The 115,343-nt window shown below is 40.5% G+C and carries 121 protein-coding genes, 3 pseudogenes and 4 riboswitches (2 of these 128 cut by a window edge); of the genes and pseudogenes, 45 read left to right on the plus strand and 79 right to left on the minus strand.

Features of this window, described 5'->3' with window-relative positions; translation table 11 throughout:
* On the minus strand, positions 1-1,050 hold the 5' portion of the coding sequence (locus UP17_RS18690) for an alpha/beta hydrolase (RefSeq protein WP_061464450.1). 54 nt of this gene lie to the left of the window's left edge; the window shows 1,050 of its 1,104 coding nt (coding positions 1-1,050); its start codon is at positions 1,048-1,050; the stop codon falls past the left edge of the window.
* A 233-nt stretch (positions 1,051-1,283) separates the two neighbouring features.
* Here UP17_RS18690 and UP17_RS18695 point away from each other — a divergent pair, with 233 nt between their 5' ends.
* Positions 1,284-1,829, plus strand: a complete 546-nt coding sequence (locus UP17_RS18695; protein WP_061464451.1) for a TetR/AcrR family transcriptional regulator — start codon at positions 1,284-1,286, stop codon at positions 1,827-1,829.
* A gap of 332 nt (positions 1,830-2,161) precedes the next feature.
* Here UP17_RS18695 and UP17_RS18700 read toward each other — a convergent pair whose 3' ends face one another.
* From UP17_RS18700 to UP17_RS18710, 3 genes are all read right to left on the minus strand, one after another.
* A complete protein-coding gene (locus tag UP17_RS18700; RefSeq protein WP_061464452.1) occupies positions 2,162-2,926 on the minus strand; it encodes a TIGR03943 family putative permease subunit in 765 nt (254 codons plus the stop codon).
* Complete coding sequence (locus UP17_RS18705) at positions 2,926-3,936, minus strand: permease (RefSeq protein ID WP_061464453.1); 1,011 nt, start codon at positions 3,934-3,936, stop codon at positions 2,926-2,928. The genes UP17_RS18700 and UP17_RS18705 overlap by 1 nt, the downstream gene beginning before the upstream one ends.
* Before the next feature lie 119 nt (positions 3,937-4,055).
* Positions 4,056-4,724 carry a YdeI/OmpD-associated family protein gene (locus tag UP17_RS18710; protein WP_061466167.1) on the minus strand — a complete coding sequence of 223 codons (669 nt, stop codon included), beginning with the start codon at positions 4,722-4,724 and terminating at the stop codon, positions 4,056-4,058.
* A gap of 832 nt (positions 4,725-5,556) precedes the next feature.
* On the opposite strand from UP17_RS18710, the gene UP17_RS18720 reads away from it, so the two are divergent.
* Positions 5,557-6,057: a DinB family protein gene (locus tag UP17_RS18720; RefSeq protein WP_061464455.1), complete on the plus strand. Its 501-nt coding sequence runs from the start codon at positions 5,557-5,559 to the stop codon at positions 6,055-6,057.
* A gap of 546 nt (positions 6,058-6,603) precedes the next feature.
* Positions 6,604-7,587: a GMP reductase gene (gene guaC, locus UP17_RS18725; protein WP_061464456.1), complete on the plus strand. Its 984-nt coding sequence runs from the start codon at positions 6,604-6,606 to the stop codon at positions 7,585-7,587.
* Between the two features lie 661 nt (positions 7,588-8,248).
* Here the strand turns inward: guaC and UP17_RS18730 are convergent.
* Positions 8,249-8,938, minus strand: coding sequence for an HPP family protein (locus UP17_RS18730; protein ID WP_250211694.1), 690 nt, complete (start codon positions 8,936-8,938; stop codon positions 8,249-8,251).
* 429 nt (positions 8,939-9,367) lie between these two features.
* Positions 9,368-9,706 carry a zinc ribbon domain-containing protein YjdM gene (locus UP17_RS18735; protein WP_061466168.1) on the minus strand — a complete coding sequence of 113 codons (339 nt, stop codon included), beginning with the start codon at positions 9,704-9,706 and terminating at the stop codon, positions 9,368-9,370.
* A gap of 151 nt (positions 9,707-9,857) precedes the next feature.
* Between UP17_RS18735 and UP17_RS18740 the strand changes: the two genes are divergently transcribed.
* From UP17_RS18740 to UP17_RS18755, 4 genes are all read left to right on the plus strand, one after another.
* Positions 9,858-10,547, plus strand: a complete 690-nt coding sequence (locus tag UP17_RS18740; protein ID WP_061464458.1) for a response regulator transcription factor — start codon at positions 9,858-9,860, stop codon at positions 10,545-10,547.
* A complete protein-coding gene (locus UP17_RS18745; protein WP_061464459.1) occupies positions 10,544-11,548 on the plus strand; it encodes a sensor histidine kinase in 1,005 nt (334 codons plus the stop codon). Before UP17_RS18740 ends, UP17_RS18745 begins: the two co-directional genes overlap by 4 nt.
* Before the next feature lie 100 nt (positions 11,549-11,648).
* Entirely contained in the window at positions 11,649-12,410 is a 762-nt protein-coding gene (locus tag UP17_RS18750) for an ABC transporter ATP-binding protein (RefSeq protein WP_061464460.1), read from the plus strand.
* A complete protein-coding gene (locus tag UP17_RS18755) occupies positions 12,400-14,346 on the plus strand; it encodes an FtsX-like permease family protein (protein ID WP_061464461.1) in 1,947 nt (648 codons plus the stop codon). Before UP17_RS18750 ends, UP17_RS18755 begins: the two co-directional genes overlap by 11 nt.
* Before the next feature lie 653 nt (positions 14,347-14,999).
* On the opposite strand, the gene UP17_RS18760 is transcribed toward UP17_RS18755, so the two are convergent.
* Positions 15,000-15,389, minus strand: coding sequence for a hypothetical protein (locus tag UP17_RS18760; protein WP_061464462.1), 390 nt, complete (start codon positions 15,387-15,389; stop codon positions 15,000-15,002).
* A gap of 155 nt (positions 15,390-15,544) precedes the next feature.
* Complete coding sequence (locus UP17_RS18765; RefSeq protein ID WP_061464463.1) at positions 15,545-15,895, minus strand: hypothetical protein; 351 nt, start codon at positions 15,893-15,895, stop codon at positions 15,545-15,547.
* Between the two features lie 535 nt (positions 15,896-16,430).
* On the opposite strand from UP17_RS18765, the gene UP17_RS18770 reads away from it, so the two are divergent.
* A complete protein-coding gene (locus UP17_RS18770) occupies positions 16,431-16,652 on the plus strand; it encodes a DeoR family transcriptional regulator (protein ID WP_034309346.1) in 222 nt (73 codons plus the stop codon).
* A gap of 89 nt (positions 16,653-16,741) precedes the next feature.
* Here the strand turns inward: UP17_RS18770 and UP17_RS18775 are convergent, their stop codons facing one another.
* A complete protein-coding gene (locus UP17_RS18775) occupies positions 16,742-17,464 on the minus strand; it encodes a pseudouridine synthase (RefSeq protein ID WP_061464464.1) in 723 nt (240 codons plus the stop codon).
* A 122-nt stretch (positions 17,465-17,586) separates the two neighbouring features.
* A complete protein-coding gene (locus tag UP17_RS18780; protein WP_061464465.1) occupies positions 17,587-19,188 on the minus strand; it encodes a putative polysaccharide biosynthesis protein in 1,602 nt (533 codons plus the stop codon).
* Positions 19,189-19,392: 204 nt separating this feature from the next.
* On the opposite strand from UP17_RS18780, the gene UP17_RS18785 reads away from it, so the two are divergent.
* A complete protein-coding gene (locus UP17_RS18785) occupies positions 19,393-20,658 on the plus strand; it encodes a BaiN/RdsA family NAD(P)/FAD-dependent oxidoreductase (RefSeq protein ID WP_061464466.1) in 1,266 nt (421 codons plus the stop codon).
* A 319-nt stretch (positions 20,659-20,977) separates the two neighbouring features.
* Complete coding sequence (locus UP17_RS18790) at positions 20,978-22,324, plus strand: IS1182 family transposase (RefSeq protein ID WP_061464467.1); 1,347 nt, start codon at positions 20,978-20,980, stop codon at positions 22,322-22,324.
* Positions 22,325-22,644: 320 nt separating this feature from the next.
* Here the strand turns inward: UP17_RS18790 and UP17_RS18795 are convergent, their stop codons facing one another.
* The 3 genes from UP17_RS18795 to UP17_RS28365 all read right to left on the minus strand — a co-directional run bounded on the left by UP17_RS18795 (position 22,645) and on the right by UP17_RS28365 (position 23,699).
* Positions 22,645-22,974 (minus strand): MGMT family protein, encoded by a 330-nt coding sequence (locus tag UP17_RS18795; protein ID WP_081108891.1) that lies wholly within the window; start codon positions 22,972-22,974, stop codon positions 22,645-22,647.
* 1 nt (position 22,975) lies between these two features.
* A complete protein-coding gene (locus UP17_RS27820) occupies positions 22,976-23,128 on the minus strand; it encodes a hypothetical protein (RefSeq protein WP_155727372.1) in 153 nt (50 codons plus the stop codon).
* 400 nt (positions 23,129-23,528) lie between these two features.
* Positions 23,529-23,699, minus strand: coding sequence for a hypothetical protein (locus tag UP17_RS28365; RefSeq protein WP_167555996.1), 171 nt, complete (start codon positions 23,697-23,699; stop codon positions 23,529-23,531).
* Positions 23,700-23,846: 147 nt separating this feature from the next.
* Between UP17_RS28365 and UP17_RS18800 the strand changes: the two genes are divergently transcribed.
* Positions 23,847-24,776, plus strand: coding sequence for an SDR family oxidoreductase (locus tag UP17_RS18800; RefSeq protein WP_061464468.1), 930 nt, complete (start codon positions 23,847-23,849; stop codon positions 24,774-24,776).
* Between the two features lie 145 nt (positions 24,777-24,921).
* Here the strand turns inward: UP17_RS18800 and UP17_RS18805 are convergent, their stop codons facing one another.
* From UP17_RS18805 to UP17_RS18825, 5 genes are all read right to left on the minus strand, one after another.
* A complete protein-coding gene (locus UP17_RS18805; protein ID WP_057913195.1) occupies positions 24,922-25,107 on the minus strand; it encodes a sporulation protein Cse60 in 186 nt (61 codons plus the stop codon).
* Positions 25,108-25,172: 65 nt separating this feature from the next.
* A complete protein-coding gene (locus UP17_RS18810) occupies positions 25,173-26,255 on the minus strand; it encodes a tartrate dehydrogenase (RefSeq protein ID WP_061464469.1) in 1,083 nt (360 codons plus the stop codon).
* Between the two features lie 274 nt (positions 26,256-26,529).
* Positions 26,530-27,981, minus strand: coding sequence for an IS1182 family transposase (locus tag UP17_RS18815; RefSeq protein WP_061466170.1), 1,452 nt, complete (start codon positions 27,979-27,981; stop codon positions 26,530-26,532).
* Between the two features lie 279 nt (positions 27,982-28,260).
* Positions 28,261-28,572: a rhodanese-like domain-containing protein gene (locus tag UP17_RS18820; RefSeq protein WP_061464470.1), complete on the minus strand. Its 312-nt coding sequence runs from the start codon at positions 28,570-28,572 to the stop codon at positions 28,261-28,263.
* A gap of 238 nt (positions 28,573-28,810) precedes the next feature.
* Positions 28,811-29,839 carry an NADH:flavin oxidoreductase/NADH oxidase gene (locus UP17_RS18825; protein WP_061464471.1) on the minus strand — a complete coding sequence of 343 codons (1,029 nt, stop codon included), beginning with the start codon at positions 29,837-29,839 and terminating at the stop codon, positions 28,811-28,813.
* 185 nt (positions 29,840-30,024) lie between these two features.
* On the opposite strand from UP17_RS18825, the gene UP17_RS18830 reads away from it, so the two are divergent.
* Positions 30,025-30,465, plus strand: a complete 441-nt coding sequence (locus UP17_RS18830) for a MarR family winged helix-turn-helix transcriptional regulator (RefSeq protein ID WP_061464472.1) — start codon at positions 30,025-30,027, stop codon at positions 30,463-30,465.
* Between the two features lie 135 nt (positions 30,466-30,600).
* Here UP17_RS18830 and UP17_RS18835 read toward each other — a convergent pair whose 3' ends face one another.
* Positions 30,601-31,443: an aldo/keto reductase gene (locus tag UP17_RS18835; RefSeq protein WP_061464473.1), complete on the minus strand. Its 843-nt coding sequence runs from the start codon at positions 31,441-31,443 to the stop codon at positions 30,601-30,603.
* Between the two features lie 166 nt (positions 31,444-31,609).
* The gene (locus tag UP17_RS18840) at positions 31,610-32,815 is read right to left on the minus strand and encodes an MFS transporter (RefSeq protein WP_061464474.1); all 1,206 of its coding nucleotides are present in this window, start codon (positions 32,813-32,815) and stop codon (positions 31,610-31,612) included.
* 188 nt (positions 32,816-33,003) lie between these two features.
* On the opposite strand from UP17_RS18840, the gene UP17_RS18845 reads away from it, so the two are divergent.
* From UP17_RS18845 to UP17_RS18855, 3 genes are all read left to right on the plus strand, one after another.
* Entirely contained in the window at positions 33,004-33,375 is a 372-nt protein-coding gene (locus UP17_RS18845; protein ID WP_034309370.1) for a winged helix-turn-helix transcriptional regulator, read from the plus strand.
* Between the two features lie 760 nt (positions 33,376-34,135).
* A complete protein-coding gene (locus UP17_RS18850; protein ID WP_061464475.1) occupies positions 34,136-34,447 on the plus strand; it encodes a hypothetical protein in 312 nt (103 codons plus the stop codon).
* 30 nt (positions 34,448-34,477) lie between these two features.
* Positions 34,478-35,626 (plus strand): CAP domain-containing protein, encoded by a 1,149-nt coding sequence (locus tag UP17_RS18855; RefSeq protein WP_349817578.1) that lies wholly within the window; start codon positions 34,478-34,480, stop codon positions 35,624-35,626.
* Positions 35,627-35,725: 99 nt separating this feature from the next.
* Here UP17_RS18855 and UP17_RS18860 read toward each other — a convergent pair whose 3' ends face one another.
* Positions 35,726-36,919: a nucleoside transporter C-terminal domain-containing protein gene (locus UP17_RS18860; RefSeq protein WP_061464477.1), complete on the minus strand. Its 1,194-nt coding sequence runs from the start codon at positions 36,917-36,919 to the stop codon at positions 35,726-35,728.
* A 175-nt stretch (positions 36,920-37,094) separates the two neighbouring features.
* Positions 37,095-37,199: riboswitch (purine riboswitch) on the minus strand.
* Between the two features lie 321 nt (positions 37,200-37,520).
* Between UP17_RS18860 and UP17_RS18865 the strand changes: the two genes are divergently transcribed.
* On the plus strand, positions 37,521-38,225 hold the full coding sequence (locus tag UP17_RS18865; RefSeq protein ID WP_061466171.1) for a DUF421 domain-containing protein: 705 nt from the start codon (positions 37,521-37,523) through the stop codon (positions 38,223-38,225).
* 211 nt (positions 38,226-38,436) lie between these two features.
* On the opposite strand, the gene UP17_RS18870 is transcribed toward UP17_RS18865, so the two are convergent.
* Positions 38,437-39,183, minus strand: coding sequence for an alpha/beta hydrolase (locus tag UP17_RS18870; RefSeq protein ID WP_061464478.1), 747 nt, complete (start codon positions 39,181-39,183; stop codon positions 38,437-38,439).
* A gap of 308 nt (positions 39,184-39,491) precedes the next feature.
* Here UP17_RS18870 and UP17_RS18875 point away from each other — a divergent pair, with 308 nt between their 5' ends.
* The 3 genes from UP17_RS18875 to UP17_RS27830 all read left to right on the plus strand — a co-directional run bounded on the left by UP17_RS18875 (position 39,492) and on the right by UP17_RS27830 (position 40,405).
* Positions 39,492-39,812 carry a PadR family transcriptional regulator gene (locus UP17_RS18875; RefSeq protein WP_061464479.1) on the plus strand — a complete coding sequence of 107 codons (321 nt, stop codon included), beginning with the start codon at positions 39,492-39,494 and terminating at the stop codon, positions 39,810-39,812.
* A gap of 94 nt (positions 39,813-39,906) precedes the next feature.
* A complete protein-coding gene (locus tag UP17_RS27825; protein WP_155727374.1) occupies positions 39,907-40,074 on the plus strand; it encodes a hypothetical protein in 168 nt (55 codons plus the stop codon).
* A gap of 37 nt (positions 40,075-40,111) precedes the next feature.
* Positions 40,112-40,405, plus strand: coding sequence for a hypothetical protein (locus tag UP17_RS27830; RefSeq protein WP_155727376.1), 294 nt, complete (start codon positions 40,112-40,114; stop codon positions 40,403-40,405).
* 151 nt (positions 40,406-40,556) lie between these two features.
* On the opposite strand, the gene UP17_RS27835 is transcribed toward UP17_RS27830, so the two are convergent.
* Positions 40,557-40,706, minus strand: coding sequence for a hypothetical protein (locus UP17_RS27835; RefSeq protein WP_155726451.1), 150 nt, complete (start codon positions 40,704-40,706; stop codon positions 40,557-40,559).
* Between the two features lie 20 nt (positions 40,707-40,726).
* A complete protein-coding gene (locus UP17_RS18880) occupies positions 40,727-41,269 on the minus strand; it encodes a VUT family protein (RefSeq protein ID WP_061464480.1) in 543 nt (180 codons plus the stop codon).
* Between the two features lie 50 nt (positions 41,270-41,319).
* A riboswitch (PreQ1 riboswitch) is annotated at positions 41,320-41,362 on the minus strand.
* A 419-nt stretch (positions 41,363-41,781) separates the two neighbouring features.
* Here UP17_RS18880 and UP17_RS18885 point away from each other — a divergent pair.
* Together UP17_RS18885 and UP17_RS18890 are read left to right on the plus strand one after the other, a co-directional pair.
* A complete protein-coding gene (locus tag UP17_RS18885; protein WP_061464481.1) occupies positions 41,782-42,255 on the plus strand; it encodes an SRPBCC family protein in 474 nt (157 codons plus the stop codon).
* A 48-nt stretch (positions 42,256-42,303) separates the two neighbouring features.
* Positions 42,304-42,744 (plus strand): SRPBCC family protein, encoded by a 441-nt coding sequence (locus tag UP17_RS18890; RefSeq protein WP_061464482.1) that lies wholly within the window; start codon positions 42,304-42,306, stop codon positions 42,742-42,744.
* 289 nt (positions 42,745-43,033) lie between these two features.
* Here UP17_RS18890 and UP17_RS18895 read toward each other — a convergent pair.
* Positions 43,034-44,007 (minus strand): annotated as a pseudogene (locus tag UP17_RS18895) (HD domain-containing protein).
* 46 nt (positions 44,008-44,053) lie between these two features.
* Positions 44,054-44,230, minus strand: coding sequence for a hypothetical protein (locus UP17_RS27840; protein ID WP_155727378.1), 177 nt, complete (start codon positions 44,228-44,230; stop codon positions 44,054-44,056).
* A 271-nt stretch (positions 44,231-44,501) separates the two neighbouring features.
* On the opposite strand from UP17_RS27840, the gene UP17_RS18900 reads away from it, so the two are divergent.
* Positions 44,502-45,074, plus strand: coding sequence for a TetR/AcrR family transcriptional regulator (locus tag UP17_RS18900; RefSeq protein ID WP_081108893.1), 573 nt, complete (start codon positions 44,502-44,504; stop codon positions 45,072-45,074).
* 53 nt (positions 45,075-45,127) lie between these two features.
* Positions 45,128-45,475, plus strand: a complete 348-nt coding sequence (locus UP17_RS18905) for a DUF4260 domain-containing protein (protein ID WP_061464484.1) — start codon at positions 45,128-45,130, stop codon at positions 45,473-45,475.
* A 62-nt stretch (positions 45,476-45,537) separates the two neighbouring features.
* On the opposite strand, the gene queE is transcribed toward UP17_RS18905, so the two are convergent.
* The 3 genes from queE to queC are packed head-to-tail and all read right to left on the minus strand — an operon-like array spanning position 45,538 to position 47,394.
* On the minus strand, positions 45,538-46,266 hold the full coding sequence (gene queE, locus UP17_RS18910) for a 7-carboxy-7-deazaguanine synthase QueE (protein WP_061464485.1): 729 nt from the start codon (positions 46,264-46,266) through the stop codon (positions 45,538-45,540).
* A complete protein-coding gene (queD, locus tag UP17_RS18915) occupies positions 46,259-46,729 on the minus strand; it encodes a 6-carboxytetrahydropterin synthase QueD (RefSeq protein ID WP_061464486.1) in 471 nt (156 codons plus the stop codon). Before queD ends, queE begins: the two co-directional genes overlap by 8 nt.
* The gene (gene queC, locus UP17_RS18920; RefSeq protein ID WP_061464487.1) at positions 46,729-47,394 is read right to left on the minus strand and encodes a 7-cyano-7-deazaguanine synthase QueC; all 666 of its coding nucleotides are present in this window, start codon (positions 47,392-47,394) and stop codon (positions 46,729-46,731) included. Before queC ends, queD begins: the two co-directional genes overlap by 1 nt.
* Before the next feature lie 55 nt (positions 47,395-47,449).
* Positions 47,450-47,492, minus strand: a riboswitch (PreQ1 riboswitch).
* A gap of 186 nt (positions 47,493-47,678) precedes the next feature.
* On the opposite strand from queC, the gene UP17_RS18925 reads away from it, so the two are divergent.
* The 8 genes from UP17_RS18925 (at position 47,679) to UP17_RS18955 (ending at position 56,390) form a co-directional block, all read left to right on the plus strand.
* A complete protein-coding gene (locus tag UP17_RS18925) occupies positions 47,679-49,358 on the plus strand; it encodes a methyl-accepting chemotaxis protein (protein WP_061464488.1) in 1,680 nt (559 codons plus the stop codon).
* A 491-nt stretch (positions 49,359-49,849) separates the two neighbouring features.
* Positions 49,850-50,062 (plus strand): hypothetical protein, encoded by a 213-nt coding sequence (locus tag UP17_RS18930; RefSeq protein WP_061464489.1) that lies wholly within the window; start codon positions 49,850-49,852, stop codon positions 50,060-50,062.
* Positions 50,063-50,853: 791 nt separating this feature from the next.
* Positions 50,854-52,035, plus strand: a complete 1,182-nt coding sequence (pgsB, locus tag UP17_RS18935; protein WP_061464490.1) for a poly-gamma-glutamate synthase PgsB — start codon at positions 50,854-50,856, stop codon at positions 52,033-52,035.
* A 15-nt stretch (positions 52,036-52,050) separates the two neighbouring features.
* Positions 52,051-52,500: a poly-gamma-glutamate biosynthesis protein PgsC gene (pgsC, locus tag UP17_RS18940; protein ID WP_061464491.1), complete on the plus strand. Its 450-nt coding sequence runs from the start codon at positions 52,051-52,053 to the stop codon at positions 52,498-52,500.
* A 10-nt stretch (positions 52,501-52,510) separates the two neighbouring features.
* Complete coding sequence (locus UP17_RS18945) at positions 52,511-53,812, plus strand: CapA family protein (protein ID WP_081108894.1); 1,302 nt, start codon at positions 52,511-52,513, stop codon at positions 53,810-53,812.
* Positions 53,813-53,878: 66 nt separating this feature from the next.
* On the plus strand, positions 53,879-55,462 hold the full coding sequence (locus UP17_RS18950) for a gamma-glutamyltransferase family protein (RefSeq protein ID WP_061464492.1): 1,584 nt from the start codon (positions 53,879-53,881) through the stop codon (positions 55,460-55,462).
* A 68-nt stretch (positions 55,463-55,530) separates the two neighbouring features.
* Entirely contained in the window at positions 55,531-55,680 is a 150-nt protein-coding gene (locus UP17_RS28370) for a CapE family protein (protein WP_167555997.1), read from the plus strand.
* An 86-nt stretch (positions 55,681-55,766) separates the two neighbouring features.
* Positions 55,767-56,390: a poly-gamma-glutamate hydrolase family protein gene (locus UP17_RS18955; protein ID WP_061464493.1), complete on the plus strand. Its 624-nt coding sequence runs from the start codon at positions 55,767-55,769 to the stop codon at positions 56,388-56,390.
* A gap of 63 nt (positions 56,391-56,453) precedes the next feature.
* On the opposite strand, the gene UP17_RS18960 is transcribed toward UP17_RS18955, so the two are convergent.
* Positions 56,454-57,656, minus strand: coding sequence for a C40 family peptidase (locus tag UP17_RS18960; protein ID WP_061464494.1), 1,203 nt, complete (start codon positions 57,654-57,656; stop codon positions 56,454-56,456).
* A gap of 295 nt (positions 57,657-57,951) precedes the next feature.
* Between UP17_RS18960 and UP17_RS18965 the strand changes: the two genes are divergently transcribed.
* Entirely contained in the window at positions 57,952-58,389 is a 438-nt protein-coding gene (locus UP17_RS18965) for a HesB/IscA family protein (RefSeq protein WP_250211853.1), read from the plus strand.
* Positions 58,390-58,444: 55 nt separating this feature from the next.
* Here the strand turns inward: UP17_RS18965 and UP17_RS18970 are convergent, their stop codons facing one another.
* The 5 genes from UP17_RS18970 to UP17_RS18990 all read right to left on the minus strand — a co-directional run bounded on the left by UP17_RS18970 (position 58,445) and on the right by UP17_RS18990 (position 62,731).
* Positions 58,445-59,110 carry a hypothetical protein gene (locus UP17_RS18970; RefSeq protein ID WP_061464496.1) on the minus strand — a complete coding sequence of 222 codons (666 nt, stop codon included), beginning with the start codon at positions 59,108-59,110 and terminating at the stop codon, positions 58,445-58,447.
* 24 nt (positions 59,111-59,134) lie between these two features.
* The gene (locus UP17_RS18975) at positions 59,135-60,490 is read right to left on the minus strand and encodes an arsenic transporter (RefSeq protein ID WP_061464497.1); all 1,356 of its coding nucleotides are present in this window, start codon (positions 60,488-60,490) and stop codon (positions 59,135-59,137) included.
* Positions 60,491-60,806: 316 nt separating this feature from the next.
* Complete coding sequence (locus UP17_RS18980) at positions 60,807-61,052, minus strand: hypothetical protein (protein WP_061464498.1); 246 nt, start codon at positions 61,050-61,052, stop codon at positions 60,807-60,809.
* A gap of 169 nt (positions 61,053-61,221) precedes the next feature.
* Positions 61,222-61,707, minus strand: a complete 486-nt coding sequence (locus tag UP17_RS18985) for an SRPBCC family protein (protein ID WP_061464499.1) — start codon at positions 61,705-61,707, stop codon at positions 61,222-61,224.
* 475 nt (positions 61,708-62,182) lie between these two features.
* Complete coding sequence (locus UP17_RS18990; protein WP_061464500.1) at positions 62,183-62,731, minus strand: YfiT family bacillithiol transferase; 549 nt, start codon at positions 62,729-62,731, stop codon at positions 62,183-62,185.
* A 522-nt stretch (positions 62,732-63,253) separates the two neighbouring features.
* On the opposite strand from UP17_RS18990, the gene UP17_RS18995 reads away from it, so the two are divergent.
* Positions 63,254-63,691 (plus strand): GNAT family N-acetyltransferase, encoded by a 438-nt coding sequence (locus UP17_RS18995; RefSeq protein WP_061464501.1) that lies wholly within the window; start codon positions 63,254-63,256, stop codon positions 63,689-63,691.
* A gap of 64 nt (positions 63,692-63,755) precedes the next feature.
* Here the strand turns inward: UP17_RS18995 and UP17_RS19000 are convergent, their stop codons facing one another.
* The gene (locus tag UP17_RS19000) at positions 63,756-64,040 is read right to left on the minus strand and encodes a transition state genes transcriptional regulator AbrB (RefSeq protein WP_061464502.1); all 285 of its coding nucleotides are present in this window, start codon (positions 64,038-64,040) and stop codon (positions 63,756-63,758) included.
* 540 nt (positions 64,041-64,580) lie between these two features.
* Here UP17_RS19000 and UP17_RS19005 point away from each other — a divergent pair.
* Positions 64,581-65,552, plus strand: a complete 972-nt coding sequence (locus UP17_RS19005) for a DMT family transporter (RefSeq protein WP_061464503.1) — start codon at positions 64,581-64,583, stop codon at positions 65,550-65,552.
* Between the two features lie 235 nt (positions 65,553-65,787).
* Here UP17_RS19005 and UP17_RS19010 read toward each other — a convergent pair whose 3' ends face one another.
* Positions 65,788-65,988, minus strand: coding sequence for a hypothetical protein (locus tag UP17_RS19010; RefSeq protein WP_061464504.1), 201 nt, complete (start codon positions 65,986-65,988; stop codon positions 65,788-65,790).
* 263 nt (positions 65,989-66,251) lie between these two features.
* Positions 66,252-66,352, plus strand: a riboswitch (guanidine-I (ykkC/yxkD leader).
* 72 nt (positions 66,353-66,424) lie between these two features.
* Between UP17_RS19010 and UP17_RS19015 the strand changes: the two genes are divergently transcribed.
* Together UP17_RS19015 and UP17_RS19020 are read left to right on the plus strand one after the other, a co-directional pair.
* Positions 66,425-66,766 carry a DMT family transporter gene (locus tag UP17_RS19015; protein WP_061464505.1) on the plus strand — a complete coding sequence of 114 codons (342 nt, stop codon included), beginning with the start codon at positions 66,425-66,427 and terminating at the stop codon, positions 66,764-66,766.
* Entirely contained in the window at positions 66,766-67,080 is a 315-nt protein-coding gene (locus tag UP17_RS19020) for a DMT family transporter (RefSeq protein WP_061464506.1), read from the plus strand. Before UP17_RS19015 ends, UP17_RS19020 begins: the two co-directional genes overlap by 1 nt.
* Before the next feature lie 160 nt (positions 67,081-67,240).
* On the opposite strand, the gene UP17_RS19025 is transcribed toward UP17_RS19020, so the two are convergent.
* From UP17_RS19025 to UP17_RS19070, 10 genes are all read right to left on the minus strand, one after another.
* A complete protein-coding gene (locus UP17_RS19025) occupies positions 67,241-68,032 on the minus strand; it encodes a DUF817 domain-containing protein (protein ID WP_081109030.1) in 792 nt (263 codons plus the stop codon).
* A gap of 61 nt (positions 68,033-68,093) precedes the next feature.
* Positions 68,094-68,315 (minus strand): helix-turn-helix domain-containing protein, encoded by a 222-nt coding sequence (locus UP17_RS19030; protein ID WP_061464508.1) that lies wholly within the window; start codon positions 68,313-68,315, stop codon positions 68,094-68,096.
* A gap of 10 nt (positions 68,316-68,325) precedes the next feature.
* Positions 68,326-68,808 carry a DUF2975 domain-containing protein gene (locus UP17_RS19035; RefSeq protein ID WP_061464509.1) on the minus strand — a complete coding sequence of 161 codons (483 nt, stop codon included), beginning with the start codon at positions 68,806-68,808 and terminating at the stop codon, positions 68,326-68,328.
* A 242-nt stretch (positions 68,809-69,050) separates the two neighbouring features.
* Complete coding sequence (locus UP17_RS19040; RefSeq protein WP_061464510.1) at positions 69,051-72,272, minus strand: DEAD/DEAH box helicase; 3,222 nt, start codon at positions 72,270-72,272, stop codon at positions 69,051-69,053.
* A gap of 191 nt (positions 72,273-72,463) precedes the next feature.
* Complete coding sequence (locus UP17_RS19045; RefSeq protein ID WP_061464511.1) at positions 72,464-72,697, minus strand: YczF family membrane protein; 234 nt, start codon at positions 72,695-72,697, stop codon at positions 72,464-72,466.
* Between the two features lie 18 nt (positions 72,698-72,715).
* Positions 72,716-73,834: a GerAB/ArcD/ProY family transporter gene (locus UP17_RS19050; protein ID WP_061464512.1), complete on the minus strand. Its 1,119-nt coding sequence runs from the start codon at positions 73,832-73,834 to the stop codon at positions 72,716-72,718.
* A 21-nt stretch (positions 73,835-73,855) separates the two neighbouring features.
* The gene (locus tag UP17_RS19055; RefSeq protein WP_061464513.1) at positions 73,856-75,079 is read right to left on the minus strand and encodes a Ger(x)C family spore germination protein; all 1,224 of its coding nucleotides are present in this window, start codon (positions 75,077-75,079) and stop codon (positions 73,856-73,858) included.
* A complete protein-coding gene (locus UP17_RS19060; protein ID WP_061464514.1) occupies positions 75,069-76,706 on the minus strand; it encodes a spore germination protein in 1,638 nt (545 codons plus the stop codon). Before UP17_RS19060 ends, UP17_RS19055 begins: the two co-directional genes overlap by 11 nt.
* Before the next feature lie 171 nt (positions 76,707-76,877).
* Positions 76,878-77,492, minus strand: a complete 615-nt coding sequence (locus UP17_RS19065; RefSeq protein WP_061464515.1) for a DedA family protein — start codon at positions 77,490-77,492, stop codon at positions 76,878-76,880.
* Positions 77,493-77,574: 82 nt separating this feature from the next.
* Positions 77,575-78,225: a phosphatase PAP2 family protein gene (locus UP17_RS19070; RefSeq protein WP_061464516.1), complete on the minus strand. Its 651-nt coding sequence runs from the start codon at positions 78,223-78,225 to the stop codon at positions 77,575-77,577.
* A 534-nt stretch (positions 78,226-78,759) separates the two neighbouring features.
* Between UP17_RS19070 and UP17_RS29590 the strand changes: the two genes are divergently transcribed.
* Positions 78,760-78,999, plus strand: coding sequence for a methyltransferase domain-containing protein (locus UP17_RS29590; protein ID WP_061464517.1), 240 nt, complete (start codon positions 78,760-78,762; stop codon positions 78,997-78,999).
* Positions 79,000-79,021: 22 nt separating this feature from the next.
* Here UP17_RS29590 and UP17_RS19080 read toward each other — a convergent pair whose 3' ends face one another.
* From UP17_RS19080 to pruA, 7 genes are all read right to left on the minus strand, one after another.
* The gene (locus UP17_RS19080; protein WP_061466172.1) at positions 79,022-80,260 is read right to left on the minus strand and encodes a cytochrome P450; all 1,239 of its coding nucleotides are present in this window, start codon (positions 80,258-80,260) and stop codon (positions 79,022-79,024) included.
* Positions 80,261-80,917: 657 nt separating this feature from the next.
* Positions 80,918-81,097, minus strand: a complete 180-nt coding sequence (locus tag UP17_RS19090) for a hypothetical protein (protein ID WP_061464519.1) — start codon at positions 81,095-81,097, stop codon at positions 80,918-80,920.
* A gap of 125 nt (positions 81,098-81,222) precedes the next feature.
* On the minus strand, positions 81,223-81,900 hold the full coding sequence (locus tag UP17_RS19095) for a DUF975 family protein (RefSeq protein WP_061464520.1): 678 nt from the start codon (positions 81,898-81,900) through the stop codon (positions 81,223-81,225).
* Positions 81,901-82,390: 490 nt separating this feature from the next.
* A complete protein-coding gene (locus UP17_RS19100) occupies positions 82,391-82,645 on the minus strand; it encodes a biotin/lipoyl attachment domain-containing protein (RefSeq protein ID WP_061464521.1) in 255 nt (84 codons plus the stop codon).
* Positions 82,646-82,682: 37 nt separating this feature from the next.
* Positions 82,683-83,948, minus strand: a complete 1,266-nt coding sequence (locus UP17_RS19105) for a Glu/Leu/Phe/Val family dehydrogenase (protein WP_250211695.1) — start codon at positions 83,946-83,948, stop codon at positions 82,683-82,685.
* Positions 83,949-83,970: 22 nt separating this feature from the next.
* A complete protein-coding gene (locus UP17_RS19110; protein ID WP_061464523.1) occupies positions 83,971-85,164 on the minus strand; it encodes an ornithine--oxo-acid transaminase in 1,194 nt (397 codons plus the stop codon).
* 17 nt (positions 85,165-85,181) lie between these two features.
* Positions 85,182-86,729, minus strand: coding sequence for an L-glutamate gamma-semialdehyde dehydrogenase (pruA, locus tag UP17_RS19115; protein WP_061464524.1), 1,548 nt, complete (start codon positions 86,727-86,729; stop codon positions 85,182-85,184).
* 384 nt (positions 86,730-87,113) lie between these two features.
* Here pruA and UP17_RS19120 point away from each other — a divergent pair, with 384 nt between their 5' ends.
* A complete protein-coding gene (locus tag UP17_RS19120; RefSeq protein ID WP_061464525.1) occupies positions 87,114-88,526 on the plus strand; it encodes a sigma-54 interaction domain-containing protein in 1,413 nt (470 codons plus the stop codon).
* Positions 88,527-88,589: 63 nt separating this feature from the next.
* On the opposite strand, the gene UP17_RS26900 is transcribed toward UP17_RS19120, so the two are convergent.
* The 16 genes and pseudogenes from UP17_RS26900 to UP17_RS19195 all read right to left on the minus strand — a co-directional run bounded on the left by UP17_RS26900 (position 88,590) and on the right by UP17_RS19195 (position 105,522).
* Positions 88,590-89,923 (minus strand): IS3 family transposase gene (locus UP17_RS26900; RefSeq protein WP_155727271.1). Its coding sequence is split into 2 segments (ribosomal slippage): positions 88,590-89,551 and positions 89,551-89,923, totalling 1,335 coding nucleotides; the frame shifts between segments, so codons are not numbered across the junction.
* Between the two features lie 170 nt (positions 89,924-90,093).
* Complete coding sequence (locus tag UP17_RS19135) at positions 90,094-90,780, minus strand: FMN-dependent NADH-azoreductase (protein WP_061464526.1); 687 nt, start codon at positions 90,778-90,780, stop codon at positions 90,094-90,096.
* 29 nt (positions 90,781-90,809) lie between these two features.
* Positions 90,810-91,655: a VOC family protein gene (locus tag UP17_RS19140; RefSeq protein WP_061464527.1), complete on the minus strand. Its 846-nt coding sequence runs from the start codon at positions 91,653-91,655 to the stop codon at positions 90,810-90,812.
* Positions 91,656-91,659: 4 nt separating this feature from the next.
* Positions 91,660-92,064, minus strand: coding sequence for a DoxX family protein (locus tag UP17_RS19145; protein ID WP_061464528.1), 405 nt, complete (start codon positions 92,062-92,064; stop codon positions 91,660-91,662).
* A 320-nt stretch (positions 92,065-92,384) separates the two neighbouring features.
* Positions 92,385-92,606, minus strand: a complete 222-nt coding sequence (locus tag UP17_RS28375; RefSeq protein ID WP_167555998.1) for a hypothetical protein — start codon at positions 92,604-92,606, stop codon at positions 92,385-92,387.
* Positions 92,554-92,693 (minus strand): annotated as a pseudogene (locus tag UP17_RS27845) (MATE family efflux transporter); the annotation flags it as partial. The gene UP17_RS28375 and the pseudogene UP17_RS27845, both read right to left, overlap by 53 nt.
* A 173-nt stretch (positions 92,694-92,866) precedes the next feature.
* Positions 92,867-93,025: a hypothetical protein gene (locus UP17_RS27850; RefSeq protein ID WP_155727380.1), complete on the minus strand. Its 159-nt coding sequence runs from the start codon at positions 93,023-93,025 to the stop codon at positions 92,867-92,869.
* A gap of 445 nt (positions 93,026-93,470) precedes the next feature.
* A complete protein-coding gene (locus UP17_RS19155) occupies positions 93,471-94,616 on the minus strand; it encodes a mannitol-1-phosphate 5-dehydrogenase (RefSeq protein ID WP_061464530.1) in 1,146 nt (381 codons plus the stop codon).
* A gap of 5 nt (positions 94,617-94,621) precedes the next feature.
* Positions 94,622-96,706 (minus strand): BglG family transcription antiterminator, encoded by a 2,085-nt coding sequence (locus UP17_RS19160; protein ID WP_061464531.1) that lies wholly within the window; start codon positions 96,704-96,706, stop codon positions 94,622-94,624.
* An 86-nt stretch (positions 96,707-96,792) separates the two neighbouring features.
* Complete coding sequence (locus tag UP17_RS19165; protein WP_061464532.1) at positions 96,793-98,736, minus strand: PTS mannitol transporter subunit IICBA; 1,944 nt, start codon at positions 98,734-98,736, stop codon at positions 96,793-96,795.
* A 227-nt stretch (positions 98,737-98,963) separates the two neighbouring features.
* Positions 98,964-100,256 (minus strand): CitMHS family transporter, encoded by a 1,293-nt coding sequence (locus tag UP17_RS19170; RefSeq protein WP_061464533.1) that lies wholly within the window; start codon positions 100,254-100,256, stop codon positions 98,964-98,966.
* A 216-nt stretch (positions 100,257-100,472) separates the two neighbouring features.
* A complete protein-coding gene (locus UP17_RS19175; protein WP_061464534.1) occupies positions 100,473-101,354 on the minus strand; it encodes a helix-turn-helix transcriptional regulator in 882 nt (293 codons plus the stop codon).
* 362 nt (positions 101,355-101,716) lie between these two features.
* A complete protein-coding gene (locus UP17_RS19180) occupies positions 101,717-102,406 on the minus strand; it encodes a response regulator (RefSeq protein ID WP_061464535.1) in 690 nt (229 codons plus the stop codon).
* An 11-nt stretch (positions 102,407-102,417) separates the two neighbouring features.
* Entirely contained in the window at positions 102,418-103,998 is a 1,581-nt protein-coding gene (locus tag UP17_RS19185) for an ATP-binding protein (protein ID WP_061464536.1), read from the minus strand.
* A gap of 212 nt (positions 103,999-104,210) precedes the next feature.
* Positions 104,211-104,455 (minus strand): annotated as a pseudogene (locus UP17_RS26905) (hypothetical protein); the annotation flags it as partial.
* A gap of 158 nt (positions 104,456-104,613) precedes the next feature.
* Positions 104,614-105,522, minus strand: coding sequence for a DNA-3-methyladenine glycosylase family protein (locus UP17_RS19195; RefSeq protein ID WP_061466173.1), 909 nt, complete (start codon positions 105,520-105,522; stop codon positions 104,614-104,616).
* A 214-nt stretch (positions 105,523-105,736) separates the two neighbouring features.
* On the opposite strand from UP17_RS19195, the gene UP17_RS19200 reads away from it, so the two are divergent.
* Entirely contained in the window at positions 105,737-106,336 is a 600-nt protein-coding gene (locus UP17_RS19200; protein WP_061464538.1) for a bifunctional transcriptional activator/DNA repair enzyme AdaA, read from the plus strand.
* Positions 106,323-106,847, plus strand: a complete 525-nt coding sequence (locus UP17_RS19205) for a methylated-DNA--[protein]-cysteine S-methyltransferase (protein ID WP_061464539.1) — start codon at positions 106,323-106,325, stop codon at positions 106,845-106,847. The genes UP17_RS19200 and UP17_RS19205 overlap by 14 nt, the downstream gene beginning before the upstream one ends.
* A gap of 81 nt (positions 106,848-106,928) precedes the next feature.
* Here the strand turns inward: UP17_RS19205 and UP17_RS19210 are convergent, their stop codons facing one another.
* From UP17_RS19210 to UP17_RS19225, 4 genes are all read right to left on the minus strand, one after another.
* Positions 106,929-107,372, minus strand: coding sequence for a DUF2690 domain-containing protein (locus UP17_RS19210; RefSeq protein WP_208857075.1), 444 nt, complete (start codon positions 107,370-107,372; stop codon positions 106,929-106,931).
* A gap of 83 nt (positions 107,373-107,455) precedes the next feature.
* Complete coding sequence (locus UP17_RS19215) at positions 107,456-107,917, minus strand: DUF2690 domain-containing protein (protein WP_061464540.1); 462 nt, start codon at positions 107,915-107,917, stop codon at positions 107,456-107,458.
* 371 nt (positions 107,918-108,288) lie between these two features.
* Positions 108,289-108,915, minus strand: a complete 627-nt coding sequence (locus tag UP17_RS19220) for an NUDIX hydrolase (protein ID WP_061464541.1) — start codon at positions 108,913-108,915, stop codon at positions 108,289-108,291.
* 35 nt (positions 108,916-108,950) lie between these two features.
* Positions 108,951-109,217, minus strand: coding sequence for a transporter suffix domain-containing protein (locus UP17_RS19225; protein ID WP_250211696.1), 267 nt, complete (start codon positions 109,215-109,217; stop codon positions 108,951-108,953).
* Between the two features lie 263 nt (positions 109,218-109,480).
* Between UP17_RS19225 and UP17_RS19230 the strand changes: the two genes are divergently transcribed.
* The gene (locus tag UP17_RS19230) at positions 109,481-110,161 is read left to right on the plus strand and encodes a copper homeostasis protein CutC (protein ID WP_061464542.1); all 681 of its coding nucleotides are present in this window, start codon (positions 109,481-109,483) and stop codon (positions 110,159-110,161) included.
* A 34-nt stretch (positions 110,162-110,195) separates the two neighbouring features.
* Here the strand turns inward: UP17_RS19230 and UP17_RS19235 are convergent, their stop codons facing one another.
* Positions 110,196-110,618, minus strand: coding sequence for a UPF0715 family protein (locus UP17_RS19235; RefSeq protein WP_061464543.1), 423 nt, complete (start codon positions 110,616-110,618; stop codon positions 110,196-110,198).
* A 105-nt stretch (positions 110,619-110,723) separates the two neighbouring features.
* On the opposite strand from UP17_RS19235, the gene UP17_RS19240 reads away from it, so the two are divergent.
* A complete protein-coding gene (locus tag UP17_RS19240; RefSeq protein ID WP_061464544.1) occupies positions 110,724-111,125 on the plus strand; it encodes a hypothetical protein in 402 nt (133 codons plus the stop codon).
* A gap of 77 nt (positions 111,126-111,202) precedes the next feature.
* Here UP17_RS19240 and UP17_RS19245 read toward each other — a convergent pair whose 3' ends face one another.
* Entirely contained in the window at positions 111,203-111,940 is a 738-nt protein-coding gene (locus UP17_RS19245) for a MerR family transcriptional regulator (RefSeq protein WP_061464545.1), read from the minus strand.
* A gap of 188 nt (positions 111,941-112,128) precedes the next feature.
* On the opposite strand from UP17_RS19245, the gene UP17_RS27855 reads away from it, so the two are divergent.
* The 3 genes from UP17_RS27855 to UP17_RS27860 are packed head-to-tail and all read left to right on the plus strand — an operon-like array spanning position 112,129 to position 113,243.
* Positions 112,129-112,395 (plus strand): hypothetical protein, encoded by a 267-nt coding sequence (locus tag UP17_RS27855; RefSeq protein ID WP_208857028.1) that lies wholly within the window; start codon positions 112,129-112,131, stop codon positions 112,393-112,395.
* Positions 112,379-113,011: a hypothetical protein gene (locus UP17_RS19255; protein WP_155727386.1), complete on the plus strand. Its 633-nt coding sequence runs from the start codon at positions 112,379-112,381 to the stop codon at positions 113,009-113,011. The genes UP17_RS27855 and UP17_RS19255 overlap by 17 nt, the downstream gene beginning before the upstream one ends.
* Positions 112,989-113,243, plus strand: a complete 255-nt coding sequence (locus tag UP17_RS27860) for a hypothetical protein (protein WP_155727388.1) — start codon at positions 112,989-112,991, stop codon at positions 113,241-113,243. Before UP17_RS19255 ends, UP17_RS27860 begins: the two co-directional genes overlap by 23 nt.
* Positions 113,244-113,280: 37 nt before the next feature.
* Here the strand turns inward: UP17_RS27860 and UP17_RS19260 are convergent, their stop codons facing one another.
* The 3 genes from UP17_RS19260 to UP17_RS19270 form a co-directional block, all read right to left on the minus strand.
* Positions 113,281-114,138 (minus strand): pentapeptide repeat-containing protein, encoded by an 858-nt coding sequence (locus UP17_RS19260; RefSeq protein ID WP_061464548.1) that lies wholly within the window; start codon positions 114,136-114,138, stop codon positions 113,281-113,283.
* 70 nt (positions 114,139-114,208) lie between these two features.
* Positions 114,209-114,670 carry a VOC family protein gene (locus UP17_RS19265; RefSeq protein WP_061464549.1) on the minus strand — a complete coding sequence of 154 codons (462 nt, stop codon included), beginning with the start codon at positions 114,668-114,670 and terminating at the stop codon, positions 114,209-114,211.
* Positions 114,671-114,879: 209 nt separating this feature from the next.
* Positions 114,880-115,343: the 3' portion of a GNAT family N-acetyltransferase gene (locus UP17_RS19270; RefSeq protein WP_061464550.1), read on the minus strand. The gene runs 49 nt beyond the window's last position; 464 of the gene's 513 nt are visible here — the last part of the coding sequence; its start codon lies beyond the right edge, outside the window — the gene reads right to left on this strand; its stop codon occupies positions 114,880-114,882.

Below are 115,343 nucleotides of genomic sequence, written 5' to 3' on the forward strand. Positions count from 1 at the left end.
TAAATTCACCCGATCGTACAGATCCACATGACCTGCGCCCGGAACAATGTAGAGTTCCTTCGGTTCGCCCGCTAGCTTGTAGGCGTCTTCGCTGAACTCTCTGGAATGAGCGTTTTCACCCGCGATGAAAAGCATGGGACGAGGAGAAATCGTCTCTATATCTTCGAATGGGTAGAAATTCATGAACTTGACGTTACTGGTAAGCGTCGGGTGTGTCGTGAGTTCAGGTGACGAACCTTTTGGGGTGAATTCGCCCCTTGGAGTGCGGTAGAAGTCATAAAACTCACGCTCAATGGCGGTCGAGTTTTCATTTAGCCCATGCACTGTTCCGCCGGTGTATTTGGTTTCACCGCCCGTGAACTCCACATAGCGTTGCTCGGCTGCCTCTGCAATGATTTTCTTTCTTTGCTCAAGTGTCAGGGAATGTTTAAGCCCATTACGATTAGCAGCACCCATATCGTACATACTGACTGTCGCAACGGCTTTCATGCGCGGGTCGATCTTGGCTGCGCTGATGGCAAAGCTCCCGCTGCCACAAATCCCAAGAACACCAATCCGATCCCTGTCAACAAACGGCCGGGTGCCCAGAAAATCCACCGCAGCACTGAAATCCTCGGCATAGATATCCGGCGAAACAGCATTGCGAGGCTGACCCTCACTCTTTCCCCAGAAAGACAAATCCAAGGACAAAGTAACGAAACCCCGTTCAGCCATTTTTTGTGCATACAGATTCGCACTTTGTTCTTTTACTGCGCCCATAGGATGCCCGACAATGATCGCCGGATTTTTGGTGTTCTTCTTCAAACCTTTGGGAATAAAAAGATTCCCTGCAACTTTCATGTTGTATTGATTTTTAAACGAAACCTTCTTCATGTTTACCTTGTCGCTCTTGTAAAAGTTGTCTGCTCCATTGGACATGTCCGGCTTGTATGCAACGTCGGTCTTGGATGCAGCGTCAACGCCGGTCTTGAATGCAAAGGTGGCCGCGGATAAAAGCAGGCCCAGTGCTATCACTGTGAGTACACGCGTGATAATAGATTTTTTTTTCATTTTAAAATAACACCCTTTCTTTTTTTGTTTTTGTAAATCATTCTTTTGTAACTATAATGGTGACATTGACTTCGTTCAGAAAAGAAAACATCATTGATTGATTAATCAACATCTGTTTATAATTATAAATAGAAACACGATGCTCTCAATGGTTAAATGAACGCAATTCGTTGATTACTCAACAAATCAATAAAAATTGTTGATTATTTTTAGGAAAGTCTGGTGACCAAACAATGGCGAAAATAGATAGAAGAATAATCAAAAGCCAAGAAGCCATTAAAAAGGCTCTAATCGAACTGATGTCTGAAAAAAGTTTTGATGACATTACCATTCAGGATATTGCAGACAGAGCAAATGTTAATCGAGGAACCATCTATCTTCATTATTTAGATAAATTTGATCTATTAGATAAAGTCATGGAAGAACATATAAAAAACATGAGTAATTTTTGTGAGTCGGCAACTGAAATGGATTATATAGAATCGACTGTACACTGTATGGAATACTTTAAGAGTAATTATTTATTCTTTTCGACGATGTTAGCGAGTGAAGGAGCTCCAAATTTTCGCAGTCAGTTCCTTAAGTTTAATATCGAGGAGTTTAAGAAAGATGTGGACATAACAAAAGGAAAAAATCACAGTCAAAATGAAGATGTAATTGTTCAATTTATTGCAAATGCTTACGTAGGGGTAGTGGAATGGTGGTTAAAGAATGGAATGCCTTATCCACCTCGTGTCATGGCAGAAAAAGTGGGGGATTTGTTAGAGAGGATAGTATAATTACTATTATGAAAAACCTTCTTAAATAAGTGTAGAAGAAACCTGAAGTGACTTTTACTAGGATAGTGGTCTCTTCTTACTTATTAAAATACAAATTGTGAATCATTGCACTTAAACTACCGGGTGGTTTAGTTGATTAAAGATTACTAAAAAAAGAATTCATTTTGAACTCTTTTTTCAAAATGAATTCTTTTTATTTACGCTAAAAAGCTCAAATAATGTATCCTTTTTAAACATTTCCCGAGTTCGGCCCCCATATTTGGTCTTTTTCTTCGTCTATAAGCCTGCTGATTCCATAACTCCATTTACCACCTTTTGCCCGGTCTCCAATACTACTGAATGATTTGCACATTCCCATATAAATAAGCTTCTTCCGGTGCCTTTATTTTCTTCGACTTTTTTAAATCGATCACAGGTACGTCTTCCCCTTTATAGCTTCCTTTTTTTAATGTACCCGTAATGGTGTACCAATCATTCGTCTTCATCCCTTCTACATTCCCATTGACCATATATCCATATAGCGTCGCATCCACTACACAGCAGGACATGGAGAGGCGGGAGATGGCCATTTGTTTTTCTGTAAAAGTATCCTCACGATATATGAACCCCGTAAGCTCTATTTCTTTCCCCTCGATCGTATCGAGGTTATTCAGTAAATCATCCAGTACCTCAAAGTAATTATCATCCGTAACGGTAATTTTCTCCCCATTCGTATGTTTCCCTTTATCATACGAGCTTACCTTCTGTGGCTGCTGGTTCGCCATCCCTCTTTTCGCCAGCACTTCCCCGCTTAATGTAAAATCGGTCAGGATGAAGCCCAGAAGAATCGGAATGAAGAACAAACTATATTTCAGGACCAGCGCGGTTGGGGAAGACTCTCCGTCCGATTCACAATCACAATGATATACACCATGTTTTTGTTTTTTCATACGGAGAAGACTGATCACTAAAAAAGCACAAAGCGCCGCCAATGCATATGGAACCATTTTGGGCGCAATCAATTTCGTTAAATGTCCCGAAACATACAATTTAAAAATCATGAGGCCCAGTCCAAGCAGCAGCAATCCCTCAAGTCTTTGGATAAAAAAACGTTTCATCAGAAGCCCCCCTTACTGATCAATCCGCCTGCAATCAGGCATAGGCTGAAGACGACTGCGAAAACAAGCAAGACATATGTTACGACAAAGCTCCGTTTAAAGCAGGACATCATGATCAAGATATTTTTCAAATCCAGCATGGGCCCAAATACAAGGAAACCCAGTATCGAACCTGGTAAAAAACTATTGGAAAAGGAAGCGGCAACGAATGCATCAGCAGATGAACAGAGTGAAAGCACAAACGCAATCCCCATCATCAATGCCGTGCCTTTTATCGGCGCCTGACCAATATCGGCCATTACGTTCCGATCCATAAGCACTTGAAATATACTGGCAAACAAAGCCCCGATGATAAAGTATCTGCCGACCATAAAAAATTCCTGTGAAGTATGATCAATGAAGCTTGTCCATTTAGTTGATCGAATATCATGTTCATGCCTGTGAACCACTTCAAATTTCTCCTCTTTCACCACATCTTTATTGCTGAATATATAAATGAATAAACCTACGATTACGGCTGTCAGGACGCAAAGAATGATTCTTCCATATAGAATGGACGGGTTATTTTGGAACGCATAATAAGTTGAGCCGAACACGATGACATTCAATATTGGGGCAGTTACGAGCAAGACAACACCTGCATGGACCGGGACACCCTTTTGAATCAATCTCCGTACGACCGGGATAATTGCACATTCGCAGACCGGTATGATCAGCGCTGCCCCTATCGCAGCAAAAATAGCTGTCATTGGTCGTTTTGGTATCATTCGCTGAATGATTTCTTCACTGATGAACAACTGGATGAACGAAGATGCAATAGCACCCAGGAACAGGAAAGGAATCGATTCTAAAAACAACCCCAAAAACACGACGAACACAGAGTGAAGCATCGGGTAGCCCGAGAGATCAATCCCTTTTGGAATGAACACATCGCCTAGAAAAAAGAATGCCAGCAGCAAAAACAATAGAATCAATAACAGCAAATTATCCGTATAACGTTTCAAAAGCATGTTCAACCACCTCGCAAATCATAATTATTACGATTTAAGTTCCGAATCGGTCTAGTATATTCTTTTGATAGGGTGAACATGACAAAAAACAAAAGAGAATGGAAGACATTCCTCCACCCTCATTTATTTCTTCGATACAAATCCCTGCTCTTGTACCCTTCTCCTAAAATCGTTTTCATTTCCTGGCGCCGTTTCACTTGGGTCGCCTCTTGTTTTGCACTATACACGTAGCGAGCCCAATCTTTACGATAGCCTGGGGTAAGTGATTGATAGAACGCAAGCAAATCAGGGGAATCCTGTAAATCATTCTCAATTTCAGAAATCATTTCGATATAATCATCCACCGATTGGCTTGCCTTGGTAGATGGACGGTTTCTATTTGCCGAATCCTCTTTCAGTCCGACTACCGTAAAGATATCATCCAATCCAACCATACGTGCAAACTTCATGTCACTCGATCCGACATAACCGTTTTCATCCGCCCCAAGGCCTTGCATCAAATCATCACGATGGATATATGCATCATATTCTTTATTTCCCTTCTTGGGATATGCCAAAAAGATATAACCGTTTTTACTCAGATAATTTTTCTCGATCACCTTACCCACGATTCCTTTTAAAGAATCCATATCAAATACAAATGCAAATATAAGATCATATGCACCCTTAGTAAGCTCTGTATCGTAATCCGGCAGCTCCGCAAAATAATCCGCCCTTGCTGGCAGATCCAAGACAGCCACCCGTTCATATTTATGTAAATTCAGTTTTTCGACTATTGTTTTAGCCATCGACATCACCCGTCCCATTTCGTATAGTCTATTTTCAGTTTAAAAGTTTCCCATTTGGCCCGCAACTTTTCTTTCAATAAAAAAGCAAAAAAGACGAAGAGTGAACCTCCCGTCTTTTTTATTATAATCATTCTATTAGTAATCAATCTTCTTCGAGTTTCTTTTTCCCTTTGAATGCTAGCGGTAAGTACATACTTAGCAATCATCTTTTAACGTAATTTAATGGGACCGCCATCAACCATGCCCCGGCTGCAAGCATATGAATTTTTTTACCCTTCTCTTTTCAGATAATGAAGTGCCTTTATGATAAACTTATATGGTAGAGTGTTATGAAAAGAAGAAACTCCTGGCCTGATCTTTTTTAACTCAGCTTATATGCAACATCCATGATTTCCGTTAAACAAGTAATGCGTCAATTGCAGGCATAAATCTAAGTTTTGTGCATAGCATGATAGGGTATCGATGCTCAAGAAAAATTCAAAACCCTGGAAATTCGGACCTGTCTTCAGATCTATTTCTTCCGCTAACAAGCAGAGCGAATCTTTGGAATCATGCTCATACCAATGAAACATGCCTTTTCGAGGTATCTCTTAACTCTTACTCAATAGACCTTCCTAACAAGCATATGCCGCGCCCCTACAATCATGAATCACACATATTCCAGCAATGAATCGAAATCATGAATCCATTTGTTATCCAAATCGGTTTAAAGTTTTTTAAAATAATTTCCCATCGCCTTATTCGTCATGCAGTCCGATATCCCTTTATTTTCTTAAATACCAAAAAATCAGTGATGCTTTCAAATGGGGGTGCCACAAAAGGGGGAGTTCACATGAATTTTATCGAGTATGATTTGCTATTCGAATCAAGAAACCAATTAATAGAGGAAATTATGGATTTGGATGAAAATATGCTGAACCATAGGCCTGTGCCTGAGGTATGGAACATCGCCCAAATTTGCCATCATTTATATCTCACGGAACAGGTGTTTACTGAAGCTATAGCTTATGGCCTTCGAGAAAGGGATTTTAATAATATCATTCAAAAAAACATTTACTTTGTTACTGATAGAACAAGGAAGTTTGCATCCCCAGATAACATTTCACCCTCTGCAAACCCATTTCAATTATCGACCCTCATGGATTTACTGGGAGAATCAAGGGATCGATTATTACAGGTTCTTTATGATATGGATACAGATACCATCTTAAATAGAAAGAAGGCCAAGCATCCCATGTTCGGGGACCTCTCTTTGGATCAATGGATTGAATTATTATCCTTACATGAACAAAGGCATATCAAACAGATACAAGAAATAAAGTCATCGGTATAATAATCCTTCCTGCCGCTGGAATAGACATGATTTAATTATTCTGCAGCTGCCTTCCCTTCCTCATGGTTGACTCAATTAACAAGGAAATAGAAAAAGAAAACAGCTTTTGATTCATCATAATTTTTTCATTAATGGCATAGAGCAACCAGGATTTAAAAAAAGCTAGGCACTTAAGGAGTGCCTAGCTTTTACTGTTTTCAAATGAAGGTAATTTTTTTCTGCATTTTGTGCTAATGTGATTTGCCTTTCTCTCGCAGTTCCTAAAACGAATAGCTGCCCTCACTTGTTTATAGATCTCTTTGTATTCAGTATTATTAATCGCACTATAAGCCATTTTTCACTGAGAATTTGTTACCGCCAAATATCTGTTTTCTCTTTGTATTTAAGTACCCTTCTCCCTTTCTTTTTTTCATAACTTTTCTGAAGTTACACAAAATAAACCCATTAAAATTTTTGACTTACTGATAAAAATGATGTACATTACCTAGTGGGGCGAACAATTTTTATATAAACAGACAAAAATATTCGTATATAGAGGTGCATATCATGGAAAACGTGTTTGATTATGAAGATATTCAATTAATTCCTGCAAAATGTGTAGTAAACAGTCGTTCAGAGTGTGATACATCCGTTACGTTGGGTAAACATACATTCAAGTTACCTGTAGTACCTGCCAATATGCAAACGATCATTGATGAGAAGATTGCCATTTACTTAGCTGAAAACGGTTACTTCTATGTAATGCATCGTTTTGAACCAGAAAAGCGTCTTACTTTCATTAAAGATATGCACTCACGTGAATTAATCGCGTCCATCAGTGTCGGCGTTAAAGAAGAAGAATACGGATTCATCCAACAATTATCAGATGACAACATTGTTCCTGAATTCATTACGATAGATATTGCTCACGGTCACTCCAATGCCGTGATAAAGATGATACAGCATATTAAAAAACATTTACCTGAAAGTTTTGTCATTGCAGGGAATGTAGGAACTCCGGAAGCGGTACGGGAATTGGAAAATGCCGGTGCAGATGCTACAAAGGTAGGCATTGGGCCAGGGAAAGTATGCATCACTAAAATCAAGACTGGATTTGGAACGGGTGGCTGGCAATTAGCTGCACTTCGCTGGTGTGCAAAAGCGGCAAGCAAGCCAATCATAGCTGACGGCGGTATTCGCACGAACGGTGATATAGCTAAATCAGTTAGATTTGGGGCTTCAATGGTCATGATCGGTTCATTATTTGCTGGACATGAAGAATCTCCGGGTCAAACGATTGAGAAAGATGGAAAAGCTTTTAAAGAATACTTTGGTTCAGCTTCTGAATTCCAAAAAGGTGAAAAGAAAAACGTTGAAGGCAAAAAGATGTTTGTCGAGCACAAAGGTTCTTTGGAAGATACGTTGAAGGAAATGGAACAAGATCTTCAGTCTTCCATTTCTTATGCCGGTGGAACCAAGTTGGATGCCATCCGGAATGTGGATTATGTGGTCGTTAAGAATTCTATCTTTAACGGTGACAAGGTATATTAAGATTATTATATTCCACAACCTGGTGAGCAAGATACTTTATTAAGTACTTGCTCATCTTTACGTTGGAAGGTAATTCCTTTTTTATACAGACAACTCATTAATCCTATTGTATATCTCTAACGTCATTTATGAATGAATTGTCAGACAAGCAGGGTTAAGCCATTTCCATATGCTTAAGGCTCTAGCATATGGAAATGGCTTTTTATTTTTGCTTATCATTTTTTATACTTACAAAGACTAGTAAAATCCAGATAATTAAGCTATATGCTCGTTTTAATATGAAAAGGCTCTTTTCGTAAAGATTGTTGTTTTTAAAACGAAACTATTTAAGGTTGATTGGAGCGGAAGTGCGAGACTCCTGCGGGAGCAGCGGGACAGGTGAGACCCCACAGGCGTTTACGCCGAGGAGGCTCACCGCCCGCACCAAGGAAAGCGAGCATCTGGAGGGGAAATCAACCACAACTCACTACCTGGTAAATAGCAACAAAGTATGTGAAAACAGCCTATGAAAAAGAGCAATTTTACCGATACCAGAAGCTGCAGCACTAATTAGAACGTTAATTTATTCCTAGACAACTATATTACTATTTTACTTAATAAACATCTCTGTTAGTTAAATAACTTATCATATGGGTTATTTCAGTTAGATACGTTTTTAGTCTCATAACCAGTGCTTTGGATACTGTCTTGTTTGAAATAAGTTATTATAGATCATTGATATAAAAACCAATAATATCGTACCTATTGCAATCGAAATAAGGAATCCCCATCCAGCTTGAGAATTAACGGCAACAAGGGCACTTGCTGCTGCTGGAGGATGAACAGTTTTTGTAAGAGTCATTATTAATAATACAATAGCTAATACTAGACCAATAATGAATAGACTCTTACCTAATATGCTCCAAATAATAAGTGCTGAAATAGTAGAAATTAAATGTCCTCCAATAACGTTACGAGGTTGAGACAAGATACCTTTATGGGAACCGAATACGATTACACAACTTGCACCTAGAGGAGCTAATGCCATAGGATACCCTAAATAGACAGCTACAAAACTAATGATAATAATAGCAATGAGTCCACCTATAGCTGAAACAAAGGAATCAATATAATCAATTCTGTCTTTATCTCTAGCTTCGCCCTTCATTTTCTTTAAATACGCTTTTAAACTTATGTTTGGTTGATTATTCCAACTTTTCTCAAGATTTTTTTCAAAACCCATAATGTATGTTTCCCTCAAGCTTCCTGAATAATTTGATAAGAAAATTGACAGAGTTTCTGCCATAAAAGTTATTTTACAGGAAAGCAATGAATGTTTAAATATATATCTTGATTTTCTGTATTTTGTCAATTACGAAGTTTTCATCCTCTTTTCAACCTGCATTTTCAAAAAAAGGTAACAAAAAAGTCCCTATATTAACGCCGAGCAAAAGGCTCCTCGCCAAACCAAATAACTGACCACCGTGAAAACTCTCCATCTATTTTTTTTTACATCTTTTCCTCCAATTGTGAATTCAAAAGAAAAGAAGTTAATTTGCGTATAATGACAATTAACTTCTTCCACATTATGACGAACTATGAAGTTGGAAAACCTTTTGTCTTTAATGGGAATGAGTAAAGTTATATGTATTTATTTTGGGAATATATCGAAATATTATTATGATTCGGGAGAGGTTATTCAATCAACTTTTAAGAAACTAAAAAAATCCTGGTAGAATTTCAATATCTACCAGGATTAATCATAGAAAAACATTTCCGTTCTGTTGCATTAACACAGCGTTTATACCTTTTTAACAAATTGGGATTTTAATTTCATTGCACCAAAACCATCAATCTTGCAATCAATATCATGATCTCCATCAACTAAACGGATGCTTTTGACTTTTGTGCCCATTTTCAAGACGGATGAACTCCCCTTCACTTTAAGATCTTTGATTACCGTAACGGTGTCACCATCGTTTAAGGCATTTCCATTTGCATCTTTGATAATCTTTTGGTCACTATTTTCAGTTTCCGATTCAATCGTCCACTCATTGGCGCACTCTGGGCAAACAAAAAGACTTCCGTCTTCGTATGTATATTCTGAATTACATGCAGGGCAATTAGGAAAATCAGACATAAATTCACTTCCTCCATTCGTTATTGTCAATTCTAATATAATAATGGTTTGCATACAACCGGTAATGTTTTTTGAGTTTTGCCCCTCCTATAGAACCTATAATGGTTTTACTATATACTTTTAAGAAAAGCTGGAAAGTGCGGTGAACCCTTTGTTTAAACTACTATTGATAGAAGATGATACGACTTTATTCAATGAAATTAAAGATAGATTGGCGCAATGGTCTTATGATATTTACGGAATTGGCGATTTTAGTAAAGTGGTTCAGGAATTCACGGACATAAAACCTGATTTGGTCATCATTGATATACAGTTGCCGAAGTTTGATGGGTTTCATTGGTGCAGAATGATCCGTGCCCATTCTAATGTTCCCATCATCTTTTTATCGTCACGTGATCACCCTACCGATATGGTAATGTCCATGCAGCTTGGCGCTGATGATTTTATCCAGAAGCCCTTTCATTTCGATGTACTCATCGCAAAGATACAAGCCATCCTTCGCCGGGTATATAATTACAATACAGAAAATATCGAATTGAAAACCTGGTGCGGTGCAACAGTGGATTACGAGAAAAACACGGTATCGGCCGAGACTGGCTCAATCGAATTGACAAAAAATGAAATTTTCATCTTGAAAAAGCTCATTGAACAGAAAAACAAGATCGTAAGCCGGGAAGAATTGATCAATAGCTTATGGGATGATAAACGTTTCATAAGCGATAACACCCTTACAGTAAATGTGAACCGTTTACGAAAAAGATTGGATGAACTGGGTTTAGGGCATTTTATCGAAACGAAGGTCGGACAGGGCTATATCGCAATTGAAGAGGCTAATGAATGATCAGAAAATATTTCTTGGAAAGGTTCAGCTGGATCACATTCTACATACTTCTTCATCTATTCTTCATCTTTGTCGCTTTTCTTGACTCGGCCATTCCGTTAAAGCCAATACTGTATATCGTTTTTTTATCATTGATCATGTTCAGTATTTTTTTGATTTTCCGCTATAAAAAAGAAACGTATTTCTATAAAAGTTTGGAAGCTCGGGAAGACAGCCTGGATATAACGAATATACCAGAACCAGAAAGCCCTTTCGAAAAAATAATAGAAAACAGCATCATTAACCAAACCGAAATATTGAAGCAATCCGCAGCAATTGGCCAAATGACTTTAGAGCAGGAGAAGGATGAATTATTATCTTGGATTCATGAAGTGAAGACACCATTGACGGCGATGCATCTAATGATTGACCGCTTGGATGATGAATTACTGAAATCCCATTTGACTTATGAGTGGCTGCGCATTCACCTTCTTCTTGATCAGCAGCTCCATCAAAGGCGCATTCCTTTCATCGAAAATGATTTGTATATTGAGAATACGGATTTGGAAACTATAATCTTTGATGAGATTAAAACGCTGCAATCATGGTGCATTCAAAAAGGAATCGGCTTCGACATACAGTTGGATGTAACCGAAGTGCTTAGTGATGCGAAATGGCTGGCCTTCATCATGAGGCAGCTCTTGACCAACTCCATTAAATACAGTGAAAACTCGGATATTACGATATTCAGCCATGAACAAGCAGAACAAACGATTCTTGAAGTGAAGGATTCTGGTCGGGGCATCGACCCAAAGGATATACCCCGCATATTTGATAAAGGCTTTACATCCACGACAAATCATCGTGATCATGCTGCAACTGGCATGGGTTTATATTTAACCAAGAAAGCAGCAGAGTCCCTATTCATCTCCATTGCTGTAAAATCAAAGCTAGGAACTGGGACGACCATTACCTTGTCCTTCCCAAAAAGAAATGATTTCGTGAATATCACAAGCATGTGACAAAAATGTCACATGCTTTTATTCTTTGTTCGGACAAACGAAGGAAAAGAAATACATCGCCTTTTATAATAAGGATATAGAAAAAAAGGAGTGTATCGACATGAATATATTAGAAGCGAAAAAAATCCATAAAAGCTATGGAAATAAATTCAATAAACAAGAAGTATTAAAGGGTCTCGATATAAGCATACAAGAAGGTGAATTCGTAAGCATCATGGGTGCATCCGGTTCAGGGAAAACGACTTTGCTGAATGTCCTTTCCTCGATCGATAAAATCAGCAACGGCACCATTACGATCGATGGAAAAGAGATTTCAGGTATGAAAGAAAAGAAGTTGGCCGAATTCCGGAAGAACCATCTAGGCTTCATCTTCCAGGAATATAACTTATTGGACACACTGACTGTCAAAGAAAATATCCTTCTGCCCTTATCCATTACAAAAACACCCAAAAATGAAGCGGCACAAAAGTTTGATACCGTAGCGAAAGAACTGGGCATATATGAAGTGAAGGATAAATACCCAAATGAAATTTCCGGTGGTCAAAAACAGCGTACGTCTGCAGCACGGGCCTTCATCCATGATCCAAGCATCATTTTTGCGGATGAGCCGACAGGGGCGCTTGATTCTAAATCCGCTTCCGATTTGTTGAACAAACTGAGCGAAATGAATCAAAAGCGCAAAGCGACGATCATCATGGTTACCCATGATCCAGTGGCGGCCAGTTATTGCAGCAGAGTCATTTTCATTAAAGATGGACAAATTTATACACAATTGAATAAAGGCGAAGAAACCAGACAAATCTTCTTCAAGGACATCATGAAAACCCAAGGTGTATTGGGAGGGGTTCAAAATGAGCATTAATCAACTCATCTTTCGAAATCTGAAAAAGAATCTGAAGAACTATTATCTGTATGTGTTTGCCCTAGTCTTCAGCGCCTCCCTTTATTTCGCTTTTGTCACATTGCAATATGACCCATCCTTGGATGAAGCCGAGGGTACGGTGAAAGGAGCCGCCTCCATCAAGGCTGCATCGATCCTGCTTGTTGCGATCGTTTCCATATTCCTTTTATATGCCAATAGCATTTTCATAAAAAGGCGCAGTAAAGAAATTGGCTTATTCCAATTGATAGGCATGACAAAGAACAGGATATTCCGTATCCTTAGCGTGGAAAACCTGATCCTGTATTTCTGTTCCGTATTCCTGGGAATCTTTGTAGGGTTTGCCGCTTCAAAATTGATCATCATGATTTTATTTAAAATAATGGGTGTCGAGGCGATTGCGACCCTTCAATTTTCTTTTCAGCCGCTTGTTCAAACCGTGCTCGTTTTTAGCGCCATTTATCTTTTCATCATGTTGATGAATTATGCCTTCATTAAAAGACAGACCATTCTTTCATTATTTAGAGTGACTTCAATGACGGAAGGAAAAGTGAAAAAGGTTTCGATGTTCGAAATGATCATCGGGTTATTCGGGATCATCCTGATCATTGCTGGCTATGTCGTTTCATCCAAATTATTCGATGGAGCTTTTTCAGATATGAACGAGCTTTTCATGGCCATGGTCTTCATTCTGGCAACCGTCATCATCGGGACCTACCTATTCTATAAAGGATCCGTAAGCTTCATCTTTAATATCGTTCGTAAAAACAAAAATGGATATTTGAATATCAATGAAGTATTGTCCCTTTCATCCATCATGTTCCGAATGAAATCGAATGCGATATTATTGACGATCATCACGACCGTTTCCGCTTTGGCGATAGGATTATTATCATTAAGCTATATCTCCTACTACTCCGCGGAGAAGAGTGCAAAAAGCAGTATCCCTACCGATTTTTCCATGACGGATATGAAAGATGCTGATGCATTCAAAGAAGCTTTATCAGCCAGTAAAATTGATTATGACGAAAAGGTGATTGATGTCATTCAAGTGGATGCCAATGTAAAGGAAATAATGGAAACCAGCCTGGATGAAGTGAACTTTGATCCAGACACCATGACCGTTCCCGTCATCAGTGATGAATCCGTTAAAGGAATCAACCTCGCTGAAGATGAGACCCTTTTCAGCGGATACAGTAATATGATGGAAAAGGTCATATCCTTGAAGGATTCCGGAAAGATTGAGCTAAAAGGCAAGCATGAAGTGATTCCGCAAACATATATGGGATTGAATGATGATACCTTCGTGTCCTATTACTTCACGAGTGGCGGTTTGCCCGTTGCCATTGTAGACCAAACGATATTCGACCGTTTGAAAAAGGATGTCGACCCGAAAATCCAAAAGGTATCATCTGTCAATATCGGAATTGATGTGAAGGATGAAGCTGAAGTTGAAAAGGCGAATGATATATTCAATGCAATGAGTTTTAATGAAAAACATGTGAATGATTCCCAATTCGAAATGTTCAACACCCAGAAGAAGAATATGGGTCTTATCATGTTCATCGTCGGCTTCTTGGGATTGACTTTCCTCATTACATCCGGATGTATCCTCTATTTCAAGCAAATGGATGAAAGTGAAAATGAAAAATCAAATTATACTATTTTAAGAAAGCTAGGATTCACCCAAGGTGACTTACTAAAAGGAATCCAAGCAAAACAAGTCTTCAATTTCGGCATTCCTTTAGTTGTCGGTCTGCTTCATAGTTATTTCGCAGTCCAATCAGGATGGTTCTTATTCGGGACCGAAGTTTGGACACCGATGATCATTGTTATGGCACTATACACGGCATTGTATTCGATCTTCGGAATCCTATCCGTATTTCATTACAAGAAGGTCATTAAAGAATCTCTATAAGATGCTGAAAGCTCCAGGGTCCATGAGGCCCTGGAGCTTTTAAACTGCAGAAAAATTCGAATAAAAGTGATTTCCACTCCAGGCACTCGCTTTCCGCGGGCGGTCCGGAGCCTCCTCGGCGCTCTTTGCGCCTGCGGGGTCTCCCTTGGACACGCCTTTCCCGCAAGAGTCTCGTACCTTCCGTTTCAATCAACTGGTGTTTTTTTCAGAAAAAATTCAGGCAAACTGCAACGATTTTTAAACAAACCCTCAAAGAAGTTTCAGCTGCTTTCATAAATCCGCTCCCTTTCCATCCTGCCAAGCTTCCAGCGAGTCTTTGGCTAGCCAGTTATTCGGCAGGAGTGTCTCCACCCTTTCACTCCAATGGGATCCCATACTTAAAAAAGTATTGCGGGATACAATGTTACCTTTGCACCCTTAAACATGTGCGGTATTTGCAGTAGGACGTGAGTCGTCATTGTTAATCATTCCTTCGGTACGGAGATCGATTTGACTGTGTGGGTTTTATTCAAATTTCCTTTAAGACGGTACAACTGCGTTTCCCGAAATATCAGAATGTTCCGTTTATTAATATCTGTTTGTTTGCTTTTTCTTGATCCGCATTGGGCTTATCATCTGGGTTTGCATCCACTAATTAAGACGACTAATGGTAGTTAGCCTTCGGTAAGTGCTAAGTAATGCTTTACTTTCCCGTTATATTCAACGATTAGAACATCATCTCGCTCTTTTGTGGTGTATATTTTTGTTCCTATGGGTAATTGATTGGCCATACCATCTTTAAAAGATTTACTGAAATCGTTTGAGAATTCCTCTGTAATTTCTCCAACAAATTCGTTCTTAGTCAGTTTAAGCTCATTCACCCATTCAATATCCGTTTTATAAATGATCTTTTCCCATTGGAGAATGTCTGCATTTTTATCAAGATTTAATATTTCTTCTGCATCTGGATTTTTAGATGTCACGGTTTTGATTTCTGTTTTAACACAACCCGACAAATAAAAAATGCAAACGATTAACATGAAAACCAATATGTTTTTCTTCATCATACACCTCCATTCAATTAGACGTATGGTATTATCTTTCGTTACTGAATATGGCTTTGTATTGCTATTAAGTGTTCCGGTTAGTTACATTCATTTTCATCCGAAAAATAAAAAAATGCCCTTTCATACCGAGGGCATTTTCATAATCCAATTTATTAATTTACGAAAAGATATAACTTCCTATGATATTCCACAAATGCCTGCTGGTCCTTTTCCGTGTAGTCCATCCACTTTACTTTCTTGCATCTTTCCTCTAATCTCTCATTCAATTCATCTTCTATTTCATTCATGAAACGAATGATTTCCCCATAAGGCATATTGAAATGACGGGCTGCAAGCCGGGGCGGAGAATGCTTTACCAGCAATCTCATGAATTGATCGACCGTGTCCGCCTTCGATGCAAGATAATCTTCCTCGCTCACGATGAATTCATACACTTGTTTTTTCACGCCAGAAAGTCTGGTCACTTCGTCGCGCAATAAAAACTCCATTAATCTTTCGTTCATGCGGCTCTACCTCGAATTTGTTAATATTTACATTCCTTGAGATCATGTATGAAAAGGCTACATTGCTCAACACCTCATTATGACATCGTAACCGCAAGCCATCAAGCAATTCCTGTAATCGGACACAAAACGTAACGACTACGATTTCCTTTTTAAGTAAAGTACATGTATATGCCTCATAGTCAACGTTCGTGTTGTATGACATCTCTTGATGCATAATTAGCATCCTTTTTTGGAAAAATATGTGTATGAACAAATGGGCAACACAACCTTTATTAATTTTTATATATGTAAAGAGAATAATTTTGTTAAAATTTGATATAATAAATGTAATATTTAGTCAATTGGCATCTTTTTATAGAATTTGCTTTTATAAAGGGGTAAAATGAAGCTAATGACATCTTATTTTTTCTAAATGTTTCCGAGGAGTTATAGGGTGGGTAAGCAAGTACATAGTGACAGCTGAAATGCTGTCCGACATATCGGTTGTTTTCATTTGTTCAGAATAACAATGAAAAGAATAAGGAGTGATTTTTTGAAACCTTCAACAAATCGCATGTTAACCCGTATTAAATCCGTTTATATGTTCATTAGTAATAACGGTACGGTTTCTACTCAAGAGCTTGTAGAAGAATTTGGCATCACTCCTCGAACTGTGCAGCGCGATTTAAATGTCTTAGCGTACAATGACCTTGTTCAAAGCCCCAGCCGTGGCCTTTGGACGACAACAAGTAAAAAGGTGAAGATGTCATCGTAAAAAGAACGACCACCCGAACAAAATCGATATGTAAAAAAATACTTTGAGGCGGACAATATTTGTCCGCCTCATTTTTTCATGCTTATTTATCATTCGGCAGGTTGGCCCGCCTTTAACTGTTCAAGCTCTTCCGCCGTTAACTCACGGTATTCACCAAGCTCAAGTTCCTCATCCAGTTGTAAACTTCCCATGGAAAGGCGCTTGAGGTAGACGACACGTTTGCCCACGGCCTCAAACATCCGCTTCACCTGATGGAACTTTCCTTCCATGATCGTCAGCTCTATATCCGATGTCAGTCCTGATTTTAAAATATTCAATTCCCCTGGTTTTGTCTCGTACCCATCATCTAAGGTCACGCCGTTTCGGAATGCCTCGATATCCCGTTCCGTTACTTCGCCATCAATGACGGCAAAATATGTTTTAGGAACATGTTTCTTCGGGGAAAGCAGTTGGTGGGCAAGCTTTCCGTCATTCGTGATCAGCAATAAACCTTCTGTGTCCTTATCCAGACGGCCCACAGGGAATGGCTCGAACACCGAATCCTCTGGCTCCAAGATATCGATGACCGTTTCTTGGTGTTTGTCTTCCGTTGCCGACAATACGCCTGGCGGTTTATTCATCATTAAATATATGAACTCCCTGTATTCAACCCGTTCACCATGAACCGTCACAATTTCCTTATCAGGGTCCACTTGTTCTTTCGGATCCTTCAGCAGCCTTTCATTGACCTTGACGGCGCCGGATTTCAGGAGCTTTTTCACTTCTTTCCTGCTTCCATACCCAATATTGGATAATATCTTATCAATTCTCATCATTTCCTCCTAAAGCCTTTTCAGTAAAAGGCCTTGCCCACTATAATGACAGGCAAGGCAAAATTTTAAATCCGGGATTCACTTTATCATACCCTTTTTTTTACACATCAAACTTCTATCCTTTATAATCCTAATTTAGCTTTTAACCGATCGATCCGGGTACCGAACAAACGATGGGCAAGTTTGCTTTTTAAGGATAGCGCTGCAAAAATGAGAGCTCCAAAGGTTGCACAAACGGCCACGATCAAAATCGCTTGAAAGCGCCCTTCCGTTGTAAACCACAGCGATAATAAACTGTTCATGCCCCATACAGCCAGTCCCATTATGATTGAAAATACAGTGATCAATACGGATCTTCTGATGGTAAGGCTATAACGATAGCCAGTAAAGTAGGTAATGACATATAAATTCAGCAAGACAGCTGCCAAGTAGCCGAAGGCCGTGGCATAAACGGATCCTTCCGTTTCAAACAACTTGATCAGTGGGATATTCAAGCTCAATTTGATTAAAAAGCCAACTAGCAGGCTGAGCACCGTATATTTTTGCTGATTGATCCCTTGTAAAACAGCCGCCGAAATGGAAAAGAGCGCAAATAAGATAGAAACGGGAGCATAAGCCTTCAGGACACTGATTCCAAGTGGGTCATGGCTGTAAAAGGCACTATAGATTGGATCGGCCAGCACCGACATGCCAACGACCGCGGGAATCGTAATGAACAACAAAATTTGAAAGGCCTGGTTCAGCTGGCGGTTGAACTCTTCCGAATCCTCGCTTACATATGCCTTCGTCACCGAAGGAAGAAGTGCCATCGAAAACCCGGTTGCAAGCGTCATTGGAATCACGACAAGTTTCTGGGCATACACGTTCAAAACCCCAAGAGCATCTTCCGCGACATGCTGTAATCCGATGGACGACATCGCTTTATTGAAAGACAATAAGTCCGCAAACTGAAACATTGGCATCGCGATTCCGACGAATATGAAAGGAATCGACGAAAGAAATATTTCTTTATAAATCTCCGGCAGGGAAATTTCCAGCGTTCCCCGGTCTTTCTCCATCAAACTGTCCAAATGGGGCTTTTGTTTTTTCCAATACCAAAATAACACCACTAAACCGCCGACAGCCCCGACCGTCGCCGCGAATGTAGCCATTTGGATAGCCTTCACTAACTCTCCATCCATGACATTTAAAACAACATACACACCGGCCAGAAGGAACACGATGCGGACAACTTGTTCAACAACCTGAGATATGGCCGTTGGCTCCATCGCTTCATGACCTTGAAAAAAGCCGCGGATGATACTCATGAACGGTACAAAAATCAAGGCGAAGCTGACAGCCCGTATGATCTCCGTGACATCCGCTACATCTTCCTTCTTGACTCCAAAGATTCCAGTAAACATCGGTGCCATGGTATAGAGAATCAAAAAAGCGAGAAAACCGGTGGCAGCCATTAATTTCAGGCTCGATTTAAATAACTTCTCACCGACGGCGTACTCCTCGAGCGCATTATACTTCGAAATGAATTTCGAAACAGCAAGCGGCATGCCTGCCGTTGCAAAGCTGATGAAAATAGTATATGGAACGTATCCATATTGATAGAGGGTAGCCCCTTTATTCCCAACCATATGTTCAAAGGGGATGACATAAAACAAACCAAGAATCTTGGAAATAATTGCTCCCAGCGTTAATATAAAAGCCCCTTTTAAAAATTTAGACGACATCTAATCCCATCCTGCCTCTGTCAGTTACGTTTTACACGCTTTTTATCTTAACATAATAAATTAATTTTTCTATAAAAACTACTCTCAAGTTTATCTTTTTCGAAGATAATACACAAACAAATAATTTCTCTTTTTCTACATTCGCAATCTGACGGGCTCTTGCTATATAATGAAGGGACTGAAAATGATAAAGTGGTGATCAATTTGAAATATGATGTAGTGGTAATTGGCGGCGGTCCTTCCGGATTGATGGCAGCAATTGCAGCCGGGGAAAAAGGTGCCCATGTATTGTTAGTGGATAAAGGCGAGAAGCTTGGAAGGAAACTTGCAATCTCGGGCGGCGGACGCTGCAACGTGACGAACAGGCTCTCCATCGATGAAATCATTCAGCATATCCCTGGAAACGGGCGATTTCTATACAGTGCTTTCTCAGAATTCAACAATGAAGACATTATTCAATTCTTTGAAAAATTGGGTGTGGCTCTAAAAGAAGAGGACCATGGCCGGATGTTCCCAGTTAACGATAAAGCACAGAGTGTCGTGGATGCCCTACTGACGCGCCTGTCGAATTTAAAGGTTACGACTTATAAGAACTCACCAGTTGCCGAAGTTCTCTATGAACATGGAAAAACAAGCGGGGTCCGGTTAAAAGATGGACAGACCATTGACACAGATGCAGTCGTGATTGCTGTCGGCGGAAAATCAGTTCCTCACACCGGTTCAACCGGGGATGGCTACGCATGGGCTAAAAAGGCGGGGCATACGATTACCGAATTGTTCCCAACTGAAGTTCCCGTACTTAGCCATGAAACATTCATTAAAGATCGAACACTTCAAGGCCTTGCACTTCGGGATGTTTCATTGAGTGTCCTCAACCCAAAAGGCAAGGCCCTGATCACACACCAAATGGATATGCTCTTCACCCATTTCGGCGTCTCCGGTCCAGCTGTTCTAAGGTGCAGCCAATTCGTCGTGAAGGCGATGAAAAAATGGAACCTATCGGAAGTGACAATGAAACTCGATGCCCTTCCCGACCGAAACAAGGAAGAGGTCTTTCAAGACATCATGAAAGAAATCAAAGCCGAACCGAAAAAAGCCATTAAAAATACGTTAAAAGGATTAGTTCCTGAACGATACCTTCACTTTCTGCTTGAGCGAAGCGGCATCGATCTTCAAGAACAAGGAGCGACGATATCAAATGAAAAAATCCGCCGCTTTGCTGAACTATGCAAGGACTTCCAATTTGGAGTGCATGGCACCCAGCCGCTAGAAAAAGCCTTCGTCACGGGGGGCGGCGTATCCGTCAAGGAAATCCACCCAAAAGAAATGGCATCCAAAATAATGGATGGCCTGTATTTTTGCGGTGAAATTCTGGATATACACGGATACACTGGCGGCTACAATATCACCTCGGCATTAGTAACCGGAAGACTCGCCGGAATGAATGCTGCCATGTATGCCCGTTCATAATTCCTAAAAAAGGCTGATCCATTTGGATCAGCCTCCAGACTGTAGACAAACTCGATGAAAATCGAGTTTGTCTACAGTTTTTTTGAGGGTTTTAAAAATTCGAACGTTGATTTCAACTCCAGGCACTCGCTTTCCGCGGGCGGTCCGGGAGCCTCCTCGGCGCCTTTGCGCCTGTGGGGTCTCCCTTGGACGCGCTTTTCCCGCAGGAGTCTCGCACCTTCCGTTCCAATCAACTTTGTTTTAACAATTAGATATAACCGCTTTTGCCTACAGTCAATTTTGTTTTAAAATAGGAGTATTAAAACTTGAGGTGATGACGATGCTTTCGAAACATAATTCTATTCAGCGAGATAAACTTGAAATGATTACTTTGGATCAACTGGTGCCAGCGAACCATTTGGTTCGTAAAATTGAGGCGGCCATTGACTTTACTTTCATTTATGACTTGGTGAAAGATATGTATTCAGAGATAGGGCGCCCAAGTATTGATCCAGTTATTTTAGTTAAATTGACATTCATTCAATATACCTTCGGTATTCGTTCGATGCGTAAAACAATTGAAGAAGTTGAAACGAATATGGCTTACCGTTGGTTTTTAGGTTACGGGTTCCATGATAAAGTGCCTCACTTCTCAACATTCGGGAAAAATTACGAGCGACGCTTTAAAGATACTGACCTGTTTGAACAGATTTTCTATCGCATCTTAATGACAGCTTCCGAAAGAAAGTTAATAAGTGCTGAGCATGTATTCGTTGATTCCACTCATGTGAAAGCCAGTGCAAATAAGCGAAAGTTCGCAAAGAAAGTCGTTCGCAAGGAAACACGAGCGTATCAAGAACGCCTTCAAGAAGAAATAAATCAAGATCGTGAAAACCATGGAAAGAAACCTTTTCCACCAGATAAATTTGATAAGGAAGAAACCAAAGAGATTAAAGAAAGTACAACAGATCCTGAGAGTGGTTACTATGTGAAAGATGAACGGACAAAACAGTTTGCCTATTCATTTCACACGGCTGCAGACCGCAATGGTTTTGTGCTAGGAACGATTGTAACACCTGGAAATACGCATGATAGCCATATGTTAGAGCCACTGGTTGAACAAGTGATTGAGAAAGTTGGAAAGCCTGAAGCCGTTGCCGCAGATGCAGCTTATAAAACACCAGCCATTACAAGCTACCTTTTTGACAAAGAAATCACACCGGCTTTACCCTATACACGGCCTCGAACAAAAGAAGGATTCTTCCGCAAACATGAGTATGTTTACGATGAACATTTTGACTGTTACCTTTGCCCATCGGGCGAGATTTTAAAGTACTCAACAACAAATAAAGAGGGATATCGTGAGTACAAATCTCCCAAACACATTTGTAAGACATGTTCATTTTTATCACAGTGTACAGAAAGCAAAGACCATCAAAAAGTGGTGACGCGCCATATCTGGCAAGAAAATATGGAAGAAGCAGATCATCAAGATGTAAAACCTATCTATGCGAAACGCAAGGAAACGATTGAGCGTGTATTCGCAGATGCAAAAGAAAAGCATGGTATGCGTTGGACTACTTTAAGGGGACTTAAAAAATTGTCGATGCAGGCGATGCTTACGTTCGCTGCCATGAATTTAAAGAAGATGGCCAATTGGACATGGCAAGGTCCAAAAATGACCTAACATAGTGGGCTCGTAGAGACCCAAGCTCTTAATCTTGAGCAAAATTCCAAGAAAATATCAAAAGGGGTTCGGAATTAAAACATTCCGAACCCCTTTTGTCGACAAACTGAAGGCTGATCCGTTTGGATCAGCCTCTTTTTTATGCGATTTATAATCATTCAGTGCTTGATGGACATTAATTCAGGCGCTGGCGCAGGTTTTTCGGCCGTTCTTGCACTTTTTCCGACCGACAGCGCTTTTAATCGACCGTACTCCTACTTTTTTCGACCCATAACGTTTTTATTCGGCCGTTCTCGCAATTTATTCGACCGCTTCCTCTTTTATTCCGGCTTTCCATTGAAAAATTCTGGATGATAGCGAAAAGCTTCGAGGTCAACGGTATTCCTCTTCGTGAATGTGACGCCTTCACTCTCCAGCATCGCCTTCTGGTGTTCTGCGGCTCCCTCTGCCTTTATGCCGATTTCGCCTTTGGCATTGATAACCCGATGCCAAGGAAGGTCATGTTTTTTGCTGCTTGAATGAAGGATCCTTACGACCTGCCTTGCACCTTGCTGACTTCCGGCGAGCTGTCCTATTTGACCATATGTCATCACTTTGCCGGAAGGGATATGTTGAATGATCTTAATCACCCGTTCTGTAAAACTTTCCAAATTACTCACCCCTTTGTTCTATCCGTTTACCAATCGTAATTTTTTTATCGGTTATCAGGAACCCATGATGCTTGATCAAGTCGATCTTAAGCTCAGCAATCACTCTACAGTCATCGTAAGCATAGACAGAAATCAATCCTTGTTCATTGATCAATTTATCGATTCATTTTTCATATGCCCCTATCGCTCGCTAACTTGATCCTCATTGCCCCATGTCCGCACGAGTTGATTCCGTTTTAGAATATGTATCGATGTTTTTCAAGCATTTTTGAAGGATGGAAGTCTCCATGAAAACAATAAAAATCAAAATTATTAATAAGATGCACTTGCTCCAATTGCTCCTGTGTATTACGTTTAACTTTACCCATTATCAGCAAGTTTGTAAAATTCATAGAAAAATATAGTCAGTTTTTCTTAATTATATGGATGAAATCCACAGCTGTTTCGATTTGTTGATTCAAATTGGGACTGCTTTTAGTCCACACGGTGAAAGACCAAGCAGCCCAATTCAACAGGCTCGTTCTTCATGTATTTTCCCAATTTGATGTTCGTACTTAAATCACGGGATAATACGGTACATAACGCGGGTTATAATAATATGGCGGTCTTGGCCCTATGAGGGGCAATTCAAAGGTATTGGGGTTGGAATCATATAACAACTCCACTTTTTCATCCGATTGTCCGACCAATAGCAACTTCACATTTTCGCTATAATAATATGGCATATGGAGGCCTCCAAAATTTTTTTCCTATCCTTTAGCATATTCCAACAGCACGGCAACGAGCCCGTACCTAAACCTGTTCTTCATGCACCGCATTTACCTGGTTTACATAAAGTAATCCGACTAAATTCTTTTTTAGGAGGACTCCTCATGGCAGAAGATAAGAAAAGGAAATCATCTGGAAAAGACTATCCCATGCATCCGAATTATGGAAAAATAACTCGTTATCCAGACGTCCCCATCACCGTTCCTGAGCAACGCCAATTTCGCCAACCTGGTGTAGAAAAATTAATGGTGCCCCGGCCAATCATCGAAAATCCCAATTATAGGGGCAGCGGGAAATTAACAGGAAAGGTCGCATTGATAACTGGAGGTGATAGCGGGATTGGTGCAGCGGCTGCCATCGCTTTTGCTAAAGAAGGCGCAGATGTTTCCATCGCTTATCTGGATGAACATGAGGATGCCAATCGCACAAAAACGCGAATTGAAGAGCTTGGGCAACGTTGCATATTGCTGCCTGGTGACTTAAGGGATAAACAGCAATGCATCGATATCGTGGAAAACACCATTGAAACATTTGGAAAGCTCGATATTCTTTGTAACCACGTGGGTATTCAATTTCAGCAATTAAGCTTGCTGGATATTACGGATGAGCAATTCGATGATACCTTTAAAGTGAATATCTATTCCCACTTCTACACGACCCGGGCTGCCCTTCCCCATTTAAAGGCGAGTTCCTCCATCATTAATACATCTTCTGTCGTTACATTTAATGGGAATAAGCAATTGATTGATTACACAGCGACTAAAGGGGCCAATATCGGTTTTACCCGTGCCTTGGCAAACAGTCTTGTCGATCAAGGCATCCGGGTGAACGCCATTGAGCCTGGAAGGTTTTGGACCCCCCTCATCCCGGCAAGTTTCTCGGCCGACGAAGTGACACAAGCAGAGAACCCGATGGAGCGCCAAGGCCAGCCGTTTGAACTGGCTCCCACCTTTGTTTATCTTGCTTCGGATGATTCCCATTTTGTGACAGGACAAACACTTCATGTAAACGGCGGGGAAACGACATCATCCTGACTTCCCAAATCGTATAATCTTCCCCCCTGTAATCCACTTTCTTCGAACATTCACGAAAAAAGACTACCTTGATTTGCCCGAATTACAGCAATAGGTAGTCTCATATTGTTTATATGTACGGAAAACGATAGGGCGAATCCCGCCTTCATTTTTTCTTATAAATGATCATCGCACTAAAACAGTAGATCTGTTCCTCTTCCTCTTCACCTGTAGTGGCGACATTATATTTGATGTCAACGATTTGATTATCACGAATGTCTTCCAAGAAAACGTTCATTTCATCCTCTAGATCCTTTTCATGCTCATAATCGAATAATTTGACTTGTATCAACGGCTTTCCCCTGCCCTTTTACTATAATGATAGTTATTGTGCAGGATGCCCATTTTTCATGATGATTATACCTGATTTGTTTGTAAAGCGGCTAATACTGCCACCACTTCATCCCCGACTTCTTCTGTAGAGGCTACCCCGCCCATATCAGGCGTCAGTGCCCTTTTATCGACCATCACCCTTTCGATCACGTCCAACACTTTTGCACCCCACTCCTCATGCCCGAAGAAATCAAGAATCTGACTGGCGGACCATATGGCCGCAAGTGGATTGGCGATGCCTTGATGGGCAATATCCGGCGCTGAGCCATGAATCGGTTCGAACATCGAAGGATAAATCCGTTCCGGGTTTAAATTGGCTCCGGCTGCCAAACCCATCCCGCCTGCAATGGCAGCACCTAAATCCGTGATGATGTCACCAAACAAATTGGAGGTGACAACGATTTGAAATCGTTCGGGCTGTTTGACAAAAAACATGCTTGCCGCATCGACCAGATAGGAATTCGTTTCTACCTCCGGATACTCAATCCCGATTTCTTCAAAAACCTGATCCCAAAAAACCATTGAATAATTCAATGCGTTCGCCTTGCTTATACTCGTTAGCGTCCTGCCCGTTTTACGCGCCAGTTCATACGCATAACGGATGATTCTCTCCGTTCCCTTTCGCGAAAAGACCCCCGTCTGCAGTACAACTTCTTCTGGCTTGCCTTTGAAAAGCCAATCACCAGCACCGGAATATTCCCCTTCACTGTTTTCACGGATGACAATCATATCGATTTGGTCCCGTGTCACGTCTTTTAATGGACAAGGTGCACCTTGAAGCAATTTAACGGGTCGAACATTTACATATTGGTCAAATTGCTTTCTGATTTTCAGCAGAAGCTCACGTAATGAAATATGATCCGGGACACCAGGATAACCAACCGCCCCAAGATACACGGCATCAAACTTCATAAGTTGTTCCAGCCCGTCATCGGGCAGCATTTTACCATGCTCAAGATAATATTCGCATCCCCATGGAAAATATGTGAACTCGAAAGAAAAATCCCCGGCAATCCCAGCCACTTTTTTTAGGACCTTAACACCCTCATTAATCACTTCAGGGCCTATTCCGTCACCCGCAATGACCGCTATTTTATAAACATCCATTCTTCGCCCTCCTTTATCTATATATTCTGATTTCAACACCCTGATTTTAACATATAACCTTTGCATTCCCGCTCCTAATGGAAACGCTTAAATGTGAACAGCAAAAAAAATTTTACCGGAAAGGTCCATAATGCAAAAAGAGCCCTTTCATGAAAGAGGCTGCTGAAAAACTCACGTTTTTCTAACTAGTACGGTAAATCAAACTAAAAAAAAGACAATTCTCATTCGATACTTGAATGGAAATCGTCTTTTTTTGCTTCTTTGTGTCACTTTTTTAGGCCTTTAATTTCAATATTCTTTTCAAGTTAACGGTGAAAATAGCCATTGCTCCTTGTAATTCCATGCCAAGTAGACCCGAGGATTTTGCAACATCATACCCGTGTCTGTGTTTCAATTCACTGTTTTTCGCTTCTATTTTATAACGTTCTTTTGATTTTTCTTTAAAATACTCACTTTCCTGGAATGTAGCCTGTTCTGTATGTTCATTGGATTTAATACTGACAGAATAGGTCTTGCTTTTCGCTCCTTCTTTATAACAGCCCTCTTTTAAGGGACAAATCTTACACTTTTCTATATCGAAGTAATAGGTATCTGTTTGATTCGTCGCTACATCTTTTTTGCCCTGGCGAGCTTTCCTGATAGCCAAATGCCCAGCCTTACAAACGTACATTCCTGCATCCTTATTAAATTGAAATTCCTCTTCCTTCTTCCGGAATCCCTGTGTAACAGAAGGATTCAATTTTGCGACTAGTTTAATGTTATTTTCTTCACTGTATTCAATATTTCCCTTCTCTGAGTAAGCTGTATCGCCAATCACGGTCTCAATCACCATACCGGCAGCCGTGCTCTTTTCAATTAATGCCTTTAATTCTTTACCGTCCGTTTTTTCACCTGTAGTGATAGTCGCAGCTGTAATGATTCGTTCCTCACTCATCGCAATATGTGTTTTGTATCCAAAGAAAGAAGAGTCAGCACTCTTGTGGCCAATCTTGGCATCTTGGTCTTTGGAGATCCTTAACTGTTCGATATCATCGGATACCGTTTCCTTTAATAGATTTAACTGCTCTTTTACCTTTGGATATTGGGTGATACGCTCCTCTGTTTCCACTACCTCGATGAGCTTCTGGCAATAAGTAATTTCATCCTGCAATACATCAGTAGTGGTTTTGGATGGGAATTTATTTTTCATCTCTTCATCTATCGAATAGATTACTTTTCTTAATCCTTTAGATTGGTCCATCAATATTTCTTTTGGAGTCTTATGATTGTATCTGGCTTTCGTGTGGGTGGCATCCACAATAATCGTTTTGTTTTTAATGATTTCCTTTTCAATCGCAATCTCAACGGTTTTATGAATGAGCATATCCAAAAGGTTTATGTCTTTTAAACGGAGCTTTCGAAATTTCGTTAAGGAGCTAGGGTCAATAACTGGATCTTCTGGAGCCATGCCGAGGAAATATTTAAAGGACATGTCATACCTGGAACGCTCAACTATATCCACATCTGATAGGTCATGAATGGTCTTGAGCAGCAAATATTTAAACATACGTATTGGATCGACAGCATTCCTACCGTTATGAAGACAGTAGTTGTCCCTCAATTCTTCCAACACAAAAGAAAAGTCAATAAGTTCATTGATCTTGCGTAACATGTTATCCTTTGGAACCACTACATCATAAATGGCCATATATGGACTAAAAACCATAGACGTTTGTTTTTGAATCATCGTAATCACCCACATAAATTTATTACCTTTGATTATAAAACAAAAAAAGGTAGATTTCCTCAGAATAAACTGAGAAAATCTACCTCTATTGGCCCGAAGGGACTTTTTCAGTGCCCTCTCATGAAAGGACCCTTTTTTTTCATGCCTTTAAATATGCACGTCTTTCCGCATATTCTCGGCATTGTGAACAAACCGCGATTTTTTTTCTTTCTTCATTCAAATATGTCGTTACATTCTTGGATTTACGCTTACAAAAGTAACAGGTTTTTTTGAAGAGCTTCACTTAACGATGACTTCGCCGTCCCATTCAAGCATTCCGCCTTCCATGTTTGCCACTTTATATCCTTGTTCCTGAAGATAATGGCATACATTTTCACTGCGGCGTCCTGAACGGCAGATAAAGATGTATTCTTTTTCTTTATCAAAATAATCAAGATTAGCTGGGATATCATTCATGCGGATATGTTTCGCGCCTTCGATCATTCCTTCTTGCACTTCTTCGTCTTCACGAACATCGACAAGTTCCATCGCTTCGCCTGCCTCAAGCTTTGCTTCCACTTCTTCAGTTGTAATGATTTTGATTTCTTCCATAATTAGCACCTCGAATTATCGTATGATTTATCTAATTCATTATAACAAATATTCCAGCCAAACATTACTTTATGGATTGTGTACTTTTAAGGTAAACATACAACGCTAATTGAAAATGCATGTTCACTTATATTCATTCTTGATAAAAGCGCACCTAACAGGATAGCTGATTTTTAAAAATAAAACGCCAGCGAATATCATTTTCGCTAGCGTTTTATTTTGAACTAATGAATTATTCTTAATGTCTGAAACCTCGCTCATATTGTTTAGGAATATCAACTTGTTTATTCAAAGTTTTAGATGCTTCTAGAGACCAGTAAGGGTTGCGCAACATCCCTCTTCCTATTGCCACCAAGTCTGCTTCTTCATTTCCAATGATTGAGTTTGCAAGAATTGGATCATCTAATCTACCTACAGCAATCACTGGAATATCCAAAGCTTTTTTAATTTCCCTAGCCAATGGCGTTTGATAGCTAGCATGCGTGCCCGGTCTTCCGTCTGCTCCAATCGGGCCCTCTCCGCCAGAGCTGACATGGAACATATCCACACCTGCTTCTTTAAAGACTTTGGAAAACTCAATACTTTCTTCCAGACCGTATCCGCCTTCCACGTATTCTTTTGCAGAAATACGCATAATTAAAGGCATATCAGCTGGCATTTCGCTTTTCACTGCTTCAATTACTTCTACTCCAAATTTGGTTAAGTCTTTTCCGTATTCATCTTCACGTTTATTCGTAAGTGGCGATGTGAATTGGTGAATTAAATATCCGTGTGCCCCATGCAATTCAATCACGTCAAAGCCTGCTTGAACGGCTCTTCTAACTGAGTTACGGAATTTATCGACCATTTCCTTAACTTCTTCCGTCTCCAAAGCTCTTGGTGTCTTAAACGTTTCGTCAAACGCGATGGCTGATGGTGCTACCGGCGTTTCTGCATCCTGTGCTTTACGCCCCGCATGAGCAATTTGAATACCGATTTTTGCACCGTATTGATGAACCTCCTTAACGATTTTGGAGAAGGCATCAACTTGATCGTCAGACCATAATCCAAGATCGCCATTCGTAATCCGGCCATCAGGTTCTACATCCGTCATTTCCACGATGATAAACCCAGTGCCGCCAATTGCTCTGCTCACATAATGGTGCTGATGCCAATTAGTTGGTATCCCATCTTCCGCTTCGACGGAATATTGGCACATAGGCGGCATGACGATCCTATTTTTCAATTCAAGTTCTTTTATGCGATAAGGCGAAAATAAATCTTTCATATTTTTTATCTCCTTCAATTTATAATGCATGCACATGCATTTATATCATCTCGATAATATTGTGTCAACTAATCAGATTCTCCTTAACAGACGATTGCGTTCATTGTAAACGCTATCGTTTGTTGGTACACATTCTTTAATATGTGGTATATTTAAAGGAAGTAAGCAGAGGAAGGCGAATATAAATGTCCAGTGAACAAACCCTTTTAAATACATGGTTATCTTTTACACGTATTCATGCCGAGCTCGCCAATGAGCTTGATCGAATGCTGCAAGCAAGACACCAAACGGCTTTGAATGAGTTTTATGTTTTATTATTTTTATCAAAAACACCAGAAAAAAAACTGAGGCTGCTGGAATTGCAACAGTTAGTCGGGTTAAGTCAAAGTGCGATGTCAAGGCTTTCTGTTAGAATGGAAAATAAAAGCTGCGGTGTCATTCAAAGGCTTGGATATGAAGACGACCGTCGCGGTGTGTGTGCGATCATAACGGACCTTGGTGAGATAAGACTTCAGGAAATCCTTTCCACCGTAAATGAAACACTTGAAAAGTCTTTAAAGAATAATGACATCGACACAGCACTGAAATTATTCGTCCATGCAAAAAAGCAGAACACAGGAGAATGATTGAAGCGATTTCGATGGCTTATATGAAATTGTGCTCCATTCAATTTGGGGCCTTTTTTTCTTTTCCATATTTGGGCAGACATCCAAAAAAAAAGAGAAAGACGAATGCTCTCGTCTCTCTCCTTCATTCAACTATTAAAAGTCGAAATTATCAGGATCTGGACCAACACGGTGATTCTGATTCAATCCATCAATTTGGTTCAATTCCTCTTCCGTCAATTCGAAATCGAATACAGATGAGTTTTCTACAATACGATGTTCTTTAGTGGATTTGGGAATCGTTACAATCCCATTTTGTATATCCCAGCGCAAAATGACTTGTGCAACTGATTTGCCATGCTTGGCCGCAATTGCTTGTAAAACGTCATTATCCAAAAGTTCACCTTGCATCAATGGTGACCACGCTTCAAGTTGTATTCCTTGTTCCTTACAAAATGCCTGAACTTCTTTTTGAGTTATACGCGGATGGCATTCCACTTGATTGACCATCGGCTTCACTTCCGCATCTTTCATTAAACCTTTAAGATGGTGAATTTGGAAATTGCTCACACCGATCGCTTTTACTTTTCCTTCTTTATAAAGGGTTTCCAGCGCTCTCCAAGCTTCCTTATATTTTCCTTCCACAGGCCAATGGATAAGATATAAATCCAAGTACTCCAAGCCAAGTTTCTTTAAGCTTTTTTCGTAAGCCGCGATTGTTGATTCATATCCTAAATCAGCATTCCAGACTTTTGATGTTACGAATAAATCTTCCCTGGAGATTCCAGCTTCTTTTAAGCCTTCAAGGATCCCTTGTCCGACCCCTTCTTCATTTTCATAAATGGCAGCCGTATCAATACTGCGATAACCATGTTTAATGGCCACTTTAACTGCATTTACCAGCTCCGGTCCTTCTTCCACCTTAAATACGCCCAATCCGAACCAAGGCATTTTAACGCCATTATGCAACGTAGTTGTATCTTGTAAATTTTTCACCATTATACTCTACCCCCAAATTTTTTCTTCATTGTTTTTAAGATTGTAATGCGTTTAAGTATCAGTATCATTACATCCCTTCAAGGAACCTTCCATCATTCACTGAAGGGATGCAATGATACTCTAAACGCATAGCATGCTTTTTCTAACATGCATCACTTTTTCAATCCTATGCTATTTTGCCAGTCCCCTTGGAACGGTCTTTACTTTCCAAGGCACGGCTCCAAGCTGTTAAAACCACTGCTGCAAACACCATAACTCCACCTATCCACGCTGTATGAATCAGTCCGATCGAATCCGTAATCACCCCGCCTAAGTAGGCACCAATGGCGATTCCCGCATTGAAGGCAGCAATATTGATGGCTGACGCCACGTCCACTGCACTCGGCACGAAACGCTCCGCTAACATGACGACATACACTTGAAGCCCCGGAACATTCATGAATGCAAATAATCCCATTAAAATGATCGTAATTAGACCGGCTATCTTAAACGGTGCCGTGAAAGTCAAGACAACAAGTACAATGGCTTGAATAAGAAACATATAGAATAGGGCATTAATAGGATTGCGATTCGCGAATTTCCCGCCAAGGGTATTTCCTATTGCTATGGCTACTCCATATATTAGCAAAATCAATGCCACAGTTCCTTCTTTATACCCTGTCACTTCCTGAAGTAATGGCGAGAGGTACGTGAAGACAACGAATGTACCTCCATACCCTAATGCTGTAATGATGAATACTAGCAGCAATCGGCCATTCGTAACCAATTTGATTTGATCACGGAACGTTGTCCGTGCAGCTTTTCTTAAATCGGACGGGACCAGGATGCTGTTCCCGATGAAAGCAATCAGGCCGATTGCCACAATGATTATGAAAGCGAATCTCCAGCCGAATTGCTGACCGATGAAGGTTCCAAAAGGAACTCCGGTCACCGTTGCCACCGTCAGGCCTGTAAACATGATGGCGATGGCACTTGCCCTGCGGTTTTCAGGGACCAAATCAGCAGCAATCGTAGCTCCGATTGACATGAAGATACCATGTGCAAGCGCTGAAATGACACGTGCGATCAATAATACACCGACCGTGGTCGCAGAAGCCGCTAATGCATTTCCGGCAATGAACACGACCATTATCCATAGCAATAAAGTCTTTCGCGACATATTCGATGTCAGGGATGTCAGGATAGGTGCCCCGAACATGACCCCTAAGGCGTATAAGGATACCGTCAATCCCGCCGTCGTCACTGTAATGTGTAAATCTTTAGAAATGAGTGGTAATAGTCCCACGCTGATGAACTCTGTTGTTCCTATCGCAAAGGCACTGATCGCTAAAGCCAGCAATGCCCATGTACTTCTATTTTTACTTGAAATCATATCCTCTTCTCCTTCTCGTCGTTTTGTACTATCATTGAAATTGCCTTAGCAACTTTTTTTATAAATGGTACAGTTGAATTCGGTGTGCAAATGTTATTATGAGTTATAATAGTAATAAAAAACAGTACGTACTTTAAAGTGATATAGGCACCTTTTAGTACCTATAAAACAAGGAGAGTATGCCAATCATGCAAAAAAAGAAATACAATATATCAGTTGAAGCGACACTGGAAGTAATGGGCGGAAAGTGGAAATGCGTAATCCTCTGCCATCTGACCCACGGAAAAAAGCGGACCAGTGAGTTGAAGCGCCTTATGCCGAACATCACCCAAAAAATGTTGACCCAACAATTGAGGGAGTTAGAAAAGGACGAGGTCATCAATCGTATCGTTTATAACCAAGTCCCCCCTAAAGTGGAATATGAACTTAGTGAGTATGGGCAAAGCCTGGAAAGTATCCTATCCGCACTGTGTACGTGGGGGGAAAATCACATAACCAGAGTGTATGGGGATAAGTTTTCCGTTCTTGAGGAAAGTGTATTGAATGATCAATTAAAGTAATTCAAAACAAAAAAACGGAGTCCACTAAAGGGATTCCGTTTTTTTGCTGAACCGATCAAACATCATCATTGAAGAATAAAACAAAAAAGATTAGCTCAAATGTGCTATTTTTTTGTTTAGGCTGTTTTCACATACTTTGTTGCTATTTACCAGGTAGTGAGTTGTGGTTGATTTCCCCTCCAGATGCTCGCTTTCCTTGGTGCGGGCGGTGAGCCTCCTCGGCGTAAACGCCTGTGGGGTCTCACCTGTCCCGCTGCTCCCGCAGGAGTCTCGCACTTCCGCTCCAATTAACCTTAAATAGTTTCGTTTTAAAAACAAAATCTTTACGAAAAGAGCCTTTGTTCATAATGAATTCTCCTAATTTAACTAATAAATGCAAAGTGAAAATGATCATCATTGTTCTGGACACTACATACCCATCAAGAGCTAAACCATATCCTCCAGATATTAAAGCAAATAAAAATCGATATTGCGAGAGGTATTAAAACAAGAATGAAAGCTAGCTGAGTTTTGTTATCCATAAAGCATCCGCCTCGGTGTATTAATTTAACAAGTTATAACATTATTACCCATAAATTAATAACCTAATAAAAATACCATCGTACGAGGCATCCGTTTTATTCCCCACTATATTTTTGGTATAATATGTATGAAGTTTTATATGTAAACTTTTGTATATGATAAAGCAGGACAGTGTTGATCACTTAAAGTTTTTATTTTGTAAACAAATGAGTATAATGGTGAAACCAAGGAGTGACATATGAGAGTCTTATTAGAATTGATGCGCATCATATTAATATTCGGGATAGCCGGATCGATCATTTCGAATATTGTAAACGGTATATATATAAACATGGGAGTTAATCCGAATCAGTATGGCTGGCTAGGCTCGATTGCAATACTCATTTTATTATTTGTCTGGTATAGAAATAAACTTCAGTTCAGTGGCTGGTATTCGGGAAAAGGGAAGGAAAAGCTTCCAAAAACTGCCTCCCAAATACTAATCATGTGTTCACTATTTATGTTATGTGCCCCACCTGTTTTAAGTGTGCTGCAGCTGATATTTCAATAATCGGGATTCTATATCCCAGATAGAGCAGGAGTGAACGATTTGCGGAAATTGTTTAATATTGTGGTTCTCATACTCCTACTCGGTGGATTTTGGTATGGATATGGTAAAAATATTCAGGAGTCTGGATTCAAGGCGGGGGTTGGTTCCTTTGCATCCGATGTTCGTTCCTTTATAAACGGGCCCGAGGTTTCAACTGCCTTGGAAAAACTGAACACCGGAGTCAACAACCTGATGGGTTCGCTGGCTGAAACTTTGGATACCGCTTCAGAAAAAGAAACGCAAGAAACGGAAAAAGTGAAAAAACCAGCACTGGAAGCACCTTCTGAAGCATCCTTTTCAGTCAGTAATATCGAAATTGGCGACACAAAGGATGACGTAGAAAAACTGGCTGGGGAAGCAAAGCGGAAAACGCGGAATGAATATGGCGTAGACTGGTTCGCCTATCATGAAAATTATCAAAACTTCTTCATGGTTGCCTACGATAATAACAATAGAGTTGTTGGTTTATATACGAATCAAGATTTGATTTCCTCAAAGGAAGGCATTAAACGCGGCACCCCTAAGGAAACCGTGACTGCGAAATTGGGCGAGCCTGTAACAAAACTGCTTAAAGGCAACGTCTATTATCAGATTCGAAGTGATGGCGAATACGATATGTTTAAAATGGATAATAGCTATGTGACCATTTTTTATGATAAACATGAAAATAATACAGTCACATCGATCCAGATCATCGACGAAAAACTGGAAAAGCAAAAGAGCGGCTATTTTGCAAAAGCCAGCCCCGAGTTAAAGAAAGGCTTTGAATATCAATTATTCGATTTGACCAATGCATCACGGGTCAATCATGATCTCTCAGTGCTTTCATGGGATAAACGAGTGAAGGTCACTGCACAGGATCACAGTACAGATATGGCCGTGAATCAATACTTCAACCATACAAACCTTGAAGGAGAATCCCCGTTCGACAGGATGGAAGATGACAAAATCAAGTTTCGAATGGCTGGGGAAAACTTGGCTGCCGGTCAGAATAGCAGTATCTTTGCCCATGAAGGCCTGATGAATTCCATTGGCCACAGGGAAAACAAATTACAGAAGGATTATGAATCGCTCGGTGTCGGAGTGGCCTTCGATGAGGAAAATAAACCATATTATACGGAGAATTATTTGAGGAAATAAACCAAAAAGCTGTGCATGGAAAATCCCAGCACAGCTTTTTTCTCCAGAATAAAAGAGAGGGCATCCATTTTGAATGGATGCCCTCTCTTTTATAATGTATCACCAAACGAATAATCCAACCATCATGGCACTTAACAAGGAAACAGCCATCCCGCTTAGCAGCAGTTTCCAGACATTCCTTCCGATAATGTTCGATTTCTCATCATTTAGGATGGAATTGAATGTTCCATAAATCATTCCCACTGTACTGAAGTTGGCAAATGACGTCAGATAAGTGACAGCAACAGCGACTGTATGCGGAGACAGCGTACTGATTTTATCTTTTAAATCGAGCAAGGCGACGAACTCATTCGTGGCAAGCTTGATTCCCATCAATTGAGCGACATACATGGCATCATGTCCTGTTAGTCCAAGCAGGAATGCAAATGGACTAAAAATGACAGAGAAGATTTTTTGAATGGTCAGGCCATCCACAAAGAAACCGAAAATACCGTTTACACTGGCCGTTAACGCCACATAACCGATTACCATTGCCATGATGACGAAGACCATTTTGGCCCCCACCAGCATACTGTTAGAAATGGTGGAAAAGAAATCTTTACGTTCCTCTTTAGAAGGTACATAAACGACGTCTTCCTCTTTACTGACATCGACGGGATTTAGCATGTTAGCAATCAGCAAGGCATTTAAGCAGTTCAAAGGTATCGCTACAAATACATAGGTTGCCGGTACCATGGATAGGTAGGCTCCAATGATTGAACCGCTGATGCTGCTCATGCTCATGATTCCAAATGTCAAAAGTCGCTGATCTTTAATCGCGCCGAGTTGAACGCGGAGAACAGCAAGTGCTTCAGTATTCCCAAGGAACATCATCTGAATCGAAAAGAAACTCTCAAGTTTTGGCAAACCGGATACTTTTGAGATGAGCCATCCCACTTTATCAATGATCCAGGTAAGTATACCGAAATACGATAAAACATCAAAAAACGTGATAATGAAAATAATTGGCATCAATGCGCTGAAAAAGAAATCCACATGTTCATTTGCCATAACTGAAGGAAAGACGAATGAAATCCCTTCATTTGCACATCCAATCAACCAGGTGAAGAATGAAGCGATCAGATTAATGACCCACGCCCCTATCTTAGTTGATAACATGAACCCTGTGATAAGCAATTCAAGAACCAGCAAGGTAAGAATGGCTTTCCACTTAACGCTCCTTTTATTAGGTGAACAAAGGTAAACGATACCCATTACAACTAAAACACCCAGTATATTCAATAAGAAATACATGCTTTCATCCCCTTTGGATATATCATTTCCCATTCATTTTTTTTATATAAAAAGCCCTTACCTTTTTACACTTTCAGCCGCAGGAAGAAAGTGTGAAAAAGTAAGAGCCTTCATTAAAAAAGGGGTATGCTGGATCAAGTTTTCAAGCGAACCAACCATAAACCTATTCATCTCTTTTATTTTCATACTTCCTTGTAGTCCGGCATTATTCAAGGCTGCCAGGTAGAAACTATCAGACCATTGTTACTGATAATATACAAGGATATTTTTTAAATAAATTTCTTAGGAAAGATATCATTTTAAATCAGTTTATTTTCAATTACAATACGTTTTACAATTGTTATATTAATATAAATTTTTCGAAAACATTTTAAAAAGAAGTCTCCGGAGGGCCAATGTTGGGTAATACTTATGAAGTAGTATATCCCACCCATCAACAATGAAAATCACCTGCTTTATAGCGGTGTTGTTATAGCTCTAGTAAATTCGTCATATTCAATTTAGAGTCATGCCGTTTTAAAAAAACTTCCCACCTGTGATAATCCTTGATTCAATGCTTCATACTAAATAGTATATTACCTCTATAAGGACGTGGATTTTGGTGGATTTTATTTTTAGCCAGGAAACTCTTACTACAGTTCAGTGGATGTTGAGAGCCATTACATCCTTCATCGTTTTACTTTTTTCGGTTAAATTGATGGGGCAACGAGCCATTTCTCAGTTAAGATTAATTGATTTTATAATGGCATTAATTATTGGGAACATTCTTGCCCACCCTTTGTCTGATGCACATTCAGGTTTGAAGGGTTCAATGATAACGACCTGTGTATTAGTCATTTTATATATCATTAATGTGTTCACAAGTCTTAAGTGGGGCAAACTCCGAAGGTTCTTTGACCCCTCACCCTTTACCCTTATCGAAAATGGGCAAATCGTTTACAAAAGCTTAGCAAGGGCTCGAATCTCCATCGATTTTTTACTATCTGAATTAAGAAAAGAAAAAATTGTCGATATTGAAAAAGTATCACTCGCACTATGGGAACCTGATGGTACTATTTCATTGTTTTTAGATCCTCAATATAAAGCGCTAACTCCAGCAGATATGCATATAGCAACTAAAGCCTTCACTTTACCTAAAACGATTATTAAAGAGGGGAAGATTGATTTTAAAGAATTAAATCAAGACGGTAAAGACGAAGTATGGCTGAAAAAAAGTCTCAAAATGACTTATAATGCGGACGTGAACGATATTTTATTAGCAACCATTGATAATAACGATAACATAAAGGTCTTTTTTTACAAATAGCTCCTTGAAGCCCTTAGTACTGCGAAAGAATATAAATACTTTTTTCTCGCTTAAAAATAATTCCCGGTGAAAATTTGAGTTATTTCTTTTTGCAGACAAAATAAAATCCCCTCAAGAAGAAAGTGTAAAACCTACATATAAATGTCGGCTTTTACACTTTCAAACTTAAAGGGGATCATATCACATTCATGACCTTCAAGAAACTCTCTTATTACTCCGACCAATGCAGAGTATTTAAGAACTTGTACACATCCTCATAAACCTGCTCACGTTCTTTACCTAATGTGATTATATGGCCAGAGTTTTCATACCATATCAAGTGTTTATGCTGCGTATCGACTTCATTAAAAATCGCTGTAGCACTGTTCGTATAGTCGGGATCATCCAAACGCCCTTGTAAAACAAGAGTTGGTGATGTGATTAAATCTAAATCTTCACCAGTCTCATTTATTATATTCACCATATCATTCAGCGAAGTCATAGGGTCTTCTTCCAACAGCTTCACTTCGGCAGCAATTTGGTCTGCATCTTTGCCTTCAAACTTCTTATAGGCCTGTGCATAATTGAGCAAGCGTTTTTTTTGTCGATCGCTACTTTTCCCTTGTGTCGGTGCACACATTGCAACTACCCCTGTTACAGGAAGTTCAATTCCTACTTTTAATGAGAACAATCCTCCTAAAGAAATTCCTGCAACAGCAATTTCCTCGTAGCCTTCATCTTTAAGGAATTGATAACCTTCCACTACATCTTTCCACCATTGCTTTGGACTTGTTTTAGCAAGTTCCTCGGCTGATACGCCATGCCCACTATAAAGGGGTCCGTGGCAAGTATAGTCGCGATCATTCAGGTATTTCCCTAATTTCTTCATGTCTCCTGTACTTCCGGTAAACCCGTGAAGTAAAAGAACAGCTCTTTTTCCACCTCTGTATGTGAATGACTCAGGTGCTTTCACTTTCATCTATCTAGGACCTTCTTTCTGCTCTTGTTGATAAATAGAATCTAAATGATTTTCAAAAAAAAATCAATTAATACCCCTTGAGTGGGATTTCTTCTATCCTATTCCGTATTTTCATTCAAACAGATAAATCATGTATTTATTATCCTTACCACACTCTTTACAACTCATCCGTTCCGAAGCACATTTTACTATGATTGATTTTATTTAGCAATCGTCATTTAACCATTTTTTTTAAGAAAAGTAAAATGCACCTTGTAATACGATGTACAAGGTATTACACTTTAAAAATGAAAAAGGAGGAGATTGTATTGGATAAAGAATTAATGAAGGGAAGCATTGACCTCCTTTTGCTTTCACTTCTTTCACAAAAGAAGCTTTATGGCTATGAAATGACAAAGATCTTGAGGGAAATGAGCATGGGCAAATATGAAATCAGTGAAGGCACCCTCTACCCCGCCCTTAAACGGTTAGAAACCAAAAAATTCATAAAAGGCCATTGGAAAGAGTCCGAGTCAGGTCGCAGGAAATATTATCATGTCACAGAAACCGGGCAAACCGAACTTGAACGGAAACGGAAATGCTTCTTCTTCCTGGAAAAATTAGTTCAGAAAAGCGCAGAGCAATTCTGACCTAAAAAACAAGATAAAAAGCTTCCTGCACCCATTATTAAAACGTCCAGGAAGCTTTTTTTGCTATTTACTCGTGAATTTCGTGCGTTTACTCGTGAATTCATGCTACACTCTTGATTTCGCGCTGTTTACTCGTGGGTTCGGCTTGTTTACTCGTGAGTTTTGCACGTTTACTCGTGAATTTCGCACGTTTACTCGTGAATTTCGCACATTTACTCGTGAATTCCGCACGTTTACTCGTGAATTCATGCTACACTCTTGATTCCGCACTGTTTATTCGTGGGTTCGGCTATTTACTCGTGAATTCATGCTACACTCTTGATTTCGCGCTGTTTATTCGTGGGTTCGGCTTGTTTACTCGTGAGTTTCGCACGTTTACTCGTGAGTTTGGACTATTTACTCGTGAGTTTCGCACGTTTACTCGTGAGTTTTGCACGTTTACTCGTGAATTTCGCACATTTACTCGTGAGTTTCGCACGTTTACTCGTGAGTTTCGCACGTTTACTCGTGAGTTTGGACTATTTACTCGTGAGTTTCGCACATTTACTCGTGAATTCATGCTACACTCCTGGTTTCGCGCTTTTTACTCGTGAGTTTGGACTGTTTACTCGTGAATTCCGCACTTTTACTCGTGAGTTTTGCACGTTTACTCGTGAGTTTCGCACGTTTACTCGTGAATTCATGCTACACTCTTGATTTCGCGCTGTTTATTCGTGGGTTACTCCAGTCACGCAAAAAAAGGACCTAATTTGGCCCTTTTTTGTCTATTCCTTTATGTTTCCGATAATTGGCGCAGGAGAGCTTCATACATTCCCCCTGGACATGCGGACCATATTTTTCGCGAAAGGCCTCGAGGCAATAGCATTTATCTTCTTCCTTTTTGGTTCCATCCATCGGTGCATCCCTCCTAGAATTCAACCGGAGACTACGCGCTTTTCCAGTCTTACATTGATTCGTCCCAACAGTACGGCACCGATTGACTGAATGACTGTTTTAACGATGATTTGGCCGATAATCGCAGCGGGTACGGCTTCCCATGGCAATATATTGGCACCTAGTGGACTTAGGCCAATCACGACAAATATCACCGAATCGAAAAACCCTCCAACGATCCCGCTGTAAAACACCCTCCAACTCATCGGGAGCTTTAACCGGGTATAAATTTCCGTATCCGCTGTTTCTGCCACCACGAACGATAATGCGGAAGCAAATACAATCAATAACGTATCTCCTAATAAAAATGAAACACATGCAGATAAAATAAGTGCGGTGACGATACACATATAGGTTTTCGCACGGCCGAATTTATTCTGGACCAGATCTCGAAAGATGAAGGTTCCTCCGATGAGCAATGTACCCATCGGAATGATGAACATGCCCAAATGTAATGGATCAAAAGCTGCTGTAACCACATTCGCCGTGACGATGGATACTAAATAAAATAGAATTCTTAACATTTAATTCTTCTCCTTATACAGAAAAAACAGCACCCTAAGAAAGAGCACTGTTCCCCTTAGTTTTTTTGAGAGGGTAGCTAGAACCTCTTCCGCCGGAGCGGATTATCATTTTCCTTATTTATCGTAGCTTGAAAACGGTTGGAAATCAAGAAGTTTCCATATGGCCTGATCCTAAAATGAATTCAAGCTTATACCCCTTCAATAATCGCCTTCTTGATTTCGTTTTAGTCACTGGGAATGGCGTGAATCCACGAATTTCATTTGCAGACTCGATAAGCCAATAGCCGCTTTCCAAAGCTTAACACTTAGCAAATGTTCCTCTGATGCCAAAGGGTTTTTAAGGCTTTTGCCGATTCCTGTCGCAGAAAACTGCTTGACCGGCTGAATATAAAAAGCAGACAATCATTGATAGAGCTATGATACGATTTTGATATTGCAACCCTTTTTGTTTTTATTTGGCACGGACTTGATAAGGAATGCTAGAAGTATAAACGCGAGGAGGAAAAAGAATAATGAAAAAACCAACGTTTGTCTATCCTATTTATATCGCAACCACACCAGAGAAGCTTTGGGAAGCCCTAACGAGTGGCGAATTCACAAAAAAATATCACTTTGGATGTCAAATCAAGTCATCCTTTCAAGAAGGCGCAACCGTTACATATTTGCTGGAAGATGGACGAATCACTGATCATGGAAATGTACTTAAGTGTGAGCCGCTGCAACTGCTCTCTTTTACATGGAACACGATAGGAGACGAAACACCCCGCGAGGATCCTGCTCGGGTCACTTTTCAACTGCAGCCAATGGATGATTCTACTGTGAAGTTAACACTTACACATGAAGAGCTATTGGAGACCGATTTCGTATATGGTGACAATACCTTTAAGGGCATAAATAATGGATGGCCAGCTATTCTATGTAACCTGAAGAGCTTGCTTGAAACTGGACGGACCTTGCCGCCAATATATGTAGATCGGGTAAATTAGGTGTTAGTGGGAACTTATTTAAACATATCGAAAGAGAGCTGATATAGTATGGATACTCAAATAACTACGAAATTTAAAATAGGCAAGCCAACTAATGAGGTGTTTGAAGCCATAGTAAACCCTGAAAAAATCGGAAATTTCTGGTTCTCGTCGAGTTCTGAAAGATGGGAGCAAGGCAGGACGCTTACATTGAGATATAACGAATACGATGCTGAAGTGGTTATACATGTATTAGAAGTCGAGAAAAATAGGAAAATCGTGTATTCGTGGGGAGGCAACGCCCAAGAAACGGTCGTTACAATTACATTAAAAGAGCTGGATAATACAAGTTCAATTATTGAAGTAAACGAATCAGGTTTGAAGGAAGACGACCCTGAAATAATAAAAAAAATGATAGGGCAAAAAGAGGGGTGGGTATATACTTTAACCTGTTTAAAGGGTTATTTAGAAAGTGGTGTAACTAATTTGAGAGCGTCATTAATTTTTTAAGATGCTGGTTCAGCTGAAAAAAGATCTCCAAAACCGGCAGTTGGGCATGCCGCCTGCCAGAACAATAACACTGACAATATTTAACTATGTTGTACCTGTTAAGCCTTTACGATTTAATGGTGTTCGAATATCGATAAAATGCCACCACTCGAAGGTCAAATAAAGTGGTTAAAAGAAAGCGGCTTACAAGTCGTCGATAGTCTATATAAATTCACGGGTAATGTTTCCGGGAAAAACTCAAGGATGGATTCCGTGAGTTTTTCACTTTCTGTTTGGTTTGACGCGAAATTCAATCGGAAATCACCTTTAGATACATGCCCTTCGAAGCTTTTTCATAGGCTTCAATTCCCATGTTCTTCACTTTTTCGGATAAAGTGGATGCTCTCACCACTTGGGTTCCTTGCATGATGGAAGGATCCATCAGGCGCACTTTATTTTACCGATGTAAATCATAGTCCAATTGATCTTCTTTCACCTTTACGTTACCATGGATCCTTTTTAACAGATTTTGGACTTCATCGTCTTCAGTGGAGCTTAACAAGGATGTGACTTCTTCATCTGTACCAAGTAAGTCATCAAGGCTGATCAGGTTTTTAGCCAAAGCCAATTTTAACGTCTTTGCCAAGATATCATAGCCATATATATTAAGTGGGTCCATGAAAAAATCAATAACTTCACTGTAATACGTTTTCACAAACCATTCCGCCGAATCCATATTATCCAGATCCATTCTTCCATTTACTATGATTACATGATCAAGAAAGTCATGAACGGATTCAAGTGTGATATATCCATACTGATGCATATCCCGGAGAGTATAATCCACCCGATCGGCACATAACCCAGGTGCTGGCTGTTCAAGCATTTCCCTTTTTGACTGAACAATAATTTTACAACCATATCCATATTCCTTCAATATAAATGGGATTTCAGATTCCATAATGACATGATCATATATCTTTTCATGATAATCTTCATCCATACAATCCAGAACGAAATCTATAACATGTGAGAATGCAGTATGGGATACGTCATGCAGTAAGCCCGCGATTTGTTCCTCTAATGAACCGCCAAACGCCTTTATTAACAACATCACACCAATTGAATGGTCAAATCGTGTGACATTCCACTTCTCATTAACTAAATAACTTTCCCCACCTTGATGTAGTATTCCCTTCAATCTTTGGACCGGTTTGCTTACTATCAGCTCTTCTAGAACTCCCTCTACAATGTGTTTCCATAGATACTATCCGAAACTAGCAATAACTGCCTCCTCCTCCATTAGTTTACTCATTACAGTTAGGTGATTTCACTGATTTTCTTCTGTAAAAATTATTTCCCCCTTTTCACCTTGCTCATATTGCTGTTTTGCCATTTTTTCCAATTCCTTTTCATCATTCAAATCGATATCAGGTAGATTGCCCTCAGCTTCATCCCCAATGAGTATCACTTCATTTGTTATTATTCGATTTGCTGGATACACCATTTTAATGTCTTCTATAGGTTTTGTTTTATTATTAAAAGATTTATTGAATCCCTTCCAACGGGCTTGAGTCCCCTCCATTTTACCATAAAAGTATATTATTAGTTAATAGTGAATGCTACTATGTTTGACGTTATAGTTAAATTCTAGTTACATTTAATGGTAAATCCTCACTTAAAAACAGCCATTTAGCAAAATGTCTAATCTTTGATATTTGTAAATCAGTACGGTATCATTCCATTTAACCAGTGGTCAATAAACAAGGGGGGGTGGAATGATGTCGCCAAGAAAATCGGCAGGTAAAGAATTATCCAGGGAAATGGTATTGACTGAAGCTAGAAACCTTTTTGCAACCTTAGGGTATTCGAACGTCTCAATGAGACAATTGGCTAAATCATTGGATTGCAGCCATGGAGCCATTTATTATCACTTTAAAAATAAGGCAGAAATATATTACAGTTTGGTGAAAACGGATTTTTCCGTTTTAAATCATTTAATCGATGATATCATCATATCGGAAAATGACCCTTCTCAAAAAATCGAAAAGATTTTATTATGCTTCATTGAGTTTGGTTTAACACAACAGAATCATTATTCCATCATGTTTTTATCCAAGGAAAAAGAAATTCAGCAGTTGCTTCAATTCGATTCTAATAAAACCTATGAAAAGCTAATCCAATCCTTGACAGAATTAACCGACAACAAACTGAACCCTGCATCCATATGGTCCATTTTCCTTTCTCTTCACGGATTCATAACTTTTTATATCAATTCTGAACTATCCTATCCAGATGTAAAAGGTTTAGCTTATTTTCACGTGAAAAATATCATCAAGAACATTGTTTGATTTTTCACTAAAATTATTGACCAATGGTTAATTAAGTTTTGGGAGGTTGGAAAATGGTAAAGAAATTCCTTCATATCGAAGGACTCATGGTCCTTTTAGCGATGATTTACATCTATTCGTTATATGAATTCAGCTGGTGGATTTTCCTTTTATTTATTTTATCGCCTGATGTTTCCATGTTGGCCTATCTAATTGATGATCGAGTTGGAGCAAAGGTTTATAACCTATTTCACACTTATACCCTGTCCATTTTCATGATTTTGCTAGCCATTTTTCTAAAGTCTGATGCGCTTATGATGATCGGGTCAATTTGGACCGCACATATTGGAATGGATCGGTTATTTGGGTATGGCCTTAAATACACATCATCCTTCAAAGCTACACACCTTCAAAAGGTATAGGTAGCTTTCCATATGTAAAAGGCAGTGTGATTACGCATCACACCGCCTTCTGTCTCTGATCTTTACACGCCTCGCTTGTTGCCCCATATATAGGTATGAAGCTGTGGCAGCACTTTCACATCATTCAATTCATCATCGGCTATCACTTTATCAATAAGCTCCTCGTATTTCCTCAAAAGCCCGCTGATCAATTGACGATCATCCGCCGTACTGCTGTCGTCATTGCCGACCTGCAGATAAAAAGGAATATCGGGGTAGCGGCCATGTACATTTTTAGCATATTGATAATCCTCTTCGTTAAAGACGACTACCTTCAATGAGACATGGTTTTCAGGGTTTCGATTGGCAAGGTTCGATATGATTTGGTCGAGCACCGTAAAGTCCGTGTTCATTTTTGAACTCGGCGGCTTAGGAGAAATAGTCAATTCATCAATATCGAGAAACCAATCCTGCCATCTGCTCCCTTGTGTTTCGACACCTATTTTCATTTTATTTTCATGTAGGATCGCTACCAGGCTGTTTAAGTTTTTCAGCAGTGCCGGGTTTCCGCCTGATATCGTCACGAAGGAAAAACCGGCACCCCCAATCCGCTTCAGCTCATCCCATATTTCCTCGGCAGTCATTTGGACGGTATCTTCCTTACCGGTTCCATCCCAAGTAAATGCGGAATCACACCAGGCACATGAATAATCGCAGCCAGCCGTCCGAACGAACATGGTTTTTTGGCCAATGACCATTCCCTCACCTTGGATGGTCGGTCCGAAGATTTCCATAACCGGGAGTTTACTCACTTTCCATCCACTCCCGTCTGGCTTCGGCATAGCTTGTCGGCGTTTCGTATAGTCGAACGAATTCGACCCTAGCACCCTCATATTCCTTTAATGAAAGGGCTTCGGCCATTTTTTCATAAATCCAGACAACCATATTTTCAGCCGTAGTGTTCATGAGCGGCAAGGTTTCATTCAAATAACGATGATCAAGGTGGATTTCGATTTCATTTTTCCATATATCCTTGATGTCCCCGAAATCTATCATCAAACCGCGTGAATCCGTATACCCGCTCAATCCGAAAATGACCTTATACGTATGGCCATGCAAGTTCTTGCATTTTCCTTCATAGTCATGTAGATGGTGTGCTGCGTCAAAGGTAAATTCCTTACTGACCATGACCCTTTTAGTTGTATATTTCAATTGGCTGCGCTGAATATCTTGATCTATTTTTTGGAGTTTATCTACTATAGTAAAACCGTACATCACGAAAGCACCTTCCGTCTGCTTACATAGTCATCCAATCCTTTTTTCCGCAACTTACATGCCGGACAATCTCCACAGCCGTCTGATATGATTCCGTTATAGCAAGTCAGGGTCTTTTCGCGGACAAAGTCGAACGCGCCAAGCTGATCGGCAAGCTCCCATGTTTCCTCTTTATTAAGCCACATAAGCGGCGTATCAATCACGAATGACTGGTCCATCGACAAGTTCAAGGTCACATTCAACGATTTAATGAATACATCCCGGCAGTCCGGATATCCGCTGAAATCCGTTTCACAGACACCGGTGACAATATGTTTAGCGCCAATCTGACTGGCCAACACTCCGGCAAACGATAGGAACAGTAAATTCCGCCCTGGTACGAACGTCGACGGCAATTCCCCGTCTTCCCCGTCCTCCACTGCAATGTCACTTCTCGTCAAAGCATTCGGTGCCAGTTGGTTCAGCAGCGACATATCAAGGATATGATGGTTCACGCCCAATTCCTTGGCAATCTCTTGAGCGCATTCGATTTCCAAGCTGTGCCGCTGATTATAATCAAACGTCACCGCTTCCACTTCCTCATATCTCTCCATCGCCCAGAACAGGCACGTCGTACTGTCCTGACCTCCGCTAAACACAACCACTGCCTTTTCTTTCTTCTTCATTTCTATAAAACTCCTTTTTACGGAAAAAAACAGCACCCTAAGAAAAGAGCACTGTTTCTCCTTAGTTTTTTTGAGAGGGTAGCTAGAACCTCTTCCGCCATAACGCGGAATATTATATTTTTCCAAGTCAATAGTAACTTGAAAACGAGAAGAAATCAAGATGTTTGGATTATGGAAAATCACACCTAACGGAAAACTTGGTTATCTTCTCATCTGCTTAAATAACCCATTATTTATCCGATAAAAAAAGAGTGAATAAAATATCGATAAAGGGGTTCATTAATTTGAAAAGTATTAAAGGAAAGATATTGGCAGCATTTTCACTCATCATATCTTTGTGTATCATCTTAGGAGCATTTAATATTTATAGCAGCAATAAGTCACTTGTACATTCCAAAGATATTATTAGCCAAAAATTGCCGATTCTAATTGATGAAGAACAACTACTCAATAATGTTGCACAAAGAAGCGCACTCGCAAGAGGCTATATTCTATTTGGCGACGAAAGTGATAAAGGGAAGTTCTTAAAATATACCGAAGAAAGCAAAGTCATTCAGGAGGATCTTTTAGCCTTAAGTGATTCTGAAAAAACGAAGGAATTGATTGAGAAAAGCGTGGATTGGAGAACGATTATTATAGACCGCGTATTTACACAATATGATCAAGGAAATGAAGAACGTGCTATAGAAATACTAAAGGATGAAGTTGCACCAATAAGCAATGAATTGATGGATGGGTTTAGAGAGCTGGCTTCCGAACGCGAAAAAACGATTGTCGCTTCAGGTGAAACCGTCATCGCAAGCGGGAAATCGGTTAAGTCTACAAGTATCATCATATCCATTGCGGCAGTCCTTATCGGCCTTGTGCTTGCACTTGTGACTGCAAACCTCATTACCACCCCCCTCCTTAAAGTCAGGGACAGGATGAAAATGGTTGCTGACGGAAAACTGAATCATGAGCCCCTGGAGCAAAAGTCAAATGATGAAATGGGTGAATTAACGGTATCCGCCAACCAAATGCAGAAAAACCTTCGTGATACGATCGAAAAAATGCTGGTTGTATCCGAATCCGTTTCCAACCAAAGCGAGGATCTGACTCAATCAGCAAATGAAGTGCAACAGGGCAGCAAACAGATTGCGACTACCATGTACGAACTTTCGGAAGGCTCGGACTCACAAGCAAACCGGGCAGCTGAAATGGTCCGTATGATGGATGATTTCACCAGCAAGATCGAGCAGGCCCATCTTGAAGGAATGGAAGTATCGCAAAGTTCGATCGAGATCCTATCCTTGACCAAGGAGGGCACCACTTTAATGCGCAGTTCGGTCCAACAAATGCAAATGATTGACGGAATTGTCAAAAATGCCGTCGGGCAAGTGAAAAGGCTCGATTCTCAATCACAGGAAATCTCACAGCTTGTGCAGGTCATCAAAGATATATCCAATCAAACCAACCTATTGGCGCTGAATGCAGCCATAGAAGCTGCACGCGCTGGTGAACATGGCAAGGGCTTCGCCGTCGTCGCAGCTGAAGTGCGGAAACTCGCTGAAGGGGTCACACAATCCGTTGGGGATATCACCGATATTGTCACCGCTATTCAAACAGATTCAAAAACGGTCGTCCACTCCCTGGAAGATGGTTATACACAGGTGGATGAAGGCACGAAACAGATTACGCTCACCGGCCAAACCTTTGAAACAATCAATCACTCTGTCGGGAATATGGGAATGAAAATACAGCATATTACAGCTGAATTGAACTATATCTCCAAAAATAGTAAAGAAATCAATCAGGCCATCGAAGATATCGCAGCCGTTACTGAAGAGTCCGCGGCAGGAATCGAACAAGTTTCTGCCTCCGCTCAACAATCCAGCTCTTCGATGGATGAAATCACGAATCATGCCTGTGAACTCGCATCTTCCGCTGAACTGCTAACCGAACAGGTCAAGAAATTCCAATTATGATACTAGAAAATTTCCCGTCACTTGAACGCGGGAAATTTTCTTTTTCTCCCCTTCATGGTGATTGTTTCGTTTTCGTGTATTTGGGGTATAAAAGACTATACGCATTAATAATCATGAAAAGTTAATAATCATGAAAAGAAAAATCTATCAAAAGGGTTGGAAGTGAATATTTTCTTTTGTTTTCAGAATATTTAGTGTATAATGAATTTATTAGGAATATTCTTACTGAAATACTTCTCACTTCCAATACCCACTTACTGGAAATCACCAGTACAAGAACTCACTTGATCCAGCATTTCATTTCAACCCAATGCACGGGCCCTTATACTCAGTAAGGTTCATTGCACGCTTTCTTGCAAACCAAACAATTCACAACTTTTTTCACACAAAAAGCATAAATTTCACTCCAAAATTGTAAAAAAAGGTTAAATTTCGCCAATAATGTGTTACTATTAAACCAAGACCTTTTAACCCCACAAGGAGGAATTCATATGAAACGTTTTTTCAAATTCATAGCAGATTTTAACGAAAGAAAAGCACTAGATCGGAAAAACAACAAATTCTTTCGCAAAGAATACGAAAATTATATGAAGATGAATTCTGAAAATCAAGGTAGGAGGAGATTAGCTCCTAGACTTTATGTGATTGAAGGCGGTAAAAAAGGCCCCAACATTGAAATTTCTGACAGAAAAAAATCCAGTTAACCTGATCCCTTCAAAAAATAAGCTACTAATGTTGTAGTTTATACCCTACAAACGTCACAATCTCCATGATAAACGGAGATTCATTACCCATATCATTCTTTTAAAATATAAAAGCCGAAAGCTCAGATATACTTCTGAGCTTTTTTTATTTTGCTTATTTCTATTAACACTATATTAATAGAAGTAACTAGGTATTTTTTAAATAAATTGGATTAACCTTAGTTTATTTCATGTTTTAGGTAAAAGTCACAATATAGGCCCACGGGTATTTTTCTAGAAAAAAACCCAAAACTTACAAAAAAAGAGATGTGTTCTTTTACTCATCTTTGGCCATATTCAAAAAAGTCCGACTACATGTGTCTATAGATGCACTATCTTACATTGAATGACAAATACGTAAATATTGTAACGTTTAGGTCAAATTAATGGGTATAAACAATCAATAAATTGTAATAACCCACACTTTTAATAACAATTCATTATACAAATACAGCTATTAAGAATCAGGTTCAAATGCCTATAAAACTATTTTAATTGTATTCATAATGGCCATTTATTAAACTTTCCATATTTTAGTGTAAATAAATCAAGGTTTTACTCGACTTTCTCCATATCTTTGGACTCATAAAACATTTTATTCCATTAGATACTATTACACTCCTATATACATTTTTTGCAAAAAGCTGACAACAGTTATATTACGATAGAATAATTGGCTCTTGCCTATTAAGTTTAAAATCATGTAGTGTGTATTCAGTAAATCAAATATTTAAAAAAAGAGAGGTTAAAAAATGGCACCAATATTTATTTGTGCGATCTTTTTACTTGGCTATGGCATCTTCGAACAAAGACGCCATCAGAAGCGTCTCGATTCCATTCCGGTACGTGTGAATGTAAATGGTATTCGAGGCAAATCGACTGTAACACGTCTAATAACAGGTGTGATCCAGGAAGCTAAGTACAAAACAGTAGGTAAAACAACCGGAACATCAGCTAGAATGATCTACTGGTTTACCGACAAAGAAAAACCGATTAAACGCCGCCCAGAGGGACCGAACATTGGAGAACAACGGCGTGTAGTTAAAGAAGTAGCAGATTTAGGAACGGAAGCACTTGTTTGTGAATGTATGGCCGTACAGCCTGACTATCAATTAATCTTCCAAAATAAAATGATCCAAGCAAACATTGGGGTCATCGTGAATGTATTAGAAGACCATATGGATGTCATGGGACCGACAATGGATGAGGTTGCAGAAGCCTTTACAGCTACAATCCCTTATAATGGTCACTTGATTACCATTGAAAGTGAATATTTGGACTTCTTCAAGAAAATTGCCAAAGAACGCAACTCAAAAGTGATCGTTGCAGATAATTCAAGAATCTCTGAAGACTTCTTGCGCGAATTCGATTATATGGTATTTCCGGATAACGCATCACTGGCTTTGGCTGTTGCAGAAGCTTTAGGCATTGATGAAAAAACAGCTTTTCGCGGCATGTTAAATGCGCATCCAGATCCAGGGGCCATGCGGATCACCAGATTTGGAGATCCAGTCAAGCCAACTTTCTTTGTCAATGGCTTTGCTGCAAACGACGCGGCATCGACGCTGAACATCTGGGATCGTGTCAAAACGTTCGGATACAGCACAGAACCTCCTATCGTCATCATGAACTGCCGTGCTGACCGTGTGGACCGTACAGAGCAGTTTGCAAGAGATGTATTGCCTTACATTAAATCTGAAATCGTCATTGCCATTGGTGAAACTACATCACCAATAACAAAGGTATTCGAGCAAGGTAATTTGGATACAAAAGAATATTGGGATTTGGAAAACTGGTCAACTGAAGAAATCGTGGCCCGTCTCCGCCCATTGATGAAAAATCGCATCGTCTACGGTGTCGGGAATATTCACGGCGCAGCGGAACCATTAATTGAAGCATTCATGAAATCTAAAACAAAGCAGAAAGCAAGTTAAGTAGGAGGAACCTTAATGTTTGGATCGGATTTATATGTAGCACTAGTACTGGGAGTAACGCTTAGCCTTATATTTTCAGAAAAAACGGGTGTCGTACCCGCAGGACTTATTGTGCCAGGTTATTTGGCATTAGTATTTGATCAATGGGAAATCATGCTGGTCATCTTGGTCATTAGTGTAGTAACTTATTTAATCGTCACTCACGGCCTTTCAAGATGGGTGATTTTATATGGAAGAAGAAAATTCGCAGCCATGATGGTGACCGGGATTTGCCTGAAACTCCTATTGGACATGGTCTACCCCGTCATGCCATTTGAAATATTCGAGTTTCGGGGAATCGGTATAATCGTACCCGGATTGATAGCGAATACCATTCAAAGACAAGGAATGCCATTGACACTTGGCAGCACGCTTTTATTATCCGGCTTAACTTTCGGTTTAATGAACGTGTACTACCTATTCTGAGGTGCAAAAAATGAAACGGACTTTAAATGCAAAAGAAAAAACACTTATCTTTATTAAACGTACGAAGAAACAGAATCTTAAATACACTGGAATCATACTACCTATATTACTAATCGCTTTAGTCATTACCACTTGGATGGGACGGGCTGAAGAAGTGAAAACACCTGCTTCAAAAACTGATCAACCATTGACGATGACAATGGTCGGTGATGTGATGATGGGACGTAATGTTGAAGAAGTGACGGAAAAGCACGGGTATGATTACCTCTTCCGTTATATGAAACCCTATTTTGCCGATTCAGACTATGTCAGTGGGAATTATGAACATCCCGTTTTAAAAGAAGAGGCATCCAACTACAAGGAAGCAGACACGGCCATCAGGTTAAACTCCAATAATAGTGGTGTGAAAGCCGTTAAAGATGCTGGCTTCTCTGTGATGAATTTGGCCAATAACCATATGATGGACTTCGAAGAACGAGGACTGCTTGACACGATTGATGAATTCAAAACTGCAGATATGAACTATGTCGGTGTTGGATCGAACACTGCCGAAGCTAAAAATAGCATCGACTATGCGGATGTTAATGGCGTCCGTGTCGCAACACTTGGCTTTACAGATGTTTACGGTAAGGATGCCGTGCCAAAAAGTAATAAAGCCGGGATATTGAACACCAACCCTGATTTATTATTTGAAATGATTGAAAAAGCAAAGGATGCCAAGCAAGGCAACGCAGACTTGGTTGTGGTGAATGTTCACTGGGGAATAGAGTATTCAACATCTACAACCGCTCGTCAAACAGAATTGGCTAAAGCAATAATCGATGCGGGAGCTGATATCATCATCGGCCATCACCCCCATGTGCTTCAATCGTTTGATGTTTATAAAGATGGAGTCATTTTCTATAGCTTAGGAAACTTCATTTTCGATCAAGGCTGGACACGCACGAAGGATTCAGCAATGGTTCAATACCATTTAGCGGAAGACGGAAAAGCTACGGTCGATGTCGTTCCACTGCAAATTGAAGAAGCAACACCAAGGCCAGCTACCTCTTCAATCGACAAATCACGTGTTTACCGTCAGTTGACGAAGGAAACAAGTGAAAAAGCCCAATGGTCGAAAAAAGAGGATCACATCGAGATTACATTGGATCACAAGAAAGTAATCGACCATAAAGTTCAACGTGAGCAAGAAGAAAAGGCAGCGAAAGAAAAGAAAGCTGCACAAGAAGAAAAAGCAGCAAAAGAAAAGAAAGCTGCACAAGAGAAACAAGAAGTAAAAGCTACACCACAGAACATACAACCCATTCAGTAAGGAACGATTGGATACTATGTGAAAAGTGAAACAACTTGGAAGCTCAACGAACAGGGGGAATAATCGATGATTAATCGTATGACGGGAAAAGTATTCATTTCCCTTTGCATGCTCATATATTTAGCTGGATGTTCGAAGACACCCCCTATTTCTGACACGAATGATCCGATAAAGAGTAAAACGGAACAATCATATGGGGTCAGTTCTTCAAACCCAATCGCAATAGATGTCGGGATGGAAATATTGGATAACGGCGGAACAGCGGCGGATGCCGCAATTGCGGTATCCTATGTATTAGGTGTAGTCGAACCTTTTGGATCTGGCGTGGGTGGCGGCGGCGGTATGCTGATTACCCCTGGATCCGGAGACCCCAATTTTATCGATTATCGTGAATCCTCTCCGGAAGACCCAAGTTCAAGACACAATGCGGGGATTCCTGGCTTAGTGGCCGGCATGCAGGTTATAAGCGATAAGTATGGGAGCGTACCAATAGCAGATCTTCTTCAGCCGGCGATAGATTTGGCTGAAGGAGGTTTTAAAGTGGACGCAACGTTATCATCACGCTTAGAAGCAGCTCAGCCAAGGGTCTATTCCGATAACACTTCACTTTTTTATCCTGATGGTGATGCCATTGAACCAGGCAAAACCCTCATCCAAAAAAGACTTGCTGAAACATTGAAGAAGATTCAACAGGAAGGTCCTGATGGTTTTTATAAAGGGAAAATTGCACGGGATATTAAAAGAAAAACAGACATCGACTTGATGGATTTAAAGCGCTATGAGGTGAAAGAACGTACCCCGGTCCAAGGAACATTTGCCGGTTATGACGTTTTTACAGCCCCTCCTCCCTTTTCCGGGATTACAGTTCTTGAAATGTTAAAGCTCGCCGAGGAAACCAACCTGGGCGAGTCTTCAAGCAAATCAGATTATATGAAAATCCTGGGTGGCATCACAAATACTGCTTATCAAGATCGATCAGCACATACTGGTGATGGAATAAGTCACTCTAAGGCTGAACAATTGCTCTCACCCATTCACTTGAATAATCTTAAAAATAAGATCAATAGTGGAAGTTGGAAAAATGAGGAAGCGTTTGGTTCCGAAGAACATGAAAGCACGACACATTTTGTGATCATGGACAAATATGGCACTGTCGTTTCCACAACAAATACACTCAGTAACTTTTTCGGATCTGGTGACTATACGAATGGCTTTTTCCTTAACGATCAATTGAAAAATTTCCGGGCCGGCCTGAATTCTCAAGAGGCATATAAACGGTCAAGAACTTTCACCGCACCAACCATTCTTAAGAAACCAGGGAAGGAATCGATTGGGATCGGCTCACCCGGCGGTGATAGGATTCCTCAAGTATTAATGCAGGTCCTTTATTCATATACAGAGAATGAAGGCTCATTTCAGGATATCATCGACCGTAATCGGTTCGTCTTTGATAGAAAGAAAATTTATACGGAATCCAGGCTTTCGAATGAAATAATATCCGACTTGGAAAATTCAGGATACGAAGTCATTCAGAAGATTTCACCCATGTATTATGGCGGGGTTCAAGTACTCGTTAAAAACGAGAAAGACGGACGACTATCCGGAGCTGGAGATAAAAGAAGACATGGAAGCTGGAAAGCGCGGCAATAAAAATGCTTATCCAGCTTCTCCTTTCAAATACCATATGAACTTTAGTAATGCATAAGGGGACTTAGAATATGAATATCGTAAAAAAAATAACAAGCTGGGTTATACCTGTAGTTCTTATAGCAGCCCTGCTTGTGACCAGTAATATGTTCAAACGCACGGAAACTTTAACACCCGATGAGCAAAAGAAAATAGAACAATATACGACTATCGAAAAATAAAAAAGCTGGGGCTTCCCCGCTTTTTTTTTATTTTTGCTTTCAACGGGTATAGAATATAAATAGGCTACAGATACGGGAGGATAACCATGAAAAGCTATACTGATTTTGCTGAACTGCAGCAAAATGAACACGAATACCTTGATTACCGCATCATCGTTCATCATAGGATACCTGATATTGCAGTCTTAGCCATACATGGCGGGAATATCGAACCAGGCACTAGCGAGATTGCTGCCGCCCTTGGAGAAAGGCTTTGTGCAAGCACATATCTATTCGAAGGTCTTAAACCAAGAGGAAACCAGGTACTTCATATAACATCCAACTTATTCAATGAACCGATCGGCGTTTCAATGGCAGCGAACGCACAGACCATCCTTTCCATCCATGGCCACTACGACGTTCATAACGCGCTGGTGTACATTGGAGGACGGAATGAACCCTATAAGAACTTGATTCAACATTCACTCAATGAAGCTGGATTTCAAACTGAAGACGCACCGCAGCACCTTTCAGGCATGAATGGAAACAACATTACCAACACATCCAAAACGGGTGCAGGCGTGCAATTGGAGCTTTCGACGAAGCTTAGAAAAAGCTTATTCAAAGGTAATGACTTTACCAGTAAAAACAGGGTAAAGCCCTTGGATCTTTTTAATCGGTTCGTTCGTGCCCTTGAAAATGCGACTCTGGAATATAAACAGGTTGAATGATCTTCCCTATCGTCTTTTTTAAAAGAGGCTACCAGCAACACTCAAGCAGGCTTCCTATTCTTCTTAGTTCATAAGGCCTTCAACTTGACCGAAACTTTCGAACTTCTCGGCAAAATAAGCTGATGAAAGGTTGGAAATATGAACGCCTGCGTTTTCCGTTGTATTGAGAAAACGGCCATCCCCTAGGTAAATGCCTACATGGGTCACACCCAGCCTTGTACCTGTGTCCCTAAAAAATACTAAATCCCCTGCCTTTGGTTCTTCGATTTTGGGCAGCAATGAGTAGTAGTCCGCTGCGGAACCTCGTTTTACTGAAAGGCCCTGCTCTTTCATGACCCAATAGATGAAGCCGCTGCAATCCATTCCGATCATCGGATCCTCCTCCCCGAAAACAAAGGTGAATCCGCGTAGGGTGTATCCATACTTAATTACATCATATGCTTTATCATATGCAGCTTCTTGGTTTACATAAAACGGATACAACGGGTTGCTGTATAGTTGTAGATACTGTCCTTGCATCAACTCATCAGTCGGTAAAGCGTTACGATTTTTAATCGTATTCACGGAAATTCCATAATTTTCCGAAATCCTTTTAAGCGTTTCACCATTTCGGACGATATGTTCTCCTTTAGGAGTGTATGTTTTATACTCAATTTGGTATTTTGCAAAATAATTTTCTGTGCTGGATCTAACCTGAACCGTTTCTGCACCATATCCAGAATTGACAAATTGGTTTTCGCCGAGATAAATACCTGCAGTCACAACCTTTAAGCTGTCTTTTTCCAGGAAGAATATAATATCTCCAGTTTTCGGAGTGGTGGTATCCATCCCTTGCTTATAAAAGCCATCTACTGTTAAACGGTCGATCGGCACACTTTGCCGGGAAAGCACCCAATGAATCAGTCCGCTGGAATCAAACCCTTTTTCAGGTGTCTCTTCTCCTGCTGTCTTTTTAAACCCTACAAAGGTTTTCGCATAGTTCGCAATTTGTTTTCCTCTCTCCGACCATTGATAAATGGAAGGAGTATAAGCAGTTTGAATGATCGTCAACTTTTGACCCACATATAACTGATCATCCGGTAAACCATTCGTTTTCATTAATTGCTCCTTCGATATATCATAAGCCTTGGCAATCGATTCCACCGTTTCATTAGAAATTACAGTATGCACACGATCTGCCGCCTCGACCTTTAAACCAGGTAAGAAAGTGAAACTAACCATGAATACCAATAAAATTACCATATAGCTTAATTTTCCTTTAAACATTTTAACCCTTCCTTTATCCGCTTAAATATTTTAAAATTCACTATTTTCCAAAAACAAAGCAACATTTTCGAATCTTTAGACCTGCTTTCAACCAATATGAATATACTTTTATACTCATGGCAAAAGTATTATCGGTGAATGACATAAACTTTTAGCCCATTTTTTTAATAATCGCAATCAATGATACGATCTGAGATGAATCATTATACCCATACTGAAGTCCTGTTGGAACCGCTTTCAAAATAAACCTTCTTAACAGGGAGGGATTTAAGAACAAGGAAAGTGCATAGTGGAAATGGAGCAATCCAAAGGATTATGGAACAGCGAAATTTATTTATTTGTACGCCAGTGCTCCTTTAACCGTGAAGATCGAACGTTGATAAAGTGGTACATATACCGCTCGCCTATTTATGAACAGCCTAACGACATTGGAGTGAACATCGTGATAAAACTGACAGAGAAAGCCCGGCAGGCAATTAAAGATAGACAACATAGCTTTGGAGAGGAAACGTATTTGAGGTTTGGTATAAACAGAACTTGCTGTAACCAGATGAATTACTCTTTAAGCTTGGCAAGCTCGAAAAAGGAGCAAGAGGAAATACTTGTTTTACACGATATTAAAATTTTGATTGACCCCTCGGATTCCCATTTTACAGATCAAACGGAAATTGATTACGAAGACGATGGATTTTTAATCAGGAACCCGAATCCGTTGGTATCCCCCATCATCTAGCAGAAGATGAAAATGAGGGGCAAGCATGATTGGCTTTCCCCTCATTTCTATTAATCTAAGGCATATACACGGTTTTAATATGTGAAAGCTTCAAAAACACATCATCCCCACTAGCTGTCGTTAACTCAACCAAGTTGTTTTCAGCCTTTTTAAGCACACCGATTTTCATAGGGTCCTCTCCCCCATCAAATACTACAAGCTTTCCTGCATTTTTCTTTAATTGGTCCTCCAAAGAACGAAGCATTGGCACACCTGTCGGGTTGATGGGGAAACTCTCTTTATTGAGGGTGTATGGTGTGGCATGTGGATAATACGGAGTAAGGCATTTAAGGTGGTGCAGCGATACATACATCATTTTATATACAGGCGAGTAGAACCCAAAGTAATCATTGAAAACATTTGTGATATAACCGTGTAAAGGAATATGTCCCGCAACATGGATTTCTGAAAAAACCCCTTTTGCATTCATTAATGTTTTACGATAGGAAATGGACGCCATCTCTTCCATCATGGGGGACTCAATAGGATATTTAATCTCGCTATCAATCTCTGTACTCAGATTGAATCTATGGACATGCAGCATTGGAAAATACAAATACCGCTGTCCATTGAACAACACTAGAATATCCGTGCTCAGATCAGTCAGAATTCCTTTGAAGGTTTTTTTTCCTGAGAGTTGAACATCAATCTGTTTACCCAGTAATGCAACAGCATCACTCATTACTATCTCCTCCTAGAGGTTTATTCAGCTAAAAATCATTTGCACCCAATAATACAGTAATAGCAGTGTCACCACTGTTGTTATGGGTATGACTATCAGGGATACGCTTAAATAATCTTTCCACTTTATTTTCATTTTGTTCTGTTTCAGGATATGCATCCAGATAAGCGAGGCAAGAGTACCGATGGGCAATAACAATGATCCCATGTCACTACCGATTATATTAGCTAGATAGATAGTTTTTAAGGTGATTGGATCAAGTCCCATTTCCGTTAAGGTAATCGTGCCTATCATTAATGCCGGATGATTGTTGAAGATGTTCGATAGGATCGAAACCAATCCTCCCATGACAAGGCTCGCACTCATTAACCCTTGGTTAACAATCGGTTCGCATATCTCTACCAATATGGTTGTAAGTCCTACATTGTGGAGACCATAAATGATGACATACATGGAGAATGCGAATATCAGGATGTGCCATGGGGTCTTTTTTAAGATATCGACAGGATTTGTCCGTAAATGATACCATCTCCAGACCAGTAAAGATAAAGAACCAAGTACAGCAACCCACTCAATTGGAATGGAAAAATAAGAAGCTACAAAGAGTAAACAGCGCACCACGAACACATAGAGCAATACTTTCAACATGAACTTTGTGCGTTGCCTTTTTGTTTCAACTGTCATTTTCCCCTTTAAAGGATGGAAATTCTTAGTGAAGAAACTTTCCTCAATGTCATAAGAAATATCCGGTAATTTCTTAGGCAATTTTTTCTTGACCACTACGAACATCAACCATGACATAAAGATCAACCCCAGAGTTGCAGGTACAAACATCATGGCAGTATGCATATAAAGCGTCATATGCACGATTTGCAATGCGATTAAATTAACAATATTACTCACGCCAATAGGCGCACTTGAAGCTGTTGCAATCAATGCCCCACTCAAAAGATACGGGATGGCCTCATGTGGTTTTAATCTGAGATTTTTAAGAAGCAAGATCAAGATGGGGGTCGTAATCATGATGCTGCCGTCATTATTGAATAACAGGGTCATTAAAAAACACAATAATTGAATGTACCAATACAGGCGATACCCCGATCCTCTTGCAAGGCTGGCAAGTCTTGCAGCCGCCCAGTGAAAAAATCCAAAACTTTCCAATATGACAGCCATGACAATCGTTGCCATGATGGTGATCGATGCGCCCCCGATTTTATTGATAATATCCAAAATATCTCTATGGGATACTATGCCAGTCAGTAAAATAATCACAGCACCGATTGAAGCTGGCCATGCTTCATTTATTCCTCCCGGCCTCCATAATATAACTATCATTGTCATGGCGAACACAAAAATAGTCATTCCAATTTCGAAATGCATGTTGTTCTCCCCTTTTTGGGCCTTGAGCCATTGGACCCTACTTGTCCGATTCCTATATACTATTCACCTTTGTAAAAAAAGCATGGATATATAACCAGTCCCTCCAAATTGTACCTTTGTACTTCTAATCATTTTGTCCACTAAAGAGAGATGCCCTTTCCAAGAATCATGGTTAGGTGCCTACAGAATGATAGAATGGCGGTCCATCGTACCCCGCAAAAAAGGGAAAACCACTTTAGTGGCCTCCCTTTTTGCAAAGCTTATGTTTCCGGTCTTCTCATTCTTTATCTGGAATTCCCCCAGCGTATGCTCCAAATCATTTATTAGCTGTAAGCTGCTGCGTATATTGCGTCAGTTCATTGGATGAAGCGGCTTGTTCTTCCATCGATGATGCAATTTCTTCTGATGAAGCCGTCGTTTGCTGAGATACGGCGGTTATTTCCTCTATCACTTTAACGACCGTTTCTTTTTGTAGATTGATGCTTTCAATGGATCGTGGGAGAAAAAGCAGAATGAATGAAATTAAACAGGAAATGCGTACCACTGAAAATGATACGAACAACTAATGCATTATTTTAATATAAAAGCAGACCGACTGATGATATGCCGGTCTGCTGATTGATGCTGATCATTTCCATAAAAGCAAGGCCTTCCCTTACCTTTTATTCGCCTTGGTGAATGGCTGACTTATTGCGTCTATTATAATCCTTATGTATCAGCCTGAATGCCATTCATCCATCAATACGTTTGACGGCGATCGTATATTCCTTATGCCATTTTTCCCATTCATCCATTGGAAAATCCTTATATTGACCACCCAGTAAATCACTTAACATATCTAGGCAAACATGCCAGCCTGCCAAATCTTTTGATGTATGATCATTAACTGGCCGGATGGATTCTTTCAATACTAATGAACATCCATCCTTTTCAGGGGATACCTCGAAACGAACCCAGCCGTCACCCCATTCAAAATCTAAAACGGCAGATTCCTGAAAATCCCTTATCTTCATATCAAAGGAGTCCCCTGACCCATCATTCATATTGAACTTTATGGTCCCGTCTTTTCGAAGGTTCTTCATTTCCAGGTTGGACATCCACTTTTCCACCTGATCATTGTCAGTTAAAGCACCCCATACCTTTTCCACCGAATGATCGAGCTGGCGATCGAATCTTGCGATGATCCCATTTCCTTCTTTTTTGATTACAGCTTGCATACACATTCCTCCCCATTCAATTCGTCCAAATGTTCCGGCCTACTAGATCTGATTTTTATGATAAAAAATGGTAGGATGGAATTCTCCTTTTGAGATACAGGAAACTTCCCTTGCATCAAGGACCTATAATGTCCGTCCCTCCTTGCCACTCCTCAGCCTGCTGCATGAGTGAACGCCCTCGTCTATACTCAGTATGCGTCATTAATTTTGCCATTTCCTCCCGATTGTTCCCGTTCCGCTTTGAGCATAAATGCAACTGTACACTTCCGGCTGTCTCACCCATTTAGCGACAAATAGAATCACATCAGGATTTATGGCACTCTCCCAATAGGAATGGACTAAAGACCGTTTCATGGGAGGAAAAAACCAATGGACAAGCCATCTTCCACCACCTGCATCAAAAGGTCCGAAAGCTCATTAAGACGGGCTCCTATTGATGTTAAACTGTTCGACTCTCACATAGCACTCACAGTTTTCACTCACTTTCAGGAGATACAGTTATATTCACCATCCCCGGGCGCTTTGATAAAGAAGTAATGTGAGCAAGATGATGGCGGCCATGCCATGCATAAATGCCAATATTTTCACCGACCGTCACCTCTCCCGAATCAGGATGGATGAATGCCCGGTTCAGGTCGTCTGCATGAAGGCGTGATAAAAGTTTGCCTAAGCGGGTGTGTACCGCTTCAATTAGTGTTAAAGAAATATCAATCGGCAAATCATAATCAGGCAGCTCTGCCCATCGCCCCTCCTCATACGGTTTAATGACCGGGCTATTTTCCGTAAGGGCCAATTTAAAGCGAATATACGCATTCATATGACTATCAGCAACATGATGCACGACTTGGCGGACCGTCCATCCTCCAGGACGATAAGCCGTATCAAGCTGTTCATCATCCATGCTGCCTACTGCCTCCCGCAGCATTCCAGGCAAAGCCTCAATCTCCTTGATCCAGCCCCCGGCCACACCACTAGTAATTTCCCCATCAAACTGAAACCTTCCAATCGGGTATCTCAAATCCATCTCATTCTCCCCCTTTATGTCCAATGCACCTATATATAATTCTTTATCAATGCTGACATGTCCTTTATACTTGCAACCCTTAGCTAATGCAACCCCTATATTGATCTTGATCGCTATTCTAATTAACCGCTATACGCTGGATTGAATACAAGACATCTATGCTTCCATCCACATCATATAAAAGCTCGATCTTGACGTTAACGTATCTGGTAATATATGAGGACTTGATACACAAATAAATTCACGAGTATTTGACCCAATTTCACGAGTAAATCCAGTTATTTCACGAGTAAACGACCCAATTTCACGAGTAAATCCACTAAATTCACGAGTAAACGCTCTTTTCTCATGAGTTTGCTGCTCATCTTGTGTTTAAAAGCCCTCTTAGTTATAAAAAATTTGGATGTTGCCTTTTTGGTTCCTGAATTTTGAGCTGGGAACTATTCATTTTTTAGTGGGATATATCATAAGGCATAAAAAAATGGTAAATTAAGAGTATTCTAGCAATGGGGGTTTCCAAATATGAGCATTCAGAAAGCGACAATACTTGAGCTTGAATCTCTGACAGAACTTTTTGATTTATACAGAGTGTTTTATGAGCAAACATCCGATCCTGATCGTGCAAGGGAGTTTTTAAGAGAAAGACTGACGAATGGAGAGTCTGTGGTTTTTATGGCATTTGAAGAAGGAAATCCTGTTGGTTTTGTTCAATTATACCCTTCCTTTTCTTCTGTAAGTATGGTGCGGTCATGGGTATTGAACGATTTATATGTGAAAGAGTCCGCCCGCAAAAAAGGATTTGGCGAGGAGTTATTGAAGGGGGCCATCACTTTCGGACGGGAAACAGGCGCCAAGGGGATTTTACTCGAGACAGGTAAGGATAATGTAAATGCACAAAAGCTTTACGAGAAAATTGGTTTCGTTCGTGAATCGAATTATTTTTATCATTTCACCATTTAATAAAAAAAGTGTAGGGAAAATTTTCTTTTCCCTACACTTTAATGCTATTTATCTAGAAAACTAATTATTTAGCGGTTTCGAGGCTGGCTTGAATTTCTTTAATAAGAAGTTCAGCACCTTCAGCGCTAAGTATTAATTTACCGTCAGCAAGTTTCATATTGTCATCGGAAACGTCACCTGTTACTTGACAAGTCATGTTTGGTTTATATTTTTGAAGGATTATGCGCTCTTGTTCTACGTAGATCTCCAAAGCATCTTTCTCATTAATTCCTAATGTACGGCGTAATTCAATTGGAATGACTACCCGTCCTAATTCGTCAACTTTACGTACTATACCTGTAGATTTCATTTAATTTACCTCACTATTTTTCTTTCAAATGGGGATTCTATATATTTCGTCACCATTCGACATTATTTGCACTTCTATTAAGATACCACTCCCTACCATATTCGTCAATTCTCGTATCTTCGTATATTATCTGCCTTAATAACATTTTTACATTCAATTTTAGTAAACCCTTCATAAAGCCCGTCATGCCGCCATTTCCTGTTATTATGATGGTATATATTACTAATTTTACAGTTCAACTGCCAACGTTCCCATTTTATTTTTAACAACCACTCCTTTCATTCCATGTCGAATGATGGAGAAGGAATATCACTAGTCTAAAAGAATCCTGTTGATTTTCTTTTGCATTTGAAGGACAATTTAAATGGATAGATTTTAATATTCCGAAATTTTTTTCTTCTGCCTTTGATGCAGTGGAACGTGATACTTCTGATAAGAATGTTTTAAAGTCTTTTATAGTAAGAAGAAAGCCGAAACGATTGCCGCACTTAAAGAGTCTTGGCTAATTACTGGCTCATAAAATAGATTGAGGTGAGTCAATTGCGTCCGATTATATTAGGTATTTGTTCTGCTTTCTTTTTTGCATTCACGTTTGTTTTAAATCAATCCATGGAGTTGTCTGGTGGAAGTTGGATATGGAGTGCTTCACTTCGTTATATCTTTATGGTGCCTTTTCTGCTGTGTATCGTATTAAGCAGAAAAAACCTGCGCCCCCTTTTACGGGTGATGAGAGAACGGCCGGGACCTTGGCTCCTTTGGAGTTTTGTAGGATTTGGGTTGTTCTATGCTCCTTTATGCTTTGCATCCGCCTACTCACCTGGCTGGCTAATCGCCGGCACTTGGCAAATCACGATCATTTCGGGTGCATTACTTGCGCCGCTGTTTTTTGAAAATGTCCAAACGAAGGATGGTCTCGAAAGGCAAAGAGGGAAGGTTTCTGTGAAAGGCCTCCTCATGTCCATGATCATTCTGCTTGGAATCATCCTGATGCAACTCGAACACACCAGGCACATTTCAATGGCCAATCTCTGGTTGGGAGTCATCCCCATCGTCATCGCCTCGTTTGCATACCCTTTGGGAAATCGCAAAATGATGGAAGTATCCGAAGGACGTTTGGATGCTTATCAACGTGTATTAGGAATGACGTTGGCGAGTCTGCCTTTCTGGTTTCTGCTTTCATTGTACGGTTTCTTTACAGTAGGGGCTCCGACGAAGATGCAGAGTTTTCAATCCCTTTTGGTAGCACTATTTTCTGGTGTCATTGCCACGGTCCTTTTTTTCAAAGCGACTGATTTGGTAAGTGGAAATATGCAGAAATTAGCTTCAGTTGAAGCTACTCAATCAATGGAGGTGCTTTTTGCCTTAGCTGGCGAATTACTATTCCTATCGTTACCGATACCTTCTCCGTTATCGTGGTTCGGCATCTTTATCGTTATCATAGGAATGATCCTTCATAGCTATGTGTCACATAAAAAAGAAGGTTCATCCCGGAAACGGACCGTGAGTGCTTAAATAGCAAGTCAAAAAAGCCCCGAATAAGATTTCGGGGCTTTTTTTGGAGGTTATTTATCAAAAAAACCTAATCTGTTCCGTTATTAATACTGACTACGTTCATTTTTTCATTAAACTTTTTGGCAATTGATCCTAGTCCCGTTCCTTTCTAATTTCTTGCTGTATCTATGTATAGAACCTATCAAAATGAAAACGTACCTCCAAAGCTCTTAAACACCGGTCAGTTGTATATATTTTACTTCTTAAATTCTTTATACTCATCAATATAGAAAGCTACATAACCACAATTAGGACAAACAGATGCTTTAGGCTTTGCAGAAACTCTATTAAAAAGTCCTTTCTTTTGACTAATCATAATTCCATACATTCCTCCTTGAACATTTACATGGCAATCATCTATCATTTCAGTTGGGCACTGACTACAAATCTTTTTCATTATTAAGTCCCCTTTTTAAATTCAAAATCCATTTTAACATAAATATCCAACAAAAATTACATAAGAATAAAGGAGAACCCAACATCAAAGTTTCTTTAACATCGGTTTTTCTTTTCACTCCAAAACATTTCCCTTTTTCCTTATCAGAAAGATGAAGGGCATTTTTTATATGTGATATCCAGGCTCCAACCGATACGGGGCAAACAAAACTTTTACCTTGAGTAAGTTCAAAAAGTATGTATAATGAAAGGTAATTGTATATGTCAAAGGTTTTCTAGGGTTCCGCAGTGGGTCTTATTGCTGGTCTGGTCCGAGAGAAAACTCACAGCATGCTGTGTCACGGAAGGATAAAAGCCTGGGAGAAACCGTTTAACGGTTATCTCTTGGGCTTTTTTTGTTTTTTTGGTAAAGAATAAAATCGGAGGTGCGATATTTCATGGGCACAAACTGGATTAAAGTATTCATTGCAGCTTTTTTTGAAGTATTTTGGGTGATTGGGTTAAAACATGCAGATGACTTTTGGACTTGGTCTGGAACGGTCATTTCGATCATCATCAGTTTTTATTTGATGATTATGGCTGGCAGGAAGCTTCCTGTCGGAACGGTATATGCCGTTTTTGTCGGTATGGGGACCGCGGGGACCGTATTTTCCGAAATCATTTTCTTTGGAGAATCCTTCAAGCTGAGCAAAATGCTATTGATCCTCCTCTTATTATCAGGGGTGATAGGCTTGAAGCTAGTGACTGATGATAAGGCTGAGAAAGGGGATGAATCTTAATGGCTTGGGTCTCTTTAATCTTAGCGGGGCTATTTGAAATGTTTGGGGTTGCGATGATAAATAAATTGCATAAAGACCGGAATTGGCAATCCTTGCTGCTGTTATTCATCGGATTTGGAGCAAGTTTCCTATTTCTTGCTTACGCCATGCAAACCTTGCCGATGGGGACAGCTTATGCTATCTGGACAGGGATTGGCGCATCAGGAGGAGCGATAATCGGGATGCTCTTATATGGAGAATCCAAAGATTGGAGAAGGATCGTTTTTATAGCCATGGTCCTTGGTGCAGCAGTGGGATTAAAACTTGTTTCATAGGAATGAATGAAGGCGATTTTTCGTAGAAATTCCAAAATAAAAAAGGAATATACACTACAATTCTTTATAAAAGCTTAGAAAATCAAAGACGACACATATATATTATGTGCCGTCTTTTTACCTAACTAGAATTAAGAAGAATTTTTCACGTGAAGTCATTTTATAAAAATTGACTTGTATCCATCTTAGTGGAATCGTTCCCCTTAACCTGTTTTAGCGTCGCTACTATAAGGAAGCTAACAATCACTAATAAGAGCCATGAGCTTACCTTTCCTAGATGAACGAGACTCCATGCATCGGTTTGGTTTGGATACTCCCAAGCTCCAAAGAATGTTGCGATATTTTCAGCTATCCATATAAAAAATCCGATGAGCACAAATGAAAGTGCGATTGGCATACGATAACGAGTTCCACCAACCTCGTATATGACCAATGATCGCCAAAAGACGATGATAACTAGTCCGGATAACCACCAACGAACATCAATCCAATAATGGTGTGTGAAAAAATTTAAATAAATAGCAGCAGCAAGTGGTACAACGACCAAATATGGTGGCCACTTGACCAGTTCGACCTTTAGCCTCCTCCACGCCTGGCAAAGATAACTCGCTACACTTGCGTACATGAATCCGCTATAAAGAGGCACTCCAAAAATTTTGAAATATCCCTCCTCTGGATAAGTCCAGGAGCCCATATGTACCTTGAAAAGTTCAAGTGCAAGTCCAATAAGGTGGAACAATGTGATAACCTTTAGCTCATCCCTTGTTTCAAGCCTAGAACGCACCATCCACCACTGCATCAGAAGGCAGATGATGAGCAGCCAGTCATACCGTGGCAGGAAGGGAAGCGGAATGAATCTTGTAATGGCCAAGGAAGCAAAAATAACGGCAGGGAACAAACATGACAGGGCTTGCTCCCAACCAAAACGAACGAGTTGTTTCAGTGCTCTCATGATTGGTGCCTCCACTTTTTTAATGGTTAAATTCATGTGTAACTCCCCTTTCTTCCACTTTTTAACCTTGGGTGTCTTCATCATTTCGGTATTCTAAAATATCTCCGGGCTGACATTCCAAAGCCTTACAAATCGACTCTAAAGTGGATAATCGAATCGCTTTTGCCTTACCATTTTTCAATATGGAAAGGTTAGCCATCGTTATTCCAACCCTCTCAGAAAGTTCTGTAACACTCATTTTCCTTTTAGCGAGCATCACATCAATATTGATTATAATTGCCATGTTTTCCACCTCAGACTATTAAGTCATTTTCTGATTTTATTTCGATGGCTTCTTGTAAAAGCCTTTGAAGAACAGCAGCAAAGACTGCAATCACCATTGAAGCAAAAATGACGACCAATCCGATTAATATGATACCTGGGGCGTCGTCCATTTCCGCCATGAGATAAAAGAGCGGCATGCCCGCCACATACAAGCTACTGATTGTGATTGCACAGTATTTTATCTTTTTTAAAGCTCTTACGGATAATTCCGAGAAAGCTTTGTTCTTGTCAATAAAGCTTAAAAGTTTAAAAGCTTGATATAGAGCAAAGTAAAATGGTATCGCAGAGGCATATAAATCGATTAAAACGAGATATTTCAAATAAGCCATATCCGGATACAATTCTGCTGCAAACTTCGCTATCCCAGGCACCAAAAAGATGCACAAAGCAAGAATCGGCATTCCAATAAGAATAACAGCTATCTTTAAAAAGATCGTTGACACTTGTTTCATAAAAAGCACCTCATTAATTTTTTGTCCATTTGAATTTAGCACACCTTTTATCGTATTACAATAAAACATTGTTGTTTTTTATTATATTATTATTGTTACCGAAATATCCTTTCCATTTTTAAAAAATAAAAAAAAGCATTCCCCATTACGAAGAAATGCTCCATAACTAAACTATTCAATTCATAAATTAATAACTATGGTTCCCTTCAGCTCTACTGGTCTGCGTAACCGTATCCCTCTTCTTATATCATCAGGATTTCCCTGATATCCTCTTCTGTAAGTGCAGATGATGATTTTTCCCCAGGGTCGATGATTTCTTCAATAAGGTGTCTCTTTTTCTCTTGCAGTTCATTCATTTTTTCTTCAATTGTGCCACGGGCAACAAGTTTGATGACATGAACCACATTCTTCTGCCCCATTCGATGGGCACGGTCCGCGGCTTGTTCTTCCACTGCTGGATTCCACCAAAGGTCATATAGAATGACTGTATCGGCACCCGTCAGATTGAGACCCGTACCGCCCGCTTTCAATGAAATGAGGAATACATCCCGTTCTCCTGCATTAAACCGATTGCAGATTTCCACACGTTCCTTTGATGGAGTTTGTCCATCCAAATAGAAAAAAGCCTGTCCTTTAATAGCCAAATCCCTGCCGATGATTTGAAGCATTTTTGTAAATTGCGAGAAAATCAGCACCCGTCTTCCAGAATGCTTCGATTCCTCGAGAATTTGCATCAGTTGCTCATATTTTGCCGAGCTGCCTTTATAACCGTCCACAAACAAGGCGGGGTGACAGCATATTTGCCGAAGCCGGGTCAAGCCAGCGAGGATCCTGATCCGATTTTTCCTGAGGGTGTCCTTGTCCAAGTGTTTCAGCGTATCATGCCGCAGCTTCGCCAGATAGGCGCCGTACAGTTTCTTCTGATCTGGAAGCAGTTCCATCGATTCCAGCGATTCGACTTTTTCCGGGAGTTCCGCAAGCACATCCTCTTTCATTCTCCGCAGTAAAAATGGCCGGATTCTCCGGGAAATCTGTTTCCTTGAGAGGTTACTATACTCCTTTAACCCCATGAATAGTTCAGGGAATACCACATGGAAAAGGGACCAAAGTTCTTCTAGTGAATTCTCGATGGGTGTACCAGTTAACGCGAAGCGATGTGCCGCTTTTATTTTCTTGGCCGCTCGTGCCGTTTGTGTACCTGGGTTCTTAAAGGCCTGTGCCTCATCGAAAAACACCGTATGGAAGTCCTCTTTTTCAAACCACGTGATATCCTTCCGGAGCAATGGATAAGAGGTGATCACTACATCCACGTCCATTACTTCCTTAAACAGCTTCGACCTTTCCTTTTTGTGGCCATCCACGACGACGGCTTGTATATCCGGGGCGAATTTAGTGAATTCTCTCAGCCAATTGTAGGTTAATGATGAAGGGCAGACAATAAGCGCAGGAACCCTTTTCTTACGGATTTCAGGCAGCTCCGATAAAATGAACGTGATGCTTTGCAGTGTTTTTCCCAGTCCCATATCATCAGCCAGAATCCCGCCAAATCCGTATTGGGCAAGTATTTTCATCCATTTGTAGCCGTTCTTTTGATAATCGCGCAAAATCGGCCCAAGACTATTTGGCACCACGAACTCCAAGGCACTCGGATTCCCGATGTTATCCAAAAACTGACGGAATGATTCCTCTAATGTGAATGTCTGGCTGTCATTAACGGAATCAAGGAGTTGCAGCCCTTTTACGATTGGCATGTTCAGACTGTTTTCCAGGTCTTCATTTTGTACGGGAAGTGCATTCAGAAACCGATTGATTTCCTCGAACTCCCTTGTTTCAAGGGAAAGCAGCGATCCATTTCTTAAACGATAGTACTTCCTTTTCTCTTCAAGCGCTGCTAAGACCTCACGTATCTGTTTATCGGGGATCGCATCCATTTCAAATTTGAATTCGAGCCAATCAGTCCGTTCTTTTTTGATTTTGACCCTAATGCGGGGTGCAGCATTCCCACGGGAAATCCGGTTTCTGACAGCTGTCGTGGCATAGATTTGTACCAGCTTTTGAAGTTTTGGAACGATGTGGTATAAAAACTCATACTCCAGCTCTTCATTATGTAAGAAATAGCCGCCGTCAGTCTCGGCAAACAGGCTTTCCTTCATAAGCTTTAGTATCTCCGCCTCCTTATCCAAATCCCTTATAAGCATGGCGACCGCCTTGGATTCCTGTTTTTCCAATGGGTTGATCACGATATTTTCATAGTGGAATTCCAGCCCCGCAAGCAGCCTATTTTTCACTCGATCCAAGTATAGCTTAGCAACCAGCGGTGTCTTCAAAAACAGTTCGGTGATGGACCTTGCTATATGGACTTCACCGAGCCTTTTCAAACCTGGTACCACTTTGTCCAGGAATAATTCCAGTTGGTCATGATGGATTGGAATCCGATTCATTCCCGAATCCTCGAGCATTTGCTTCAATTCTGAAAGGCGTTTGCAATCCTCTTTTTCGAGCTGAACCAAATTCCCTTCAAATAGGACCGTTTTGTATGCATTCATCACGATCATCTCATTCAAACCTTTTATATTCAGCTGATAATCTTCGCCCTCGCTTTGGGTAAAATCAAACTGTAAAGGAAGCGATTCGCCGGATAAACGAAGACCATCAAATGTATGGCCTCCATATGCAAGCTTCACCAATGGCGCCCTGCCAAGGATTGGGACAAGTCTTTGAAAGGAAGATGGAGGCAGAAGTAATAAGTGATCGTCCATTGTATATTCAAATTTGTCCGTAAGGGCATCAACATAAACCTTTTCATCCGATATCACTGTAATAAGCTCCTGAAGCACTGCATCCGTTTCCTTATGAAAACAATGCAGTTCAGGGTCATATAAAAATGAAAGGGTCAATTGGAAAATTTTCCCTTCCTTTACCCGTTTCAGGAAATCCCGGACATTCAATAAATTGAAAGAACCAATTTTCATTTCCATTCCTAACATATATTGTCCAGTAACTATCCTTATAGGTTTACACGTAAACTCTGCATCAAGCAATTGCCTGTTTTCAAAGTGGAGCTGCTGACCGCTTTTGCGTACAGGCTGATTATTGAATAGGGTCAGCAAGCCCTCAGACAACTTCTTATTGGCTGAAATATCAGAACCAGGTACATTTAGGCCATCAGGGATCGTTCCCTCTCGCTGATGATCGCAAACCGACAGCAGTACGGCTGCAATATGCTGACAATCCCTTTGGTAAGAAGCTAGAGAAGGACAACTGCATGTAGTCTGAAAACCACCGACAGAATCCACTTCGATCGAGACATGGAAATCTTCCATCCCTTTAACCGCTGCTTCACAACCATCAGGACGATAACTTTGAAATGTCACTTTATTGGCACGATGAAAAGCTTCCCCTCTTTTGAAGGAGACGGCCCCGCACATGTCTTTTATGATTTTTTGATTCAACTTGATATCCAAATTGCCGTCCTCCCCCTGAGGTTTTTTTGTTTTATTGATTTTACATTCCGCTGAAAAATAAAGCTCATTTAATCATCATACTATGAAACCGGTATACGAGGTTGCAAAAAAGCAAAAAGACAAACCCCTTCATTCAAATCAACACTTGAATGACGGAGTCTATCTTTAGTTCAGCAACAGGAATTGCAACTTTATTGTTGCCCTTTGACTTTGTTGCCTTTCTTTTTTTTTCGATAAATGAAGCTGAACAATAAGTACACAAGGAGAACAAGAAATAGGATCAGTTCAGCCGGGTCTTTCACCAAAAATGGGTTCAAGGCATGCTTCATTGAATTATCCAAATCAAATCCTAAAAGAATATCCATGCCTAAAGAAAAGGCCACTAATGGAATCAGCAGCAAAACCGTAATACCGAAGATTTTCATTTTTCATCTATTCCCCTTTTAGGAACTTATTTTGGTGCTGGACTTGCTTCTTTTTCGATTCTTAAAAAAGGCAATGATCAATAGAATCATTGGGATGATCACTTGAAATGGGAGGTGGATATAGATCGGAACGGCGTCGAATCCTTCTTGGATATGTTCCGAATAGCTGCTTGCAATTACAATGGAAATCATTAAAATGACAAAGCCGATCGGATAAGCAAGTCTGGAAGGCTGTTTAACATTGAAAACATTCGCCGTACCCGTTAACGCCGCATAGGTAAATATGCTTAACTTGATGACCCCGCCAATCATCAGCTTCAATAAAAAATAAACATCAAGGCGTTCGAGAAATCCAGCGATCTCAATGGACTGAATGAGTGTAAGCAGAGGATATTGCGAACGGGTTGTAAGATCCACTCCAAGTACCGCTACGTTCATAGCCATTGTAAACGAGAGAAAAATACCTCCTGTAACCAAACCCCTGATCCCAATTTTTTTCAGTTGCTGAGGTTCGTTCAAATAAGGAAAAATCATCAAAAAGACTATAATTTCGCCAAATGGAAAGTATATGGTTTCAGTAAAGGCCATTCTCATCATCTCCGCCCCACCGATTTCGAAAACGGGCTTTAAGTTGTTTAAATGGATCATGCCTGAAACGACTATCAGAAAAATGAATGTCAGGAAAAGTAAATTCTCCAAGACAAAAAACATTTCACCCGTCCTTGCCATTACCTCTACCCCTTTACGAACCGTAAATACCACTACTAAAATGAATGTTGCATTAGCAAAAAATAATGGAAGGTGAGGATAGGCAAAAGTAAGCAGTGTCTCTCCGAAATCCCTCAACACCCTTGCAGCGAGATAGACGAAATAAAGAATGTATAAAAAGGCTACTATCCTTCCTAAGAAGTTCCCCAGTATATTTCTTACAAAATCAGTTAACAGCTGATCAGGGTAGTATCGAAAAAGACTATAATAAACGAAAAATAATAAAAAACCGCCTATCATCGCAATAAGAATGACTAGCCAAGCACCCTGTTTAGCATTTCCTGCAAGAGGAACCAATAGAGCACTGCCCATTTCAAACAGGAAAATAAGGACGAACAGCTGATAGCCGCTAATTTTTGCCTTTTCCACGAGGATGCCACTTCCTTCCCATTATTGATCACCCTTTTTAATATTTGAAAGATATGGCTTATTACGTAATCCTGTACGGCGAATGAAAGTCTCTACCTGTACCTGCGCCTCCAGCTTAGGAAAAGTATCATCGTCCCAATCCTTTTCTAACTTCTTCCATAATTTTGGATGGGATTCATGCATGATTTCACCAAATCCAAAAATATCGGATTTATTTTTTTGGGCCCGTACGATCGCATCTTCCATCTCCTTCTTCAAGTTCTTGGCTAACTTCTTTTCAATATCAATCAGGACGTGCGGACTACTTAGATTCAAGGAAACATTTACCTCGCGTATATCCCCTTCCGCACGGACCTTTATAAATACTTTAGGTTTACCATTTTCCACTTTTACTGAAACATTGGTTTTTTGGCGAATCACCTGATAGGTGATTGCGTCTTTTTTACCCTTCCAATCCATGTTTAGATTGGTACTTTCAATCCTATCCAATACCCACATTGATCCGATTGCCTTATCACCATCCAGCCAGTCAACCAATTTCCCTTCTTTAAAAACACCTATGCCAGCTGCTCTAGGGTTTGCCTTAATATCTGAAGACTGGGTATTCTCCATTTTGTCCTCTTTTTCTTTTTGACCGCTCACGGTAAAACCACTTATTATCGGTTCTTTTCCTGTACTTACAAGATCCTTGATCACTTCTTGAAGATTGATATTGATACTTCCGCCATTCTGTTTTTCCGTAGATTCAATTGTCCTGTTGATTTTTTCAGCTGTTACTTTGTCGATTGCCGTCAGCGTTTCGACTATATTCCTAGCTTTTACACCACGGGCAATCACGATCCTCGTAGTCGCCCTAAATTCCGGGGAACGTTCAAAGGCATCAAAAATCGCGTTGATGCCCTCTTCTTTTGCTATTTCCTCACTTATGACAATCAGGTTTGCATGGGCAAAATACATATCCCTTGAAATTTTGGTTGAAGCAACACTATCCATTTCCAGTATATTATCTCCACTGGCCCTATAAATCGAGATGGGTGGATTTGTTCCGCCGCCCCCTTGGAGAGCTCCCGCAACATTGCTTGGATTAATAATTTGAAACGTTGCCACTAATTTCCCATCTTTATTTTTATCGACTCCTATTGCCGAAACGATGGCCATTTCGTTTAATTCTTTTTTATCCCAACAGCCTGAGGTGAATGTAGTGCAGATTAACATCAAAAGCAGGACTGATCGTTTACGATTCATTGCCTTCACCTTTTTTCTGGTCAGTAGTTTTCATTCCACGCGTTTCAGGAGGCAGAGGTCTTTGATTATCGCCTTCCCTTATCAGATTATTTGGGTTGGTTAATAATTTTGGCCGCTCTTTAAAGGCCCACATCGGCCTTCTGAAGAATGTGTCGCCTAACCCTTCCAGATCCAGAGGGGCCAGCGGCGTCATATAAGGGACTCCAAGTGATCGAAGGCTGCATAAATGGACAATAAGGGCGATAAAGGCTAAAATCATCCCATAAAAACCTAAAACACCGGCACAAATGATAAATCCGAAACGCACTATACGGGCTGAAATGGCTATTGAATAAGATGGGGTAGCAAAACTGGCAATCGCCGTGATCGAAACGATGATGACCATTGCCGGCGATACGATGCCGGCCTGGACTGCAGCCTGCCCAATCACCAATGCCCCTACAATGGACATGGTCGAACCGACAGCCTTTGGCATCCGTAGGCTTGCTTCCCTTAATATTTCAAAAGTCATTTCCATGAGAAGCGCTTCAATGACGGCCGGCAATGGAACCGTTTCCCTTTGGGCCGCAACGATGACCAGCAACTTCGTTGGGATCATTTCCTGGTGAAAGGTCGTGGCTGCAACATAGACAGCAGGCCCGATTATAGAGATTATAAAAACGATGATCCGTAAAAAGCGTGTGGCTGAAGCAATATCGAAGCGATTATAGTAATCTTCGACAGATTGGAAAAACTGGACGAATAAGGCCGGTGCCACCAAGACAAAAGGCGTTCCATTAACGAATATAGCCACTCTTCCTTCCAGCAGGTTCCCTGCGACCATATCCGGCCGTTCTGTATGATTAAGGGTTGGGAATGGCGTCATGACCTGGTCTTCTATCAATTGCTCAATATATCCTGATTCAAGAATGCTATCGATGTTAATTCGGTTTAAGCGCTTCTTGACCTCTTCGACGATCCCTTCCTTGGCAATCCCATTTATATACATGATGGAAACATCGGTTTTTGTCACGGTGCCTATTTTCATCGACTCTATCCATAAATCCGGGGTATTGATGATGCGGCGTAACATGGCGATGTTCGTTCCATTCGATTCCGTGAACCCTTCTCTCGATCCCCTGACAGTCAAATGCGTGCTTGGTTCCTGAATTGAGCGCCGTTCTCCCCCTTTTGTACTGGCAACCAAGGCTATGTTTATACCATCAACAAAAATGATGCTATCCCCTGATAATAATGACAAAAATAATTTTTCCCATTCCTTGACGGTTTCTACACCACCGAGGGAAATCACGTCTTCAGAGATTACATCCAATGCTTCTTGTGGAAGTATTTTTTCTGATAGATGAGGGTTTTTCATGATAGATTCAATTAAAAAATCCGTAACACTTGGATTATCAATCAGACCCTGAACATACAAAATAGTCGATTTTATTTCCGGGTTTTGACCTATTTTCAACGTTCGGATAATAATGTCCGGACTGTTTCCCGTCTTTTTCTTCACGATTTCCAGATTAGTCGAAATGGAATTTTCAATATAATCAGGTGTTTTACTTTTGGATTGACCTCCATCTTCCTTTTTCTTTTCATTTTGTTTCATTTGTCTTTTTTGTTTGAAAAAAGAAGCCATAGCACCGAACCTCATTCCTTTTTCGTTTCACTCATTTTGTCCAAAGCACATTCCCTTTATTCTGAGTTCAACCTTCTTGCTCACACAAGAAAAAGGCTGTCGCAATGACAGCCTTTGGCGGTAATGTTCGGTTATGTAATGAAAGTGCCGTTTTCGTTTGGCCCCAATCAATTATTTCCCTTTGCCTTTATTCCTTCTAAAAATCAAAACAACGAAAAGAATCAATAGCAAGGCCAATATTGCATAAACGACGTTGGAATAAATGTCCATATACCCTACAATATCTTCCCACGAAGATCCAACGGCCGCCCCGATATTCACCAGGATGACGTTCCAAATTAACGTACCGGATGTAGTGTATAGCAGAAAGAGCCAAAAGCTCATATGGGACATGCCTGCAGGAATCGAGATCAAGCTTCTGATCAGCGGAACGAGTCTACAGAAAAACACGGTCCAGGCCCCGTACTTATCAAACCATGAATTCGCCTTATGGACGTCGGATACCGTTAACCGAAAAATATGCCCCCATCTATCCACGAACTTTTCAATAATTTTCACATCAAGAAGTAAACCAACCCCATAAAGGACGACCGCTCCTGCCACTGACCCCAGTGTCGAAGCAATCACGACACCGATAATTGTCATATTCGCCGTCGTCGTCATGAAACCGCCAAAAGTCAGAATGACCTCTGACGGGATAGGCGGGAAAATATTTTCCAATGCTATTAAAAGAAAGATTCCTATATACCCAAAATCATTCATGAATTCCGTAATCCAATTTTCCATTTAATCGCTCCTAACTGTATTGAGTCAATATCTGACCCTGTTACCCTCCGGCTGCTAATCTTGCAATAATCTTGTCCCTTTATTACATATCTTTGTTCTTCCGCCGGTCTTGATACCTTTGAAAAAACCAAATGGAAATCGCAATCCAAAAACCACCCGCCAAATATCCGGCAATGATATCACTAGGATAATGGACTCCCAAGTATATTCGGCTTATACCTATTGAGAGGATCATCGTCATGCTGAACAGAATCAATAGAACCCTTGCCCACTTAGCCGTAATATGACGCCATAGCAAAAATGTGAGAATACTGTATAAAGAGAATGCATTCATGGCATGTCCACTAGGGAAACTGTACCCCCCTATTTCGATGAGTCGATGTAAATCGGGCCGGGCGCGTCTAAAGAAAAGCTTAACCATCAAATTGAGAAGAGGTGAACCAATTATGACAGCACTAAATAAAATTAGTTCCAAACGATGCTTTAAAACCTTATATAAGAAAAACAATATGAACAAAGAAAGGATGATCAAGGCACTGGTTGAACCTATGTAGGTAAAGAACTTCATGATGCTCGTTAGTAAGGGCGATTCCAATCCCTGCACTAAGGCAATCACGACTTCATCAAATTTCAGGTATTCATTTGCACTTATGGTAAATGCAATGAAACTGAACCCTATTAAAGAAAGTACACTTACTATAAAGGCAATGGTTAATTGTTGCTTTAATCTCATAATAACATCCTTTCACTTTTGAAACCGTTTCAAATGGAAATATCTATTTTATCCTAACCTTCTTCATTATAGGCAGAATGTAAAGGCTTCATCGCCCGCAAACCTCACCCAGAGGATGCCGGAGCACACTTCCATCTACTTTTTCATACTACCCTATTGGTCATTATCACCTCAACTTCAGGTTACTTTAGATTCATACATTCACATGTATCGTTACATCTTCGGTTTCGTTTCACTTACCATTTGTTTAATCATTCTAATGATCGATTATGGCACAATCAAAATATACATATTTTGTATTTTCATTCTTAAACCAAAGGAAAAAGAAGCATGAATGTAAATTTCGGCAAGTAGCGAAAAATTATGCTGAATGGAGAAATGATTTACCGGATGAATTGATGGAAAGTTAAAAATGAGGGGAATGAACTTTGCTGAGGTTCAGGTGGCAGACCTTTGTTCTGGATTTGGGGTTCTGGGCAGTACTTTATATAATGAAGGAGCAACGGTGATTAGTGTTGAACCATCAAAAAAGAATTGATCGAAGAAGCCAAGAATATCGATGGACAACGGATTATAGAATACTTTAACCCGGTATGCAGAAACCACTACCCTAAAAAGCGATTTTTCGACATCGCAACCGTTTTAAGGGCTTGGCACTGGATTGACAGAGAAGAAACTCTAAAGGAAGTGAGGCGGGTTTTAAAAGATATCGGTTCGTTTATCGTGATGGATTCGGAATTCACTTCAACAAGCCAAAAACCTTATGCAGGTTAGTGCACAAGGTTCTTTTCGTTTTTTAATGTGTACGGCGTGCCTTAAGCGGTAGTGATGTCAAAGTTTGCCCTGTCGCTGAATCAGTAAGATTTTCTTCTACCTGGAATGTTGGCACCGCTTCAATATGCTTGAATTTCTTCAGGAATGTAGTAAGCGCAATCTTTGCTTCCAGCCTCGCTAGCGGAGCTCCTAGGCAGAAATGAGGACCATTCCCGAATGTTAAATGTTTCTTATTATTAGGGCGGTGGATATTAAGGGTGAAGGCGTCTTCAAACATCGCTTCGTCCAAATTAGCTGCACTCATCCAAACAACCACGTTTTCCCCTTTTTTCAATTCCACTCCCAATAGATCGTTATCTTCCTGTACGGTGCGATCTAATTTAATGAGATTGAATCGGAAACGGAGCATTTCTTCGACCGCCTGCGGAACCAAATCCAGGTTTTCATGTAATTCCTGATAAACTTCAACGTCATCATATAGCAGGGAATAAAAGCTATTGGCCAGTAAATGACTTGTTGTCTCGACCCCTGCTCCTAAAATCAGCATGGTCGTCCGGACAACCTCATCATCCGTAAACATTTCCCCATCCACTTCTGACTTCAATAGATCTGAGATGATATCATCTGCCGGGTTTAATCGTTTTTGCACAACAATTGGATACAAATATTGATAGTATTCTTTTGCTGCCACTTGCTTCAATTCATTTACTTCTTCCTGTTTTTCTTTATCAAAAGGAAGGAATAAGATATCCACCCATTTCTTAAACAATAAACGATCTTTCGAGGGAACACCCATTAAATCTGACATCACAATGATCGGAAGCGGACTCGCCAATGATTGCACAATATCGATTTCCGTTTCCTCATCCATTTGTCCAATCAATTCATCTGCAATTTCCTGAATGCGAGGTTCCCAGTTTTGAAGACTTCTAGGTGTGAATGCTGCGGCCAGCAGTGAACGGCGCTTTCTATGCTCAGGTGGATCACTTTCAGTTATTTTGATCTTTTCAGGGACTGCCCCTTCACCACTATCCGTTCCAACCGATATGGTAGTCCGTTTCCGAACACTTGAAAAATGTTTATAATCACTGAGAACCCGCTTCACATCTTCATATTTAAAAACATTCCACGTATCCGTTCCTTCGTGATAACTCACAGGGTCATTTTCTAACATCCGTTTACACCAAGCATACGGACTAAATTCCTCCGTCCGTGTTTTAAACCTAGTAAATTCTTTTATTGCAATAACTTCTTTCATGATACCGACTCCTCCCACTTCTCAAAGATACCTAACAAAAGGATCGAATGTTCAGTATTCTTAAATCTCAGTCGATTTGAATAGGGTCGAGCATTCCTGATAGACTTTTACCATTTACCTTAAACATGAATCTATTCCATTATAGGGTAAAACACTGCAGCAGACCATGCATCTTCCATACCAGCACCCTCACATGAAATTTGCCCCACATTCCCAACAACCTATGTAAAACTGCTTATTTTTGACAATTCCCTTTCTTTTTCTATTTTTTTATGTCTCTTAATTGATGCCTAAAATCCAATCCTCTTTTTCAAATTCGGAGACAGTGCTTTTGACTAAGTTATTTCAGTATATATTTTTTTATAATTGCCGGAGTTTGTAAAACCTGAACGTTGATTGGAACGCAGGGCCCGCGGGCGGTCTTTGCTCCTGTGGGGTCTCCCTTGGACATGCTTTTCCCGCATATATGGAATAAAACCATTACTAGATTGAAGAAATTTACGACACTCCTGCCGAAACTGCTAGCCGAGACCCCGGAGGCGCTTGCAGCAAGGGAGCGAATTTCTAAAATCAACTGGAATTTTTTCAAAGAAAAAACTGCAGGCAAACTCGATTCTCATCGAGCTTGCTTGCAGTTGTAACGGCTGTACGATGCAGCCGTCAATTTTTGCCTCTTTTAATCAATTCATGTAAATCATCCATTTTCTTTTCCATGATATCTAGTCTGGTTTTACGGTGCTTGCTGGAACGGAAAAGGGATACGGCGCCAACAATGATCAGGATTAGAAATACAAGGCAAAACAATTGGTATATCAGATCAGCAATATTAAAACTACTCACTATGTGATCCCCCTAAAATGGCATTCTCAGTATTTATTATACACCAGGCAAAATTAACATTTTAACCTTTTTAAGGAGAAACGAGAATAAAAAAACCGATAGCCAATTTGCTATCGGTTAATCTTTTATACCTCTATTTGTTTATCTTCAGTATCTTCTTGAGGCACAATCAATTCATTATAAAATGCAGCCAATGTAGTTCCGACATAAGGAAACAGCCATAGTAAACCAATTCCTATCGTGAACATGCAAAGGATGCCCCAACCTATGAAGCTTAGGTGCATAAGGAAATACTTCCATTTCAAGCCCTTCATTCTTTTTTTGCTTTCTGTAATGGCTTCAAGCACGGTGTATTCTGGATGATCCTTCAATAAGAAAAACACCTGCGAATAGGCGATGCTTTTGATGATACCGGGAATGATTAATAATAATGACCATAAAAAAATGAAAATAGCTTGTAAGATGGATGCCCCAATAAGCTTGAAAGAAGTTTTTCCATCTTTATAGATAGCGAATACTTCTGGAATATCAGGGTTTCCTTCCCTAACCAAATTCAGGTAGAACCAAGTGGTTGAAATGGTGAGCGGGATTAAGGCAATGGAAAAGACCATGCTGAAGATATCAGACCATAACGGTGTTTCTTCCTGCATGAACCATTGTGAAAACCCACCGCTTCCGATCACATCGACAATTATAGGTAAAATGAAATTGATCAAGAACAAGAGCAACATAAGCGAAACTGCTACTCCCCATTTACCTCCCAACGAATGAAGGGCTTTCCTTTTTAATTCTGAGATTCTCATACTCTGATTAACTCCCCTTTTTATACGGCAGAATTCTGAACATTTCATTGTAAATATGGATGAATTCAGAAAAACCGCTTTTTAATTGATGTCTAAATCTCACTTAGTATTTTAACATAATATTTCTAGCCATGGGCTTAAATTCCTAGAAAGCGCACACGGATAAAGAAAAACGGCTTAACCAGTTTTGAGCAATCAGGATCACCTCCCATCAGGCAATTAAATCGACTTGGCTTGTTTGTATAACAGTTTATGAAAGGGAATATGGCAATATGCCCTTTCCAAATGAAAAATACCTTCGCGAAACCATACCATGGTAAGGTGTATGGTCAGCGAAGGCGTTTTTATTTATCTTGGGTAAAAGTTTTTTCTTTATATAGTTCTTTTTTCCTTCCTGGCTTTGTCCTCGCCATTTATTTGATCACAACAAAAAAAAGAGCATCCCAAAGCAGAAATCGCTTCCGCCTTTGGAACACCCTCTTTCCTATAATCAATCAGAGCCAGTTATAACTAAATCGTCTTGGAGCAAAGCTAAAGGAAGCTTTCTATTTATAGGATCCCCTGCCGAGACATTAATTTCAGTAATATGACCACTTGCACCAATTGAAACATCAATCAATTTCCCATCTTTCGTTTTCACTAAAAAGAGCCTCTCCCATTCATAAACATAGGAATTCTTTTGAACGTAAACTTGTTCGATGGTCCCATCCTGAGCACATTCGATGGTATGAATCGGTTTTAACAAGGAATCACTCCTCCACTCTCCATTATTAGACTAAAGCTTATACCCAGCCACGGAATATCGAGGCTTCTGCCATTTTTCTGACACCCACCATGTATGCAGCCAGCCTCATATTCACTTTTCTAGTCTCGGACATTTCATATACTTGATTAAATGAGTTGACCAATAACGCTTTTAATTTGGTTTGGACCTCTTCATCTTCCCAATAATAACCTTGATTATTTTGAACCCACTCAAAGTAAGAAACAGTCACACCGCCTGAACTTGCCAATACATCGGGTACGAGAAGCACATTGCGTTCCGTCAAGATCTTGGTTGCCTCTAAAGTGGTAGGTCCATTCGCTGCCTCCACGACAATTTGGGCCTTGATAAGATGTGCATTTTCTTTGGTGATTTGATTGGAAATGGCAGCAGGCACTAAAATATCACAATCTTGTTCCAGAAGTTCTTGATTGGTGATTTTATTATCAAATAGTGTCGTTACAGTTCCAAAGCTATCCCTTTTATCAAGTAAGTAATCGATATCCAGACCATCCTGGTTATAAATGGCACCATATGCGTCCGAAATCCCAATTACTTTCGCACCTGCATCGTGCATGAATTTGGCTAAAAAGCTTCCTGCATTCCCAAACCCTTGGACGATGATGCGTGCACCTTTCAATTCTATACCCTTACGCTTTGCCGCTTCCTCGATACAAATGGTGACTCCTTGAGCAGTCGCCTTTTCCCTACCGTGTGAACCGCCCAGAACCAGTGGTTTACCTGTGATGAAACCAGGTGAATCGTGTTCTCTTATTCTACTGTATTCATCCATCATCCATGCCATGATTTGTGAATTTGTATAAACATCCGGGGCCGGAATATCTTTAGTCGGCCCAACTATTTGGCTGATCGCCCGAACATACCCACGGCTAAGTCTTTCCAATTCACCAATGGACATTTGGCGCGGATCACAGATGATGCCGCCTTTTCCTCCGCCATATGGCAGATTCACAATTCCGCATTTTAAACTCATCCACATTGAAAGTGCTTTGACTTCTTCCTCATCGACTTCTGGATGAAAACGGATTCCACCTTTTGTCGGACCGACAGCATCGTTGTGCTGGGCACGGTACCCAGTGAATATCTTCGTTGTATTGTCATCCATCTTAATCGGAATCCGGACGGTCAGCATACGAAGAGGTTCCTTCAAGAGCTCGAACACTTCTTCAGAATAGCCAAGCTTTTCCAGCGCCTCCTTGATTACGACCTGTGTTGAATCAAGCAAGCTGGCAGTTTCTTTTTCTTCTTTGACAGTTGTACTCAATGGAATTCACCTCATAGGGATATTAGGATAAAACTCTTTTAATGCGTTCGATTGCCCAATCCAAGTCTTCTTTAGTAATCACTAATGGCGGAGCAAAACGGATGACTGTATCATGTGTTTCTTTACATAGCAGTTTTTCTTCTTTAAGCTGCTCACAATAAGGTCTTGCAGCTTCTGTCAATTCAACCCCGATGAATAAGCCTCTACCACGGATTTCTTTAATCATTGGATTCTTGATTTCTTTTAAGCTATCCATAAAATATTGTCCAAGCTCCAATGAACGTTCCGCAAGATTCTCATCTTCAAGTACTTCCAAAGAAGCGATGGAAACCGCACATGCCAATGGATTGCCGCCGAATGTAGAACCATGGGAACCAGGATTGAATACGCCAAGGATTTCGCGGTTTGCAGCTACGCAAGAGATCGGGAAAACCCCGCCGCCAAGCGCCTTGCCTAAAATGTACATATCCGGAACTACTCCATCCCAGTCAGAGGCGAACATTTTTCCTGAACGTCCAAGTCCTGATTGAATTTCATCAGAAACGAATAGGACATTATTTTCTTTACATAGTTCGTATGCTTCTTTTAAGAATCCTTGAGGCGGTATGATGATTCCAGCTTCACCTTGAATCGGTTCGATTAAAAATCCAGCCGTTTGCGGTGTAATCGCTTCTTTCAATGCATCAAGATCGCCATAAGGGATAAGCTTGACCCCTGGTAACATCGGTCCAAAGCCCCTTCTGTACTCTTCATCGGACGACAGGGACACGGCTGCCATTGTACGGCCATGGAAATTCCCGATACAAGCAATGATTTCAGCTTGGTTTTCTGCAATTCCTTTAACATCATAACCCCAGCGCCTAACAGCTTTGATTGCTGTTTCAACGGCTTCAGCACCCGTATTCATAGGAAGCGCCATGTCTTTTTGCGTAATGCGTGAAACCATTTCGTACCACGGGCCTAATTTATCACTATGGAATGCACGGGACGTCAATGTCACGCGATCGGCTTGTTTTTTTAATTCGTCGATGATTTTCGGATGCCTGTGACCTTGGTTCACTGCTGAATAGGCACTTAGCATATCCATATATTTGTTTCCTTCAGGATCTTCCACCCAAACTCCTTGTGCCTTCGAAATGACGATTGGAAGTGGATTATAATTGTTTGCACCATATTGTTCTGTTTGCTCGATTAATTTTTCCGTTACTGTTGTCATGTTGATTCCCCCTAAAATTATAGCGTTTCAGATGTTGTTTTTCCTTGAAGATGAAGAACTAAATAATCAGGACCGCCCGCTTTTGAATCTGTACCTGACATATTGAATCCGCCAAACGGCTGGTATCCGACAATGGCACCAGTACAGCCGCGATTGAAGTACAAGTTTCCTACGTGGAAATCTTCACGTGCCTGTTCGATATGTTCAATATTGTTCGAGATGACTGCGCCTGTTAATCCATAATCCGTGTTATTGGCAATCTCGATTGCATGAGTGAAATCTTTTGCCTTACAGAACGCTACCACTGGTCCGAAAATCTCTTCTTTCATGACTCGTGCATTCTCATCCACATCGGCAATGATGGTTGGCTGGATGAAGAAACCTTTTGAATTGTCCCCTTCTCCCCCTGCAACAAGTTTCCCTTCTTTTTTACCGATTTCAACGTAGCTCATGACTTTGTCGTAAGCGGCTTGATCGATAACAGGACCCATGAAGTTGTTTACGTCCGTTGGTTCGCCGACCGTTTTTTCTTTCGTTAATTCAATGACACGATTCAAGACTTGGTCATATACATCTTCCACTATGACTGTCCGCGAACAAGCAGAACATTTTTGACCGGAGAATCCGAATGCAGAAGCGACGATGGATTGTGCTGCCAATTCCAAATCAGCTTCTTTATCAACAACGATCGTATCTTTACCGCCCATTTCAGCGATGACACGTTTCAACCAAATTTGGCCTTCATTTACTTTTGACGCACGCTCATAAATACGGATTCCCACATCACGAGATCCGGTAAAGCTGATGAAACGTGTACGAGGATGATCTACCAAATAATCGCCAACTTCAGCACCGCTTCCTGGAATGAAGTTCACAACTCCTGCAGGTAATCCCGCTTCTTCCAACACTTCGATGAATTTAGCTGCAATGACCGGTGTTGTACTGGCCGGTTTCAATAAGACGGTATTTCCTGAAACAAGAGCCGCTGTCGTCATGCCTGCCATGATCGCAAACGGGAAATTCCAAGGTGAGATGATGACACCGACACCAAGTGGAATATAACTGAATGCATTGTGTTCAATCGGACGGCTTTCCACTGGCATTCCGTCTTTAAGCTTCAGCATTTGACGTGCGTAGTATTCCATGAAATCAATCGCTTCCGCTGTATCTGCATCCGCTTCATTCCAAGGTTTTCCTGCTTCTTTTACCAATAGAGCCGAGAAGTAGTGTTTTCTTCTCCGGACGATGGCTGCAGCCCTGAATAAAATATTTGCACGCATTTCCGCTTTCGTTTTTCTCCAAGTTTGGAAAGTCTTATCCGCCGCTTGCATGGCTTGCTCAGCAAGATCCTTATTTGCTTTGGATACGGTTCCAATAACTTCTTCTTTATTTGCTGGGTTTACAGAGGTAATGACTTCATCAGTAAACACTTTTTCACCATTAATGACTAGCGGGTATTTCTTCCCTAAATCATTAGCTACATCATTCAATGCCACTTGAAAAGCTTTATTGTTTTCTTCGATTTTAAAATTAGTAAATGGTTCGTGTTTATATGGTTGGACCATTATGGCTCATCTCCCTAAAGTTTTATATTTTTTTCTCTCGCTTATTAAACAAGCAAGTTCCGTGCCAACTTTTCATTTTTTTGAAAAAAACATTGTTTTTTCATAAAATATGCAATGAAATTCTGCACTTATGGGGCAATATTGACATAGCATGCCATTTATTTTTGCTCTAGCCCCTATTTTTTTCACTTAAACCTTACACTTTTTATTAATGCAAGATTCATGCCAACGTGTAAAATCATAAAAAGGGGCATTTTTATCCTTTTTCCGCAAAATATTTTTGCACTTCAATGCAAAATAATCTTGCTGTGCAAATTTTATTTGCACCTTTTCTATATTTCTACTACAATAGCTCTAAGAAATGAATAAAAAGGGGGGGCATCCATGTATTTAGATCAAATCGTTAAAATAGAAGGTTTTCAAACCATCCTCCACTCGCTTGTGGATGTAATCGATATCGGGATACACATAATCGATATAAAAGGCCGAACCATTGTTTATAACAAAAAAATGGCTGAAATTGAAGGAATGGAATCAGAAGAAGTATTAGGGAAAAAGATTCACGAGATCTTTATATTCAAGGAAGAAACGGAGAGCACATTAATACGGGCACTTCATTCTGGAAGGAAAACCGAAAACTCGAAGCAGACCTACTTCAATAATCTCGGACAAGAAATTACAACAATCAATAATACGTTTCCGATTTTGGATCAGAACCAAAATATCATTGGAGCAATTGAAGTGGCAAAGGATATAACGAATCTCGAAAGAATCATTAAAGATAATATCTTGAATAAAGGCGATACCAAATATACGTTTGACAGCATCATCGGAACGAGTGAAAATTTCCTGGAAGTCATAGAAAAGTGCAAGCGCTCGACCAGGACGGCATCCTCCATCCTCATCGTTGGGGAAACGGGCACCGGAAAAGAGCTCTTCGCCCAAAGCATCCATAATGGCAGCAGCCGTTCGACACAACCTTTCATCAGCCAAAACTGTGCTGCCCTGCCAGACAGTCTAATTGAAGGAATACTCTTCGGCACAAAGAAAGGCGCCTTCACCGGATCGATCGAAAGACCTGGATTATTCGAACAGGCACAGGGCGGTACCATCCTGCTAGATGAAATCAACTCATTAAATCCGAACATGCAAGCGAAATTATTACGGGCCCTTCAAGAAAGGACGATTCGCCGTGTTGGGGATACTAAGGATAAAAAAATTGACGTACGGGTCATTGCAACGATAAATGAAGATCCGATAGATGCCATTTCAAATGATCATTTACGAAAGGATTTATATTATCGATTAAGCGTCGTATCGTTATTCATCCCACCACTTCGTGAACGGAAAGAGGATATTCCTTTGCTGGCACAATCCTTTATCGAGAAATTCAATGCGCTGTTCGAATTGAATATTGAAGGGATTAGCGAGGAGGTCTACTCACTATTTTATGATTACGACTGGCCCGGGAACGTAAGGGAACTTGAACATATCATCGAGGGGGCCATGAATTTACTGGAACCTGGCGATACAAAGATTGCCATCAATCACCTTCCCACTCTCTTTAGAAAGAAAGCCCATTTTGAAGACATTCATCCCGAGAAAAAAGATGTCAAAACAAATGGAGATCTACAGGGGTCGACCTTATCTCTTGATGATTATATCGCCAATACTGAAAAGCAATACTTGGAGAAGATATTAAAGGAACATGGCATGAATATCTCTCAAGCAGCTAAAGCCCTGAATATCAGCCGCCAAAGTCTTCAATATCGTTTGAAAAAGTATCAGGATAAATAACCACAAAGAAGGCCCCCATTGATATGAACTGTGCCCCATTTTACGGACAGTATAAAAAAGTGCCTAAGCAGCTAATAAATGGTCCCGGTATTGTACTGGGGCCATTTTCCTTAGCCCCCATTGATAACGATGTTCATTATATTCTTCAATAACTCGATCAATTTCTTCCTTCACATCCGTTAAATTAGTACATGTTTTATATTCTGCCAAATCCTTAAAGTGGCCAAAGAAACTTTCCATTGGCGCATTATCCCAACAGTTTCCCTTGCGGGACATGGATTGGGTTATCCCAAGTTCCTTCACTTTGCGTTGAAATAGCGGATGGGTGTAATGGAACCCCTGGTCAGAATGAAGGATTGCACTCGGATGGAACTCGTGACACACAGCCTGCTTTAGCTTATTTAAAGTCTCGTAAACGATATCCATTTCTAATGAAGTAGATAAATGGTACGTAACGATTTCTTTTGTGGCGGCATCTTTTACGCAGGATAAATACGCTTTTTGGCCTTTCCCATAATAAAGATAGGTAATGTCAGTAAGCAGGACCTTCCCTGGCACCTCCTGATTGAATTCACGATTAAGGAGGTTTGGACAAGTAAGGTGCTCCTTGGTTGCCTTGGCCATCTTCCGATACGGGTTGGCCCTTCTGATTTTCGCTAGGAGATTATATTTTGTCATCAACCGTCTGATTTTCTTATGATTCATGACGGCCGAGTAGTCATTCTCCATAATCATTTTGATTTGGAGGGCGCCTACTTTTTCCTTTTTACTGATGAAAATATTTCTGATCAATTCTATGTCCAATTCATCCTGTTCTTCACGAAGCTCACGGTAAGGAGCTGCCTTTAACCAATCATAGTAGCCACTTCGACTTACACCAGCCAATTTGCATAGATAAGAAACAGCCTTCTTTAATTGGTGTATTCTGATCGTCCTTTCAATCAGATAGAACTTCTCAGCAGCAGTTAGAATCATTTCTTTTTCAGAGCCTGCCTTTCTAGCTCTTCCAGCTTTTTTAGGAAGTCATTTTCTGCTTCAAGGAATTTGATTCTCGCCTCGGCCTTCCTAAGTTGATCTTCTACAGACTGTGGCTTGGAAGTGGGGCGTCCTGTACTTCCTTTTCCACGGCGTTCCGTAAGGAAGCCTTCCTCACCAAACCTTTCAAAGGTACTACGCCAGCGCTGTAGACAACGTTTGGGTTGTTTCTTTCCAATTATTTCGAGATTAATTCCCTGGTCAATGAAAATTTGAGAGGGGGCTTTCCCCTTTTTATATTCCTTAACAGCTTTTGTTTTAAATTCCGGACTATAGGAAATAGATCGCTCGGAAGCACTAATGATATTTGGATTCTTTTCAAGTTCTTTAATCTGAAATTCAGTATATATATTCTTACTCATAGAAACCCTCCGTCCATACTCATTACATCTATTGAAACATAAAAAAACCCGGATAAGGGACACTTTTTTATGTGTGTCCGTTATCCGGGGTATAGTTCAGATATATGGGGGCCTTCTTTGCTCGTTTATCCTGTAACTATGTGATTCCTTTCATTAGAAAAACTTCGCAATCAGAATGTTTCAGCCGCTTTTGCAACGTTTTCCAAACCATCCGCGATGATTTTTTGAGTCCGATCCGGATACTGATTATGTCCTTCAATGACCACTGCCTCCGGATTGTTGATTCCCCACAGGCTAATGATATTTTTAACTAAATTCACTGCCATTTCAGCAGAAGCCATTCCTTCCAATGCATAATCCGAACCGCGGGCATTCAATAGCATGACCTTTTTATCGCCAGCATACCCAACTGGTCCCTCCGCCGTATAATTGAACATTTTACCTGCTTGTGCCAAATAGGAAAGGTATGTGATCAGCGGTGCAGGAACGGTTGCGTTCCATAGAGGGAAAGCGAATACCACTTTATCCATGGCTAGGAATTGATTTAAATATTGGTCAACCAGATTTGCCGCTTTTTCCTCTTCGGCTGTCAGTTCAAGACCCTGGTTGCGTTTATACAAACCAGTAATGGCTGTATTCCCATAGTAAGGGAGTTCTTCTTTAAATAAATCCAACTCGGTCACTTCATCTGTACGGTGTGTCTCTTTATATGTTTCTAAAAATGTGTCATACATTTTCGAGCTGATTGCCTGATCTGCTGGACGATCATTCACTTTAACGAATAATACTTTTGTCATTTGTCCATTCTCCCCTGCCGCGGTTTCTTTATTTCCAAATAATCTACTTAAGAATCCCATTATCCTCACCCTTGCTTTCTGCTTTAAATTCAGACGACTAAATGAATCTCATTGCCTGATGGATCTGTTACACTGAAAAACTCTTCTTTTTCCGTGACGACAGCCCCGATTTCTTTAAGTTGCTCCCTTACTTTGTTTCTCGCATCTTCATCTGCAAAAACGAGGGTATACCAGTTCAGCCCCACACTATTTTCCTTTGGAGCAGGGGCGCCAACGCCATTCCATGTGTTCAACCCGATGTGGTGATGATATCCCCCGGTGGAAGTGAAGAGCGCTCCTCCATATCTATTCACGACGGTAAACCCAAGACCTTGCATGTAAAACTCCTCCGTTTTACGTAAATCTGATACATGCAGGTGAATATGTCCCATTAATGTACTTGCAGGCAGTGCACTCCACTCGCCACTACTTTTTTCCAGAAGGTCATTTCCATCCAACGGATCCGTGCCCATCGCAACCTCCCCATCAGCCCATCTCCAATCGGTGGATGGCCGGTCAGAGTATACTTCGATGCCATTGCCGTCCGGATCGGTAATGTACAGCGCTTCACTCACTTCATGATCCGCCGCTCCAAATGGATATTTCGTTTGAAGTAAATGGCGTAAAAAAATCGATAAGTCTGCACGGGTCGGCAGTAAAAGGGCAAAGTGATATAAACCCGTCGTCCGCCCTTCTTTCGGAATCACATCAGCAGGCTGCTCAAGAGTAAGCAACGGGGTTTTTCCGTCTGTCGTTAAAACAGCTTGCCTTTCTGTTTTCTTCAATACTTGAAGACCGATGATATCTTGATAAAAAGTGATGGCATTTTTCAAATCCAAAACATTAATACTGACTTCGCCAACAAAAGTTACTGGTTTTTGATGAAAATTCTCCATATCGTCACTTCCCTTTTTTATTGAAAATCATGTTATCCAAAGAAAGAACAGTTCGGTTTGCACACACTAGATATACAGACATGGCTAGTAATGCCAAGTCCAGTTCGTAGCCCGCCGCTTGCCCGTTTCCAAGAAAACCAGCAGGTAATTTAGCCGTGAAAATCGCCCCCGTCATAATGACCACAAACAGCACGGAAACGATTCGTGTTCCCAAACCCAGTATAACCGCAAGTCCTCCAATCAATTCGATACTTGCAACGATGTATGCCATGAACCCAGGAATACCAAGGCTATCAAAAAATCCCGCCGTGTTTCCTATGCCCCCTTGAAACTTTGAAACGCCGTGAATGAAAAAAGTAAGACCTAAGATCACCCGTAAAAAAACTTGACCTGCTTCATTTCTATTCATATATAAATTCTCTCCTTTTTTGTTTGTTACTTTATGTAAGTAATTATATTTTAATAAGTTAATATCGTCAAGTAAGTTTATCGGAATTTCTTTTCCCTTATAAAAAAACGAATTGCAGAAAGCAACTCGTTCCAATGATGTCACTGTTTAAATGTGTAATACATGTTTGAATTGATGGTGAAAGTATCCGCAATGGTTCTCCCGACTTCCTCACATGCCACCTTACTGAATTTTGTCGCATCAACGGGCTCATATAATAATTGATGGATGCCGTCCACCGACCGTATTGCGACGGTTGCGTCACGGTTTGTCTGATATATTCATTCCAGTATTTCTTCTTTATTAGGAACGAGGCTGGCAATCCATACAAGATCGAACCCCGTGTAGTCATGAAGGGCGCCATCATTCAAGATATAGTCTGAATCCCCTTCTTTATCCAGTTCTTGGACTATGTGCCGGCCAAGTGAATGGGCTTGTTCATCTATATCAGGTACCTGTAGCCATGCCGCCCAAATAAGCAGGGTTTGGTAACTGACCCACAACGGCGATGTCCGCCGCACTATTAATGGCGTCGTTATCGTCGATATGGTCAGAGGAATGGCAAAGGCCAAATATGATCCATGGTCCACCTTACTTCCTCCTTACCTCCTTTTAAATCGAAATAATTATGATTTAAAAATCAAAAGTGGTTACAGCCTCTTTATTCAAACATCGAAATCAGTTCAATCCAAACTCACGAGTATTTGCTCCAAATTCACGAGTATTTACTCCATTCACGAGTATTTACTCCATTCACGAGTATTTACTCCAAATTCACGAGTATTTGCTCCAAACTCACGAGTATTTGCTCCAAACTCACGAGTATTTGCTCCAAACTCACGAGTATTTGCTCCAAACTCACGAGTATTTGCTCCAAACTCACGAGTATTTGCTCCAACTCACGAGTATTTACTCCATTCACGAGTATTTGCTCCATTCACGAGTATTTGCTCCAAACTCACGAGTATTTGCTCCAAACTCACGAGTATTTGCTCCAAACTCACGAGTATTTGCTCCAAACCCGTGGGTATCAGCTTTAAATCTCGTGAAATAGCACCAAACTCTTAAGTAAATGCATCAAAATCTCGATTTATTGCACTAATTCAAGCAATTCCTCATATTTTCAATATATAAAGCCCCTTTCGCTAAACAAATCAAAATGATTACTATTTACACTTTAGAAAAACAACTCTTTTTCTTGACTGCCCTTCATTATAAAACGTAATAATTACTTTACAAGGTTTTTTTCATTATTGTTAAACGGCCCGTACCTTCAGCTTTCAAGGTACTACCGCTTTACATGATGATAAGTCATCGACTTTTTCGATAAAAAAAACTCCTGAAAGTTTATTTCAGGAGTTCTATTTTTATTTTTTCAAGTCGTTGTAGTGATTGATAACTTCTTTGGTTATTTCGCTATTTTCGTCCAATCCGCTAACTTCTTTAAGTGTGGTAGCTATACCGTGTTCTTTGATCATCGTTTGCAGTTTAAGGGCTTCTTCATCTTCGTTAAAATCAAAGAGTAAAGCGGCGGCTATCGCCTTTGCCAGATTAGTATAGGAAAGTCCGGCTTTTTTAGCTTCTACGGCAGGGCGCACGAGACGGTCGTTTGGCCCGAGCTTACGCAGCGGTGAACGGCCGACTCTATTCACCGAGTCATTCAGGTAGGAGTTTTTAAATCGATTAATGATTTTTTCGATATACTGTTGATGCTCATCTGCGTCCAAACCGTATTGCTTTATTAAATAAGCACCCGTTTCCCCTAGGGTTTTCTTGACTTGCTCTACAATGCCTGTGTCTTCCAATGATTGGTCAATCGTCGATTTTTTATTTTTGAGATAGCCGAGGTAAGCAATAACGGCATGTCCTGTATTAACGGTGAACAGTTTTCTCTCAATGAATGGAGCGAGTTCTTTTACAATGGTCATCCCTTCCACGGCAGGAACGCTTTCATTCGTTTCAACGACCCATTCATAATAAGGTTCCACCAAAACATCGAGTGATCCTTCGTTATTTTGGATAGGAACGATGCGATCGACTGCTGAGTTAAAGAAGTATACTTTATCGGCTAGTTTTTCTTTTGTATCTTGATCCAAGTTTTCTAGAATGTACCCTTCTAAAAGGTCTGTTGCCGATATTTGGTTTTCACAAGCGATCACATATAATTTTTCATCGGTTTCCTTCACCCTTGAGGCTAACCCTTTTGCAATTAAGGGAGCGATATGAGGCAAAATATTGGGACCGATAGCAGTGGTAAGGTAGGTTGCTTCGGAAATTGCCTTTATGATTTCCTCTTCCTGCTTTAAGCTGTTTAATCCCGAAACATTTTCTACTGTTACGGATTCTTGTTGATCAGTAGCCAGTTTGACTTGATATTGCTTTTTATCATTTAACTGATCGATGATTTGATCGGCTATGTCCACAAAAGTCACATGATATCCAGATTGTGAAAAGAGTGCTCCGATAAATCCTCTTCCAATATTTCCTGCACCGAAATGTACTGCTTGTTTCATTACAATCATCCCTTTATCAAGTTAGTATATAAATAGTCCAAAAATACGGCTTCCAGCCTTCTGTTAATCATTTCTTCGTCCGAAGATGAAAAAATCATGATGGATTCATTGCTTTCAATTAAGCTTGAGCTTATTAAGCTGACGATTTCCTGTTGCTTCACACTCAATTCTTCAGGTGCCAGCATCAGCAGTAAATTTTTCATATGGACGTCATTTCCATCCATACCTTTGACCAGACGATATTCCTCCAGGTGGGCCACCTGGAATATCAGTTCTTTCACATTCTTGTGTCTCGTATGGAAAAGGCCCATTCCAGTGCCAGGAATGCCTAAACCACCTTTTTTTTCCCGTTCGTTCAAGGATTCGATTACATCATCCGCACCCATTAGCAGTGATTCATTTTCAGCCATCCTGACCATTTCTTCGATGATTTCTGGATGTCCTTTTAGATGCGGCAGCCGATAAAACCGGAAATTATCCATGATTGACTCGATGCTCTGCTGGGCATCTTTCAATTCCTGCAGCACTTCTTTCAATTCGCCATCCTCTTTTTTGGGCAGGCTATGGGCTGAATGACTGCCATAACGCTTATTCTTCGTGAAGTTTTCGATATTCTTCCTTAAATAATTCCTGATGTTCAATATATTATCTTCACTCAAAAGAGGGGATACGAGGATATAATCCATATCAATATATGGAAGACGAACGGTAGAAATGATCACATCATAGTTTTTCAGGCTGCCTTGCTGCTGGATGTCTTTGATCGTCTTGATTTCTACAGTCTCGATTTCGATGATTTCTTTTTTGATCCGGCTTGCAAGCATCTTCGACGTACCGATACCTGTCGGGCAAACGATGAGTGCCCTTATTGATATTTCTTCCTCCCGCAGCACTAATGCAGATCCGAAATGCAGGACGATGAAGGCTATTTCATCTTCAGGAAATTCTTTTATTTCTTTGAATCCTTTTTCCAGACTTGTCTTCACTGCCAAAAAGAGAACCGGATACTTTCGTTTAATATCTTCGGTTAAGGGGTTGTACAATCCCATTTCCTGTTTGATCCGGAAAAGTGACGGTTCCATATGGGCAAGGAGCCCTTGATACAATGGGAAATCCTTGGTCAAATCGATTTGCAGTTGTGCCGAAACATCTTTTATCAGGTTCCTTATCAGCTGGCCTAATACCACACTGTCATATGGAACGGCATCAGCCGCATGAAGCTTGGAACCTTTAAGGATGGCTGCCAGGTAGCTTATATCATCGATGGTAAAAGAGACTTCCAGCATGGTGCTGAGTTCCTTGCCTATTTTATTCATGAGATTATTCTCATCGGAAAGTTCCCTTATTTTCTTGAAGTCCTTCTCCAAAAAAAATTGGCTTTCATTCCTTTGCAGGGTTACATAAATATGTACTATTAACCCTATATACCCGCTATCCGCCAAACGAGAATGGACACTGTTAAAAGTGGAAAACAGCACCCCATCGATAGCCAGAAGATATTCGGGATCGAAATAGTCGAGGATTTTCGCTTCTGGGAATTTTCCTTCTTGCAACAAAAATAAACTTTCAATCAGCTCTTCATTAAAAAAGTGCAAAAAATAGGCTGCTTGGGCTTTCCGTTTATTTTCTTCAGTGCCGGCAAGCTCTATTCCGACTCCCCTTTTTCTCGTAATCACGATATTAAAATTCTTTAACCATTCAGTCAGTTCGTCCAAATATGTTGTAAGAGTCGTAATGCTTATACCGAGATCCCCCGCAAGAACTTGAGTTTTATATGATTCTTCCTGCAGTAAAGCTAACAGGAGATGCAACTTTCTTTCTTTTGGCGTTTGATCGATTGGATGATTTCCCATCAGATGCTGTACAAGCCGAAAGACTTGTTCATTCTTCCCGTCTATGGTCAGTCCCTCATGCGTATTGCGTGTTAAATGCAACTCAAATGATTGCAGGATTTTTTCTATGGACTTCAGATCACGTTGAACAGTCCGGACACTCACATTCAGTTGTGTCGCAATGGAAATGGCCGTATGTTTCCCGGAAGTTTTTATGATCAATTCTATGATTGATTTTTCCCTTGAAGTAATATACATGCTACCAACTCATTTCTGGTGGAGTAACACGAGAAAATACTGAATAGAAAAGCGTAAAACGCTTTTCTATTCTTGGTTAAGTTTATTTAATTATTTCCGACATCTATAATATCCATCAATTCCCTGGCTGATGTGGCTTTAACCATCTTTTCGATATTCTCCATCTCAGAGCAGGTAACCGCAATGCCAGATAGAATTTCAAGATGTGTTCCGTCCTTGCCGGCAATGCCGAATATCAATCGTGCCTTTTGGCCGTCAAAGTCAACACCATCAGGAATTTGTAGAACGGTAAATCCAGATTTAAGGACATCTTTCTTCGCTTCCTCGGTTCCGTGCGGAATGGCTACATCATTCCCCATATAGGTTGAAGTCAATTCATCACGGGCAATCATTGCTTCAATATAGCTTTCCTTAACGTACCCTGCATTGACCAAAGCTCTTCCCGCAAAGCGGATCGCTTCTTCCTTATTGGCGAATTGTTGATTAAGGAAGACGTTTTCTTCGCGAAGCAATTCATTATCATCCTGTTCATCTTCGTTGATGCCAGGTTCAATTGAATGTTCACGAACACCGGGAACCTTCTCTTCAGCATCTTCGACGATTTCATGCAGCTCGTCAAGGCCGTCATCCTGAAGACGTGCAAGCAATGAATCGTATTCAGGGCTCGATAGGAAATTATCGACGGATACATGATAAGCATTCGGCACTTTATTCTGTGCCCTTGGAGTTAACTCTTCCTGTGTTATGACGATTTGTGCATCAGCAGGAATGTTCGAGATCGCTGTATTGGTCACGGTGATATTCAATCCGGCTTCCTTCACCTTCTTACGAAGCAGCGAAGCTCCCATCGCACTTGATCCCATCCCAGCATCACAGGCAAATATTATTTTGCTGACGTTTGTCGGCATCGTTCCTGGATCTGAAGCGAATACATCAGCAACAGAGCTTTTCTTGCCTTTCATTTCTTGCATTTTTTTCGCGGCATCTTCAATATTCTCTTCAGATTGCTTTCCTGTTTTCAAGACGAATGCACCGACGATGAATGAAACAAGGGCGGCTACGATCACGCCTGCAAAGTTAGCAATATATGCGCCCGCATTATGCGGAGTTACTGCTGTAATGGCAAGTATGCTTCCTGGAGAAGCTGGAGCGAACAATCCTCCGCCTAAAAGCACCAAAGTGAAAACCCCACTCATGCCTCCAAGAATGACCGCTAAGAATAACATCGGTTTCATTAGGATATAAGGGAAATAAATTTCATGGATCCCGCCGAAGAAATGAATGATGGCAGCTCCCGGCGCCGATTTCTTCGCAGTACCTTTTCCAAAAAAGCAATAGGCAAGCAGTACGCCAATACCTGGACCAGGATTAGATTCCAGGAGGAACAAGATGGAAGACCCTGTTTGTTTTACTTGCTCTACACCGATTGGTGATAGTACACCATGATTAATGGCATTGTTCAAGAACAATACCTTGGCAGGCTCGATCAGGATACTTGTCAAAGGCAGTAAACCTGTACCGACAAGCCAATCGACTCCTGCTACAAGCCATCCTGTAAATACGTCTACAGCAGGCCCGATGGCCAAGAAGGATAGAATGGATAATAAGCCCCCAAGTATCCCCGCCGAGAAATTATTTACAAGCATTTCAAAGCCGGCTTTTATTTTCCCTTCAATCAGTTGATCGAATTTCTTGATGGCATAACCGCCGAACGGTCCCATTATCATTGCACCAAGGAACATCGGGATGTCAGAACCAACGATGACACCCATTGTCGCAATGGCACCAACTACGCCACCTCTATGGTCATGGATTAGCTTACCACCTGTATAACCAATTAAAAGCGGCAGTAAAAACGTAACCATTGGTGTAACCATTTTGGCAAGGCTTTCATTTGGCAGGAAACCAGATGGTATGAATAGGGCAGTGATTAACCCCCATGCTATGAAAGCTGATATATTCGGCATGACCATTGAACTTAGAAAGTTACCGAATTTTTGAACGGCAACCTTTATATTAAAGTGAGCCATTTTGCTCTCTTCCCTTCATATTAATATTGTTTCATTAATCTTAAGGTACGTACCTTCCGCATTCAATAAAACAAAAAGCTAACTTTGTCGCGAAAGGGAAGACAAACATAATGTATCTCAGTTTTCCAGATTTATTCAGCTTATGATGTTTATCGGAAAATGAATAAAAGAGTCCCATTCGCATCTTTACGAAGGGGACTCTTTTCAAAATTGGGATATGATCTTTCTTATAGTGGGATGATTCCCAATAGGACTGCTACCACTATCATGACAAGCGTCGATCCGCATGCCCATTTCAGGAAAGTGCGCTGCAATGCCCCGAAATCTTCCCCTACCATTCCAATCAATAGATAAGTAGATGGAACAAGCGGGCTTAATAGATGGACAGGCAATCCTAAAAGTGAAGCTCTACCAATCAAAGCAGGGTCAATTCCATAAGCAGCTCCCGCTTTGGCAAGTAATGGGAGTACTCCATAATAAAATGCGTCATTAGACATGAAGAACGTGAAAGGTGCTGAGATGATGGCCGTAATGACGGCAAAATGTGCACCCATTTGATCTGGAATGTGCTGAATCAAAGAGTTTGCCATGGCATCCACCATTTCCGTACCTGCAAGGATCCCAGTAAAGACACCTGCCGCAAAAATCATCGAAACGACAGATAAAGCATTGTCCGCATAGTTTGCCACACGTTCTTTTTGATCACTGAGTTTCGGATAATTAACCGTAATGGCAATGGCAAAACCTATCATGAACAGAACCGCTGAAGGCATAAGTTCCATTATCAGCGCCACCAGCAAGGTAAGAGTCAATGCGTAATTGAATATAATCAATTTTGGACGCTTAATATAAGCATCTTCCGTTGCTGCGGCATGCTGTGCAACAGCATGATAATCGACCTCTATGATCCCAATTCTCTTTCTTTCTTTTTTACCCAGGCAATATGCCATGAAAAGGACGAATAGGACTCCGCCAATCATCGCAGGAATGACAGGGGTGAAAACATCGGACATTTCAAGTTTCAAAGCGGTCATCACCCGTGCTGTAGGGCCTCCCCAAGGAAGAAGATTCATTACACCAGATGACGAAACGGCAATACCGGCCAATACAAGCGGTCTCATTCCAATCCGTTTATATAGCGGAAGCATGGCAGAAATCGTTATCATATATGTTGTCGTACCATCTCCATCCAAGGAAATGAGCAAGGCCAGGACGGCTGTGCCGATGGCAATTTTGACTGGATCTCCTTTTACAAGCCTAAGGATCGTATTGATGATTGGATCAAAAACTCCAGCATCGATCAAAATGCCAAAGAAAAGAATCGCAAATAAAATCATGATCCCAGTTGGAGCTACACCTTTGATCCCTTCCAACGCCATCTCACCCATTTTACCGCCAAACCCGCCAATAAGTGCGAAGGCACTTGGTACTGCAATCAAAGCTATCATGGCTGAAAGTCGCCCTGTCATAATTAAAATCATAAACACTACTATCATCAGGTATCCTAATAAAGCGAGCATATCCATCACTCCTCATCTTCTAATAAGATAAATTGTATATGAAAACGCTTCATCTGTAAGCGTTTTCAATTTATTGTGTTTTAAAACTATTTTATCAATTGTGTTCATTGTGTTCACGGAAGCGATTTTTCGAGGAGGAACCGAACGCCACTCACCGGGTTGAATGGCGCGTTCTTTAAGGAAATAAGCGAATATTCAAGCAAATGATCCGCGCATTTATTCTTCAAATGATAAATTTTCCGGTCCGTCCAAAAGGTCACAGCCGTAATCTATATTGGTCGTTGGTGTATCGATACTGACTTCCTCGAATTCCAGTTCATCGATCCATACTTGGCCGCGCCCTGAAAGAAGGACCCCGAATGAAATGATGGCACTGTTTTCGGGCACATCCAGGACAATATAATAATGGTTCCATTCCGTATCGTTGACGATGGGCCGATTCCCCATATTGTCGAATTGCAAAACATCCTGGAGCGCATTATCCACCCTCATCCATAAACCACAAAATCCATCAACACCTTTTGATTTTAAAAAACCCGACAGTTTCATTCTTTTACCAAGGTAATTTTCCGCCTTGAATTGCTGCATCATCGTAGCAAATTCCTCCTTGGATTCGGCAGTGACGGATTTCAGGAATCCTGATGCCTGGCCTTTATGGAATGTCTCCCGGTCAATTCCCATTTGATAATTGAATGGATGACTCCCGCTTAAATTCCAGCCTTTTAATAATTGTTCGTTTTTCATCGTCATTTCCTCCTTTTGCAAGGTTAGTTTACTTACGAGTTTCCGATATTGCCCTGGCGGCAGGTCATAATATTTCTTGAATGAACGAGTAAAGGATTCCTGTGTTTCAAAGCGGTAATATAAAGCAATATCGATTATTTTTTCATCGGTATAAAGCAGCATGTTAGCTGCATTGGCAATTCTTCGATATCGAATATATTCCGATACGGTCACGCCAACCTCCTTGTGAAAAATACGATGATAATGAAACTTCGAAAAACCTGCGAACCGTGCGATGTTCTCCAAGGATAATTCGTCTTGTAAGCTATTCTCTATATATTCAATCGTTTTTTGGATGATGGGGCTATATCTCATTTCCGAACCTCCTTAAGAAAAGGATAACAGATTAACATATCGTTTTTTTGACATATATTGCTTTTTTCATAATCTTTCAAACGATGCATCATAAAAAAAGGCTCTTTTCGTAAAGATTTTTGTTTTTAAAACGAAACTATTTAAGGTTGATTGGAGCGGAAGTGCTAGACTCCTGCGGGAGCAGCGGGACAGGTGAGACCCCACAGGCGTTTACGCCGAGGAGGCAAACCGCCCGCACCAAGGAAAGCGAGCATCTGGAGGGGAAATCAACCACAACTCACTACCTGGTAAATAGCAACAAAGTATGTGAAAACAGCCTAAAAAAAGACACCTTCAATCTTGAAGGTGTCTCTCACTTAATTCTATTGAATTTTATAATATCTTCGCTCAGGTCTTCCCACTACCCCGTATACGACTTCCGCTTTACATTTCTTTACTGATATCAAGTATTCCAGATAGCGCCTCGCGGTTGTCCTGGAAGCGCCGATCTGTCCGCTCACTTGCTCAGCCGACAAACCGATATCGCTTGCTTCAAGTACCTCGATCACTTTCGTCAAAGTGATTTCGTCGACCCCTTTCGGTAAAGCGGGCCCATGGTTCGTTTCCGAAGCGGCAGTTCCCTTTTTCAAAATGAGATCAACAAAATCCTGGTCTATTTCTTGTTTGGATTTCATCAGATGGGCTTTCTTAAGATACTCTTCGATTACTTGGTTGAAACGCTTCATTTCAACTGGTTTTATTAAATAATTCTCTACTCCGTAGTGAAGCGACTTTTCAAGTTGTTCTTTATCCGTTGCCGCGGTAATCATGATGATATCCACATTCGGGAATTTCCGCCTTATATCCGGAAGAAGGTCTGTTCCAAGCTGATCTGGCATATATACATCAAGCAAAAGCAAATCAGGGCTTTTTTGCTCCAAAATCCGAAGCGTCTTTTTTGCATTGACAGCTTTTCCGACCACTTCTATTTCATCAAAGTTTTTCAAGAATTTTTCATGGATATCCGCTACTCGAAAATCATCTTCTGCGATGACTGCTCTTATCTTCAGCATTCTTTCCCTCCTCACTGTTCTTTAGGAAGATACACGGTGAATATGGTGTTTTCACCCTCGCTTTGAACTTCGATGATGCCGCCCAGCTCTTTTACGACACGATCAGCATTCGAAAGACCATACCCACTTGGACTTCCATTATTTTTCGATGTGAAACCCCGATCGAAAATATGGGCGATAGCATCCTCCGGTATTCCTTTTCCGTTATCACTCACTTCAAATACCATATCATTTCCGATATCGGTGGCGAAAAATTTCACAAGTGGCTCCTCCATTCCTGAAACCGCTTCAAGTGCATTATCGATAATGTTCCCCAGAATCAATGTTAGTTGTGACAATTTTATATGATCCGGAAGTTTCTCTAGGTAACTTTGTGGGTCTATTTCAAAGATTATCTTTTTTTCCGATGCTTTCCCTATCTTACCGAGCAACAGGGCTTGTACCTTTGTATCCTTGATCTGTTCGAACACGACACGGTTCAGGGAATGCAATTCGGAGGTTTCGCTTTGAATCATATCTATCGCTTCATCATATTCCCCTAATTGTATCAATCCAGATAAAACATATAGTTTATTGGTAAACTCATGGGTTTGAGCCCTTAAATCCTCTGAATGCATCTTCACTTCCGATAATGTGTTGACCATTTCCTCAATTTCCGTTCGATCACGGAACGAAGCGACCACACCACTTACCCGTTCACAATCAAAGATTGGCGTACAATTCACAATAACGGATTTATCTTTCCATGAAATCTCCTTATCCACTTGCGGTTCACCGGACTTCAACACCTCGAATAAATATTTCGAAGGAAATAGGCCATCCACGTTCAAATGGCGTACGGACTCTTTAATATCCAGCAATTTTTTCGCCGGCTGATTCATCGATGTAATCAACCCTTTATGGTCAATGGCCAGAATCCCTTCTTTCACCGATTGAAGTACTGCATTTTTTTCTTTATATAAATTGGCGATTTCAAATGGTTCCAGCCCCAATGTATCTTTACGTATGCTCCTTGCAAGCATATAACTGCCAATGATCGATATCATGATGGCCACTAAAGATACAATCATCTCTTTGGACAAATCTTTGAAAATCTGGGCGCGGACATCTTCCACTAAAAAACCTACTGAGACGATTCCAATTATTTTTCCATCCTTATTGAATACCGGTGACTTCCCCCGGATGGAAAGTCCAAGTGATCCTGCCGCTTCGGAAACATAATATTCACCATCCCGAATGGCCCTGCTATTATCTCCGCCTTCCATCCGCTTCCCAATTTCGGAAACCAGCGGATGGGAATAGCGAATGCCCTCTTTATTCCCGACAACGATGAACTCAGCCCCTGTTTCCCTACGGATCTTTTCGGCAATCGGCTGGATTATGCCGGCGGGATCATCCGTTTCAAAGGCCTCTGTAACTGTAGGCATGAAGCTAATCGTCTTTGAAAGTTCCAACGCCAATTGACCTTTATCCTTCACTATTTGCCTTCCTTCCATATAGGAAAAAGAAGTCGTCAATAAGAGAATCAAAAACAGGCTCAACGATAAGACTAACCCGAGAATCTTGGTTTCCAGCGATACTTTTTTCCTCATATTCAACAGCATCCTCTTTTTTCATATTCATTCATTAAATTTTATAGGAGCATAATGATTTTACCATTTCTATTAAATATTGAACATTGTGATTACTAACCGTAGTTGGCGTTTATTTCATCACATTTAATGAAAGGATTAAGTAAAAAGCGAAATGAGTTCCATGATCATCCTCCTAAAATGCTCAAAGGAAACATCTCCTTTGAGCATTTTCAAAAACAGGTAAAAGAATTGATTTGTCTGGTATCAATGCCAAAAACCGTCCAGAACCTGCCGTTCCATCTGAAGCCTGCAACAGATCGCGGACCGACAAAAATGAGATAATACCAGAAACTCGCACAAAACGAAATGGTCCCTGATCTACAGCAAATGTTGAAGCCGATTGTTGTTTGGGGATAAAGCTCGGTGGGGGAGCCGTTGGTGCTTCCGAACCCGGCGGTGGCCCTGGAAATTGAGGCGAGGTTTATCTCTGAATTTAGAGATATATCGACGAAATCTACAGGTTTATCTCCGAAAATTGAAATATATCGACGGAACCTGCAGGTTTATCTCCGAAAATTGGAATATATCGACGGAACCTGCAGGTTTATCTCCGTTGTTGAAATATATACTAATTCAATATAGCAATCTCCATAAATAGAAGGTGGCATAGGATTCCCAATCGGCCCATGATTCCGATAGTTTCAGGATTTCCGCTTTCGTTGGTTTTGCTTCCGTTTCCATGACCAGTTTCATGGAATTATGCAGCCCGACGTCATCGATGGGAAAGGCTGCGGGAAAACGCAAACAGCGCATCAAGACATAGTTCGCTGTCCACGGACCGATACCCCGTATTTTGGTCAGCATCTTTTCAGCCTCCTTTACATCCTTTGCATTCAACAGCTTTTCTTTTGTAAGTTCCCCTTCTGCAATCAGTTGCGCAACACCTATTAAATATTCACACTTCTTCACCGTCATCCTCAAATCGGCAAAATCTCCGACCGTCAATTTCGCGATTACATCAGGCTTTGGAAACAGCCAATATTGCTTTCCTTCGAATTCAACAAAATCACCAAACCCCTCTACAAGCCTCCGTTTCAAGGTATAGGCATAAGTCAAGTTAATCTGCTGTCCAAGTATTCCCCAGGCAATCGCTTCAAATAAATCAGGGATGCCTATATTTCTTAAACCGAAGAATTGGCTTACCGGCTTTTGCAATAAAGGGTCATTTTGGGCCAGCTCATAAAAAGGAAGCAGATTCGTCTCAAGATCGAACCAGTGACGAATATATTGGGAAACAGCATCCTTTACCTGATTATCCATCGGTGCTGTTCGTCCAGGAAACCGAACGGTCAGCTCCGTTTCATTCATCGCACTGATTTCTACTAAAAGTGTCTCGTTTTCGACAACAAGTGCACGATAAATTTTTTGATCAACAATTTCGAACAGACATTCATTGGAGGATCTTGATAAGTATTTAAGGTTTTCCGAAAAACTAAACTCTTTTGGTGCACGTATTCTCAATTCAGTCATGCCTTCGTCCATTGATAATGTCTCTTTCATTCTGCCCCTCCTTTAGCTTTATTGTAATGAAAAATGGATACGTTATCTTGCTCTTTTCTTTTTCATTCAACTCCCTTTTTTTTAACAGACCAATAGTCTTCTCCACTAATTGAGTAATTACGTTATCTTGCTTTTATATTATCAAAATGTTTGTATATCAGCCCTTTCTTGTATACTAAAAGAAGAGGTGAATGTGTTGAATCCGAAAAAAGCAGATTTCCCGAATGAATATTGGAAAGCCATTATTGATTGTGATGCAGCATATGATGATCATTTTTTATATGGGGTAAAAACGACAGGCATTTTTTGCAGGCCTTCCTGTAAATCCAGGGTGCCTAATAAGGAAAACGTGAAGATTTTCAAAAATGCCATGATGGCTTTGGAAGAAGATTTCCGCCCTTGTAAACGATGTAAACCGGAAGGACTGAATTTGCCGACAGAAGAATGGGTTGACCAAATAGCCGAATGGATCGACACACATTACAAAGAACCCCTCACATTGAACAGATTGGCGGATATTTCCCACGGCAGCCCCTATCATTTACAACGATCATTCAAGCGTGTGAAGGGGATATCGCCCACTGAATACATTCAACGGCTTCGCCTTGAAAAAGCAATGAGCCTCCTTGAAAACTCCGAACAGCCAATAACTGAAATAGGCTTGGCTGTCGGGTTCTCAAGCACACCCTATTTCCTAACGCTATTCAAAAGGATAATGGGGAATACCCCTTCAGGATATCGGAAAGCTTATCTCAAGACTCAAGCGAAGGAGCGTGAACAAGATGAAGAATGTTAAAGAACAAACCATTGAATGGGCCATACTGCATTATGATAAGTGGCAATTATATATTGCCAAGACGGAAAAAGGACTTTGCTATGTAGGCTCTCCTGGTCAATCGTATGAAGAACTGAAGGCTTGGCTACAAAAACGCTTTCCAATGGCGAGCCTTGTTGAAAATGAAGAAGAGTTAACACCCTATCTACAAGAACTCCTAGAATATTTCGAAGGAACCAGGCAGACTTTCTCTCTTCCAGCAGATGTAAAAGGTACGCCCTTTCAACAAGAAATTTGGGCAGCGCTGAATCAAATACCCTATGGCAAAACCTGTTCCTATTCCGACATTGCCCAAGTCATCAAAAGACCTTCCGCTGTTCGGGCGGTCGGAACGGCCATTGGTGCCAATCCTGTTCTGATCACGGTGCCGTGTCATCGGGTAATCGGGAAAAACGGGTCCATTACCGGTTACCGAGGGGGTACGGAGATGAAACAATTTCTACTTGAATTGGAAGCACAAAAAAAGCGGTGATGAATGAATAAGGCGTGAGTTCAATCGGACCGCCAAAAAAAGCATCCGATCATGCGGATGCTTTTTTTGCGCCTTTGTTTCTTAGTACCAGATGGTCACCGCTTTTTTATATGCATCACTATTAGGAATCGCATGTATCCCTTGGCCCTGTGCTTTGCGCGGGTCCAAATCATATACCATTGGTGTATAGCAAGAGGTCTGCCCGATATTCACAACACCATTGCCCCCGGAACTGGCGCATGTATAGGCCTTACCATCAGTATTTCGGACGATCCTGGCATCCGCTTCATGGTTGTATACGGCGGGGCGTGTTACGGTCACTTTTGCCCAGGCGGTTTTACAGACAGTGCTGAATTTCAATTCTACGTACGAATTAGAATCGATCCATTTTTTATCCTTCGTTACCGCCGAACTTGCACAACTATCATAGTTAGGGCTTTTGCCATCATAAGTATGTGTTTCGGCCAGGGCCTGATTTTTTCCAAATCCAAAGTCGACAAGAAACATCGACAAGGTCATCACCATGGATAAACCTATCATTTTAAGCTTTTTATTCAATTCATTCATCCTTCCTTTGCGTAAAAATAGATGAAGGCTTTCCTTTTTCATTAATACCAGCCAGTTTCGCCTGCCGTATATGGCCAGTATGCAACTGCTTGAGCTTTTCGAGGATCTAAATCATATACCATAGGTGTATAGCATGTCGTTTGACCTTTATTTATTTCACCATTTCCTCCAGGAGATGCACAGCTAAATTGTTTATTATCAGTATTTCGGACAACCAATGCCGTTGCCTCCCCATCTGCTTTAGCCGGTCTGCTTAAAGTGATCTTTGCCCAAGCCGTTTTGCAAGTTGTGCTGAATTTCAACTCCAAATTGGCAGAAGCACCGTTGGCATAAATTTTCACTGACTTCTTCGTGACTGCGCTATTTGCACAACTATTATAGTAAGGACTTTTTCCATCATAGGTATGTGTTTCTGCTGATGCTTTGCTGGCAAAAAAATCAAGGGAGCCAAAAAGGACTAAAAAAGCTACAAAAAATGAAATACTTAAAACCATTTTTTTCATTATTTCACTCATCCCCCTAACAAAATTTATACACTATTCATCTTACAATTTTGTAATATCCTTACAAGTGATAAATTCCCTAGTTCATGAAAATTTACAGAAAACCTCCTTTAACTTGAACCCTGCCATCATTTATACGTCTGATATGTCTCGCTTTATCAACTGAATCACCACAGGACAAAATCATTATGCCTATGAACAATTCACGACAAATCCGGGAACAACTAAGGACAGATGAATGTCGCGTTGAGACAAAACGAGCCAATAGGCTATAGTTGAACGGGGAAAAGACACAGGTCGATGTACTTAATGTTTTTTAAAATAGAGAAAAGCCCCAACAAAACTCGAATCATTTTGTCGGGGCTTTATTTTCATTTAGCGAGGTTTTCCCTGATCAATCTAATGATGCTTTCATAATAGGATAGATCATGCGGCACGAACTCATCTCGTCCAACAAATCGATCGATCATAATCCTACGGCCTTCTTGATTCATTTCGAATCCCTTAATATTCACTTTGTCCTTCGCTTCGGTCCAAAGCTCTTCGAAGTCATTCAGGACTACCTTCACCATCCCGGAAACCTCTTCTGGCTGCAGGGTGAAGTCATCGAAGCAATGTGCACTTTCATATAGAAAGACGTTTGCAAGTTCCTTGTCGATGAAATCTTCTTTCGTTTGATGGTATTCAATAATCCCTAATGGAACCAATTCGTCAAAGGAAACGTCAATGCCTATTTCTTCTTTAATCTCCCTGACTCCGTCGTATACCGATTCATGAGCCAGTAAATGACCCGCAGCCGTTATATCCAATAGATTCGGATAATCTTTTTTCATCGCACAACGACGCTGAAGATATATGTAATCCACTCCTGCTTCCGAACTTGCAAACCAGCAATGGAAAACCTCATGCCAATGCCCCAATCTATGTACTTCCTCACGCGGAGCCACGCCGATTTGAATGTGATCGGAATCGAATACTTTCAACAACTCGGTTTCCATGGAGCTTCACTCCTAGCCTTTTTATAAAAAACCCTTCACCCTTTTTCTTTTTTCCAATTTTTAGGGTTTAAATAACCTTTATATTTAGCAGCCACCTCTTTCCCAACCAAAAGCGCGCCCGCCCAAAACATGACTTCCGCAAAGACGATTGCACCTGTTATGACTCCCGCTTTAACGCCAGTCGAAAAAGGCGTAAAAGGAGCTATTACAGGAATGATCCAAGTGAGAAGGGAAATGATCAGGAATCCCATCCCCACTTTGTAAAACTTCGATTTCTTTATTTCCTTACTTTCTTTATCCAATTAAATAACCTCCATCATGATGATTTTCATTTAATTCCCCCGCCAAACATTCCACTTTCAAATATACCATTGAATATATTCTTTTTTTTATACGTTTGAATGCTCATTTCGTTTCATAATATGAGATATAAAGAAATTTCAATTGAGGAAAGCTAGGGAGGACATTGTATCTATTAATGGATTGACTTTACCATTCTTAATGGATTTAATAATCATATACATACTATTCTTATAACACTTGCATGCAGGAAAGGAAAAATCCAATGTATATTGAATTCATTGCCACAACCATAGAAGATGCCCTTTTAATCGAGAAATCGGGCGCAGACCGAATCGAGCTTGTCAGTGCTTTAGCCGAGGGAGGATTAACTCCCAGCCACGCCCTGGTAGAAGCTGTCGTCAATTCGGTAAAGATACCAGTCAACGTTATGGTCAGGCCTCATAGCCAATCGTTTTGTTATACTCTAAATGATTTGGAAATCATGAAAAAAGATATCCAAATCATTCGATCACTGGGAGCGAACGGGGTCGTATTGGGTACATTAAATGAAAAAAATGAAATCAATCGTCCATACCTCGAAGAACTATTGACGGTATGTGAAGGTTTGGAGATTACATTCCACCGAGCCATCGATGACACAAACGACCCAGTCCTTTCAGCTGAAGTGCTAGGACAATATCCAGGAATCACAACGATATTGACTTCCGGTGGACATGGGGATTTGCCCAGCCGCATGCAAACCATTCAACAAATGAAAAGAGTCTGCGGCGACATAGCGATATTGGTGGGAAGCGGCTTAAATAAGGATAATATCCTATCGATCCATTCCGAATTGCATACCGGTCACTATCATTTCGGTACCGCTGTTCGAAAAAATAACAGTATCATTGAAGGAGTCCAATTAGAAAAAGCTAAAGAAATCGTGAACATGCTAAAGAAATAATATCGGAAAGGGACCATTTCCTCTTTGGTCCCTTTTATGATGCAGACCTCTTTTTTTGTAAAAAGACTGAGTCCCAAAACCAAAAAATCAGTGCCGCAGAAAGGCTTATTGCATAGTAATTCTTTGCAGTTAAAACTTCCATACTGATGTCAAAATTAAGCACCGAACTATAAATGAATACAGCCAGCAAAGAGAAAAAAATATAAAGGCAAAAATAAAGTAAACTGAATTTTTTAGGATGTTTATTGAAAAGGACCTGTACCGGAACAGCAAATAATAAATAAGGAATAACCACATAAATAGAAAACACGATAATACCAAGCACCCCCCAGGAACCCCCGCTAAAAATAACCAACACCGTGGAAAGCGATAGACAGGAGGAGACTAGACTAAAAAAATAAAAAGGAATCACATCGCTTAGCTCCGATACCTTTTGACTCATTTTCCAAAGTTCCATTTTAACCAGCACCTCGCTATAAGCAGGCGGACAACACAGCCTACAATAATATAATGGGAATTTTTACATAATCATTATACTATATAAAATGGAGGTGTTTTTATTTTGGAGCTATATATCGAATTATTCATTTTTCTGGCCATCATCTTTTTAATAGTCATTTCCAATCGATTCTTACCCTGGTGGGTAAAAGCCGCCATTGCCGTTTATTACTCTGCCATTTCCTATCTCTTCATTGCCACTAAAAATAAAATTGATAAACAGTATGAGAATATCACTCCTGTACCTGACGCTTACTGGGATAAAAATTCAGCGTGGGTTGACACTATGACTGGTTATTATTTATGGTCCTTTTTAATAATACTCCTGTTCATCTATTTTAAATGGTTCACAAGTGTGAAAAGTAAGGAAGCGAAGGGATGGGTGATCGTTAGTTTCATTCCATCATTGGCCCTTTTTTTACTATTCATTTTCATATTCAGTTTTTCATATGGGTACAGGCCATAGGGGTTGGATATTGCCTGACTCAAAATTAGAAGGTTGCCGCAGCAACCTTCCATCTTGAAATTTCTTAGTCTTGAGATTTAATTTTTGTTAGCGTCAGCAAAGTGCCCCATCGCATCACACATGAATTTTGCTAAACCATCCCCATATTGGTCGATATTTTTGGTGAAGCGTTGATCATCCACGTACATTTGTCCTAATCCTTTGAAAGCTTCCGGCGAGTATGTTCCGAAGTTATTGTTCAAACAGTCATACCATTCTTTAATTGCTTTTTGTGCCTCCTCCGACTCGGGCGAGGCATTTCGGATTGACGCAAGTTTTATATAAATATCCGATACAATTTTCTGTGCATCTTTGGACATACCCGCCACTTTAGCCTTCGACTCATCGACAGCTTTATCCCCCCAACGCTCTCGGGCTTCTTCTTCATATGGATTCTGACTGAAGTCAAACCCTTCAAATTTTTCTTTATCCGTCATTTGAATTTCCCCTTTCATATGCTTAATCGATTTATCGACCGTGTTAATTAATTTATCGAGTTGACTGCGTTTCTCCAGTAACATTTTTTGATGCTGCCTTAACGCTTCTTGTTTATCAAACGAAGTGCTGCTTATCATTTGTTTAATTTCCTTTAAAGGCATGTCGAGTTCCCTGAAAAACAGGATTTGCTGCAACATCTCAAGATTTTCATTCGAATAAAGGCGATAACCGGAATCGGTTGTCTCCTCTGGCGATAATAACCCGATCTCATCATAATAATGCAGTGTCCGCACACTAATGCCAACTAAACCGGCTAGTTCTTTCACTTTCATTGCCACTGCTTCCTACCTCCTTTCGATATCATTTACTGTAAGGTATTACGCAACGTGAGAGTCAAATAGAAAAATGAAAATTTTCTACATAACTTGAAAAGACGATCCTTCCTAATGAAGAATCGCATGATAGTCAGAGTTCACACTTTAAAATTCCCTTTTTACTCGTGAGTTTGACGCTTTCACTCGTGAGTTTGGGCTTTACTCATGAATTTGGGCCTTTTACTCGTGAATTTGACGCTTTTACTCGTGAGTTTTGGCCTTTTACTCGTGAGTTGGGCTTTACTCGTGAGTTTGAGGAATTTACTCGTGAATTTGACGCTTTCACTCGTGAATTTGGGCCTTTTACTCGTGAATTTCGTCCTTTTACTCATGAATTTGACGCTTTTACTCGTGAGTTTTGGCCTTTTACTCGTGAATTTGACGCTTTCACTCGTGAGTTTGATGCTTTCACTCGTTAATTTGACGCTTTCACTCGTGAGTTTGACGCTTTCACTCATGAATTGGCCTTTACTCGTGAGTTTGAGCCTTTCACTCGTGAATTTGACGCTTTCACTCATGAATTGGCCTTTTACTCGTGAGTTTCGGCCTTTTACTCGTGAGTTTTGGCCTTTTACTCGTGAGTTTGAGCCTTTTACTCGTGAGTTTGAGCCTTTTACTCGGGAATTTTGGCCTTTTACTCGTGAGTTGGGCTTTACTCATGAATTTGACGCTTTTACTCGTGAGTTTTGGCCTTTCACTCGTGAGTTTGAGCCTTTTACTCGTGAATTTGACGCTTTCACTCGTGAATTTGGGCCTTTTACTCGTGAATTTCGTCCTTTTACTCATGAATTTGACGCTTTTACTCGTGAGTTTTGGCCTTTTACTCGTGAGTTTTGGCCTTTTACTCGTGAGTTTTGGCCTTTTACTCGTGAGTTTGAGCCTTTTACTCGTGAGTTTGAGCCTTTTACTCGGGAATTTGACGCTTTTACTCGTGAATTTTCGCATTTTACTCGTGAGTTAGGCTTTACTCATGAATTTGACGCTTTTACTCGTGAATTTGACGCTTTCACTCATGAATTGGCCATTTACTCGTGAGTTTGAGCCATTTACTCATGAATTTGACGCTTTTACTCGTGAGTTTGACGCTTTCACTCGTGAGTTTGATGCTTTCACTCGTGAGTTTGACGCTTTCACTCATGAATTGGCCTTTACTCGTGAGTTTCGGCCTTTTACTCGTGAATTTGACGCTTTTACTCGTGAATTTGAGCCATTTACTCGTGAATTTTCGCATTTTACTCGTGAATTTTCGCATTTTACTCGTGAATGAAGCATTTGCTCTGCATGAAAGTTAGCTCCGATCTTAGCTACACTTTTTTTCTCCAATGATCGGGAATGCTTAAAGAAGGCGGTAATTTTGTATGCATATCGCCTTTGGCCGAGTTAACTTGTGCTTGTGTGATAAAGAAACTTCCGGTGAGATCTGCACCGCTTAAATCAGCGTCCCTAAAGTCGGCGCCGATAAGGTCAGTCACTCTCATGTCAGCTTCCCTGAGGTCAGATGCAATAAACAAAGCTCCTCTTAAGTTCGCTCCCCTAAGATCAGCACCTCTTAACTTTGCACCGATAAGGTCGCTGCCCCTGCCTATTTTGTACTGTTTTTTTTGATTTTTCTTAATTGAAAACTTTGCACGTACCAGTTCACTTGTGCGCAGAAGTAAATCATTAACGGTCGCTCTATGGGCTGGTACATTTAGTTCCAATAGAAACTTTGGACTTTGCTTAGTATGATATTCCATGTCTTCAAAAGCACCCTGCAAATCCCGATGAAGTGGTTTCGCATCTTCTAAATTCAGTGCTTCATTTAAGTAGCAAAGCATTTCATGAAGTTGTTGCATAATAGGAAATACATCAAACATTTCCTTTGCTGACGCTGGGTTGTCTCTCCAATCGTTTCCATCATAAGTGATTTGGGATACCTTTTGACCGGCACCAAAGCATTCATATACCGTGCAGCCCCTAAATCCTTTTGCTCTGAGATTTTCATGAATGCCGCAACGATAATCTGATTGCAGGTTTGAACATGGTGTACCTCCATCTTTATCAAAGGCAAAATCAGCAGATTTTGCATAAGGCAAAGCTACACAGCACAAACCAAAACAATACTCACAGTCTGCACGCAAATTGTTAGGAATACTATCGTCATTCGTTAATTGACTGAGCAATACTTACACCTTCCTTTAAAAACTGGCTCTGCCTATCTAAAATCGTTTCATACTAGTAGATTTTTTTCTTTTATAAGATAGACTTTAGTTTTTCCCATTCTTCAAGTGAAAGTTTTTCGGTCATATGCTTATATGAATCAGGGACTTTTACCAAACACATAAGTTCCAGACTATTGCCATCAGGATCAGTAAAATAGATGGAAGCGTTTCCTTGGTTCGGACGCACAAAAGGTTCAATGGTTGTCCTTTTACCAAAAGGGACGACTTCAATTTTTAGAGATTGAAGCCACGTTAACGAATTTTTCATATTTTCATAAGATACCCGAAAGGCGATATGCCTTAGTGAAGGGTGGTATGGAGTTTGATATTCTTTCCCTTCCCATAGGCCCACCCAGCTTTTGTTTTCCTCTATCCAAAAGAAGGCAGTATCTTCATCCCTCCAAGCTAGTTTCAAGCCTATTTTCTTATAAAAATCGATTGAGATGGCCAGGCTCTTAACGGGTAAATGGGCTTCATATAAACCTTCTATCATATTACATTCTCCTTTCTCCTTTTAAGTAATGAACCCTTTTGCCGGGAAAATATCTCGCGATTATTTCTTCATTGCTGCTTCAGCTCTTAAATCCTTTGCTATTGTCAAGCGGTCAATCCTCGCTTGCCCTTCGGTACTTCACGATACATCCCCACCTTTTCACAATTTTCATTCCTGGGAATGCGGTCTATTAATAGAGGAATGTGGATTTATAGGTTCTTACTAAAATGGTAGAATGTTACCTTTTGACCGGTATCCGCATTATTTTCCTCATTAATCGAAATCCTTTCAAAACCGTTTTTCACTAAAACCTTTTGAGAAGCCATATTGCTGCTTGTCGTTTTGGCATGTATTTGAGTCACATTCAATTCCGGCGCAAGATTAACCAAAAGCTTTAAAGCTTCGTTCGCTATCCCTTTTTGCGTAAACGCTTCACCAATTCTATATCCGACATGTGCCGTACCATTAATGGGGTCGATATCCACAAGATTAATCCTGCCGACGATTATGCCTGAACCATCCTTAATCAGATAAAAAGAGGAGATAGCATCTTCTTGTTCTTTTAATAATTCCTTATGCCTGATCTCAAACGTTCCAAAGCTATAATAATCATCTCCCCGGCTTTGGACCGTATGCTCGAAAAACCTTCTATTATTGCATTCAAATGCAAATA

This window comes from Peribacillus simplex (assembly GCF_001578185.1).
Classification (GTDB): Bacteria; Bacillota; Bacilli; order Bacillales; family DSM-1321; genus Peribacillus; species Peribacillus simplex_A.

What these genes read in the sequence shown, in the direction of transcription:
- UP17_RS18695 (WP_061464451.1), top strand. Translation starts at nt 1,284, where the DNA reads ATGGCGAAAATAGATAGAAGAATAATCAAAAGCCAAGAAGCCATTAAA.
- UP17_RS18700 (WP_061464452.1), bottom strand. Translation starts at nt 2,926, where the DNA reads ATGAAACGTTTTTTTATCCAAAGACTTGAGGGATTGCTGCTGCTTGGA.
- UP17_RS18705 (WP_061464453.1), bottom strand. Translation starts at nt 3,936, where the DNA reads ATGCTTTTGAAACGTTATACGGATAATTTGCTGTTATTGATTCTATTG.
- UP17_RS18710 (WP_061466167.1), bottom strand. Translation starts at nt 4,724, where the DNA reads ATGGCTAAAACAATAGTCGAAAAACTGAATTTACATAAATATGAACGG.
- UP17_RS18720 (WP_061464455.1), top strand. Translation starts at nt 5,557, where the DNA reads ATGAATTTTATCGAGTATGATTTGCTATTCGAATCAAGAAACCAATTA.
- guaC (WP_061464456.1), top strand. Translation starts at nt 6,604, where the DNA reads ATGGAAAACGTGTTTGATTATGAAGATATTCAATTAATTCCTGCAAAA.
- UP17_RS18735 (WP_061466168.1), bottom strand. Translation starts at nt 9,706, where the DNA reads ATGTCTGATTTTCCTAATTGCCCTGCATGTAATTCAGAATATACATAC.
- UP17_RS18745 (WP_061464459.1), top strand. Translation starts at nt 10,544, where the DNA reads ATGATCAGAAAATATTTCTTGGAAAGGTTCAGCTGGATCACATTCTAC.
- UP17_RS18750 (WP_061464460.1), top strand. Translation starts at nt 11,649, where the DNA reads ATGAATATATTAGAAGCGAAAAAAATCCATAAAAGCTATGGAAATAAA.
- UP17_RS18755 (WP_061464461.1), top strand. Translation starts at nt 12,400, where the DNA reads ATGAGCATTAATCAACTCATCTTTCGAAATCTGAAAAAGAATCTGAAG.
- UP17_RS18760 (WP_061464462.1), bottom strand. Translation starts at nt 15,389, where the DNA reads ATGAAGAAAAACATATTGGTTTTCATGTTAATCGTTTGCATTTTTTAT.
- UP17_RS18765 (WP_061464463.1), bottom strand. Translation starts at nt 15,895, where the DNA reads ATGAACGAAAGATTAATGGAGTTTTTATTGCGCGACGAAGTGACCAGA.
- UP17_RS18775 (WP_061464464.1), bottom strand. Translation starts at nt 17,464, where the DNA reads ATGAGAATTGATAAGATATTATCCAATATTGGGTATGGAAGCAGGAAA.
- UP17_RS18780 (WP_061464465.1), bottom strand. Translation starts at nt 19,188, where the DNA reads ATGTCGTCTAAATTTTTAAAAGGGGCTTTTATATTAACGCTGGGAGCA.
- UP17_RS18790 (WP_061464467.1), top strand. Translation starts at nt 20,978, where the DNA reads ATGCTTTCGAAACATAATTCTATTCAGCGAGATAAACTTGAAATGATT.
- UP17_RS28365 (WP_167555996.1), bottom strand. Translation starts at nt 23,699, where the DNA reads ATGCCATATTATTATAGCGAAAATGTGAAGTTGCTATTGGTCGGACAA.
- UP17_RS18800 (WP_061464468.1), top strand. Translation starts at nt 23,847, where the DNA reads ATGGCAGAAGATAAGAAAAGGAAATCATCTGGAAAAGACTATCCCATG.
- UP17_RS18810 (WP_061464469.1), bottom strand. Translation starts at nt 26,255, where the DNA reads ATGGATGTTTATAAAATAGCGGTCATTGCGGGTGACGGAATAGGCCCT.
- UP17_RS18815 (WP_061466170.1), bottom strand. Translation starts at nt 27,981, where the DNA reads ATGATTCAAAAACAAACGTCTATGGTTTTTAGTCCATATATGGCCATT.
- UP17_RS18820 (WP_061464470.1), bottom strand. Translation starts at nt 28,572, where the DNA reads ATGGAAGAAATCAAAATCATTACAACTGAAGAAGTGGAAGCAAAGCTT.
- UP17_RS18825 (WP_061464471.1), bottom strand. Translation starts at nt 29,839, where the DNA reads ATGAAAGATTTATTTTCGCCTTATCGCATAAAAGAACTTGAATTGAAA.
- UP17_RS18830 (WP_061464472.1), top strand. Translation starts at nt 30,025, where the DNA reads ATGTCCAGTGAACAAACCCTTTTAAATACATGGTTATCTTTTACACGT.
- UP17_RS18835 (WP_061464473.1), bottom strand. Translation starts at nt 31,443, where the DNA reads ATGGTGAAAAATTTACAAGATACAACTACGTTGCATAATGGCGTTAAA.
- UP17_RS18840 (WP_061464474.1), bottom strand. Translation starts at nt 32,815, where the DNA reads ATGATTTCAAGTAAAAATAGAAGTACATGGGCATTGCTGGCTTTAGCG.
- UP17_RS18845 (WP_034309370.1), top strand. Translation starts at nt 33,004, where the DNA reads ATGCAAAAAAAGAAATACAATATATCAGTTGAAGCGACACTGGAAGTA.
- UP17_RS18850 (WP_061464475.1), top strand. Translation starts at nt 34,136, where the DNA reads ATGAGAGTCTTATTAGAATTGATGCGCATCATATTAATATTCGGGATA.
- UP17_RS18860 (WP_061464477.1), bottom strand. Translation starts at nt 36,919, where the DNA reads ATGTATTTCTTATTGAATATACTGGGTGTTTTAGTTGTAATGGGTATC.
- UP17_RS18870 (WP_061464478.1), bottom strand. Translation starts at nt 39,183, where the DNA reads ATGAAAGTGAAAGCACCTGAGTCATTCACATACAGAGGTGGAAAAAGA.
- UP17_RS27835 (WP_155726451.1), bottom strand. Translation starts at nt 40,706, where the DNA reads ATGGATGGAACCAAAAAGGAAGAAGATAAATGCTATTGCCTCGAGGCC.
- UP17_RS18880 (WP_061464480.1), bottom strand. Translation starts at nt 41,269, where the DNA reads ATGTTAAGAATTCTATTTTATTTAGTATCCATCGTCACGGCGAATGTG.
- UP17_RS18885 (WP_061464481.1), top strand. Translation starts at nt 41,782, where the DNA reads ATGAAAAAACCAACGTTTGTCTATCCTATTTATATCGCAACCACACCA.
- UP17_RS18890 (WP_061464482.1), top strand. Translation starts at nt 42,304, where the DNA reads ATGGATACTCAAATAACTACGAAATTTAAAATAGGCAAGCCAACTAAT.
- UP17_RS27840 (WP_155727378.1), bottom strand. Translation starts at nt 44,230, where the DNA reads ATGGTGTATCCAGCAAATCGAATAATAACAAATGAAGTGATACTCATT.
- UP17_RS18900 (WP_081108893.1), top strand. Translation starts at nt 44,502, where the DNA reads ATGATGTCGCCAAGAAAATCGGCAGGTAAAGAATTATCCAGGGAAATG.
- UP17_RS18905 (WP_061464484.1), top strand. Translation starts at nt 45,128, where the DNA reads ATGGTAAAGAAATTCCTTCATATCGAAGGACTCATGGTCCTTTTAGCG.
- queD (WP_061464486.1), bottom strand. Translation starts at nt 46,729, where the DNA reads ATGTACGGTTTTACTATAGTAGATAAACTCCAAAAAATAGATCAAGAT.
- queC (WP_061464487.1), bottom strand. Translation starts at nt 47,394, where the DNA reads ATGAAGAAGAAAGAAAAGGCAGTGGTTGTGTTTAGCGGAGGTCAGGAC.
- UP17_RS18930 (WP_061464489.1), top strand. Translation starts at nt 49,850, where the DNA reads ATGAAACGTTTTTTCAAATTCATAGCAGATTTTAACGAAAGAAAAGCA.
- pgsB (WP_061464490.1), top strand. Translation starts at nt 50,854, where the DNA reads ATGGCACCAATATTTATTTGTGCGATCTTTTTACTTGGCTATGGCATC.
- pgsC (WP_061464491.1), top strand. Translation starts at nt 52,051, where the DNA reads ATGTTTGGATCGGATTTATATGTAGCACTAGTACTGGGAGTAACGCTT.
- UP17_RS18945 (WP_081108894.1), top strand. Translation starts at nt 52,511, where the DNA reads ATGAAACGGACTTTAAATGCAAAAGAAAAAACACTTATCTTTATTAAA.
- UP17_RS18950 (WP_061464492.1), top strand. Translation starts at nt 53,879, where the DNA reads ATGATTAATCGTATGACGGGAAAAGTATTCATTTCCCTTTGCATGCTC.
- UP17_RS28370 (WP_167555997.1), top strand. Translation starts at nt 55,531, where the DNA reads ATGAATATCGTAAAAAAAATAACAAGCTGGGTTATACCTGTAGTTCTT.
- UP17_RS18955 (WP_061464493.1), top strand. Translation starts at nt 55,767, where the DNA reads ATGAAAAGCTATACTGATTTTGCTGAACTGCAGCAAAATGAACACGAA.
- UP17_RS18960 (WP_061464494.1), bottom strand. Translation starts at nt 57,656, where the DNA reads ATGTTTAAAGGAAAATTAAGCTATATGGTAATTTTATTGGTATTCATG.
- UP17_RS18965 (WP_250211853.1), top strand. Translation starts at nt 57,952, where the DNA reads ATGGAGCAATCCAAAGGATTATGGAACAGCGAAATTTATTTATTTGTA.
- UP17_RS18970 (WP_061464496.1), bottom strand. Translation starts at nt 59,110, where the DNA reads ATGAGTGATGCTGTTGCATTACTGGGTAAACAGATTGATGTTCAACTC.
- UP17_RS18975 (WP_061464497.1), bottom strand. Translation starts at nt 60,490, where the DNA reads ATGCATTTCGAAATTGGAATGACTATTTTTGTGTTCGCCATGACAATG.
- UP17_RS18985 (WP_061464499.1), bottom strand. Translation starts at nt 61,707, where the DNA reads ATGCAAGCTGTAATCAAAAAAGAAGGAAATGGGATCATCGCAAGATTC.
- UP17_RS18990 (WP_061464500.1), bottom strand. Translation starts at nt 62,731, where the DNA reads ATGGATTTGAGATACCCGATTGGAAGGTTTCAGTTTGATGGGGAAATT.
- UP17_RS18995 (WP_061464501.1), top strand. Translation starts at nt 63,254, where the DNA reads ATGAGCATTCAGAAAGCGACAATACTTGAGCTTGAATCTCTGACAGAA.
- UP17_RS19000 (WP_061464502.1), bottom strand. Translation starts at nt 64,040, where the DNA reads ATGAAATCTACAGGTATAGTACGTAAAGTTGACGAATTAGGACGGGTA.
- UP17_RS19010 (WP_061464504.1), bottom strand. Translation starts at nt 65,988, where the DNA reads ATGAAAAAGATTTGTAGTCAGTGCCCAACTGAAATGATAGATGATTGC.
- UP17_RS19015 (WP_061464505.1), top strand. Translation starts at nt 66,425, where the DNA reads ATGGGCACAAACTGGATTAAAGTATTCATTGCAGCTTTTTTTGAAGTA.
- UP17_RS19020 (WP_061464506.1), top strand. Translation starts at nt 66,766, where the DNA reads ATGGCTTGGGTCTCTTTAATCTTAGCGGGGCTATTTGAAATGTTTGGG.
- UP17_RS19025 (WP_081109030.1), bottom strand. Translation starts at nt 68,032, where the DNA reads ATGAGAGCACTGAAACAACTCGTTCGTTTTGGTTGGGAGCAAGCCCTG.
- UP17_RS19030 (WP_061464508.1), bottom strand. Translation starts at nt 68,315, where the DNA reads ATGGCAATTATAATCAATATTGATGTGATGCTCGCTAAAAGGAAAATG.
- UP17_RS19035 (WP_061464509.1), bottom strand. Translation starts at nt 68,808, where the DNA reads ATGAAACAAGTGTCAACGATCTTTTTAAAGATAGCTGTTATTCTTATT.
- UP17_RS19045 (WP_061464511.1), bottom strand. Translation starts at nt 72,697, where the DNA reads ATGAAAATCTTCGGTATTACGGTTTTGCTGCTGATTCCATTAGTGGCC.
- UP17_RS19055 (WP_061464513.1), bottom strand. Translation starts at nt 75,079, where the DNA reads ATGAATCGTAAACGATCAGTCCTGCTTTTGATGTTAATCTGCACTACA.
- UP17_RS19060 (WP_061464514.1), bottom strand. Translation starts at nt 76,706, where the DNA reads ATGGCTTCTTTTTTCAAACAAAAAAGACAAATGAAACAAAATGAAAAG.
- UP17_RS19065 (WP_061464515.1), bottom strand. Translation starts at nt 77,492, where the DNA reads ATGGAAAATTGGATTACGGAATTCATGAATGATTTTGGGTATATAGGA.
- UP17_RS19070 (WP_061464516.1), bottom strand. Translation starts at nt 78,225, where the DNA reads ATGAGATTAAAGCAACAATTAACCATTGCCTTTATAGTAAGTGTACTT.
- UP17_RS19095 (WP_061464520.1), bottom strand. Translation starts at nt 81,900, where the DNA reads ATGAGAATCTCAGAATTAAAAAGGAAAGCCCTTCATTCGTTGGGAGGT.
- UP17_RS19110 (WP_061464523.1), bottom strand. Translation starts at nt 85,164, where the DNA reads ATGACAACAGTAACGGAAAAATTAATCGAGCAAACAGAACAATATGGT.
- pruA (WP_061464524.1), bottom strand. Translation starts at nt 86,729, where the DNA reads ATGGTCCAACCATATAAACACGAACCATTTACTAATTTTAAAATCGAA.
- UP17_RS19120 (WP_061464525.1), top strand. Translation starts at nt 87,114, where the DNA reads ATGTATTTAGATCAAATCGTTAAAATAGAAGGTTTTCAAACCATCCTC.
- UP17_RS19135 (WP_061464526.1), bottom strand. Translation starts at nt 90,780, where the DNA reads ATGGGATTCTTAAGTAGATTATTTGGAAATAAAGAAACCGCGGCAGGG.
- UP17_RS19140 (WP_061464527.1), bottom strand. Translation starts at nt 91,655, where the DNA reads ATGGAGAATTTTCATCAAAAACCAGTAACTTTTGTTGGCGAAGTCAGT.
- UP17_RS19145 (WP_061464528.1), bottom strand. Translation starts at nt 92,064, where the DNA reads ATGAATAGAAATGAAGCAGGTCAAGTTTTTTTACGGGTGATCTTAGGT.
- UP17_RS19155 (WP_061464530.1), bottom strand. Translation starts at nt 94,616, where the DNA reads ATGAAACAAGCAGTACATTTCGGTGCAGGAAATATTGGAAGAGGATTT.
- UP17_RS19160 (WP_061464531.1), bottom strand. Translation starts at nt 96,706, where the DNA reads ATGTATATTACTTCAAGGGAAAAATCAATCATAGAATTGATCATAAAA.
- UP17_RS19165 (WP_061464532.1), bottom strand. Translation starts at nt 98,736, where the DNA reads ATGGCTCACTTTAATATAAAGGTTGCCGTTCAAAAATTCGGTAACTTT.
- UP17_RS19170 (WP_061464533.1), bottom strand. Translation starts at nt 100,256, where the DNA reads ATGCTCGCTTTATTAGGATACCTGATGATAGTAGTGTTTATGATTTTA.
- UP17_RS19175 (WP_061464534.1), bottom strand. Translation starts at nt 101,354, where the DNA reads ATGAGATATAGCCCCATCATCCAAAAAACGATTGAATATATAGAGAAT.
- UP17_RS19180 (WP_061464535.1), bottom strand. Translation starts at nt 102,406, where the DNA reads ATGCTGAAGATAAGAGCAGTCATCGCAGAAGATGATTTTCGAGTAGCG.
- UP17_RS19185 (WP_061464536.1), bottom strand. Translation starts at nt 103,998, where the DNA reads ATGAGGAAAAAAGTATCGCTGGAAACCAAGATTCTCGGGTTAGTCTTA.
- UP17_RS19195 (WP_061466173.1), bottom strand. Translation starts at nt 105,522, where the DNA reads ATGGACGAAGGCATGACTGAATTGAGAATACGTGCACCAAAAGAGTTT.
- UP17_RS19205 (WP_061464539.1), top strand. Translation starts at nt 106,323, where the DNA reads ATGAAGAATGTTAAAGAACAAACCATTGAATGGGCCATACTGCATTAT.
- UP17_RS19210 (WP_208857075.1), bottom strand. Translation starts at nt 107,372, where the DNA reads ATGGTGATGACCTTGTCGATGTTTCTTGTCGACTTTGGATTTGGAAAA.
- UP17_RS19215 (WP_061464540.1), bottom strand. Translation starts at nt 107,917, where the DNA reads ATGAAAAAAATGGTTTTAAGTATTTCATTTTTTGTAGCTTTTTTAGTC.
- UP17_RS19220 (WP_061464541.1), bottom strand. Translation starts at nt 108,915, where the DNA reads ATGGAAACCGAGTTGTTGAAAGTATTCGATTCCGATCACATTCAAATC.
- UP17_RS19230 (WP_061464542.1), top strand. Translation starts at nt 109,481, where the DNA reads ATGTATATTGAATTCATTGCCACAACCATAGAAGATGCCCTTTTAATC.
- UP17_RS19235 (WP_061464543.1), bottom strand. Translation starts at nt 110,618, where the DNA reads ATGGAACTTTGGAAAATGAGTCAAAAGGTATCGGAGCTAAGCGATGTG.
- UP17_RS19255 (WP_155727386.1), top strand. Translation starts at nt 112,379, where the DNA reads ATGCTTTCACTCGTTAATTTGACGCTTTCACTCGTGAGTTTGACGCTT.
- UP17_RS27860 (WP_155727388.1), top strand. Translation starts at nt 112,989, where the DNA reads ATGAATTGGCCATTTACTCGTGAGTTTGAGCCATTTACTCATGAATTT.
- UP17_RS19265 (WP_061464549.1), bottom strand. Translation starts at nt 114,670, where the DNA reads ATGATAGAAGGTTTATATGAAGCCCATTTACCCGTTAAGAGCCTGGCC.